This window comes from Comamonas testosteroni, from assembly GCF_000761245.1.
Lineage (GTDB): Bacteria > Pseudomonadota > Gammaproteobacteria > Burkholderiales > Burkholderiaceae_C > Comamonas > Comamonas testosteroni_C.
The window spans coordinates 572,876-688,218 of the sequence record NZ_AWOR01000001.1 but is presented as its reverse complement, the minus strand read 5'-3'; the positions used below and the strand labels follow the sequence as shown (position 1 = coordinate 688,218).

Genomic DNA, 115,343 nt, shown 5'->3' with positions numbered 1-115,343 from the left:
TCTTCGCCGCAGATATAGGCGCCAAAGCCATGGTGGGCATGCAACTGGAAGCTGAAGCTGCTGCCCAGGATGCTGTCACCCAGATAACCGGCCGCGCGGGCTTCTTCCAGGGCTGCCTCGAAGCGCTCATAGACTTCGAAGATTTCGCCGTGGATGTAGTTGTAGCCAATGCTGATGCCCATCGCGAAAGCGGCAATGATCATGCCTTCGATCACGATGTGCGGGTTGAACATCAGAATGTCGCGGTCCTTGCAGGTACCGGGTTCGCCCTCATCGGAGTTGCAGACCAGATGCTTCTGACCGGGAAACTGGCGGGGCATGAAGCTCCACTTCAGACCCGTGGGAAAGCCCGCACCACCGCGGCCGCGCAGGCCGGATTCCTTGAGCGTCGCGATGACCTGATCTTGCGTCAGGCCCTCGCCGCCGTCCTTGCCCAGCAGCTTGCGCAGGGCCTGATAGCCGCCGCGTGCTTCGTAGTCCTTGATGGACCAGTTGCTGCCGTTCAGATCTGCATAGATCTGGGGGTTGATGTGGCGGTCGTGGAAGCAGGTTTCGGTGCCGGTCGATGCGAACTTGGCCAGCACGGCATTGGCGGCAGGATTGTTCAGAATCGTGCTCATGCCTTGCCCTCCGCTGCGCGCAGGCCGTCGACCAGCTCGTCGAGCTTTTCATTGCTCATGAAGCTGCACATGCAACGGTCGTTGACCAGCATCACGGGCGAATCGGCGCAGGCGCCCAGGCACTCGGACTGCTGCAGTGTGAACAGGCCATCCTTGGTGGTCTCACCCATCTTGATGCCCAGCTTGTGCTCCAGGTGGTGCAAGGCCTTGTAGCCGTCACGCAGCTGGCATGGCAGATTGGTGCAGACATTGAGCTTGTACTTGCCAACGGGTTGTTGGTTGTACATGTTGTAGAAAGTGGTGACTTCGTGCACCGCAATCTCGGCCATGCCCAGAACTTCGGCAATCACTGCCTCGCTTTCCTGGCTGACCCAGCCCTGCTCCTGCTGCACGATAGACAGGCAAGCCATGACGGCAGACTGTTTCTGGTCAGCCGGATACTTTGCCACCTCACGCGCAAAGCGTTCTCTGGTCGCTTCGGTAATCATCGGTCAACGTCTCCAAACACGATGTCCAGGGTACTGAGCACCATCACGGCGTCAGCCAGCATATGGCCACGGCTCAGTTCATCGAGAGCAGCCATGTGCGCAAATCCTGGTGGACGAATCTTCAGTCGATAGGGCTTGTTGGCACCATCGCTGATCAAATAAATGCCGAACTCACCCTTGGGATGCTCGACGGAAGCATAAGCCTCGCCTTCGGGAACCTTGAAGCCTTCGGTAAAGAGCTTGAAATGGTGAATCAGCTCTTCCATGTTGGACTTCATGGCTTCACGGCTTGCGGGCGCAACCTTGTGATTGTCCGTGATCACCGGGCCGGGATTGACACGCAGCCAGTCCACGCATTGCTTGATGATCTTGTTGGACTCGCGCATCTCGGCCATGCGAACCAGATAGCGGTCGTAGCAGTCGCCCGTGGCACCCACTGGAATATCGAAGTCCAGCTTGTCGTAGACCTCGTAGGGTTGGGTCTTGCGCATGTCCCAGGGCAGGCCCGAGGCGCGCAGCATGGGACCGGTCAGGCCCAGATTGATGGCGCGCTCTGCAGACACCACGCCGATGCCGACGTTACGCTGCTTCCAGATACGGTTGTCGGTCAGCAGGGTTTCGTACTCGTCCGCACACTTGGGGAAGCGCTGCGTGAAAGCGTCGATGAAGTCCAGCAGCGAGCCCTTGCGGTCCTCGTTCATGGCCTCCATGGAGCGCACATTGCGTACCTTGCTGGCCTTGTACTGAGGCATGCTGTCCGGCAGGTCGCGATACACACCACCGGGACGGAAGTAAGCCGCGTGCATGCGCGCACCCGATACGGCTTCGTACATGTCCATCAGCGCTTCACGCTCGCGGAAGCTGTAGATCAGGATGGTCGAGCTTCCGGCATCGTTGCCCGAGGAACCCAGCCACATCAGGTGATTCATGATGCGGGTGATTTCCGAGAACATCACACGGATGTACTGAGCGCGGATAGGCACTTCGATGCCCATCAGTTTTTCAATGGCCAGGCAGTAAGCGTGCTCGTTGCTCATCATCGAGCAGTAATCCAGGCGGTCCATATAGGGCAGCGACTGGATATAAGTCTTGCTTTCGGCCAGCTTTTCGGTCGCGCGGTGCAACAGACCGATGTGCGGGTCGGCGCGCTGCACCACTTCGCCATCGAGCTCCAACACCAGACGCAGCACACCGTGCGCTGCCGGGTGCTGCGGACCAAAGTTCAGGGAATAGTTCTTGATTTCAGCCATGGTCTTCCGTCAAAAGGCGACGTGCGCCTTTAGTGCAGGCCTCCGCCGTAGTTTTCTTCACGAATGATGCGAGGCGTGATTTCGCGCGGCTCGATCGTGACGGGCTGGTACACCACACGTTTCTGTTCGGCGTCGTAGCGCATTTCCACGTGGCCGGACACAGGGAAATCCTTGCGGAACGGATGGCCGATGAAGCCATAGTCGGTCAGGATGCGACGCAGGTCTTCGTGACCTTCGAACACGATGCCGAACAGATCGAAGGCTTCGCGCTCGAACCAGTTGGCCGAGTTCCAGATGGGGTTGATTGAGGCCACCACGGGGAAGTCGTCATCTGCGCAGTACACACGCACACGCAGACGTTGGTTCAACGTCAAAGACATCAGGTGGGATACAACGGCAAAACGCGGACCGTCCTTGCCGACTTCCGCATAAGTGGAGTAGTCCACGCCGCACAGATCCAACAGCATCTCGAACTGGCAGTCCGGAGCATTGCGCAGAATCTGCATCACGTCCAGATACTTGTCAGCGGATACCTCCACCGTCACTTCGCCATAGGCCAGAGTGACGGAGCGCACCTTGTCACCCAAGGCAGCAGTAACCACATCCCGAAGCTTTTCGGGGTGAATCGCAATTGCAGTCATCTCAGCCCTTTAAACGCGAGCGATGGTGTGGGTACGACGAATCTTCTGCTGCAGCTGGATGATGCCGTAGATCAGCGCTTCCGCTGTCGGAGGGCAACCAGGCACATAGACGTCGACGGGAACAATGCGATCGCAACCGCGCACCACCGAGTAGCTGTAGTGATAGTAACCACCACCATTGGCACAGGAGCCCATGGAGATGACCCAGCGCGGCTCGGACATCTGGTCGTAGACCTTGCGCATCGCGGGAGCCATCTTGTTGCACAGCGTACCGGCAACAATCATCAGGTCAGAGTGGCGGGGGCTGGCACGGAACACTTCGGAGCCGAAGCGACCGATGTCATAGCGGGCAGCGGCTGCGTGCATCATCTCCACCGCACAGCAGGCCAGGCCAAACGTCATGGGCCAGATCGACCCTGTCTTGGCCCAGTTCACCACCGTGTCATAACTGGTGGTGACGAAGCCTTCCTTCATCACGCCTTCGATCATCGTGTTTCCTCAGAAAAGCTGCTTATTCCCAATCCAGGGCGCCTTTTTTCCACTCGTAGGCAAAGCCCACGACCAGAATGGCCAGGAAAATCAGGACAGCAACAAAACCCACGCCGCCGACATCTTTGAGTGCGACAGCCCAGGGCAGCAGAAATGCGATTTCCAAGTCGAACAGAATGAACAGGATGGCAACCAGGTAGTAGCGCACATCAAATTTCATTCGAGCGTCTTCAAACGCCTCGAAACCGCATTCGTAGGGGGAGTTCTTGGCAGCATCAGGGCGGTTGGGACCCAGCACGTAGCCGAGCACCAGGGGTACAACACCCACAGCCATGCCAATAAGAATGAACAGAAGAACGGGAAGGTACTGATCGATGTTCATCGAGTGGGCCTTGTTATGAAAACATGCCTCACCGATCACTGCCTGATCAGCAGGGCAGGTTTTTAGTTATGTGTTGGTGCCGTCGGCGAGACTCGAACTCGCACAGCTTTCGCCACTACCCCCTCAAGATAGCGTGTCTACCAATTCCACCACGACGGCTTCGTCTCAAAGTCCGGCAATCTCTGGAACCTTCGTTGCAAAGATTCTGATCCCCAGACAATCCCTAGATTCTAGCCTGAAAAACCCCACTCTTCGGGGTTCTTCAGGATTTTCTCAAATTATTTTGTTGGGATCTGGGCTGCACCCTCTGCAGGAGCAGCAGGAGGCACGGCAGCACCACCGGTAGTTGCTGGCGGCACATCGGCAGCAGGCGCAGGAGCCGACACCGGAGCAGCGCCTTCCAGCACACTACCCGAACTCACTGGGCGAGCGTTGCCCAGATAAGCCAGTGCCAGTGTCGACACGAAGAACACGGTGGCCAGAGCCGCCGTGGAGCGCGACAGGAAGTTGGCACTGCCCGAGGCGCCAAACAGGCTGCCCGACGAACCGCTGCCAAAAGAAGCCCCCATATCGGCACCCTTGCCGTGCTGCATGAGGATGAGGCCGATCATGCCCAGAGCGGCCAGCATCTGGACCGCGAGAATGACGCTGGAAAAGACGTTCATATCAAAACCTAAAAGTCTGAATCATTGCGCACCGCACCGGAGTGCGGCGCAGACGAATTATTGCGCTGCCGCAATAATAGTGAGGAAATCCGGGGCCTTGAGAGCCGCACCACCGATCAGGCCGCCGTCAATATCGGCCTGAGCCAGCAGTTGCGCCGCATTGCCAGCATTCATGCTACCGCCATAAAGCAGGGGCACGCGATCAGCCTTGTCGCTGGCCGCCGCCAGCTGCGCCCGCAGCACGGCATGCACCTGCTGGGCCTGCTCGGGAGTGGCAGTCTTGCCGGTGCCTATGGCCCAGACAGGCTCATAGGCCACGACCAGCTCGCTCACGCAGTGGCCGACCTGATGAATCACGGCTGCCAGCTGACGCTTGACCACAGCCTCGGTCTGACCTGCTTCACGTTCCGCCAGGGTCTCGCCCACGCAGACGATGGGCGTGATGCCCTTGGCCAGCGCGGCCTGAGCCTTGCCGGCAACCACGGCATCAGTCTCGCCATGATACTGACGACGCTCGGAGTGACCGACCAGTGCATAGCGCACGCCGAACTCCTTGAGCATGGCGGCCGAAACCTCGCCCGTGAATGCACCCTGCTCGTGCTGGGACACATCCTGCGCGCCCACACCAATGGCGGCACCCGCAAGTTCCGCCTGGACTTGAGCCAGATAGGGCGCAGGAGCCGCCACAGCCACACCCGCCTTGTTGTCAGCAGGCAAGCCCTGCTTGATGGCCTGCAGCAAAGCGGCATTGGCAGCCAAGCTGCCGTTCATCTTCCAGTTGCCAACAATGAGTTTTTGCTTCATGTTTCCCAAGTCAAAACGATTTTTCCGGTGTGCTGGCTGGATTCCATCAGCGCATGAGCCTGCGCCGCATCAGCAGCATCGAATTCACGATAAATGGCTGGGCGCACCTTGCCGGACTCCAGAAGAGGCCAGACATTGCGCTTGAGCGCCTCGGCGATCGCCGCCTTGAAGGCCACGGAGCGCGGGCGCAGCGTGGAGCCGGTCACGGTCAGTCGCTTGCGCAGCACCAGGCCGGCATCGAACTCGGCCTTGACGCCGCCCTGCACCGCAATGATGACCAGACGGCCATCAGGAGCCAGGCATTGGACTTCGCGCGCCACATAGCTGCCGGCGACCATGTCGAGGATGACGTTGACGCCTTCGCCCGCCGTGATGCGCTGCACTTCTGCCGCAAAATCCTGTGTCTTGTAGTTGATGGCGTGATCGGCTCCGAGCTTGAGGCAGTCATCGCACTTGGCATCACTGCCCGCCGTGACAATGACCGTCGCGCCCCAGGCCTTGGCCAGCTGAATCGCCGTCACGCCAATGCCGCTGCTGCCGCCCTGCACCAGCAAGGTTTCGCCGGGCTGCAGAGCCCCCCGGTCAAACACATTGCTCCAGACCGTGAAAAAGGTCTCGGGCAAGGCAGCCGCCTGCACGTCGCTAAAGCCCGCCGGCACCGGCAGACACTGCTCCACGGGCGCAGCGCAGAAGCTCGCATAGCCGCCACCGGCCACCAGCGCGCAGACGCGGTCGCCGAGCTTGAAGCCCGCCTTGCCCATGGCCGCTTCATCGCCCGCCACGATCACACCCGCCACCTCAAGCCCCGGAAGATCGGAGGCACCGGGAGGCGGTGCGTAATGACCTTTGCGCTGCAGCACATCGGGGCGATTGATGCCGCTCGCGGCAACGCGAATCAGCACCTCGCCCTCAGCCGCCACCGGCATGGGACGTACACCCATGCGCAGCACGTCTGGCGCACCATAGCTGGTGATTTCCACCGCTCGCATTGTGTTGGCTTCCATAGTCAGGCTTTGCTTTATCAAAGAAATCAGGCTCAAGCGCTTATGCAAAAAAGCGCTAGCAGCTACAAAATCAGGATCAGCCAGCAAACGACAAAACAGGAGACCGCCTCGCGGCGGACTCCTGCTCAGCCATTACTGCTGCTGTTGCTGCTGCTCGTCAGCGGCTGCGCGGTTTTCGCGCGGCTCGCGACTCTCGCGGGGTTCGCGATTCTGACGAGGAGCACGTTCGCGGTACTCGCGATCGCCACGGGGTTCACGCGGCTCGCGCTCGGGCATGCCGGCGGGACGCTCGGTCAGCGCCTTCATGGACAGCTTGACACGACCCTTGTCGTCGGTTTCCAGAACCTTGACCTTGATCACTTGACCTTCTTGCAGATAGTCGGTGACCTTTTCCACGCGCTCGTGAGCGATCTGGCTGATATGCAGCAGACCGTCCTTGCCGGGCAGCAAGTTGACCAGGGCACCGAATTCCAGGATCTTGACGATGGGGCCTTCGTAGACCTTGCCGATCTCGACTTCGGCCGTGATCTGCTCGATGCGCAGCTTGGCAGCTTCAGCCTTGGCGCCGTCAGTGGCGGCAATGGTGATGGTGCCGTCTTCCTCGATGTTGATCTGGGTGCCGGTCTCTTCGGTCAGCGCACGGATGGTGGCGCCGCCCTTGCCGATCACGTCACGGATCTTCTCGGGGTTGATCTTCATGGTGTAGAGCTTGGGCGCGAAGCTGGAGACTTCGGTCTTGGCTTCACCCATGGCTTCCTGCATCTTGCCCAGGATGTGCATGCGCGCTTCCTTGGCCTGAGCCAGGGCGACCTGCATGATTTCCTTGGTGATGCCCTGGATCTTGATGTCCATCTGCAGGGCAGTGATACCGTTGGTGGTACCGGCCACCTTGAAGTCCATGTCACCCAGGTGATCTTCGTCACCCAGGATGTCGGTCAGCACGGCGAACTTGTTGTCTTCCTTGATCAGACCCATGGCGATACCGGCCACATGCGCCTTCATGGGCACGCCGGCGTCCATCATGGACAGGCAGCCGCCGCAGACCGAAGCCATGGACGAGGAGCCGTTGGACTCGGTGATTTCCGACACCACGCGGATGGTGTAGGGGAACTCTTCCTTGGTCGGCAGGCAAGCGGCCAGAGCGCGCTTGGCCAAACGGCCGTGGCCGATTTCACGGCGCTTGGTCGAGCCCATGCGGCCCACTTCGCCGGTGGCAAAGGGAGGCATGTTGTAGTGGAACAGGAAGCGGTCTTCGAACTCGCCAGCCAGCGCGTCGATCTTCTGAGCGTCACGCTCGGTACCCAGCGTGGAGATCACCAGGGCCTGGGTTTCACCACGCGTGAACAGCGCGGAGCCGTGAGTGCGGGGCAGCACGGAGGAGCGGATTTCGATGGGACGCACGGTACGGGTGTCGCGGCCGTCGATACGGGGCTCGCCCGCCAGGATCTGCGAACGCACGATGCCGGCTTCGATGTCGAACAGCATGCCTTCAACCTTGACGCCGTCAAACGCCACGCCCTGCTCGGTCAAGGCGGCCTTGACATCTGCGTAGGCCGTGCGGCAAGCCAGGGTACGCACCTGCTTGTTGCGTTCCTGGTAAGCGGCGCGCAGCTTGGCTTCGCCCAGCTCGACCACCTTGGCGATCAGCGCTTCGTCCTTGGCGGGAGCAGTCCAGTCCCATGCGGGCTTGCCGCCTTCGCGCACCAGGTCATGGATGGCGTCGATGGCGATCTTGCCTTGCTCGTGGCCGAACACCACGGCGCCCAGCATCACTTCTTCAGGCAGCTGCAGGGCTTCGGACTCCACCATCAGCACGGCAGATTCGGTGCCGGCAACGACCAGATCCATCTGCGAATCCTTGCGCAGGGTCTGACCGGGGTTCAGCACGTATTCGCCATTGATGTAACCCACGCGGGCTGCACCGATAGGACCGTTGAAAGGCAGGCCCGACACTGCCAGAGCAGCGGAGACAGCAATCATGGCAGCGATGTCGGCGTCGACTTCGGGGTTCAGCGAAATGGTGTGGATGACCACATGCACGTCGTTGTAGAAGCCTTCGGGGAACAGGGGACGGATGGGGCGGTCGATCAGACGCGAGGTCAGAGTCTCCAGCTCGGAAGGCTTGGCTTCGCGCTTGAAGAAGCTGCCGGGGATCTTGCCGGCTGCATAGGTCTTCTCGATGTAGTCAACGGTCAGGGGGAAGAAGTCCTGGCCGGCCTTGGCGATCTTGGAGCCCACGACAGTGGCCAGCACCACGGTGTCGTCGATGTTGACCAGCACGGCGCCGGAGGCCTGGCGCGCGATTTCGCCGGTTTCCATGGTGACCGTATGCTGGCCCCACTGGAAAGTCTTGGTAACTTTGTTGAACATGGTCATATTGACTCCTTTATGAATAGCTGGATGCGCTCATCCAGTCTTGATTTGGAGTGCAAACAGAACACGATGCCATTCCAGTGCTGCGCTACGCGCTACAAATAGTGCAGCACTGGAATGACACAGCTTCGCTCTGTTTTGCGAACTCCGAAGTAAAAAACGCCTGAGCTAGGCAATCTAACTCAGGCGTTTCGATCTTTCACCGTGCTTACTTGCGCAGGCCCAGCTTGGCGATCAGTGCTGTGTAGCGGTCAGCGTCCTTGGACTTCAGGTAGTCCAGCAGCTTGCGGCGACGGCTCACCATGCGCAGCAGACCGCGACGACCGTGGTGGTCCTTGGCGTTAGCCTTGAAGTGGGGAGTCAGTTCGTTGATGCGAGCTGTCAGCAGAGCCACTTGCACTTCGGGGCTACCAGTGTCGTTTTCGGAACGGGCATTGGCCTTGACAACTTCAGCCTTCTTATCGGCAGCGATCATTTTGTTTTCCTTAGGATTTGGCACTCAGCGGGGAGCACCTTGGTTACTTGCGCCAAGGCTGGAAAGGCCTCAGCGTGCGTCTTGCACCATGCAAAACCCAGCGATTATATCAAGAGGCGATTTATCTTCCATGCAATAGCACGACTGGGCACAAGACCAAGGCTGGCAAACCCGCTTGCCCGCTCCCAGGCAAGACTCGGACAATGCGCCCATCACCTCCAGCCAGGGATCTGCAATGACCAGCTTTTCTAGACGCTATTCGTTTGCCCACCTCTGCACTGCGGCCCTCATGGTCTTCGCTCTCGCAGATCAGCCAGCACTCGCAGCCAATGCAGGCCAACGCAAGCACAAAGCAGCCAAGAAGCAAAGCAGCAAGGTCAAGATCCAGCACACCCGCAGCAGCTCGGAAGAAACTACCGCCGAACGCGACAGGCGGCTGTATCGCGAATGCCAGGGAAGACCCAACTCCGGGGCATGCGCCGGGTATGCCTACCCAGCTTCCGGCCGCCGCCGCTGAAAAGCAACCACCGATCTCCCCATCAAGACCACTCATCCAGTCACAAAGCATTTGGCATGCAACGAAACGTAATATGCCAGCATGCTCAACCAGCCCCTCATTCGTCGCCATTTTTCCAGAGGCTTCACAGCCATTGAACTCATGGTCACGGTTGCCGTTCTGGCCGTTTTGGCCGGCATCGCCGCGCCCAGCTTCAATCCAACCCTTGAACGCTGGCGAGTGCGCCAGGCATCCGAGGAATTGCAGTCCACGTTTTACTTTGCGCGCTCCGAAGCCATCAAGCGCGGCGGCAATGTGACTATTTTGCGCAGCGGTGATGGCGGAGGCTGCACAGCAGTGGGCTCCGATACCAGCCTCTGGAGCTGCGGCTGGATTGTGTTTGCCGACTTGAACAGCAACGGCACGCAGGACAACAACGAAGACACATTGCAGACCGCGCCTGCCCCCAATAAGGTAAGCGTGCAGTTCACCAATACCAGTGATGCCAAGCTGACCGACCCGATCAAGGTTGACCGCTGGGGAAGATTCTCAAGCACGAATGCCGCCATCGATTTTGCATTTCGACTGACCCCAAAAAGTGGCAGCACCGCCAACGCATCCTCAATCTGCGTCAGCAGCAGTGGACGTATCAAGCGACTCGAATCTGCAACCGGCTCATGCAGTTAACCAAGCGAACAGGATCATTGGGCAGCGGCACAGGCCCGCCCTCAACGAGGAGTCTGCATGTACACCAGATTCAACAACGCTACGCATCTCGCCGCCCCGGCTTGAGCAGTTACGGATTCACTTCCATTGAGCTGATAGTGACCGTTGCCATAGCCGCAATCCTCAGCGCCATTGCAGTGCCTAGCTTCAACTTTATTTTTGAGCGCTGGCGCGTCATGGAGGCCGTGGAGATCATGAAATCCAGCCTGATGTTCGCCCGCTCGGAAGCTATCAAGCGCGGCGGCAACGTCTATCTGGAAAAGCTTCCCAGAACCACTGTTGGCTGCATCACCGACGGAACCAACCAGGACTGGGATTGCGGCTGGGTCGTCTTCGTGGACAGCAATGGCAACAGACGCTGGAACAGCGGAGAGGAAATCCAGCGCTATGAACCACCAACCAAAGTAACCGTCACCAGAACCAAATCAGGCGCCACCATCCGCGTCGACCGTTGGGGAATGATGGATGGCGCCAATTTGATCGGCTTCACGATAGCACCTCAGCCTGCCGGAATAGCCTCTGCCGCCACCAAGGGCATTTGCATGTCTTCAGGCGGACGAATTCGAGTCATTGAACAAAAAGACGTGCCATGCACCAACTGAATCACACTCGCCAACTCAGCAAACAGCAAGGCATCACTTTGCTGGAATCGCTGATTGCCATCGTCGTTGCCGCACTGGGCATCCTCGGCATCCTCGGCGTACAAATGCGCACGCTGACCGACACCCAGACCAGCATGCGCCGCGCTCAGGCCATCCGTTTGATTGAAGACCTCAGCGAGCGCATGAAGGTGAATCCCAATGCACTGAGCGGCATCAACACCTACGTCGCGGGCTGGACCGCCACACCGCCAACCACTGCTGCGACCAAAAAATGCGTTGGCAGCACTACCTGCACCCAGGCTGAGTTGGCCGAGTACGACCTCAAGGAATGGAAACGTTTGGTGGAGCGCTCGCTCCCGCTTGGCAATGCGGCCACCTTCCTGGCCCTTGCTGATGGTGATTCCAGCAGCATCACCAACCGTCGGCAATTGGGCGTACTCATACGCTGGCGGGAAAACGAGCGCGAGGACTTTGCAAGCGACGCCGCTGGCACTGCTGCCAAAAAGGCCTACAAGGACGCCATCAACACCGGAGCCAGCATCAAGAGCGACGGCAGCATTGGCACCAAAGATCCCACCGCCTGCCCCGCCAACTTCACTTGCCATCTTCAATACATACCGGTCAGTGCACGCTGCGCACCTGACTTTCGTGCAGGCAATAGTGCACCTTTGTTTTTCTGCCCCGGAACCTGACGCATCCCTATGAAAGTCTCCAGCATCGCGAGAAGCCAGCCCCAGCGCGGCGTGACTCTGATTGAACTACTCGTCGGCATCGTCATCGGACTTCTGACGATAGCCGTTGCCATGGGTGCGCTGATGGTCTCAAGAGGCGTTACCGGCACGGTCAGCGATAGCAGCATGCTGCAACAGCAAGCGGCATACGCCTTTCGCGTCATCGGGCAACAGCTCCGCCAGGCCGGCTCCTTGAAACTGAATCTAGCCGCACAAAAGTCAGAAGGAGCCGATATCGATATGTCGGATCCGGTAGCCTTTGAAACCAAAGCCACAGATTTTGACCCCGCGGTCAATACCATCAGCGGCATCGATAGCCCAGGCACCAATGAATACAAGCTCACCTTGGGTTATCGCAACTATAAAGAGCCGGTATATACATCAACAAATACCGCATCCATGCTGCGCGATTGCCTCGGCCAATCACCTAATGACAACCTGATTCAAAGCCGGTTCTCGCTCAATTCCACAAACAATGAATTGCGCTGCGTGGGCGCATCAGGAAACTCACAACCCATTATTCAGAATGTCGCTAATTTTCAAGTGCGATATTTGCTTCAGACATCGGCATCCAGTGGATCCCCTCAAATCAGCTATGTCGATGCAGCTACTGTGGCAAGCGCCTGGCCGCAGGTTGTCGGCGTGGAAATATGTCTGGTGCTTTATGGCAATGAAGCCATTGATATGCCGGACAACACCACCTACCTGGACTGCGACAACACTACATCCGTCACCATGAATACATTGGCTGCCCCACGTACGCGGCGAGCGCACATGGTCTTCCGCAACATCTACCAGCTGCGCAGCCAGGGACTGACTACCGTCAGCTGAATATCATGAATACTTTCAAAATTCCCCGACAAAGAAAACAACGAGGCATATCGCTATTCGTTGTGATCATCTTTGTCATGCTCTCCATGCTGCTGGCCCTGTGGGCATCTCGCACATCGCTGTTCAATGAGTTGATCGTCGGCAATGATGCCGATTACCAGCGAGCCTTCGAGGCGGCACAAGCCATCTTGCAAGATGCCGAACTCGATATTCGTGGAGAAAATGCAGACGGCAGCTTTTGCACACCCAATGACAGCGACGGAAATATATGCCGACGCACGACCGCAGAAAAGATCCCGCTAGAAGCACAGGAGGTGGGCACTCTTCTGGCGGACCTTGCTGACCCCAACAAGATTCCCAACACAGCGCCGAAATGCAAAAACGGGATTTGCATCAAGCGCGCCGATCGTCCTGACATCAAAGACAAGCAGGACTTCTGGAACAACACAGATTCGACCAAGGGCATTACGCTGAGACAAATGACAGGTGTGCATACAGGCACCACCACACCTGTCGGCGCACGCTATGGTCAATTCACAGGCGCAGCAATCGGAGATGATGATAGTCCGGCAAACGCCATATTGCGAGACAGAAGTGCAGCCAACCAAGGGGCCTGGTACTGGATCGAAATTCTCCCCTATGACGACAGCAGCAAGAATTCCGGCGTTCTTGTGAATAGCACAGGCACTGGCGCCATAAATCCACAAAGCATCTTGCCATTAAATCTGACACCTAATATCGTCTATCGAATTACAGCTCTGGCATATGGACGCAAGCCCAACACGATGGTTGTGCTACAGCAGACGTATGCAAGACAAAAACTCAAAGACTAGACATCCATATTCTCTATTTATCAGATCAGGTGACCGCCATGCAAAAAAAAATGCCCGCTCACTTCAAAAGAAAGTCACTTGCCATAGCAGCAGGTGCAGTTCTAATACCCTCGATCGCAACATCCATCGAGTTGCTTCAGGCGCCTCCGGGCACAGTGCAGCCCTACGTCACACCTAATGTGATTATCTCCGTCGACGACTCTGGAAGCATGGACTACTGCTCAAATGCAGAAAGCTCATCCAAATGCGTAATTACAGGCTATGACAGAAGAGGCAACGCAATTTGGGGTGGCGCCACCAATGAATCTCAGCCAAATGCAGATGGAACTTGGCCCGTAACAAGCCGCCGCATTAATGTTCTTAAATATGCATTAATTGGAGCACAAAAGAGCGATGGAACTTGGGAAGGCGGCGTTTTCCGAGATAGAAATTTACTCCCAGATAGAAAAATTCGTCTATCTTGGCAAGCCATGTGGAATAACGGAAGCGCAGCTGACGCAAAAAATGTCGACTCCGATAAAATGAACCAAAATTCTATGCGCTTCTTAGGAGAAGCGCATAGAAATAACTTCATTAGCTTCATTAATGGATTAGATGCAAATAATGGCACACCTTCCCATTTAATGTTCAAACAAGCCGACGCCTACATGCGTCGCGACTTATCAATAAATAGTCCCTGGGCATCAGACCCAGGGAGTCAAGCTACACCCTACCTCGGTTGTCGTCGAAACTACCATATCATGATGACGGATGGCCGCTGGAACAATACATCATATGACATCGGCGACACAAATCGTCGAGATAATGCAACCAACATCACCCTACCAGATGGAACCATTTATGGTGGAACACAAGCCCAACAAAAAAAGACATATTTATATAGAGACTCCCACACAGAAACCCTAGCTGATTGGGCTTTCTACAGCTGGGGAACGCCATTACAAACAGCAAAAGACGAGGCAAATGGAGTTAAAGGATTAAAAGGATCCATACAACCCTCTCCCGAATATGACAATGCCCCTCAACAAGAAAATTTCGGAAAAGACTCAAAAGGCAACGATGCAATTTTAGAGAGATACTGGAACCCCAAGTTCAACCCTGCCAACTGGCCCCATATGGTCACCTACACCATTGGATTCAGCAATATGGCTGTAACTTGGCCTGGCGCATCTGACATTAATGCACCGTCTAATAAAGTTCCATTTGGATACAATGGAAGCTTTCTTGATTTCGTTACAGGAAACAAATCCTGGCCTGCGATGGATAATGAAAACAAGAGATCTCTTGATCTTTGGCATGCTGCCTTAAATGGTCGTGGGCGCTTTTATGCTGTTGAGAAAGGTGAAGATCTAGAAAAAGCATTCCGTGAAATTTTTGGGCAAATCAACACCCAAACTGACCCAGATATGACGTCCACCGCTACAAGTGGATCTAATAATACGCGATATGACGTTGGAAAGTTCACAGGAAATTATGAACCAAAAAATGGCTGGAAAGGTTTCATCAAGGCTGAAACTGTCAGAACAGATGGATCGATAATATCTACTCCTGGATGGGGTGGTCAGAATACGGCAGAAAAGCTTGACGCCTTAAATGCAACAGGTGCCACAAAAAACACAACCAGCAGAACCATCCTCAGTTGGAGTGACAAATGGGGCAGCGAGGACAAGTATCAAGGTGGCGTTCCATTCCTGTGGGCAAATGATGAATCCACACTAAGCACAGCCCAAAAGCTATGGTTACAGAAGAGGCCTGATGGATCTGGAACCGACGAAGGTGCAGCAACTGGGCAAAACCGCCTGAACTTTATACGAGGCATACGCACCCTTGAAGGCTCTGAGAGCACTGGCTACACAGCAACCAAGCCGTTTCGTGAGCGCAAGAGTATCCAAGGAGACATCATCAACTCAATTATCTGGTTTACTGGCGCTCCTTCGAGCAACTACGCTTTAAAGGGCTATACCGACTTCACCCGATCCAAGGGTACAAGAACGCCGATGATTTATGCAGGTGGCAATGATGGAATGCTGCATGGATTCTCTGCTGCTGATGGCACAGAGAAAATTGCATACATTCCGCAGGGAATCATCCCTAGCTTAGGTCGTCTTACAGACCCCACATACAACCAAAAGCATCGCAATTTTGTTGACGGCTCCCCAATGACAGGGGATATCTATATCGGCTCAAACATCGACACAGACACCAACCCTGGCAACAACTGGAGAACAATGCTGGTTGGTTCACTGGGCGCTGGCGGAAAAGGTTATTTTGTTTTGGATGTCACCAACCCAGATAGCTTTTCCACGACAGCGGCTTCGAGCCTCGTCAAATTAGACCGAACTCGCAGTACTGATGCGGCGATGAATGCCGCAGCAGCACCCAACTGCTCATTGACTGGCATGAGTACTCCCGAAAAGACGGCCTGCGCCAAAGCAGTATCGGAGGATCGTGACATTGGTAACATCACAGCAACACCCGTCGCTGATGAGAACAACCCTATGCGCACCACACAGATCACGCGCATGAATAACAACCGCTGGGCAGTTGTTATGGGTAACGGCTACAACAGCAGCAACCAGCGCCCCGTATTGCTGATTCAGTATCTGGACAACGATATGGAACTCAAGCGTATCCCTGTCGTAGGCGCCGTTGATGCGAGTACTGCAGACATTGGTACAGGTAGTGGCATTGCCAACGACAATGGCCTGGCTGCCCCCCGCTTGGTTGACCTCAATGGTGATGGATTGCCTGATATTGCATACGCTGGTGATAACTTGGGAAATATGTGGAAGTTTGATCTCACCAGTGCTGATGCAAGCAACTGGGGAGTCGCTTTCAGCGGAAGGCCATTATTCACTGCGCAAGGCCCCGCATCCTTGAACAGCGCCAGAACTCTTGTCCAGTCCATTACGGCCCCACCAACTGTGCGTGCCAACGACCGGAAAATGACCATTGGAACGGGCAACGACAAGAAAACCATTGCTGTAGGCGGCATGATGGTTGCTTTTGGCACAGGCCGCAACGCTACCAAAGCTGACGAAAACAACCGGAATGTGCAAACCATTTACTCCGTCCTGGACAACACACGCTACAACTTGATTACCACAAGCCTTGGCCCACGCGTACAAGTCAATAGTGGCAATACATCCTGCACAACCCCCAACGGAACCTGCATTCCAGTCCCCACGGCCTTGGGAACCGGCGTAACCGCAGCCAAACTTGCTCAACAAAGCATTACGGAACTGAGCAACGGTGACTTTGGCACCGTTGGAGCAAGTAATGACGACAACAAGCTCACCACCAGCACCTGGGCCAACTACAACGGCTGGTATCTGGACTTGCCGGCCGTAGGGGAGCGTCAGCTCAAACCCATGGAGTTCTATGACGGCAGCAATATCCTGGCTATCTACTCCCAGGTTCCGGCCAAGGGTACAGATGTCGATCCCAATGTCGAAAGCTGCGAGTCCAGTACCGTGGATGGAGAGCGCCAGTACCGCACCTTCATCAACATCATGGATGGGCTTCGTCCATCGGTTCAGATCGTTGATAAAAACAACGACGGTCTCTACAACTCGCTGGATCTGAATGTGTCTCGCGTCAAGGTGAGCAAAGGCTCCCACACGCTAATCGCCCAGAAAAACAAGATCGCAGATATCGACACCAAGAACGATAAAGAGATGCTGGCACGCATGCCCGAGCAGTCGCTGCGCCCCAGTTGGCGTCAGCTGCGTTGATGGCTGCGCGCTTCATGAGGAGAAATTGAAAATGCAAAAGAACCAACAAAAAGGCTTCACGCTGATCGAGCTGATGATTGTGGTCGCGGTCGTCGGCATGCTGAGTGCCATTGCCTATCCCAGCTATACCGAATATGTTCGCCGCGGTCACAGAGCCGACGCACGAGCAGGCCTGCTGCAAGCCCAGCTATGGATGGAGCGTGCAGCCACGGCAACCGGGGTATATCCAACCAATGCAGACCTCACCAAGGTGCTACCCGCCAACCTGTCCTGGTCCACCGACTCCAGCAAGCGCTACCAGATCGAAATGAAAGCCAGCTCTACTGCCGCCTACACTTTGATCGCCAAACGCAAAGATCCAGGAGCTCAGGCAACGGACAAGTGCGGAGACTTCACCCTCAGCAACACAGGGGTGAGGAGTGCTGACAATGTGGCAAGCGGCACCACGGCCTCGGATTGCTGGACCAAGTAAGCCCGGCACCTCTGCATTACCATCCTGGGCATGACACCCTCTGCCCACTTCATGAACAAAGCGCTTGAGCAGGCTGCTCAGGCGCTTTTTCTTTCCTCGCCCAACCCGCGCGTTGGCTGCGTGATCGTCGATGCCTCGGACCGCATCATCGGCCAGGGCTTTACCCAGCAGGCCGGTGGCCCGCACGCCGAGGTGATGGCTCTGCGCGACGCGGCTTCCAAAGGCAACGATGTGCGTGGGGCCACGGCCTATGTGACGCTGGAGCCGTGCTCGCACCATGGCCGCACCGGCCCCTGCTGCGACGCCTTGATCGCCGCCGGCATCGGCAAGGTGGTGGGGGCGCTGACGGATCCCAATCCACAGGTGGCCGGCCAGGGCTTCGAGCGGCTGCGCGCTGCGGGTGTGGAGGTGGAGATCGGCCCCGGCGGAACTGAGTCACGCGAACTCAATATCGGCTTTTTCAGCCGCATGATTCGCAGCACGCCCTGGGTGCGCATGAAGGCTGCCAGCTCGCTGGATGGCGTCACTGCCTTGCACAACGGCCAAAGCCAGTGGATCACCTCGGCGGCCGCCCGGGCCGACGGACATGCCTGGCGTGCCCGTGCCTGCACGATTCTGACCGGCATAGGCACGGTGCTTGAAGACAATCCGCGCCTGAATGTGCGGGATGTAGACACGCCACGCCTGCCACGCATTGCCGTGGTAGACAGCAAGCTGGATATGCCACTGGATGCTCATGTTTTGAAAGCACCTAGCGGTTGCCTTATCTACACCTGCAGCACAAATCAGTCCAAGATCGAGCAACTGCAGGCGCTAGGCGCTACGGTTATTGATATGCCGAACGCAGCTGGCAAGGTGGATCTGGCGGCCATGCTGCGCGATCTGGCCCAGCGCGGCACGAATGAGCTGCATGTGGAAGCAGGCTTCAAGCTCAACGGCTCACTGATTCGCGAAGGTCTGGTCGATGAGCTTCTCTTCTATCAAGCCCCCAGGCTGCTGGGCACGGGTGCCATGGGTATTGCCAACTTCGGCCCGCTCGACAGCCTGGACCAGGGCCTGCCACTGGTGTTCCATGATGTCGCCCGCCTGGGACCGGACCTGCGCATTGTTGCCAGAGTCCAGGGCCGAGAGCAGTTCTAGCGCAGTCTGTGTCCGACATGTGCACTCGGTCATCATGGGTTACAAAGCAGCAATGACGGCTTCCATCTCCACATCGTCACGACTGCAGCCGTTGCGGCGGCCAAAGTGTCTGGCACTGCTTGCCGGCGCTTTTATCGCGTTGCTGCTCACGGGTTGCGCAGCGTCGCTGCCCAAGGACGTGGAGCGCCCCGTCAGCGCCGCACTGAGCCAGCCCCAAAGCACCGAGCTGGGCCTGTTCATCTCTCAGGCTCGCCCGGCCAAGGCAAAGCCAGATGCCTCGGCTTTTGCCTTGCTCTCCGGCCCCAGGCATGCCCTCAGCAGCCGCATGGCGCTGGTGGAAAACGCACAGAAGACGCTGGATCTGCAGTACTACGCCATCCATGCAGACCAAAGTACCGGGCGACTGCTGCGCGCGGTCGTGCAGGCGGCCCGGCGCGGCGTGCGCGTACGCGTGCTGCTGGACGACTTCCACAGCACGGGGCCCGATGCGCAGGTCATGCGCCTGGCTTTTGTGCCCAATGTGGAGATGCGCATGTTCAACCCGCTGGCCGGCTCGCGCGCCTCCACCATCGGCCGGGCCTGGACGCTGCTGACCGACTTTCAGCGCGCGCAGCAGCGCATGCACAACAAGCTGTTTGTGGCCGACAACACCCTGGCCGTGATTGGCGGACGCAATCTGGGCGACGCCTACTTTGATGCGTCCAATGTGGGCAATTTTGTCGATCTCGATGTCCTGGCCGGCGGCCCCGTCGTCAAGGATTTGTCGCGCAGCTTCGACCGCTACTGGAACAATGTGCGCGCCTACCCTGTGCAGTCGCTGATCAGCGAGCCGGACCTGCTCAAGCTCAAGACCCAGTTTGACCAGGAAGACGCCAAAACCGAAGCAGCGCCAGCCCCGGGCACCGGCATCGCCGGACCGGAGTCCGAAGACGGGTCCATGAACCTGAACCAGATCCCATGGATCTGGGCCCAGGCCATGGTGCTGGCGGACAGCCCGACCAAGATCCCCGCCGAGGGTGCGGAACGATCGACCACCAGCGAGCCCGCCGGGGCAGCCGTGCTCAAGGCCGACGAAGCATCCAGTCCGCCCCCCTCCGCCACACCGGCGCTGAATGCCGAATCGGTGGTCGATGGTCTGCTGGCCCTGATTCGCTCCGCCAGGCAGGACTTGCTGGTGGTTTCGCCCTACTTCGTGCCGGGGCAGGAGATCATGGATGCCTTTCGCACCGCACGCAGCAAAGGTGTCCGCATCCGGGTACTGACCAATTCGCTGGCCTCCAACGATGCGCCGCTGGCCCATGCCGGCTATGCGCGTCACCGCAAGGCGCTGCTGGAGATGGGCATCGAGCTGCATGAAATGCGCAGCGAAGCGGCCAATGTACGCTCGGCATTGCGCGCAGGCACCACGGGCTCCAGCGGGGGCAGCGCCGGGGCCTCGCGGGCCATGCTGCACACCAAGCTGCTGGTCATAGACGGACGTCTGGTCGCCGTGGGCTCCATGAATCTGGACATGCGCTCACAGCTGCAGAACACCGAGATCGCCGTGCTGATCGCCAGCCGCCGCTTCAGCCAGCTGGCCGGCGACAGCATCGATGAAAGCCTGCCCGAAAACAGCTGGCGGGTGGACCTGGACCCCAAGGGAGAGCTGGTCTGGCGTGCGCCTCAGGACAGCGGGCTCAGTGATTCATATTCCGAACCCGATGCCAGCCTGGGTCTGCGCCTCATGCTGCAGCTGCTCGGGCCTCTGGCTCCGGACAGTCTGCTTTAGGCGTGGTTTGCGGCCAAGCCCATTCCTGCAGCAGATCGCGCAGCGGCAGTGCCTGCACCCAGTCGCTGATGGCGCGTTGATCGGTCTGGGTGCGCACTTCCTGATAAGCCAGCTCGGCCTCGGGAAAGCGCCTGCGCATGAGATTGAGCCACTGCTTGAGGCGACCCGCACGCTGGCGCGGCTCCAGATCCTCGCAGACCATATGCCAAAAACGCTGCACCTGGGGCACCAGCGCCAGCCAGTCAATGCCAGCGGCCGCCGTGCCACTGCCCTGCCCCACGGCGCGGCGCAGGGCCAGGGCCAGGCCCGGGTCGGCCACAATGCCGCGCCCGAGCATCAGATCGTCACAGCCGGAGACTTCGCGGCAGCGCAAGGCCTCCTCCACGGTCCAGATCTCGCCATTGGCCACCACATTCACGCCCACCGCCTCGCGGATGCGCGGAATCTCTTCCCAATAGGCCGGCGGACGATAGCCGTCCAGCTTGGTGCGCGCATGGACGACGATCTCACAGGCACCGCCCTGCTCCATGGCCTGGGCGCACTCGATCATCAACGCGCGGTCGTTAAAGCCCAACCGCATCTTGGCCGACACCGGCATCTGCGCGGGTACGGCACGGCGCACGGCATCCACCACGCGCACGATCTGCTCGGGATCCTGCAGCAGCGATGCACCGCCGCCATGGCGGTTGACCACCTTGGCCGGGCAGCCGAAATTCAGATCAATGCCCTCGGGCCCCAGGCGCGCCAGATTGGCCGCGTTCTCGGCCATACTGACCGGGTCTGAGCCCAGCAGTTGCGCCCGCACCGGCACGCCGGCCAGCGTCCTGCTGCCGTTGCGCAGCTCGGGCATGGTACGCAGATAGACCTTGTCCGGCAGCAGCGAGCCGCTGATGCGAATGAACTCGGACACGCAGCGATCCGCGCCGCCCACGCGGGTCAGCACATCGCGCAACACAAAATCCAGCAGCCCTTCCATGGGCGCAAGCAGCAGTCTCATTTCAGATTCAAATCAGATTGACCTGCAGCGCTTATTCAGAAAACGCCAGCAGCTATTAATTCAGAAGCAATTGGCAAGCTTGGGCAGTAATGACTAGCCGATCCACTGCGAATTGGCGCAGATTCACACCAGTGTCATCGTCAGCTCATGCAATAGCGCATCCGCACTTGTGATGCGCCAGACAGAACCAGTCATGATTTTGCAGAAAACCGCCAAGGCCCAGGAGGAACTTCAGCCCGGATCGCGCCAGCTGCCGCAGCGCGCGCGCTCCCTGCTGTTGCTGGCCGGCGGCAAGAGCATGGAAGAACTTGCTGCCATGCTGGGCAGCGATCATGCCGCAATGGCCCAGCAATTGGTGGAGCAGGGATATCTTCAGCTGATGCCAGCCAGCGCCTCCAAAGAGCGCAGCATGGCCACCCCTCCAGCAACCTCTCTGGCCAAAGTTGGAGACGGCCCGGCCACACCAGCCCTGGCGCCAGCCGAGCAAGCCGCCAGCTCAGTGCCGGCCATCAATATGGCGGGCACGCGCATGTATTTATTCGATATGTGCGAGCGCCTGTTTGCCAACCGCCATGAGGCCCTGGCCCAGACATTGCGCACCCAGCTGCGCGAGGCCAGAGACCTGAGCAGCTTGCGCAGCGCAGGCATCAGCCTGTTGGCGGCGGTAGAGGAATATGCGGGCGAAGAGCGCGCACATTCGCTACGCGAGAGGCTGGCGGCCTTGCTGGCGCATGGGCAGGCCGCCGATCCGCCCTGCCAGGAACTGCAAGGCGCAACGGCCTAGCTTTCTGGCGGCCCAGCGGCCGGCGCCCCGGCGTCAGCCGGCAGCAGCCAGACGCCAGAGTGAGGTCACTTCGACCGCGCGCGCAGCGTGCAAGGGATCTTCGCGATCCTGCACCTTGCCATGGTGCGGGCGGACATCGTCGCGCCCCAGCACCTTGAGGCCAGCCGCTTCAATCCAGCCCAGCAGCTCGTCACGCGTGCGCAGCTTCAGATGCTCGGCCAGGTCGGAGATGATGAGCCAGCCTTCGCCGCCTGGCAGCAGATGCGCCGCCAGCCCTTGCAGAAAGCCGCGCAGCATGCGGCTGTCTTCGTCATAAATCGCCTGATCGAGCACCGATGCGGCCTTTCCCGGCAGCCAGGGCGGGTTGCAGACGATCAGGCCGGCCTGCCCTTGCGCAAACAGATCGGCATGCTGCAACTCCACCCGGGAAGCATGACCCAGGCGCTGCAGATTCTCGCAGGCACAGGCCAGCGCACGCTCGCTGGTATCGGTGGCGACTACCGACTTCACGCCGCGCTTGAGCAGCAATGCCGAGAGCACGCCCGTGCCGACACCAATATCCCAGGCCTGCTGAAGACCGGCAGCGGGAATGCTCGCACGCGCAACCAGATCGAGGTACTCGCCGCGCACGGGCGAGAAAACACCGTAGTGCGCATGAATGCGGGCGCCATCCAGGGCAGGAATCTCCACCCCCTTCTTGCGCCACTCATGGGCACCGACCACACCCAGCAGATCGCGCAGCGGCACCAGCACGGACTGCGCATGCGCTTCGGCCGCAACTGTGCCCCAGGCCTCGGAGCAGGCCTGACTCCAGTCCGGAGCCCGGCGCAAGGCGCAATGCCATTGCACATCCAGCTCGATCAGAATGCTGGCCAGCAAGCGCGCACGCTGTGCCTGGGACTGGCGGTACAGATGAAAAGCGTGGGGAAAACCTGATGCGGCAGGGCTTTTTGCCGGACTCTTGCGTCGCGACTTCTTGTCAAGTCTGCGGCCCAGTGCCAGCAACAGCTGACGCGCGTTCTGAAAATCACCGCGCCACAGCAGCGACGCACCTTCGCTGATATGGCGAAACGCCGTATCAGCGGGCATGGTGTCATCGGCAACTTCGATGCGACGGGGCTTGGGCAAGCTGCTTTCGCTGCGCCACAAAGCCGTATGAGCCTGAGCTTGCTCCTGCCATTGCAGCAGGTCGAAAGCAGATGCGGGAGCGCAGACCGAGGCCGCGAGCTTACTATTGGGAGACGTCACGGCCTGTCTTTCAGTGAGTGCTGAACGCTGTGATCAGCCGTTCAGAGGACGCTTGACGCGCACTTCTTCAATCTTGAGGCTGCCAATCACAGCCGTCTTGGCCGTGGACATTTCACGCTTGAAGCCTGCCATTTCATGGAAACGCAGGGCACGCTCGTTGCGCAGCGGAATCCAGGCTGTCACATTGGTGCAGCCTTCCTCCAACAGACCATCTCGGGCGGCGTCCCACAGGGCAACGCCAACACCTTGATTCCAGTGCGAGGGAGCTGCATAGATAGCCCAGATCTCGCCTGTGGTCTGGCGGGACTTTTCATCACGGGAACGGTCAAAGCCGACAAAGCCAACGATCTTGTCGCCGTCAATGGCGACCTGGACCTGTGGCTCACAGTATTCAATAGCTTCGCGCCAGTAAGCCTGGCGCTTTTCAACCGAGGACATGGCCTTCAGTTGATCATCGGGAACCAGACCTCGATAAGCCTCCAGTGCGGAAGCAGTATGGATCTGGGCAATCGCTTTTGCATCGCGAAGAGTAGCGGGACGGACCTGGATACTAGACATGGAAAAACCGGGGCGGAAACATGTAAGAATAGAAGGGCGTAATTGTCTACAGATTCAGAGTTTTGGCACGCGGTGCAGTGGTTAGCCATTTGCTCAACTGCGGCTGTTCGCAATTTCTTGCTATGGCGCAATCTATGTGCTATGCGCTCCACTAAGCAGAGCAGCAAGCCCGCAACCATCAATGGTTTGCGTCACATTTGATGACAATCTGGCAAGCGCTCACGACAGCATCGAAGCGCTCAATCCCTGCGCGACGGCCAAGAAATTTCAGAGCCAGCGTCGCATTAGGTCCATCACCCGATCGAATTTTTCCCCGAACGGCGGGTACAGCAGGGAAGTCGCCGCCCAGCGCGACTGCACGAAAACCGCCTTCTGGTGCACAAAGCGCAAAAAGCCCTGCTCTGCGTGATAGGCACCCCAGCCACTGTCGCCGACACCGCCGAACGGCAAGTTCTCGTGCGCCACATGCAGCAAGGTGTCGTTCACGCAGACGCCTCCGCTGACGGTGCGCATCAACACCGCATCGCGCTCTGCCTCGTCGTTGCCAAACCAGTACAGCGCCAGCGGACGCGGGCTCGCGTTGATGGCATTGATCACGTCTTCAATATGCTCGTAGGAGATCACGGGCAGGATGGGGCCGAAGATCTCTTCCTGCATCAGCTGCATTTCGCCCGTGGCACCGAACACCAGCGCCGGAGCGAACTGCCTCTCCACGGCCTCGCCCCAGGCCGTGGTGTCACCGTCTGCAGCGGGGGCAGCCGCTTCATGCATCCAGTGCACCTGCGCTCCCAGGCTTTGTGCCTGGCGCAGCATCTGCTTGAGTCGTGCCAGATGGCGCTTGCTGATGATGGCCGTGTAGTCCGGGTTGCCCGAGATGCGTGGGTACAGCTGTTGCACCGCCGCCTGATAGGCCTCGGCAAACTCCTGCTCCTTGCCGCGCGGCAGCAGCACATAGTCGGGAGCGATGCAGGTCTGCCCGGCATTGACCAGCTTGCCGTAGGCCACCTTGAGCGCAGCGGCCTGCATATCGCAGTCCTGCGCAATGATGCAGGGCGACTTGCCCCCGAGCTCCAGCGTGGTGGGCGTCAGGTGCACGGCTGCCGCCTGCGCCACGCGCCGCCCCACGGCCGTGGAGCCGGTGAACAGCAGGTGATCGAACTGCAGGCCCGAGAACTGCGTGGCCACGGCCACATCGCCCTCGATCACGCAGAACTCTTCGGGTGCAAAGAACTGGGCGACCAGCTCGGCCATTTTTGCCGAGGTCTGCGGCGTCAGCTCGCTGGGCTTGAGCATCACGCGATTGCCCGCCGCCAGCGCCGTGATGGCCGGCGCCAGCGATAGCTGCAGCGGATAGTTCCAGGGCGAGATGATGCCCACCACGCCCAGAGGCTGGCGCTCCACCCAGGCCTTGCCGGGCTGCAGCATCAGCGGCGTGCGCACGCGCTGGCGCTTGCTCCACTTGGGCAGATGCTTGAGCGTGTGCCTGAGCATATTGCGCACCAGCATCAGATCCAGCATTTCGGTCCAGCGCTCGGAGCGCACACCAAAGTCCTGCTCCACCGCCGCGCACAAGGCCGGGCCATTCTGGTCCAGCAGCTTCTGCAGACGCAGCAGCCTCTCCCGGCGCACCAGCAAAGGTACATCGACCTGCGTGCGGCTGGCTTGGTACTGCAAGTCAAAAATGCGGTGCAAGTCCATGTAGTTCATGCCTGTCTGAAAATCCCAAGATCACAATCCCGACCATAACGCGAGACTGCGTAAACACAGCGTAAAAAAAGAGCCTGATGCAACACTGCACAGGCTCTTGTGTGTTGACCGCGAAACCAGCCTGCGGCCTTTTGTGCCTCACTGGCTCCAAAGTATGAAGCCTGTGCAAGGGCTTGTCATTACGACTCGTGCACCTCGCGCGGCTGCACATCGGTGACATCGCCGCTACCTGGCAGAACGCCGCGACGCCCGCGGGCTTCACGCCCATCCTTTCTGGCGTCGGCATTGCCCGACGATTGCGCCATCCACTCGGCCCCCGAGCGGTACACCGTCTGCCAGCCGGCGAAGGGACTCATGGCACCCATGCTCATGGGCACCACGGGCTGGCCCGTGAGTCTGGCCCACAGGGCGCGCACGCCCCAGGCCAGGGCAATGAGGCAGGCCACGGCCATCAGGCACAGGAAGAACACCAGGCCCAGCAGCATCAGCATGATGCGGACGGCCCAACGGGTTGCAGTGGCGGCGAAATCGTTCAAAGCAATACCTCTTTCTAAGGTTCGGGGCCTCAGGCAGTGCCTGCGGACTCGAACCGGAACACCCCGGGATCATTCACCGGGTCGACTGTCACAGCTATCGTACTCTTGGGCGGGAACTTTCCTTCGAGTAACAACTTGGACAGCGGGTTTTCAATACGCTGCTGGATGGCGCGCTTGAGCGGACGGGCACCGAACACGGGATCGAAGCCCACCTTGGCCAGCTCGGCCAGGGCTTGCTCGGACACCTGCATGCTCAGTTCCATCTTCTGCAGACGGTTTTCCAGCAACTTCAGCTGAATTCTGGCAATCGCCTCGATGTTCTTGGCATCCAGTGCATGGAAGACCACAGTTTCATCGATACGGTTCAAGAATTCGGGTCGGAAATGGTTTTTAAGTTCCCCCCAGACCGCTTCCTTCACATCATCGGCATCCTCGCCAACCATGGCCTGTATCAGATGTGAGCCGATATTGCTGGTCATCACGATCACTGTGTTCTTGAAGTCCACCGTGCGGCCCTGGCCGTCGGTCAATCGACCATCGTCCAGAACCTGCAGCAACACATTGAAGACATCGGGGTGGGCTTTCTCCACCTCGTCCAGCAGCAGCACGCTATAGGGCTTGCGACGCACGGCTTCCGTCAGGTAGCCGCCCTCTTCGTAGCCCACATAGCCGGGAGGCGCACCGATCAAGCGTGCCACAGAGTGCTTTTCCATGAATTCACTCATGTCAATACGCACCAGATGGTCCTCGCTGTCGAACAAAAATCCTGCCAGCGCCTTGCACAGCTCGGTCTTGCCCACGCCTGTGGGACCCAGGAACAGGAAGGAGCCGGTGGGCCGATTGGGATCGGACAGGCCCGAGCGCGAGCGGCGGATGGCATTGGCCACGGCAGAGATCGCCTCCTCCTGACCCACCACGCGCTCGTGCAGCTTGTCTTCCATGTGCAGCAGCTTGTCTTTTTCGCCCTGCATCATCTTGGCTACGGGGATGCCCGTGGCACGGCTCACCACCTCGGCGATCTCTTCGGCTCCGACCTGGGTGCGCAGCAGCTTGTTGGCCGTCGCGCCGTCCTGGCCCTCTTCCTTGGCCTGGGCTTCGTGCAACTGCTTTTCGAGTGCCGGCAGCTTGCCGTACTGCAACTCGGCCACCTTGTTGAAGTCGCCCTTGCGCTTGAACTCCTCGATCTGGATGCGCAACTGGTCCACTTCCTTGCGGATCTGCTCCGAGCCCAGGGCGCTGGCCTTCTCGGCCTTCCAGATCTCCTCGAGGTCGGCGTACTCGCGCTCCAGGCTCTCCAGCTCTTCCTCGATCAGCTGCAGACGCTTTTGCGAAGCCTCGTCCTTTTCGCGCTTCATGGCTTCGCGCTCGATCTTGAGCTGAATCATGCGGCGCTCGAGCTTGTCCATCACCTCGGGCTTGGAGTCCATTTCGATCTTGATCTTGGCCGCAGCCTCGTCGATCAGGTCGATGGCCTTGTCAGGCAGGAAGCGGTCGGTGATGTAGCGATGGCTCAGCTCCGCTGCGGCAACGATAGCGGGGTCGGTGATGTCGACGTTGTGATGCGCCTCGTACTTCACCTGCAGGCCGCGCAGAATGGCAATCGTGTCCTCCACCGAAGGCTCGTCCACGATGACCTTCTGGAAGCGGCGCTCCAGCGCAGCATCCTTTTCGATGTACTTGCGGTATTCATCGAGCGTGGTCGCACCCACGCAATGCAGCTCGCCGCGCGCCAGTGCGGGCTTGAGCATATTGCCGGCATCCATGGCGCCATCGGCCTTGCCGGCGCCCACCATGGTGTGGATTTCGTCGATGAAAAGGATGATGCGGCCTTCGTCCTGTGCGATTTCCTTGAGCACGGATTTGAGGCGCTCCTCGAAGTCGCCGCGGTACTTGGCACCGGCCAGCAGACCCGCCATGTCCAGCGACAGCACGCGCTTGTTCTGCAGGCTCTCGGGCACCTCGCCGGCCACGATGCGCTGGGCCAGGCCTTCGACAATGGCGGTCTTGCCCACACCGGGCTCGCCGATGAGCACGGGGTTGTTCTTGCTGCGCCGCTGCAGCACCTGGATGGCACGGCGGATTTCGTCGTCGCGGCCGATCACCGGGTCCAGCTTGCCGCTGCGGGCGCGCTCGGTCAGGTCCAGCGTATATTTCTTGAGCGCTTCGCGCTGGCCTTCGGCTTCCGCACTGTCCACGTTCTGACCTCCTCGCACGGCATTGATGGCCGCTTCCAGGCTGGATTTACTCACGCCGCTTTGCTTGAGCAAGGCACCGGCACGCGTGGCCGAGCCTGCGGCATCGGCCAGCGCCAGCAGAAACAGCTCGCTGGCGATGAACTGGTCACCGCGCTTGAGGGCTTCTTTCTCCGAAGCCTGCAGCAGGCGAGCCAGCTCGGAGCCGACCTGCACATCACCTTGCTGCTGCACGCGCGGCAGGTCAGCCATGGCCTGTTCGGCCAGGTTCCTGAGTTGTTGCACATTGCCGCCGGCGCGCTGCAGCAGCGCGCGCGGGCCATCGTCCTGGCGCAGCATGGCCACCAGCAGGTGCAGAGGGTCGATGGTGGATTGATCAGCACCGAGCGCCAGGGACTGCGCGTCGGCCAAGGCTTCTTGGAATTTGGTCGTCAGTTTGTCAATTCGCATGGTTTGTCGCTTTCGCTCCAATCAGATTCATTGCTGATTTATCTGATAGCCAGGTGGTGAATTTCAAGACCGGAAAGGGCAATAAAGCGGCGCAGAAGACGGCAGAAAGCCTGTGATTTGACAAAAATCAAACAGAGCCCTGCGCCAGAGGCCAGATCCGAGCATCGCGCGTCAAAGCCAGATCCAATGTAGGCGCAAACCCACAATGCACAAGATTGCGGCCCCATACCTGCCAGAGTCAGCAAACCCGGGAGTAATCAAAAGCCATAGCTTCTCGCGCTTTATACATAGGCGTCAGCGGCATTTTTACTCATGGTTTGTAAAAACATGCGCTGGTACAGCACAGTCGGGGCCACACGGCCCGGGGCGACCTGGCACCGGTACAGGTCTGTGCTCAGGCGGCTGCCGCCATTCTTATTGCCACCGCGCCAATGCCTGTTCGTCACTGACACGCGCATCCACCCAGCGAGCGCCTTGCCCGGTCTGCTCTTTTTTCCAGAACGGCGCTTCGGACTTCAGATAGTCCATGATGTATTCGCAGGCCTCGAAGGATTTGCCGCGGTGGGCGCTGGTCACGGCCACCAGCACGATCTGGTCCATGGGCTGCAGCAGGCCGATGCGGTGAATCACGCGCGCGCCATAGATACCAAAGCGCGTCACGGCCTTGTCGATGATGGCCTCGATCGACTTCTCGGTCATGCCGGGGTAATGCTCGAGCTCCATGCTGGAGACGGCATCGCCCTCGTTGCGGTCGCGCACCGTGCCGACAAAGCTGCAGACCGCGCCCACGCGTGCATCGCCGGCGCGCAGGGCGGCAATCTCGGCCGAGAGGTCAAAGTCCTGGGTCTGAATGGATACACGTGCTGCAGTCATGCCTGCATTGTCGCAGGCCAGCATGGGCATGTCTGGCGCATTAGCATTGCGCCATGGCCACACAAACCATCAATCTGCCGGAGTACACGCTGTACCCATCTCCGCGCAATGAGCACCGGATGATTTTCGAGTTCCAGCTCTTTGTGCCCTATCCCTATGAGCTGATCCATCTGCCCGACTACAACTTCAAGGGCAAGGCCACGCTGTTTGCCGCCCACCGCAAGCGCGACAACAAATCGGGCCAGCTCATTACCTGCGAGCTGGCCGTGGACATCGAGCGCTTCGAGCGCCTGTTCGAGCCGAGCTAAAGGTCAAGGCGCTATGGACGACACCAGCCAGATTCAGCCACCGACCAGCTTTGCCGAGCTGTTTCGCACGCGCAGCGGCAAGCTGTCCGCCCCGATTGCCGAGGTCGTCGCACGCTATGAGCTGTGCGAAGACCTGGCAAGCCATCTGACCGAGCAGGCACAGACGCTCTATCACTCGGGCAACTCCTCCGAAGAGCAGGTACTGCTGGGCATGCATGCGGGCCTGGCCGCGGAGGGCTCGGTCGTCACGGCGCCCGAGGCAGGCTGGATCGTGCAGCGTCTGGCCGAGCTGCTGGAATGGCGTACACCGCAGTTCTCCGCTCCTTCAGACCCGGCCTGAAAGCCCGGACGGAGCCGGTTTTCAGCGCTTTCAGACAGGCATTTTTCGCTCCAGCTTCAGGAGCTTCCTCCACGCCGAAGCAGATCAGAAGGCTCCAGCAGGCGCATGCAGACGCTGCCAGGCCAAAGCCAGCCAGGCAGGCGTTCCATAGGCAGCGACCAGATCTTGCCCTATGGCGGCCCAGGCCGGGTCGGCCGGGTTCAAGCCCAAAGCCTCGATGAACGGCGCTTGCACGATGAAGCACTGGCGCCGATAAGGCAGCAAAAAGCCATCCGCCTGCTGTGCGAGCACGCTGCGCGCCTGCGCGTACTCGCTGAACCAGATGTGCAAAAGAATGCCGCTACGCGGCACATGCCAGAAGCTGCCCATGTCATCACCCGGAGCCGCCAGCGCTCCCAGCACCAGACGCGCCTGCTCCCAGCCGGCAAAGCCGACCTCGCGCGCCGACTGATGCAAGTGGTCGCGCAATGAGGCCGAGCCGGCAGCCCCCTCGCGCCGCGCACGACTCAAGCGCACACGGGCACGCACCTTGATCTCGTTGACCAGCGTCTGCGGCGAAATGAATTCAGCAACAGAACCTGCCTCCATGACCGGATCCGAGTGACCAATGGCTGCAGCACCATCGGGCAGCGCTTGGCCTGAGCTCATGGCATTCACGGCCTCGCTGCTCATGGCTGCCCCCCCTTGCAGCTCTTGCTGCCACAGGGACAACAGGGCCTGAAGTTCGGCGTCATAGTCGAACAAGGGATCGACGCGCTCCTTGACGCGGTCCAGCACCTCAAAACGAAATGCCTGCGCGCCATGGCACGCCCAGGCCTGGGCTAGTGCCGCATCGCGCCGGGAGCCATTGCTCAGCTCGAACCGCAGACGGTTGAGCGTTGCGTCCACATTGCGGCTGGCCCCCAGGCGCAACAGGTCAGCGGCATCGCAGCGCACCGCGTAGATGCCCATGGCAGGAAAAGCCTGTTTGTAGTCCCGCGTCAGCGCGCGCCGCGCCTGGGGATGAAGAGATGAAGTCATGACAGTGCTCCAGGTTGCATCGGAGCCTCCCGCGCTGGGCCCCTAGAACAACCATGGTCTGACAGAACATCGAAATCGAGCGTGAACACGCTGCCTAAAGCAAGGGTGAGAGCCTCTTGTGCGGGCAGGCGCCCCTTTGCACCTGTGAGCCGCGATTCTAGAGCAAGAGCCTCAGGGCTGTGCAGGTTTCAGTTGCTCGACCAGCTTGCGCCCGAACGCCACATCGGGCTGCAGACCGTAAAGAATGCGATAGACGATGGGTGCCACCAACTGGTCCAGCATGGTGTCCACATCGGGCCCCGACTCGCCACGCGCCCGGGCCCGGCTCAGCACAATGCCAAGCTGGTCGCGGATGATGTCCACGCAGGCGCAAGTCACCTGGTCCTCCTGGGTCGCCACCAAGGTATCGCGCAGCAAGGTGCGACCCAGAGGCGAGCCCATTTCCTCGATGTATTGCTCGGTCCAGGCCTGCAGGTCGCCATGCAGGCTGCCCGTGTCCGCAGGCTCGGCGATGGGGCGGATGCGCTCCAGCGCCACATCGGCCAGCAACTGCGGCAGATCGCCCCAGCGGCGGTACAGCGTGGAAGGCGTCACTCCGGCTTCGGTGGCGATCAGCGGGAAGGTCAGCTCCTCGCGCGGCATGCGCTCCAGCAGTTTCCTCACCGCCTGATGCACGCTGGCCTGTACACGGGAGCTGCGCCCGCCCGGCCGGGATTGGACTGGGTCTTTTGCAATCATGGTCATTAAAGCTAAATATTTGCGTTAATGGCGAATTAACGCAGAATACGCAAACGCAAAAATTTTGCTTTTATGGTAGCGGAGCCTGATTTCCCATGCCCACATCCTCTATATCCCTGACTGCGGCGTCCACCACCCGCAATATGGCCGCTGTCGCACTGACACTGGCCAGCTTTCTCGCTGCATCCAGCGCTCCCACGCCCTTGTATCGGCTCTACCAGCAGGCCTGGGGCTTTTCGTCGGGCATGCTGACCCTGATCTTCGCGGTCTATGCCTTCAGCCTGCTGGTCGCCCTGCTCACCATGGGCGCACTGTCCGATTACCTGGGCCGGCGCCCCGTCATTCTTGCCGCCCTGGGACTGGAGGCAATCTCCATGCTGATGTTCGCCCATGCACAGGATGCGCAAGCCCTGCTCTGGTCGCGCGTGGTGCAGGGCTTTGCCACCGGCATGGCCAGCGCAGCCCTGGGCGCGACCCTGCTCGATCTGGACCGCGAACGCGGTGCGCTGATCAATACACTGTCTCCCATGCTGGGTATGGCAGCCGGCGTGTTCGGCGCCAACCAGCTGGCCAGCCACGGTCACGACGGGCTGCACCAGATCTACTGGTGGCTCCTGCTGGTATTTGCGGCATCGGCCTGGGCCATTGCAGTGATGCCTGAAACCGTCAGCCGCCGCAGCGGGGCTGTGGCCTCCATGCGCCCTCGCATTCGCCTTCCCTCGCATATCCGCCCGGCGTTCCTGCGCATGGCACCGCTGGATATTGCCGCCTGGGCGCTGGCGGGCTTTTATCTGTCGCTAGGCCCCACCCTGCTGCGCGTGATCACCGGCTCCACCCAGATGGCAGGCCTGGCAGTGTGCATCAACACTCTGAGCGCCGCAGCGGCCATCTGGCTGCTTCGCCGCTGGACGGCCCAGCGCATGCTGCGCTTTGGTGGTTCGGTTCTGCCGCTGGGCATTGTGATTCTGCTGCTGGGCGTGGCCAGCCACAGCCTGACGCTGATGGTGGCTGCCTCCATCATTGCCGGTGCAGGCTTTGGCGTGGGCTTTCAAGGGGCGCTGCGCAGCGTGCTGCCACTGGCCGAGCCGCATGAACGCGGCGGCCTGCTGTCCACCATCTATGTGCTGAGCTATCTGGCCTTCAGCCTGCCTGCCATTGCGGCAGGCCTGCTGACCCAGAGCCTGGGGCTGGTGCCCACCACCTATGGCTATGGTCTGATGCTGATTGTGCTGGGCTTGCTAGCACTGGCTGCTACAAGGCAGAAAGCGGTCACCCGGCATGGCACATAAGCTGTGTGCTGTGGCTTTGCTCTACATTGCCTGACTCATTCTCCCCCGACCGTCATCAAAAAAGCCGTGCAGCTGACGCAGCACGGCTTTTTTGGTCGGCATGACGGCCTCAGGCCTGGATCGGCTCGGCAGCCTTCCAGTCCGCATAGCGGTTCAGAATGCGCTGCACCTGGCCATGGGTCCACTCACCGCCCTTGGCGGCCGCAATGCCCCGCGCATTGAGTTCGGCCGCCATGGCGCGGTGGGTCAGACCTTGCTGCTGCAATTCGGCGAACAGCGCTTCGTGCTGCCTGGCAAAGGCATCGGCCGCCGATTTGCGTTTTTCCACTGTGGCGCGGATATTGGCCGCACCGGCGGTGCCCAGCTTGACTCCGCGCTCGCGCGCCTGGGCCAAAGCCTTGCGGGTGCGAGCACTGATCTCGGGGTTGACTTCGGGAGTGGTCAAATCGGCGGTTTCGCTCATGGCATTAGAGATGGGTATATGACTCAGGGCCTGACCCCGCAACCATTGCGGGAACAGTACAGCAGCGGTGTGTGAGGCAACAAGCGGCAAAGCTCCTGGAGCCGCCGCCATGCGCTCAAGGGCTCATCAGCCGCCCGTCACAGGCGGGAAGAACGCCACTTCGTCGCCATTGCTGAGCATGGCATCGGCATCACAGATATCCTGGTTCAACGCCATGCGCACGGCCTTGCCGGCAGCCAGCACCTGGGCAGCCGCATCGCCGCGGCTCATCAATTGCTCGCGCAATGCTCCCACGGTGGCAGCCGGGGTCTGCAGGCTTTCGCTGCCCGTACCCAAGGCTTCCCGGATAGAGGCGAAATATCGAATCGTAACGGTCTTCATCTCCAACTCCATCAGGCCATGAGTTCGGCAAACGGGATAAAGCGCACGCTGTCGCCCATGGCAATCGTGGTACCGGCTGGGTTGTCCACCACGCCGTCGCCCCAGGCCGTGGAAGTCAGCACGCCCGAGCTCTGGTTTCTGAACAACTCCAGCCCGCCACGCTCGTTGTAGCGCACTCGCAGAAACTCTCTGCGCTTGTCGCCCTTTGGCCACTCGAAATCGGCGCGCGCTTCGATGGCACGCGGCAGCACATGCTGCACGCCTTGCAGACGCAGCAAAAAGGGTCGCACCAGCACCTGGAAGGTGACAAAGCTGGAGACCGGATTGCCCGGCAGGCCGACGAAGTGCGCAAAGCCCGTGCCGGACTCGCGATTGACGCGGCCATACGCAAAAGGCTTGCCGGGCTTGATGTTGATCTGCCAGAGATCCAGCTGCCCCAACTCCTGCACCGCAGGCTTGATGTGGTCTTCCTCGCCCACGGAGACGCCGCCGCTGGTGACGATCACATCGTGGTCCATGGCGGCATCGGCCAGCGCGGCAATCGTGGCCTCGCGGTCGTCGGGCACTATGCCCAGATCCGTGACCTCGCAGCCCATGCGCAACAGCAATGCACGCAGGAAGAATCGGTTGCTGTTGTAGATGCTGCCCGCCGGCATGTCCTGCGGTGCCACGGTACCGGGCATGACCAGTTCATCGCCAGTGGAGAACAAGGCCACACGCGGCTTGCGTGCGACCTGCAGGCTGGCAAAGCCCATGCTGGCAGCCAGGCCCAGATGGGCCGGCGTGAGACGGGTGCCGGCCTCGATCACGGTCGCGCCCTGCCTGATATCTTCGCCCGCGCGGCGAATCCACTGTCCGGCACGGGGCTGGGCCTTGATGCGCACGCAGCCGTCCTCGAGCAATTCGCAGTCCTCCTGCATGACGATGGCATCGGCCCCGGCCGGCACGGGCGCGCCCGTGAAGATGCGGGCGACGGAGCCTGCGGCCAGCGCCTCGGGCGAGGTGCCGGCAGGGATGCGCTGCGACACCGGCAGCACCGCCGTACCGCCGGCGCATTCGGTGGCGCGCACGGCATAGCCGTCCATGGCCGAGTTGTCCTGAGGCGGCACCTGCAGCGGCGAGACGGCGGCCTGCAGCAGCACGCGGCCATCGGCATCAAAGGTGTCCACCATCTGTGCGCCAGCCTGGGGCTGGGCATGGGCCAGCAGCTCCTGCAGGGCTTCATCCAGAGGCTTGAGCGGCTTGCGAGGCGTCTGTGGTGCTTGCATTGCTGTGTCTTTCCTTAGTTCTTGTATTGCAGAGAATCCGAATGAGCCAGCAGCCATTGCAGCACAAGCTGCGGCTGGTTCAGATCCAGCACGGGCTGGATCGGCGTTTGCGGCAGGTCATGGACAGCGTCGGTGGCCACGGCCAGCACCCGAGGGTCATGCGCAAACAGAGGCTCCAGGCTCTTGCCCTTGTCCAGCCTGTCCTGCTGCCGCCGCCAGACCTCTATCTTGGGCAGCTCGCCATGCTTGAAGCCTTCAACCAGCACCCAGTCCACGCACGGGTCCAGTTGCGCCAGCATATGGTGCACGCCCAGCTGAGCAGGCTGCTCATATTCGCGCATCAATGCCAGGCGCCTATCGGACGCGAGCAGCACTTCATAAGCACCAGCCTTGCGGTGACGCCAGCTGTCCTTGCCCTCTTGGTCCACATCAAAGTCATGGTGGGCATGCTTGATGACCGAGACCCTGAGCCCGCGCTGCTTCATCAGCATCACCAGCGCCTCGACCAGGCCGGTCTTGCCCGCGCCCGAATATCCGGCAAAGCCTATGACCTTCATCTTGATTTCAATATGTTTTTGATAGCTACCGATGCTCTACGGGAAAGCGTAGAACACCAATTTTATTCAAAGAAAAAAAGCACCTGTCGTCAAGCTACAGGTGCTTTTCAAGCTTAGCGCCGCAGGACTTTATCTGCAGTTTTCGGCGATAAAGGCCTTGACCTTGTCCACGTCGGAGGCCATGACGACCACGCGCTTGGGCAGGTCTTCGATGCCGTTGAACTTGGCGGGTCGGTCGGGCTGGCGGCCCAGCGCTTCTTCGATCGTCGCGGCAAACTTGATGGGCAAAGCGGTTTCCAGCACCAGCATGGGCTCGGCGCCCAGATGCTCGCGCGCCACCTTCACACCGTCGGCGGTATGGGTGTCGATCATCTGATCAAAGCGCTCGAAGGTGTCCTTGATGGTGGCCAGTCGGTCGGCGTGGGTGCTCTTGCCGCTCACAAAACCGTACTTGCCGGCCGCATCCTTGAAGGCGGGATCTGTGCTCAGATCGAACTTGCCCGCCTTGGCCACGCCTTCAGCGAACAATTGCTTGGTGCGCACGCCGTCGCGCCCCACCAGGTCGAACACAAAGCGCTCGAAATTGCTGGCCTTGGAGATGTCCATCGAGGGGCTCGATGTCTCGTAGGTATTGGCCGAGCCTCGCACCTGGTAGACGCCGGTGCGGAAGAACTCGTCCAGCACATCGTTTTCGTTGGTGGCCACCACCAGCTTGGCAATGGGCAGACCCATCTGGCGCGCCACATGCCCGGCGCAGATATTGCCGAAGTTGCCGGAAGGCACGGTGAAGCTCACCTTCTGGTCATTGGAGCTGGTGGCTTGCAGATAGCCGGCAAAGTAGTAGACCACCTGGGCCAGCAGACGTGCCCAGTTGATGGAGTTGACAGTACCAATCTTGTACTGGGCCTTGAAGGCGTGGTCGTTGGAGACGGCCTTGACGATGTCCTGGCAGTCGTCGAACACGCCTTCGATGGCGATGTTGTGGATGTTCTCGTCCTGCAGGCTGAACATCTGCGCCTGCTGGAAAGGACTCATGCGGCCATGAGGGCTGGTCATGAAGACGCGCACGCCCTTTTTGCCGCGCATGGCGTACTCGGCCGCGCTGCCGGTGTCCCCGCTGGTGGCGCCCAGAATATTGAGCTCCTCGTTGCGGCGGGCCAGTTCGTACTCGAACAGATTGCCCAGCAGCTGCATGGCCATGTCCTTGAAGGCCAGCGTGGGGCCGTTGGACAGGGCTTCGATGTGCAGCACGCCGTCCAGCTGGCGCACGGGCACGATGGCGTCGCTGCCAAAGACTTCCTTGGTATAGGTCTTCGCACACAGGGCGCGCAGGTCGTCGGCGGGAATGTCGTCGATGTAGAGCGACAGAATCTCGAAGGCCAGCGCTGCATAGCCCTTGGCGGCCAGCGTCTCGCGCAGCTGGCTCAGCTTGGCGTCGTCAATCTGGGGGTACTCGACGGGCAGATACAGGCCACCATCGGGAGCCAGACCGGCCAGCAAAATATCGCAAAAACGCTTGCGGTCAGCATGGCCGCGGGTGGACAGATACAACATCTCAAACTCGCCAAAAACTAAAATTCGGAACGGGCAGCCAAACGGGCAAAAGTCATGCTGCCAAGCTCTCCATTATCAGCCAGCAGCTCCACCTCCACCATGCGCCATTGAAGAGACCGGCCAACGCGGTATCGCTGCTGTGCCTTGGGTGATTGCCTCAGCGCTGGAAATAGCGCTCTGCTTGCGGCTTGATATAGGGCTTGAGCATCTTGAACGGAACGCTGACGCCGCTGCCCAGGCACACCCCCATGGCGTGGCCGATGCCGGAAATCACAAAACTCATCTTGTCCGGCTTATCGAGCATCAGCGCCATATAGCTGGGCAGAATCTCCGTGCATTCCTTGTCATCCTTGGAGTATTTGCCCACAGCTTTGCGGATGAAGCCCTGCATCTGCTCGCTAAGTTCCAGTTTGTAGTCGCCATATTTGGCGCCCTTGAACAAACGGGTGAAGTCCATATAGCCGCCCTGCAGCAAATCCAGCACAAAAGGGTCGTAGTGGTTATTGGGGTGCGCACCGCCGCAGCCCGTCGAGCCGGACTCAACCACACTCATCATGGCGCGGCTCAGATAGGTCACGGCAATGCTCTCGTGATCGAAATAGCCCAAAGTCCCCGCCTCCGGGCCGTTGTCACGATAGATGGCACTTCGGCAACCCAAAGCAGCCAGACTCATGCCCCAGTGGCGCTGCTCCAGCACGGCATTGGTCTGAGCCAATATCTTGGCATCCGGGTGACGAGTCAGCCGCGGATACCAGAACTTGGTGCGCGCATCCCGCACAGGCCGCCAAGCCAGGTCTGGAGCAAGTACCACTTCCTTGCCCTGCTCCAGCTTTTGCTCACCAAGCTTCAGATAGTCATAGGGCGTGCTCTGCGCAGAGATCACCGCATCTTGCGAGACACCGCTGCCCGCGCCCTGAACGATTGCCAAAGTCACCGCCTCCACACCGCGCGGCGCTATCTTTTCAGGATCATATTGCGCAATACGTCTAAGGCTTAGCGGCAGTTTTTTGCCATGAATGCCATCCACCCACTCACCGGTCAGTGCATCGCCTTGCTGGGCCACATTCCACTTCACGCGGCGCTCTTGCTCATTCGCAAAAATTGGCAGGTCTGGCTGCGAGCGGCTCCACCCATCATTGAGCGGCAAGGCTTCAGCCAGCGCATTGAGCGGCCCTCTGAGCGGAATATCCACGCCATTGCGCAAATAGAAATATCGCCCCTCCCGCTCGTCCTTTGCATCACCCGTGCCATCGGCCTTTGACTTGCGCAGCTCCATCACCACTTCAGAGGTGCCCAGCGTGCCGCGATAAACATCGACCGACGCGGCATGCGCGGCAGTGGCTGCGAAAACAATAAAGGCCAGCGTCAGATGACGCCAGCCTTTGCTGGAAAAAGCAGATCGCTGAGCGAGAAGACTATCTAGTCGAGCGAAACAGGACATCAGAATTTCCCTGAAAAGCACGGAACACGAACTAGCACGCGCCCCATCACAGAGACGCCAGGCAAGAGCCGCCTCGCGGCGGGGGCGCCTAGCTGACAGCGTCGCCCCCCTCCGCGGAGCAGAGAGGGGGAAGGCGCGTAGCGCCTCAGGGGGAGTTAATTCAGCTCCTCTTTGCGGATGCGGGTGATGGGAGCCAGCACCGTGGGCAGACCCTGGATTTCGGCCAGGGCCTTGTCCATATCCCCTTCGCGCGTGTCGTGGGTGAGGATGATCAGGTCGGTCTGGGTCGAGCCTTCGCCGCCCACTTCATCGGCTTCGCGCTGCAGCACCGCATCGATGCTGATGCCGGCACCTGCCAGCAGGCCGGTGATCTTGGCCAGCACTCCGGCTTCGTCGGCCACGCGGATGCGCAGGTAGTAGCTGGTCACGACCTCGGACATGGGCAGCACGGGCAGTTCGCTGCCGGCGGCAGCCAGGCTGCTGCTCTGGAAGGCCAGGGCAGGCACGCGGTGGGCAGGATCGGAGCCGTCCATGCGGGCGATATCCACCAGGTCAGCCACCACGGCGGAAGCGGTGGGCTCGGAGCCGGCGCCCTTGCCGTAGTACAGCGTGGTGCCCACGGCATCGCCGTTCACCACCACGGCGTTCATCGCGCCTTCCACATTGGCAATCAGACGCTTGGAAGGCACCAGCGAAGGGTGCACGCGCAGCTCGATGCCCTTGTCCGTGCGCTTGGTGATGCCCAGCAGCTTGATGCGGTAGCCCAGCTGTTCGGCGTAGCGGATATCGGCACCTGCCAGCTTGGTGATGCCTTCCACATAGGCCTTGTCGAACTGCACGGGAATGCCGAAGGCAATCGCGCTCATCAGCGTGGCCTTGTGGGCCGCATCCACACCCTCGATGTCGAAGGTAGGGTCGGCTTCGGCATAGCCCAGACGCTGTGCTTCCTTGAGCACCACGTCGAAGTCCAGGCCCTTGTCGCGCATTTCGGACAGGATGAAGTTGGTCGTGCCGTTGATGATGCCGGCCACCCACTGGATGGAGTTGGCGGTCAGGCCTTCGCGCAAGGCCTTGATGATGGGAATGCCACCGGCCACGGCGGCTTCATAGGCCACCATCACGCCCTTCTCGGACGCAGCCTTGAAGATTTCCGTGCCGTGCACGGCCAGCAGGGCCTTGTTGGCGGTCACCACATGCTTGCCGGCGGCGATGGCTTCCAGTACCAGGGCCTTGGCAATGCCGTAGCCGCCAATCAGCTCGACCACCACATCGATATCGGGGTTGGCGATGACTTCACGTGCATCGCCGACCACCTTGACCTTGTCACCCACCACGCTCTTGGCGCGTTCGGTATCCAAGTCGGCGACCATGGTAATTTCAATGCCACGACCCGCACGACGGCGAATCTCGTCTTGATTGCGTTCCAGCACATTGAAAGTACCGCTGCCTACGGTGCCAATGCCCAACAGGCCTACTTGGATGGGTTTCATAAGTTCTAAGGTCAAAAAAGCGCTGAAGCGCTTGAAAATCAAGCGCCACCAGCTATCAAAAAGATGTGTTACGCGGCTTTCTCAGCCTTGGCAGGCTTGAGCGCCTTTTCGGGCGGCACGGCCTTGGGCTTGTCCGTGCCATGGCGCTTGCGGTACTTCTCGAGGAAGACTGCCAGCCGGTTGATGGCCTCACGCAGATCGGCCTCATGCGGCAGGAAGACGATGCGGAAGTGATCAGGCTCGGGCCAGTTGAAGCCCGTGCCCTGCACCAGCATGACCTTGGTTTCCTGCAGCACTTCGAGGAAGAACTCCTGGTCATCCTGGATGGGGTAGACGGCCGGATCGAGGCGCGGGAACATGTACAGCGCGCCCTGGGGCTTGACGCAGCTCACGCCGGGAATGGCGTTGATCAGCTCCCAGGCCAGATCGCGCTGCACGCGCAGGCGACCACCCTCCTGCACCAGAGCGTCGATGCTCTGGTGGCCGCCCAGCGCCGTCTGCACGGCCCATTGGCCTGGCACATTGGCACACAGGCGCATGTTGGAGAGCATGTTCAGGCCTTCGATGTAATCCTTGGCGGGCTTTTTGTCGCCCGAAATCACCATCCAGCCAGCACGGTAGCCGCAGGAGCGGTAGGCCTTGGAGAGGGAATTGAAGGTGATGGTCAGCACATCGATGGACAGGCTGCCCAGCGGCGTGTGCTTGGCATCCTCGTACAGCACCTTGTCGTAGACCTCGTCAGCGAAGATGACCAGGCCATGCTCGCGCGCCAGCTCCACGATCTGCAGCAGCAGCTCCCTGGAGTACAGCGCACCCGTGGGGTTGTTGGGGTTGATGACGACGATGCCCTTGGTGCGCGGCGTGATCTTGGCGCGGATGTCGGCCATATTAGGCATCCAGTCATTGGACTCGTCGCACATGTAATGCACGGGCGTGCCGCCGGACAGGCTGGTGGCAGCCGTCCACAGCGGATAGTCGGGCGCAGGCAGCAGCATCTCGTCGCCGTTGTCCAGCAGCGCGTTGGTGGCCAGGCTGATCAGCTCCGAAGCGCCATTGCCCAGATAGATGTCGTCCAGCGTCACGCCCTTGATGCCCTGGCGCTGGGTCTCGTGCATCACGGCCTTGCGCGCCGCGAAGATACCCTTGCTGTCGGAGTAACCGGCCGAGTTGGGCAGGTTGCGGATCATGTCCTGCTGCACTTCCTCGGGAGCATCGAAGCCGAACACGGCCAGATTGCCGATATTGAGCTTGATGATCTTCTGGCCGTCGTCCTCCATCTTCTTCGCCGCGTCCATGATCGGCCCGCGGATGTCGTAACAGACGTTTGCTAACTTGGCGGATTTTTGAACGGTTTTCATGCGAATCAATGCAAAAGGATTTCAGGCACGCCAGGGCGCATTAAGTGCCATGGTGAAACCTATAATTTAAGCACAGTTCCGCGCTGCAGCAATGTCCCCACCCTCTCTGTATGGAGACAGCAGCCATCGCACCCGTCCAGCGCACCGATTGCGCACACTCTCCATCATGAAATTTCAGGCAGACAAATCCGATGCGCAGACCATCACCGGCTATGGCCCGGGCTGGATCGCGGTTGACAAGCAAAACCATGAAACCAGTCTGCTGGTCGGGGCCCACGGCCTGCTGACCGAGTGGAACTGCGCCAGTTTCGAAGACCTGACGGCCGAGCATTTCGAGGAACTTGCCAAGCTGGATGCGGAAGTCATCCTCTTTGGCAGCGGCAGCAAGAACCGCTTTCCACCCGTGGCCTGGCTCAAGCCGCTGATCGCCAAACGCATTGGCCTGGAGAGCATGGACACCGCATCGGCCTGCCGCACCTATAACGTTCTGGCCAGCGAAGGCCGCAACGTGGTCGCAGCCCTGCTGCTAGCATAGCCTTGAAAGCTTACATTGAGAGAAATACGTATTTCAGGGTAAAATCGCAGGTTGCGGTTGGGGGCGATCGATTGATAAAAACAAAAATACCACCGACGCCCTCGGCATTTCAACGAACACACCCGAGAGATACAAGCGCATGGCGATCGTTGTCAACAAACCACTCCCAGAATTTGAAGCCAACGCCACCGGCGGCGTCAAGGTGTCCAACACCTCGCACAACGGCCAGATTCTGATCCTGTATTTCTACCCCAAGGACAACACGCCGGGTTGTACCACGGAAGCAATGCAATTCCGCGATAAGTACAAGGATTTCGTGAAGGCTGGCGCCACCGTGTTCGGTGTGTCGCGCGACAACATGAACTCGCACAACGACTTCAAGGAAAAGCTGGAACTGCCGTTCGAGCTGATCGCTGATACCGAAGAAAAGATGTGCCACATGTTTGGCGTGGTCAAGAACAAGATCATGTACGGCAAGAAGGTCAAGGGCATCGAGCGCTCCACCTTCCTGATCGGTGCCGACGGCATCCTGATGCAGGAATGGCGCGGCCTGAAGGTCCCCGGCCATGTGGACGAAGTTCTCAAGGCCGTCAAGAGCCTGAAGACTCAAGACAAGAAGGTGGCCTGAGCCACTGCCTGAGACCGAAAACCTTGCAATCATCTACACGCAAAGTATTTCAAAGTCTTTAAACAAGGCAAAACAGGAAATACTGCATTCAGGCCCTCGCAGCCTATGCATAATGGGGCATGCCTCAGTGCTACGCAGTATTCTCTGTTCACCCCACCAAAGCCGCCTCGGTTTCCAGGCGGCTTTGTGCTTTTTGAATCTTGTTGAGAACGGTTCGTCCACTATGCCCCTGCCCCCCGCACCCGGCCACCGCGCCGCAAAGCTCCCCGCAGAAGCCTTTTCGTCCATCCGCAAGTCTGACAAGCAGACGGCAGAGCTTGACGAGGATCTGAACCCCTCCACCGGAGCAGCCCTGAGCGCAGCTCCACAGACCGCTGCCGCAGCCACCAGGCCGCGCCGCAGCACCAGCAAGCCCGCCGCCTCGGCCACTGCAACCTCCAAGCCGCGCAAGACCGCCACCACAACTGCCGCAGCACCAACTGCCGCAGCATCGGCTGGCGCAGCAAAGACAGGGCCAGCTGCCGCAGCACCTGCCAAACCCGCCAACGCGGCTACCAAGCCCGCCCGCCGCGCCCGTAATACGCGCACCGGCCCGACCACGCTGTTCGTGCTGGACACCAATGTGCTGCTGCACGACCCCAGCAGCCTGTTCCGCTTCGAAGAGCACGACATCTTCCTGCCCATGGTGGTGCTGGAAGAGCTGGACAACCACAAAAAGGGCATGACCGAGGTGGCGCGCAACGGCCGCCAGGTCAGCCGCACGCTGGACTCCCTGGTGGCCTCCCAGCCCGACGACGGCCTGGAAAAAGGTCTGCCGCTCAATGCCACAGGCCAGCGCAGCGCCACTGGCACGCTGTACTTCCAGACCAATCCCCTGGATGCCTCCCTGCCCGAGAGCCTGCCCCAGGGCAAGGCCGACAACCAGATTCTGGGCGTGGTCGCCGCCTTGCGCGAGCAGCACAAGGATCGCGAAGTCGTGCTGGTGTCCAAGGACATCAATATGCGCGTCAAGGCACGCGCGCTGGGCCTGGCCGCCGAGGACTACCAGAACGACAAGGTGCTGGAAGACGGCGATCTGCTGTACTCGGGCGCCCTGGCCCTGCCCCACGACTTCTGGGCCAAGGCCGGCAAGAATGTGGAGAGCTGGCAGGAAGGCGCCATCACCTACTACCGCGTCAGCGGCGTCATCGTCGACCAGCTGATGATCAACCAGTTCGTCTACTACGAGGCACCGGGCGAGCCCAGCCTCTACATGCGCGTGACCGAGATCCGCGACAAGACGGCTGTGCTCAAGACGCTGCGCGACTTCGGCAATCCCAAAAATGCCGTCTGGGGCGTTTCCACACGCAATCGCGAGCAGAACTTCGCGATGAACCTGCTGGTCAACCCCGAAGTCGACTTTGTCACGCTGACGGGCACGGCCGGCACCGGCAAGACCTTGCTGGCCCTGGCCGCCGGCCTGGCCCAGGTGCTGGACGAGCGCCGCTACACCGAGATCATCATGACCCGCGCCACGGTGAGCGTGGGCGAAGATATCGGCTTCCTGCCCGGCACCGAAGAGGAAAAAATGGGTCCCTGGATGGGCGCCCTGGACGACAATCTGGAGTTCCTGGCCAAGGGCGACGGCGGCAATGCCGGCGAATGGGGGCGCGCCGCCACCAATGAGCTGATCCGCAGCCGCATCAAGATCAAGAGCATGAACTTCATGCGCGGTCGCACCTTCCTGAACAAATACGTCATCATCGACGAGGCCCAGAACCTGACGCCCAAGCAGATGAAGACCTTGATCACACGTGCCGGCCCCGGCACCAAGATCATCTGCATGGGCAATCTGGCCCAGATCGACACGCCCTATCTGACCGAAGGCAGCTCGGGCCTGACCTATGTGGTGGACCGCTTCAAGGGCTGGCCCCACAGCGGCCACATCACCCTGGCGCGCGGCGAACGCTCGCGCCTGGCGGACTTCGCCAGCGAGGTGCTGTAAGTGGCGAGCTGGATCGCAGCGCTCAAGCTCGTGCCCTGGGGCGAGGTCATCAAGGCCACGCCCCAGGTGGTGAAGGCCGCCCAAGGCATGCTCAAGAAGAAGGAGGCTCAGGCCGAGGCGCGCGAGCAGGACGCCAGCGCGCAAAGCGCTGCGCAGCGCATTTCGCCGCCGGCCTCCGCCGGCGAGCAGGCGCTGCTGCTGATCCAGCAGCAGGAAGAGCGCATCGCCCAGCTGGAGCAGTCGCAGCGCCAGTCGCTGGAGATCATCGAGAAGCTGGCCCAGCAAAATGCCCAGATCGTCGCGACCGTGGGCGCGCTGCGCACAGGTGCACAGCGCCTGGCCTGGGCCTGCGGCGTGCTGGGACTGTGCGTGATCGGCCTTGGCGCCTACCTGCTCAGCCGCTAGCGTCTGCGCCACTCAAAAACAAAGCCCGCAAGGTCTGTGCCTTGCGGGCTTTTCTTATGTCCACATTCAATTTGATAGCTATCAGCGCCCTATATTCATAGATTTCATATTCATAGAGTTCTGAAATCAATACACCACAGGCGCTAACAGCTATTATTTTTAGTATTCATCCGTGCCGTAGCCCTGGGCCAGATTCTCGAAACGCGTCTGGTTCTTCTGGAAGAAGAGCTTCACCGTCCCCGTCGGCCCGTTACGCTGCTTGCCGATGATGACTTCGGCAATATTGGGCTCCTTGCTCTCTTTGTTGTAGTAGTCGTCGCGGTAGATGAACATGATGATGTCCGCGTCCTGCTCGATGGCGCCCGATTCACGCAGGTCGGACATCATGGGGCGCTTGTCGGTACGCTGCTCCACCGAGCGGTTGAGCTGGGACAGCGCAATCACCGGGCATTGCAGCTCCTTGGCCAGCATCTTCAAGCCCCGCGAGATTTCGCCCAGTTCAGTGGCACGGTTGTCGGAACTGGCCGCAGATCCCGAGCCGCTCATCAGCTGCAGGTAGTCGACCACGATCAAGCCCAGCTTGCCGCACTGACGCGCCAGACGACGCGCATTGGCACGCAGCTCGGTCGGGGACAGGCCCGGGGTTTCGTCGATATGCAGCGACACGGTGCGCAACCGCTCGATGGCCTCGGTCAGACGCGGCCACTCCTCGTCGCTGAGCTTGCCGGTACGCAGATTGCCCTGATTGACGCGGCCGATGGAGCCGACGATACGAACCGCCAGCTGGGCCGCGCCCATTTCCATGGAGAAGATGGCGACCGGCAAGCCCTCATTGAGCGCCACATGCTCGGCAATATTCACGGCAAAAGAGGTCTTGCCCATGGAGGGACGCGCCGCCAGCACCACCATGTCGCCAGCCTGCAGACCCGATGTCATGCGATCCAGATCGACAAAGCCCGTGGGCACGCCGGTCACATCCATGGGGTTGTCGGCCATCTCCTGGACCCGGTCCAGCAGATCCACCACCAGCGTGTCCAGCGACTGGAAGCCCTGCTTGTTGCGCGCCCCCTCCTCGCCGATCGCCATGATCTTCTGCTCGGCCTCGTCGAGGATGCGCTCCACGGTCTTGCCCTGCGGATTGAAGGCGTTGGTCGCAATGTCGTCGCTGGCCGTCACCAGTTTGCGCAAGATAGCGCGCTCACGCACGATTTCCGCATAGCGGCGGATATTGCTGGCACTGGGCACATACTGCGCCAGCTGGTTCAGGTACATCAGGCCGCCGATTTCCTCGGCCTTGCCCATGCCTTGCAGATGCTCATAGACCGTGATCACGTCAGCCGGCTTGCTGGCATTGATCAGCTTGCCGATGGCTTCGTAGATCAGCTTGTGCTCGTGTCGATAGAAGTCGCCGTCGCCAAGCAGATCACCAACGCGCTCCCAGGCATTGTTGTCCAGCAGCAGACCGCCTAGCACCGAAGATTCCGACTCCATGGAGTGCGGCGGCACACGCAGTTGCGCCACCTGCTGATCAGCAGTGGGAACCGGGGCGAATGCATCATCTTGCAGATCAAGCGGGGGCATTACTGACGACATGAGACTCCTAGAGACAAGTCCTCCATCGTAGCGGGAGGCGGTGGCGACGTCACGGCGGGTGACGATAAAAACGCTGGCGAGACAAACAATTACCAGAAAACAAAAAACCGCCCGAAGGCGGCTTTTTGCCAATTCAGAACAAGGCCTGAATTAGGAGTGGTCGCCGTACACGGAGACAGCCACTTCTGCAGCCACGTCGGTGTGCAGAGCCACCACCACAGTGGCGTCGCCAACGGTCTTGATGGGGCCGTTGGGCATGCGCACTTGCGACTTGTTCACTGCGAAACCGGCCTTGACCAGTTCTTCAGCGATGTCGGCGTTGGTGATGGAGCCGAACAGACGACCGTCAACGCCGGCCTTCTGAGTGATCTTCACATTGGCGCCGTTGAGCTTTTCGCTCAGTTCTTGAGCGGCAGCCAGCTTCTCGGCAGCAGCCTTTTCCAGCTCAGCGCGCTTGGCTTCGAATTCAGCCTTGGCAGCAGCTGTTGCACGACGTGCAGCGCCGGAGGGGATCAGGAAGTTACGAGCGTAACCGTCCTTGACCTTGACGATATCGCCCAGGTTACCCAGGTTCACAACCTTTTCGAGCAGAATGATTTGCATTGTCGTGCTCCTTAGATCTTGTGCTGGTCAGAGTAGGGCAGCATAGCCAGGAAGCGAGCGCGCTTGATGGCTGTGTTCAGCTGACGCTGATAGATGGCGCGCGTGCCGGTCAGGCGTGCGGGCACAATCTTGCCGTTTTCAGCGATGAAGTCACGCAGGGTGTCGACATCCTTGTAGTCGATTTCTTCGACGCCGGCGACTGTGAAGCGGCAGAAACGCTTGCGCTTGAACAGCAGCGACTGGGTGTTGCGCTTAGGACGCTTGTCCTTGTTGAATTTCTTGAACGTGGCCATTGCTGGACCTCTTGAAAATTAATTTTGTTGAATATCCTGAATGTGTAAAACCAGCATCTTGCTATTGCGCGGCGTAGCCAGAAAACCTTGAAAGGTCCATTGGCTCCCGGGTGCTTGGCGGGCCAGCTTTTCAGCCAGAGCGCCAAAGGCAACAGCCTTGACAGATGCAGTCACGTTGCGCGCACTGCCCAGCTCTTGTTGCTGCGAACTGTGTTCAATTCGCAAATCCAGAGCCGGCAATCCGGCGGGCGTGTAGCGCAAAGCGGCTTGCTCTGCGAGAAGGCCCGTCAATACAACGCGGTTTTCCACTCCTTCAGTGTCTGATGCTATTAAGCGTGCTCGGCCTGGTTGGCCTTGCGGGCTTCTTCGCGCTCAACGCTCTTCATCATGGCGGAAGCAGCTGTATCAGCCTTCTTCTTCTGCACAGTCAGGTGACGCAGCACGGCATCATTGAACTTGAAGGCGTGTTCCAGTTCAGCCATCACAGCCTGGTCGGCTTCGATGTTCAGGCACAGGTAGTGAGCCTTAGCGAGCTTGTTGATCATGTAAGCCAGCTGACGACGGCCCCAATCTTCTTCGCGGTGCACCTTGCCGCCACCAGCGGCAATCATGCCCTTGTAGCGCTCCAGCATCGCGGGAACTTGTTCGCTTTGATCCGGATGGATCAACAAAATGATTTCGTAATGACGCATAACGACTCCTTTTGGGTAAACGCCGCCCACTGCGTCTGTAGTGGTGCGGCAAGGCAAAACGTTAGATTCTAGCCGAGCAGCAGACTATCTGTACACTCTGGGGCCTATAAACCTGCGATTACCATTGGTCAATCAAGGCGAGAGGTCCTGAAATCACAAGCACTTACTCTCCTTGAATGCCCCGCGAATCCTGCAGACTCACCTCAGCTACTGCGCCCGCCGCCCTTTATTGGGCAGCACGGGTCTTGAAATAGACCTGCCGGAGCGCATCTGGCAGACAGATTGTCTTAAGTTTTGAGAAACCTTCACCACCTATGACCGAGAACCACAACCCCAACTCCATCAACGACGCCAGCCCCGAGGAACTGGAGGCGGCCCTGGCAGCCAATGCGTCGGACGAACTGGGACGTCTGCAGGCCGAGCTGGAAGAACTCAAGGCCAAGAGTGCCGATCTGGCCGACCAATACCTGCGTGCCAAGGCCGACGCCGAAAACATGCGCCGCCGCGCCGAAGAAGAGGTCGCCAAGGCGCGCAAGTTCGGCATCGAGAGCTTTGCCGAAAGCCTGTTGCCCGTGATCGACAGCCTGGACGCGGCCCTGACCATCCAGAACGCCACGCCCGAGCAACTGCGCGAAGGCTCGGACGCCACCCTGCGCCAGCTGAATGCGGCCCTGGAACGCAACAAGGTCCTTGCCATCAACCCCGCTGCCGGCGAGAAGTTCGACCCTCACCACCACCAGGCCATCTCCATGGTTCCCGCCGACCAGCCCGCCAACACCGTGGTGGCCGTGCTGCAAAAGGGCTATGTGATCGCCGATCGCATCCTGCGTCCCGCGCTGGTGACCGTGGCCCAGGGCTGAGCCAGCAAGACAGAAGAAAAACCCACCGTCAGGGCAAAAAATTGTGAGTGACGACTCTTGAAGCCGGCCACTACGCCCACAAGTGACGAATCAAGCAAACATTCAACAGATTACGGAGAGAATTATGGGAAAAATCATCGGTATTGACCTGGGCACCACCAACAGCTGCGTCGCCATCATGGAGGGTAACAACACCCGCGTGATCGAGAACAGCGAAGGTGCCCGTACCACCCCCTCCATCGTTGCCTATCAAGAAGACGGCGAAATCCTGGTGGGCGCATCCGCCAAGCGCCAGGCCGTCACCAACCCCAAGAACACCATCTACGCTGCCAAGCGCCTGATCGGCCGCAAGTTTGCCGAAGCCGAGGTGCAAAAGGACATCGATCTGATGCCCTTCCAGATCGTCAAGGCCGACAACGGCGACGCCTGGGTGCAAGTGCGCGACCAGAAGCTGGCTCCTCCCCAGATCAGCGCCGAAGTGCTGCGCAAGATGAAGAAGACCGCAGAGGACTTCCTGGGCGAGCCCGTGACCGAGGCCGTGATTACCGTGCCTGCGTACTTCAACGACGCACAGCGCCAGGCGACCAAGGATGCCGGCCGCATTGCGGGTCTGGAAGTCAAGCGCATCATCAACGAACCTACCGCTGCTGCCCTGGCCTTCGGCCTGGACAAGGTGGGCAAGGGCGACCGCAAGGTGGCCGTGTATGACCTGGGTGGCGGCACTTTCGACGTCTCCATCATCGAAATCGCCGACGTGGACGGCGAAAAGCAGTTCGAAGTGCTGTCGACCAACGGCGACACCTTCCTGGGCGGCGAAGATTTCGACCAGCGCATCATCAACTACATCATCGACGAGTTCAAGAAGGAACAAGGCGTCGACCTGTCCAAGGATGTGCTGGCCCTGCAGCGCCTGAAGGAAGCTGCTGAAAAGGCCAAGATCGAGCTGTCGAACTCCGCACAGACCGACATCAACCTGCCCTACATCACAGCCGATGCCACAGGCCCCAAGCACCTGAACATCAAGCTGACCCGCGCCAAGCTGGAAAGCCTTGTGGACGATCTGATCGAGCGCACGATTGCGCCTTGCCGCACCGCCATCAAGGATGCGGGCATCTCGGTCTCCGACATCCACGACGTGATCCTGGTCGGCGGCATGAGCCGCATGCCCAAGGTGCAGGAAAAGGTCAAGGAATTCTTCGGCAAGGATCCCCGCAAGGATGTGAACCCCGACGAAGCCGTGGCCGTGGGCGCTGCCGTGCAGGGCCAGGTGCTGGGTGGCGAGCGCTCCGACGTGCTGCTGCTGGACGTGACTCCCCTGTCTCTGGGTATCGAAACCCTGGGCGGCGTCATGACCAAGATGATCAGCAAGAACACGACCATCCCCACCAAGTTCGCGCAGACCTTCTCCACGGCTGAAGACAACCAGCCTGCCGTGACCATCAAGGTGTTCCAGGGCGAGCGCGAGATCGCCAGCGCCAACAAGATGCTGGGCGAGTTCAACCTGGAAGGCATCCCGCCCGCATCGCGTGGCACGCCTCAGATTGAAGTGACCTTCGACATCGACGCCAACGGCATCCTGAACGTGTCGGCCAAGGACAAGGCTTCCGGCAAGGAAAACAAGATCACCATCAAGGCGAACTCTGGCCTGTCGGAAGAAGAAATCCAGAACATGGTCAAGGATGCTGAGCTGAACGCAGCCGACGACAAGAAGAAGCTGGAGCTGGTGACCGCCAAGAACCAGGGCGAAGCCGCTGTTCACAGCGTCAACAAGAGCCTGGCCGAGCATGGCGACAAGCTCGATGCCGCCGAAAAGAGCGCCATCGAAACCGCCGTCAAGGAGCTGGAAGAAGCGCTCAAGGGCGAGGACAAGGACAGCATCGACGCCAAGACCACGGCCCTGATGACGGCCAGCCAGAAGCTGGGCGAGAAGATGTACGCCGGCGCACAGGCCGCTGGCGGTGCCGAAGCTGCCGCGGCAGCTTCCGCCGGTGCCAGCTCATCGGCTGCCGCTGACGACAACGTGGTTGACGCCGAAGTCAAGGAAGTCAAGAAGGACTAAGCGCGGGCAGGTCCTGGCCTCAAACCATTGACCGCTTGCCGCCGCGCCGGGCTCTCAGGAGCTGGCGCGGCGTTCCTGTTCCATCCGACCGAAAACTCACATGTCCAAACGTGACTACTATGAAGTTCTGGGCGTTGCCAAAAGCGCCTCGGACGATGACATCAAGAAGGCCTATCGCAAGCTGGCGATGAAGTTCCACCCTGACCGCAATCAGGGCGACAAGGCCAAGGAAGCCGAGGAAAAGTTCAAGGAGGTCAAAGAGGCCTACGAGATGCTTTCCGATAGCCAGAAACGCGCGGCCTACGACCAGTACGGCCATGCCGGCGTGGACCCCAATCGCGGCATGGGCGGCGGCGAGGGCTTTGGTGGCTTTGCCGAGGCCTTTGGCGACATCTTTGGCGATATGTTCAACGGCGGCGGCGGCGGCCGCGGCGGTCGCGGCGGCCGCCAGGTCTACCGCGGCAACGACCTCAGCTACTCCATGGAAATCACCCTGGAAGAGGCTGCCAAGGGCAAGGATGCCCAGATCCGCATTCCGAGCTGGGACAGCTGCGACACCTGCAGCGGCAGCGGCGCCAAGCCCGGCACCAGCACCAAGACCTGCACCACCTGCAACGGCATGGGCACGGTGCAGATGCGCCAGGGCTTTTTCAGCGTGCAGCAGACCTGCCCGCACTGCCGTGGCACGGGAAAGATCATCCCCGAGCCCTGCACATCCTGCGGCGGCCAGGGCAAGGTCAAGCGCCAAAAGACGCTGGAAGTGAAGATTCCCGCCGGCATCGACGACGGCATGCGCATCCGCTCGGCAGGCAATGGCGAGCCCGGCACCAATGGCGGGCCGGCAGGCGACCTCTATATCGAGATTCGCGTCAAGGACCATGACATCTTCGAGCGCGACGGCGACGATCTGCACTGCAACGTGCCCGTGAGCTTCATCACCGCCGCCCTGGGTGGCGAGATCGAAGTACCCACGCTGCAAGGCAAGGCTGCGATCGACATTCCCGAAGGCACGCAAGCCGGCAAGCAGTTCCGCCTGCGCGGCAAGGGCATCAAGGGCATTCGCTCCAGCTACCCCGGCGATCTGTACTGCCACATCGTGGTGGAGACTCCGGTCAAGCTCACCGAGTACCAGCGCAAGCTGCTCAAGGACCTGGACGAATCCCTCAAGAAAGGCGGCTCCAAGCATTCGCCCAGCGGCGAAAGCTGGACGGACCGCCTGAAGAGCTTCTTCAGCTAAGCCCCTGCACCCAACAAAAAGCCCATCGGCAATACCTGATGGGCTTTTTTCATGGCGCGTCAATCACTCCTTGCCGGGCTTCCAGTTGCGCACCTCGCGCTGCACCTTAAGCCGCTCTGCGGCGCTCAATGCCTGCTCCGCCGCCTGCATGCGGCTTTGCAGCGAGGGATCCTTGGCATGAGCGATGGCCAGCCAGAAATAGGCCTTGCCCATGTCTTTTTGGACCCCCTGACCGCTGACATACATGGCTGCCAGATTCGACTGCGCCAGTGTGTAGCCCTGCTTGGCTGCGCGATCGAACCAGCGCGCCGCCTGGCCTGCATCCTGCGGCACACCCTGGCCGTTGGCATACAGAAAGCCCAAAGACGACTGAGCCGCCGCATTGCCCTGAGCGGCGGACTTTTCCAGCCACCGCGCCGCGCGCGTCAGATCCTGCGGCACCAGAGCGCCTACAGCATAGATCATGCCGGTGTTGTACTGGGCGTCGGCATGGCCTTTCTCGGCCGCCTGTTCAAACCATTGCAGGGCGGCCCGACCGTCCTCCTTGACGCCCCGGCCGCTGGAGAGCATCACCCCCAGGCTGTACTGACCTGCAGCCTCGCCGCTTTTGGCCGAACGCTCGAACCATTGCACAGCCTGTGCATCATCGGCCGCCACGCCGCGGCCCTCGGCATACATCAGACCCAGATTGTTCTGGGCGATGCCGTCGCCCTGCTCTGCCGCCTTGCGGTACCAGTTCACGGCCTGCGCCTCGTCCAGAGTCACGCCCCGCCCATTGGCGTAGAGCACTCCCAGATCGGATTGCGCAGGTGCATAGCCCTGGTCAGCCGACTGGCGATACCAGTGCACGGCCTGTGCCAGGTCCTGATTCACACCTTTGCCAAAACGGTAGCGCGAGCCCAGCAGATACTGGGCCTTGGCGTCGCCTGTCTGTGCTGCTGCACGCACGGCGGCCAGCTCCTTGGCATCTTCGGCCTGATTGCTCCTGGCCTCCGGCGTCCAATGCTCACGGCCCAGCGGCGCAGCCGCGGCCGCACCTGCTGCCGCAGCACCAGCGACCGCTGCATTGCGGCCGGTGCGCCCTTTTTTACCGGCCTTGCCGGCGGACTTGGCCGAAGAAGATTTGGCAGCACCTACAGTCGTGCTCTTGGTGGACTTGGACGATTTGGCTGGTGCGGCCGCACTGGATTTGGCCGGGGTCTTGCCTTTGGCCACAGCTGGCAAGGCAGTGCCGCCCAGCGCCAGCGCAGCTGCCAGCAGGCAGACCTGACCCCAGCAACGGCTGCGGTGCAAGAGGGGCGCCCCAGAAGCCATAGCTGGCAACTCGGTAGGCTCACTGTCGGACATCGGATGGTTGGGAACTCTCATGACTCACATTTTTGCAGCGAATAGCGTCGATTCTGGGCTGCTTTACTGACGATTTACTTTGTAAAAAAATGCCGGAACTCCGGCACCGGCAAGACTTCTGTCCCTCAGGCCGGATCAGGCTTGAACGATTCTGGCATCTAGAGTCTTCGCTATGAAAATGCAAGTGCGCAAGACTGACAAATGCAACATCGCTTTTCCAGGTCAGCTCAACCCATCGCAAAGCAAGAAATCACCCATCTCCAAAATTTACCCATCGTCAAGCAAGACATCTCATTCAAAGATGGATGCAGCTGAATTAATCGGTAAAAATGCTGAAAACTTCTCGAAACGAGAGGACTTGAGCCTACCCCATGAAGAATTCAGAGCGCAGTTTTGCGCGCCGCATCGATCTCACCTCGCTTCAGCTGTTCGTCGCCGTGTGCGAACTGGGCAGCATTGGCCGCGCCGCTGAACGCGAGTTCATTGCGGCCTCGGCCGTCAGCAAGCGCTTGTCCGACCTGGAAGCGACGGTGGACACCGCCCTGCTCTATCGCCACAGCCGCGGCGTGACGCTGACGCCGGCCGGCGAGAGCCTGCTGCACCATGCGCGCAATGTGCTCTACGGGCTGGAGCGCATGCAGGGCGAGCTCTCCGAATATGCCGACGGCGTGCGCGGCCATGTGCGCATGCACGCCAATATGTCGGCCATCGTTCAGTTTCTGCCCGAGGACCTGGGGGCGTTTGCGCGCGAGCACAGCCAGATCAAGATCGATCTGCAGGAACACCTGAGCCCCGACGTGCTGAGCGCCGTGGCCGAGGGCACGGCCGATATCGGCATCTGCACGCTGGGCAATATCAGGAGCAGCGAAGGCCAGCAGGCCACCGTGCAGCTGATCCAGGGCAATGTGCCGCTGCAGTACCGCAGCTATCGCAAAGACCGATTGGTCGTCGTCGTGCCCGAGCGCCATGCCCTGGCCGAGCGCGAAAGCGTCGCCTTCACGGAAGTGCTGGAATGGGACATCGTCAGCCTGCATGCCGGCTCCTCGATCAGCCTGGCCATGCGTGCTGCCGCAGCCCAGGCCGGTCATCCGCTGCACCAGCGCATCCAGGTCACCAGCCTGGACGCCATGTGCCGCATGATCGACAACGGCCTGGGACTGGGCCTGCTGCCCGACCGCGCATTCGAGCTAATGCATGGCGTGGGTCATCTGCGTGCCGTGCAGCTCACCGACGACTGGGCGCACCGCGAACTGTGCGTGGTGGCCCGCGACTTTGAAGCGCTGCCGGTGACCACCCGCTTGCTGGTCGATCACCTCTGCCCTGCCAGTGCCAAGGCTTGAAACATCGCATCAAGCCACAACAGAATCCTCCCAACAAACCAACCTCACGAGACCACCATGGGACGCACCCTCTACGACAAGATTTTTGACGAGCACGTCGTTCACACCGAGGAAGACGGCACCTCTGTCCTCTATATCGACCGCCATCTGGTGCACGAAGTCACCAGCCCCCAGGCCTTTGAAGGCCTGCGCATGGCCGGGCGCAAGCTGTGGCGCGTCAGCTCGGTCGTGGCCACGGCCGACCACAACACCCCCACCGACGGCTGGGAGCGCGGCTATGACGGCATTGCCGACCCCATCAGCAAGGAACAGATCACCACGCTGAACAGCAATATTGCCGAGTTCGGCTCGGCCGCCTTCTTCCCCTTCATGGACAAGGGCCAGGGCATTGTTCACGTCATGGGCCCCGAGCAAGGCGCGACCCTGCCTGGCATGACCGTGGTCTGCGGCGACAGCCACACCTCCACCCATGGCGCTTTCGGCGCGCTGGCCCACGGCATCGGCACCTCCGAGGTCGAGCATGTGATGGCCACCCAGACCCTGCTGGCCAAGAAGGCCAAGAACATGCTGGTGCAGGTCAACGGCAAGGTCGCGCCCGGCATCACCGCCAAGGACATCGTGCTGGCCATCATCGGCAAGATCGGCACCGCCGGCGGCACGGGCTACACCATAGAGTTTGCCGGCGAAGCCATCCGTGACCTGAGCGTGGAAGGCCGCATGACGGTCTGCAACATGGCCATCGAAGGCGGTGCCCGTGCAGGTCTCGTGGCCGTGGACGACAAGACCATCAACTACATCAAGGGCCGCCCCCTGGCGCCCACGGGCGGCGAATGGGATGCCGCCGTCGGCTACTGGAAGACACTGCATTCCGATGCCGATGCGAAGTTCGACCATGTGGTGGAGCTGAACGCCGCCGACATCGTGCCCCAGGTGACCTGGGGCACCAGCCCCGAGATGGTGCTGGGCATCGATGCCGTCGTTCCCGATCCCGACAAGGAAAAGGACTCCAACAAGCGCGGCGCCATCGAGCGGGCGCTGACCTATATGGCGCTTACGCCCGGCAAGCCCATCAACGACATCTTTGTCGACAAGGTGTTCATCGGCTCCTGCACCAACAGCCGCATCGAGGACATGCGCGAAGCCGCGGCCGTGGTCAAGAAGCTGGGCCAGAAGGTCGCCAAGAACATCAAGCTGGCCATGGTCGTGCCCGGCTCCGGCCTGGTCAAGGAACAGGCCGAGCGTGAAGGCCTGGACCAGATCTTCAAGGCCGCCGGCTTTGAATGGCGCGAACCCGGCTGCTCCATGTGCCTGGCCATGAACGCCGACCGTCTGGAGCCCGGCGAGCGCTGCGCGTCGACCTCGAACCGCAACTTCGAAGGCCGTCAGGGCGCCGGTGGCCGCACCCACCTCGTCAGCCCCGCCATGGCCGCTGCGGCTGCCATCCACGGCCACTTTGTGGACATCCGTAAATTTGCGTAACCCCCTGAGTCACTGCGCGCCTTCCCCCAAGGGGGACGACGGCCTTTGCTGGGGCAGCCCACGCTGCAGGACGGCCCTTGCTGGCCGCCTCTGACGCAAGACGCGAACGTCGCCAAGACTAAAGATTCTGGAATCACACCATGCAAAAATTCACCGTGCACAAGGGCCTTGTCGCCCCCATGGACCGCGAGAACGTCGACACCGACGCCATCATCCCCAAGCAGTTCCTCAAGTCCATCAAGAAGACCGGCTTCGGCCCCAATCTGTTTGACGAGTGGCGCTATCTGGACCAGCCCGGCCAGCCCGGCGTGCCCGAAGCCGACCGCAAGCCCAACCCCGACTTCGTGCTCAACCAGCCCCGCTTCAAGGGCGCCAGCATCCTGATCGCGCGCAAGAACTTCGGCTGCGGCTCCAGCCGCGAGCATGCGCCCTGGGCCCTGGACCAGTACGGCTTCCGCGCCATCCTGGCCCCCAGCTTTGCCGACATCTTCTTCAACAACAGCTTCAAGAACGGTCTGCTGCCCATCGTTCTGCCCGAGGCCACGATCGACCAGCTGTTCAACGACGTGGCGGCCTTCCCCGGCTACGAGCTGACCATCGACCTGGAGCGCCAGGTGATCCTGAGGCCCCAGGGCGAAGAGATTGCCTTCGACGTCATCGCCTTTCGCAAATACTGCCTGCTCAACGGCTTTGACGACATCGGCCTGACCATGCGCCATGCCGACAAGATCAAGGCCTTCGAAGCCGAGCGCCTGGCGCAAAAGCCCTGGCTGGCGCATACGTTGATTCAGAAGTAAAGCGCCCCCTGGGCCGCTTTGCCTAGGCGGCGCCGCGGCTTCCCCCTCTCTCTTCGGGAGGGGGACGGCATCTTTGCTGCGGGACGGCCCTTGCTCGATGCCCCTTGTTTTGGCCGTGCCACAGCTTAGGCAATGCCCCACGCGGTCTTTGTTCGTCTCACTCAGTTGAGGGATGCGAGCCGCTAGGGTCTGAAGTAAAACTATCAATAAGTGAGCTTCTAGCGCTTTTCTTTAATGGATTTCAAACAGTATTCATCTTGAAATCTATGAATAACGAGCGCTAGCAGCTATCAAATTAATCAAAGGAACATCATGAAGATTGCAGTTTTGCCCGGTGATGGCATCGGTCCCGAAATCGTCGCGGAAGCCGTCAAGGTGCTCGAGGCCCTGGATCTGGGTCTGGAGATGGAAACCGCGCCCGTGGGCGGCGCCGGCTACGAAGCTGCCGGCCACCCCCTGCCCCCCGCCACGCTGAAGCTGGCCCAGGAAGCCGATGCGATCCTGTTCGGTGCCGTGGGCGACTGGAAGTACGACACGCTGGACCGCCCCCTGCGCCCCGAGCAGGCCATCCTCGGCCTGCGCAAGGCCCTGGGCCTGTTCGCCAACTTCCGCCCCGCCATCTGCTACAAGGAACTGACCCATGCCTCCAGCCTCAAGCCCGAGCTGGTGGCGGGTCTGGACATCCTCATCATCCGCGAGCTGACCGGCGACATCTACTTCGGCCAGCCGCGCGGCCGCCGTGTGGCACCCGATGGCCACTTCCCCGGCGCCGAGGAAGCCTTCGACACCATGCGCTACACGCGCCCCGAGATCGAGCGCATCGCCCATGTCGCCTTCCAGGCTGCCCAAAAGCGCAGCAAGCGCGTGACCAGCGTGGACAAGGCCAATGTGCTGGAAACCTTCCAGCTGTGGAAGGATGTGGTCACCGAAGTCGCCAAGCAGTACCCCGATGTGGCGCTGGACCACATGTACGTGGACAACGCCGCCATGCAGCTGGTCAAGGAGCCCAAGCGCTTCGACGTGGTGGTCACGGGCAATATGTTCGGCGACATCCTCTCCGACGAAGCCTCCATGCTGACCGGCTCCATCGGCATGCTGCCCAGCGCCAGCCTCAACGACAAGAAGCAAGGCCTGTACGAACCCAGCCACGGCTCGGCCCCCGACATCGCCGGCAAGGGCATTGCCAATCCTCTGGCCACCATCCTCTCGGCCGCCATGATGCTGCGCTTCAGCCTGGGCCAGGAAGCTGCCGCCCAGAAGATCGAAGCCGCCGTGCAAAAGGTGCTGGCCGACGGCCTGCGTACCGCAGACATCTACAGCGAAGGCACGACCAAGGTCAGCACCCGTGAAATGGGCGATGCCGTGGTCAAGGCCCTGGCCGGCGTCTGAGACGCGTATTGACGATCCAAGTCCGGAAACCGCTGATACCCCGCCACCGCCGAAAGGCGGTGGCTTGGGTTTGACGCATTTTTCGGCATCAAACAAACAAAACGTCAAAAATAAATCATTTATTTCGACGTTTTGACTAGAGTTTCAAGCGCTTTTAGTTCTTCAGGCTTTTGCTCTAGTCGCTAGAATGACACCTCTTATGTTTGCCGCACGCACCTTCGCTCCCGAAATCGTCACACCCGCAAAGACTGCCGGTGTGAATGCGCGCGCAATCACCATTAAGACGATTACAGGCTGACCCAGCCCGGTTCGTCGCGCGCCCCTTCCGGCCCTGACGAGCCGGCCGAAGCAGTCTCAAGCTACTGTTTTCAAAACTGAAAGGGCGTTTCAAATGAGCAAGCAATTGGTAGGTTTGGTGGGCTGGCGCGGCATGGTCGGCTCCGTGCTGATGGACCGTATGCAGGCCGAAGGTGACTTCGCGCTGATCGAGCCCGTGTTCTTCTCCACCTCCAATGCCGGCGGCAAGGCTCCGGCCATGGCCACCGTGCACACCGAGCTGAAGGACGCCAACGACATCGCCGAGCTGTCCAAGTGCGACATCATCATCACCTGCCAGGGCGGCGACTACACCAAGGAAGTCTTCCCCAAGATCCGCGCTGCCGGCTGGAACGGCCACTGGATTGACGCAGCCTCCTCGCTGCGCATGGAAGGCGACGCCGTCATCGTGCTCGACCCCGTCAACGACGATCTGATCCAGCAAAAGCTGGCCGCCGGCGGCAAGAACTGGATCGGTGGCAACTGCACCAACTCCATCCTGCTGATGGGCCTGGGCGGCCTGTTCAAGGCCGGTCTGGTGGAATGGGTCTCCTCCATGACCTACCAGGCCGCATCGGGCGGTGGCGCCAACCACATGCGCGAGCTGCTCAAGGGCATGGGCGTGGTGCACTCCGCCGTCGCCAACGAGCTGGCGACTCCTGCTTCGGCGATTCTGGAAATCGACCGCAAGGTGGCCCAGACCATCCGCGAAGATGTGCCCACCGAATTCTTCGGCGCGCCTCTGGCCGGCGGCCTGATCCCCTGGATCGACGCTCAGCTGCCCAACGGCCAGTCCAAGGAAGAATGGAAGGGCCAGGCCGAGGTCAACAAGATTCTCGGCACCGAAGCCACCATCCCCGTGGACGGCCTGTGCGTGCGTATCGGCGCCATGCGCTGCCACTCCCTGGCCCTGACCCTGAAGCTCAAGAAGGACCTGCCCCTGGAAGAGATCGAAGCCCTGATCAAGGGCGGCAATCCCTGGGTCAAGTTCGTGGCCAACGAGCGCGCCCTGACCGTCAAGGAACTGACTCCCGCAGCGACCACCGGCGGCCTTGACGTTGCCGTGGGCCGCGTGCGCAAGCTCAATATGGGCCCTGAGTACGTTTCGGCCTTCGTGATCGGTGACCAGCTGCTGTGGGGCGCTGCCGAGCCGCTGCGCCGCATGCTGCGTATCCTGCTGGCTGCCTGATCTGCGCCGCCATCAAGCCCGCAGCGGGCTTGATCCAGCGCAGCAAAGCGCCGCTCATCCGCGTGATGAGCGGCGCTTTTTTGCTTCCCAGACTCCGGGCTTGGGCGACAATTGACCGCCTATTCGGGCGAATGCAAACCGTCGGCAAACCTACATTAGGTTTCATCTCGTTGCCAATCGACAACAATTGAGAGCCTTGCCGCCCCTGCTTTTGCTCACATTGCAATAGCGTCGTTGACAATGCAAACTGTGTCCGCCGGGCCGAGAGACCTTTGCCGCGAGCTGGAATTTCCAATTTTTATGTGCACCGCAGCCACAAACCCGATCAAGAACAAGAGGGCTGTAGGCTGCACGAATCAAGTCTGAGCCCTATGCAACGCTGGAAACTTTCTGCGCTCGCCGCAGCCACCCTCGCACTGTCAAGCCTCCCGGCCACCGATGCATGGGCATTGGCACTGGGCCGCATCACGGTGCAGTCGGCTCTGGGCGAGCCCTTGCGTGCCGAGGTCGAGATCCCTCAACTCAGCGCTGCCGAGGCCGACAGCCTGCAGGCCGCTATCGCATCGCCAGCGGCATTCCGCGCCCAGGGCATGGAATTCACAGGCACGGCCAACTCGGTGCGCGTGCAGGTGCAAAAACGCTCCAATGGCTCGGCCGTGCTCAAGCTCAGCAGCTTTCAGCCGGTCAATGATCCCTTTGTCGACCTGGTGATCGATGCCAACTGGGCATCGGGCAAGCTGCAGCGCAACTACACCTTGCTGCTCGACCCCCCTGCCACGCGCCGCCCGGCCCCAACGCCCACGACCGCTGCTCAGGCCACAACCGCGGCCCCCCAGGCCACGCCTGCCGTGCTGCCTGCGCCTGCGCGCCCCGCCGTGGCTACACGCCCGGCGTCCAGCTCCGTCAACACGGCCGGCAGGGACCTGCGCAATGACCGCGATCAGGACGAGACTGCAACCAAGCCTCAGCGAAAACGCCAGGCTGGCACTGCAGCACCGGCTGGCAGCAGTGATGAAGTCCGCGTCAGGACAGGCGACACCGCCGGACGCATTGCGGCAGCGAACAAGCCCGCAGGCGTCTCGCTCGATCAGATGCTGGTCGCCATGCTGCGCAGCAACCCACAGGCCTTTGTCAATGGCAACATCAACCGCATGCGCAGCGGCGCGGTAATCCAGTTGCCCGATCAGGCAGCCGCCCAGGCCACCTCGGCCAAGGAAGCACGCCAGATCATGGCGGCCCAGTCTCAGGATTTCAACCAGTTCCGCCGCCAACTGGCTGGCGTGGCGCCTGTAGCCCCTGTGGAAGCAGCATCCCGCAGCGCTTCCGGCCAGGTTCAGGCCCATGTCGCAGATGCCAAGGCCGCCACCGCAGCCCCTGACAAACTGACCCTGTCCAAGGGCTCCGTCAAGGGCGTGGCCGCCGATGAGCAAGTGGCCCAGCAAAAACAGGCTGCAGACCAATCTGCGCGCGCCGATGAGCTCAAACGCAATATGGCCGAGCTGAGCCAGATTGCGGCAGCCACCAAGCCCGCAGGTACGGCCGCAGCTCCCGCAGCAGGCACCCCGGCTGCAGCTGCGCCAGCGGCAAGCCCCACAGTCACAGTGCCCGCGGCCAGCACCGCCAATGCAGCAGCGCCTGCCCCCGCTGCAGCTGCAGCTGCTGATGCGGCTGCAACGCCTGCTGCCCCAGCCACACCCGAGGCTGCGGCAGCCGATGCCGGCAAGCCAGGCGACACCATGCCCGCACCAGCTGCGGCCGAAGGCGAACCGGCACAAGCCGCCGCCGAGCCTGCAGCGCCTGCACCGGCACCGGTTGCACCTCCCAAGCCTGTGGCGGCACCGGCCCCCATTCCCGAGGAGCCCAGCTTTATCGACAGCCTGATGGAAGACCCGACCATCCCGCTGGCTGGTGCAGCACTGCTGGCCCTGCTTCTGGGCTATGGCGGCTACCGTGTTTCCCAGCGTCGCAAAGCCGCCGCGGCAGGCGCGGACAGCATGCTGGGCGACAGCCAGCTGTCGGCGGACTCCTTCTTCGGCGCCAGCGGCGGCCAGCGCGTGGACACCACGACCAGCAGCAGCCAGATGTCGGGCCAGTCCATGCAGTACTCTCCCAGCCAGCTCGACGCCGGCGATGTGGACCCGCTGGCCGAAGCCGACGTGTACCTGGCCTACGGCCGCGACCTGCAGGCCGAGGAAATCCTCAAGGAAGCGCTGCGCACCGACCCCAACCGTCTGGTGCTGCACCAGAAGCTGGCTGAAATCTATGCCAAGCGCCATGACCGCATGGCCTACGCATCAGTCGCCAACAACGTCTTTGCCCTGACCCAGGGCAAGGGCCCCGAATGGCAGCGACTGGCCGATCAGGGCCGCATCCTGGATCCGGAAAATCTGACCTACCAGCTGGGCGGCGCCCCCCAGCCCCAAGCAGGCGCGGCGGCCGCGCCCAACGCCTTCAACCCCACCGATCCATCGACCGCCCTGCAAGGCGGCGTGGCCGCTGCCGTGGGCTTTGGCTCGGCCTTGGCTGCCGCACAGGCCGCAGAAGCGGCTGCCAGTCGCGAAGGCCCTCCCACGGAGCCCGCCGGCATGGACTTCGACATGGATCTGGAACTGCCAGCAGACCTGCCTGACACCGCAGCCAGCGCAGCGCCCGTGGCCTCCGAGCCCGTTTCCCTGCCCAACGAACAGGACTTCGCAGCACTGGCGCAGTGGGACACTCCTGCTGCCCCCTCCGCAGAGCCGGCACTTGCAGCCGCAGACAATGGCCTGAACCTGGATCTCGATGATCTGGCCTCGTTCAGCCTGCCCGCCACGGCATCTCAAGCCCCGGCCCCAGTCGCAGCTCCCGCACCCGCCGAGCAAAGCTCTCTGAATGCGCTCGAGTTCGACCTCGACAGTTTCACCCTGCCTTTGCAGACACAGCCCGAGCCAGACGGCGGACAGGAAACAGCTGCGCTGAACCTATCCTCCAGCCTGGAGACACTGGACGAAGTGCAAGGCGCCGAAGCCCTGACCTTGCAGCAGCCAGCCGAGGAGAGCGACAGCCTCGCCACAGCGCCTGCACAACCCGAGGTGACTTTCGACCTCAGCGGCCTGTCGCTGGATCTGGGCACATCCGATATCGCCGCGCCGATCGATGCCGTGCCAGCGCCCTCCGAACCCGAAGACCCGCTGGCCACCAAGCTGGCCCTGGCCGAAGAGTTCAATGCCATCGGCGACAGCGACGGAGCGCGTACACTGATTGAGGAAGTGATCGCCGAAGCCCATGGCGATCTCAAGGCCAAGGCTCACAGCCTTCTCTCTCAGATTGGTTGATTGATTTGATGCATTCAGACCCCGCGCCGGGAGCCATGCCATGCGCATAGCTCTTGGCGTCAGCTACAACGGTCAGGCCTATCGCGGCTGGCAAAGCCAGCCCGATGGCAACACCGTACAAGACAAACTCGAAGCGGCCCTGGGCCGCTTTGCTACTCAAGAAGTCTCCACCATCTGCGCCGGTCGCACCGATTCCGGTGTGCACGGCCTGATGCAGGTCGTGCACTTTGACACCGAGCTGCAGCGTGCGCCCAACTCCTGGGTGCGCGGCACCAACACCTTCTTGCCCAAGGACATCGCCGTGCAATGGGCGGCCGAGGTCGCTGACGGCCCGGATGGCTTCCATTCCCGCGCCTGCGCCACCGCACGCCGCTATGCCTATGTGCTGCTGCAGTCGCCCGTGCGCCCCAGCGTCGACCAGGGCCGGGTGGGCTGGGTGTTTCAGGCTCTGGATGCGCAGCGCATGCGCGCAGCCGCCGATCTGTTGCTGGGCGAGCATGATTTTTCGTCCTTTCGCGCTGCAGGCTGCCAGGCCAAGAGCCCGGTCAAGACCCTGCGCCGCATCGACATCCACTACCGCCCCGCAGGACAGGCGCCCATGCGCGACGCGCAGATGGAATGCGGCTACTGGCGTTTCGAGTTCGAGGGCAGCGCCTTTTTGCACCACATGATCCGCAACATCATGGGCTGCCTGATCTACGTGGGCCAGGGCTCCAAGCCCGTGGAATGGATGCAGCAAGTGCTGGAGGCACGCTCGCGCGAGGTGGCAGCCCCCACCTTCTCCCCTGACGGACTGTACTTTCTCGGCCCCATTTACGATACACGCTGGGGCCTGCCTGTAGACACTCCCCCGTTTGCCTGGCTGCCCTGAGCGGCCAAGCACCATCGATTGCTGCAACGCCACAGACTTGTCATGTCTTCAATTGCCCCCCGCACCCGCATCAAGATCTGCGGCCTGACCCGCGAGCAGGATGTCGACGCTGCAGTGGCCGCCGGAGCCGATGCCGTCGGCTTTGTGCTCTATGCACCAAGCCCGCGCGCCGTGACGCTGCAACGCGCGGCCGAGCTGGCTCGGCGACTGCCGCCCTTTGTCACACCTGTTTTGCTCTTTGTGAATGAAACAGCTACCAATGTGATAGCTGCCTGCGACCGGATACCAAACGCCTGTGTGCAATTTCATGGTGATGAAACGGCAGCGGATTGCGAGGCCTCCACCCGGGGCGTGCAGCCCTGGTTGCGCGCTGCGCGCATACCCCTTGGAGACGATGCGGCGCAGTTTGACCTCGTAGAATATGCCCAACGTTATTCAAAGGCCCAAGCCATCCTGCTCGACGCCCATGTCGATGGTTATGGTGGCGGCGGCAAGGCATTCAATTGGTCACTTCTGCCAACAAGCGTCGACTCTCACCTCGTTTTGTCTGGTGGACTCACGCCTGCAAACGTGACCGATGGCATCTTGCAAGTGCGCCCTCGCGGGTTGTCTCTGGCCGTTGATGTGAGCTCTGGAGTCGAGGCCGAAGGTCCCGACGGCAAGCCTCTCAAAGGCATCAAGGATGCCCACAAGATTCATCGCTTCATTGCTGCCGTACGCGCAGCTGATGCCCAAATTTTGCAGACTGACACATGTTTGAATACCAGTATCCCGACGTCCACGGCCATTTCGGCCGCTACGGCGGCAGCTTCGCCAGCGAAACCCTGACTCACGCCCTCACCGAGCTGCGTGAGGCCTACGCAAGGTATCAGAACGACCCCGAATTCATCGCCGAATTCCAGTCCGAGCTGGCCCACTATGTAGGCCGCCCTTCGCCCGTCTATCACGCCTCGCGCATGAGCCGTGAAATGGGCGGTGCGCAGATCTATCTGAAGCGCGAGGACCTCAACCACACGGGCGCGCACAAGATCAACAATGTGATCGGCCAGGCCATGCTCGCCAAGCGCATGGGCAAGCCGCGCATCATTGCCGAGACAGGTGCCGGCCAGCACGGCGTGGCCACGGCCACCATCTGCGCGCGTTACGGCCTCGAATGCATCGTCTACATGGGTGCCGAGGACGTGAAACGCCAAAGCCCCAACGTCTACCGCATGAAACTGCTGGGCGCGACCGTGGTGCCCGTGGAATCGGGCTCCAGGACGCTCAAGGATGCGCTCAACGAAGCCATGCGCGACTGGGTTGCCAATGTGGACAACACCTTCTACATCATCGGTACCGTGGCCGGCCCCCACCCCTACCCCATGATGGTGCGCGACTTCCAGAAGGTCATCGGCGACGAATGCCTGACGCAGATGCCCGAGTTCCTGGGCGCCGACAAGCAGCCCGACGCGGTGGTTGCCTGCGTGGGCGGCGGCAGCAATGCCATGGGCATCTTCTACCCCTATATCCCCTACGAAGACACCAAGCTGTTCGGCGTGGAAGCGGCTGGCGAGGGCCTGGAGTCCGGCAAGCACTCGGCCTCGCTGCAAAAAGGCAGCTCGGGCGTGCTACACGGCAACCGCACCTTCATCCTGCAGGATGAAAACGGCCAGATCACAGAGACTCACTCGGTGAGCGCCGGCCTGGATTACCCCGGTGTGGGCCCCGAACATGCCTGGCTGCAGGAAATCGGTCGCGCCCAGTATGTGGGCATCACCGATCAGGAAGCACTGGACGCCTTCCACTACCTGTGCCGCGCCGAAGGCATCATCCCGGCCCTGGAGTCCAGCCACGCCGTGGCCTATGCCATGAAGCTGGCCAAGACCATGCGCGCCGAGCAGTCCATTCTCGTGAGCCTGTCCGGCCGCGGCGACAAGGACATCGGCACCGTGGCCGACCTGTCGGGTGCCGAATACTTCGACCGCCCCTCCATGCGCGGTCTCACCGTCAAGGGCGCTCCCGGACATGATGCAGCCAAGGCTGCCGCAGGGGGCAACAAGTTATGAGCCGAATCACCGCCACCTTCAACAAGCTCAAGGAAGAAGGCCGCAAGGCCTTGATTCCCTATGTGACAGCAGGCTTCCCGTTTGCCGCCATCACCCCTCCCCTCATGCACGGCATGGTGGAAGCCGGTGCCGACGTGATCGAGCTGGGCGTGCCCTTCTCCGACCCCATGGCCGACGGCCCCACCATCCAGCGCGCAGGCGACAAGGCCATCGCCAACGGCGTGGGTCTGAGCCAGGTGCTGGCCTATGTGGCCGAGTTCCGCAAAAAGGACCAGACCACACCCGTGGTGCTCATGGGCTATGCCAACCCTGTTGAGCGCTACGACCAGATCCATGGCGAAGATGCCTTCGTCAACCATGCCGCCGCAGCCGGCGTCGATGGCGTGCTGATCGTGGACTATCCGCCCGAGGAATGCGAGGAGTTCGCCGCCAAGCTCAAGGCCCGCGACATGGACCTGATCTTCCTGCTGGCTCCCACCAGCACGGACGAGCGCATGCAACAGGTGGCCCGCGTGGCCAGCGGCTATGTCTACTATGTCTCGCTCAAGGGCGTGACCGGTTCGGGCGCTCTGGACACCTCGGCCGTGGAGGCCATGCTGCCGCGCATTCGCCAGCATGTCAGCGTTCCCGTGGGCGTGGGTTTCGGCATCCGCGATGCCCAGACCGCACAGACCGTGGGCCAGGTGGCCGACGCCGTCATCATCGGCAGCCGCATCATTGACCTGCTCGACAACCAGCCCCACGAGAAGATCGTGCCTTTGGCAATAGACTTTCTGCGTGGTGTGCGAAAGGCTCTCGACGCATAATGCACCCCTGAAATTGGCCACCCCCTGAGCGGCTTTACGCCGCGTCCCCCTGAAGGGGACGACAGCCTCGCGGCGGGGCGGCCCTTGCTCGCTGTCCCTGACCGGGATTGCGCCAGTGCCTGCGCCGCGCCGCTCTCATGGGTTGCGGGTGGCGCGCAGTGCAGTGGAAACTGAAAAGGAAACAACATGTCCTGGCTTGAAAAACTTCTGCCTGCAAAAATCCAGCAGACCAATCCGACGGAACGCCATCAGCAGATTCCCGAAGGTCTGTGGATCAAGTGCCCCAGCTGCGAAACCGTTCTGTACAAGACCGATCTGGAAAAGAACCAGAACGTCTGCCCGACCTGCGGCCACCACCACCGCATCGGTGCGCGCGCGCGTCTGAACCATTTCCTTGACGCCGAAGGCCGCTATGAAATCGCTCAGGAAGTCATTCCTGTCGACCCGCTGAAATTCAAGGACAGCCGCAAGTACCCCGAGCGTCTGAAGGAAGCGCTGGAGAACACCGGCGAGACCGATGCACTGATCGTCATGGGCGGCTCCGTCAAGAGCATCAATGTGGTCGTGGCCTGCTTCGAGTTCGACTTCATGGGCGGCTCCATGGGCTCCGTGGTCGGCGAACGCTTTGTGCGCGGCGTAGAAACCGCCATCGAGCAAAAAGTGCCTTTCATCTGCTTCACCGCCACCGGTGGTGCCCGCATGCAGGAAGGCCTGCTGTCGCTGATGCAAATGGCCAAGACCAATGCCGCGCTGACACGTCTGGCCAAAAAGGGTCTGCCCTATATCTCCGTGCTGACCGACCCGACCATGGGCGGTGTGTCCGCCGGCTTCGCCTTCGTGGGCGATATCGTGATCGCCGAGCCCAAGGCCCTGATCGGCTTTGCCGGCCCTCGCGTGATCGAAACCACCGTGCGCGTGAAGTTGCCCGAGGGCTTCCAGCGCGCCGAATTCCTGCAGGAAAAGGGCGCTGTGGACATGATCGTCGACCGCCGCGAGCTGCGTGATCGCGTCGCCAGCTCTCTGGCCATGCTGCAACGTCTGCCTGCGGACGCCGTGGAATAAGCACCGGACGAGCAAAAAGCAAAAAGGCTGACGCAGCATTCATCTGCGTCAGCCTTTTTTTTGTGGGTTTTTATGCCTCGGGACATTCACAAAGCACCTCAGAACAGGCTTTGGAATTGACGAGGCTTCATCCGCAAACCTCAAGGCGATGCGGCTTTGCCGGCCCGGGCGGCTCCCCTAGCGCACACCGGCAATCATGGACAGACCGCCAGCCTGCACATAGTTGAGCACCATCAGCAGCACCTGCAGGCCGATCAGGGCAATCAGTGCCGAAAAGTCCACATTGCCGATCAGGGGCACCACCTTGCGGATCGGTGCCACCAGCGGATCGGCCAGGCGCTGCAGCACGCCGTAGATGGGGGAATAGGGCTGAACCCAGGACAGGATGGCGTAGATCAGCAAGATGCCCATCATGCCCGACAGGATGACCTTGAGCAGTGCGCAAAAAGCCAGCCATGGCAGCGCCAGCACCGATCCCTTGGCACCGAGCAGCAGCCAGATCAGCAGCACCTGCGCCAGCTGCAGCAGCAAGGCAGCAATCAGGCTGGACTTGTCCCAGCGGCCCTTGGCCGGAACGACCTTGCGCAGCGGCATGACGATCCAGTCGCTCAGCGCAAAGACCAACTGCCCCACGGGATTGCCAAACGGCACACGCTGCGCCTGCATGTACATGCGCAGCAGGCAGGCCCCGCTGATCAACCCGACAACGACATCCAGCAGAAACAAAACGATTTCAAACAGCATGTGACCCAATTCAGAAAACAGTGAGCAACTCACCTATTCATGGGATGATAGCCGGGCACCATGACCGATACGCAAAGTCTGCATTCCCTGCCCCTGTTCCCGCTGAACACGGTGCTGTTTCCTGAAGGCCTGCTGAGTCTGCAGGTCTTTGAGGTGCGTTATCTGGACATGATCCGCAAATGCCAGCATGCCGACGCTCCTTTCGGCGTGGTGGCGCTGCAGGCGGGTCAGGAGGTGCGCAAGGCAGGCGCCCAGACCGAGCGCCTGCACTCCGAAGGCGTGCTGGCGCGCATTGCCCGGCTCGATTCGCCCCAGCCCGGGCTGATGCATCTGCAATGCAAGGGCGCCCAGCGCTTTCACATCCAGCGCTGCTGGCAACTGCCGCATGGCCTGTGGGTGGCCGATGTCACCATGCTGCCCGATGACCCCAAAGTCAACATTCCCAAGCATTTGCTCAGCACCTCCCATGCGCTGGCTCAGGCCTTGCTGAACCTGCACGACCACGACCCCGATCACGCGCAGCTGCCCACGCCGGCGCAGATGCACGACTGTGCCTGGGTGGCCAATCGCTGGGCCGAGATGCTGCCCCTGGCGGTGCGGATCAAGCAGCAGCTGATGACGCTGGATGCCCCGCTGCTGCGGCTGGAGCTGATCGCCGATGTGCTGGAGCAAAGCGGCATTACCGGATCGGCCCCGCAGGACGACTCCTGAAATTGCCTGCACCCTTTTGCTGACGGTCCATAAAAGCTACTTATTCGATAGCAAAGAGCTGACTTTCGAGGCGAAAGCCTGAGCCATGGAGGTCGCATACCGCAGCTGCCGTCAGCGCTTTGCCCGGCCGCCTACCCTTGCTTCGGCAAAAAACTTAAAATCACCGGTTTCGGGCAGCAGCCATCTTTTGCGGCCCCTTGTTTCTGGCCTCCAACCGGCGCTTGTCGCTGGCGCTCTCTTTTCATGACTGAACAAAACACCTCTTCTGCGGCAGAAAACACCGCCCCTCAGGACGAAAACAAACTCATCGCCGAGCGCCGCGAAAAACTCAAGGCCCTGCGCGAGTCTTCCAAGGCCAATGGCGGCGTCGCCTTCCCCAACGACTTCAAGCCCGAGCATCGCGCAGATGCCCTGATTGCAGAGCACAGCGGCAAGGATGCCGAAGCCCTGGACGCCGCCGCCATCACTGTCAGCGTGGCGGGTCGCATGATGCTCAAGCGCGTCATGGGCAAGGCCAGCTTTGCCACCGTGCAAGACGCCACGGGCCGCATCCAGGCCTATGTCACCCGCGATGCCGTGGGTGAAGAGGTCTACGCCGACTTCAAGAAGTGGGATCTGGGCGACATCATTGCCGTCGAAGGTCAGCTGATGAAGACCAAGACCGGCGAGCTGTCGATCAAGGCCACGAAGATCCGCCTGCTCACCAAGAGCCTGCGCCCCATGCCCGACAAGTTCCACGGCATGGCCGATCTGGAGCAGAAGGTGCGCCAACGCTATGTGGACCTGATGACCGACGAAGAGGCCCGCAAGCGCTTCGTGGCGCGCAGCAAGGCCGTTGCCGGCATCCGCGACTTCATGGTCGAGCACGGCTTCCTGGAAGTCGAGACACCCATGCTGCACCCCATCCCCGGCGGTGCCAACGCCAAGCCCTTCATCACCCACCACAATGCGCTGGACCAGGAGATGTACCTGCGCATCGCGCCCGAGTTGTATCTCAAGCGCCTGATCGTCGGCGGTTTCGAGCGCGTGTTCGAGATCAACCGCAACTTCCGCAATGAAGGTATCTCGGTGCGCCACAACCCCGAGTTCACCATGATGGAGTTCTACGCGGCCTACTGGAACTACCAGGACCTGATGGACTACACCGAAAAGCTGATCCGCGACGCGGCCATCAAGGCCGTGGGCACGCTGGAGCTGAGCTATGGCGGCAAGCCCGTGGATCTGGCCAAGCCCTTCGAGCGCCTGACCATCCCCGAAGCCATCGTCAAATACACCGAAGCCGGCGACAACGTGGCCAACCGCGAATGGCTGACCAATGCCCTGAAGAAGCTGGGCATGAAGGAAGACAAGGACAAGCTGTCCACCCGCACCCTGGCCAGCCTGCAGGTGCTGTACTTCGAAGAGGTGGTGGAAGATAAGCTGTGGAACCCCACCTTCATCATGGAGCATCCCACCGAGATCTCGCCTCTGGCGCGTGCCAATGACGAGCGTCCCGAAGTGACCGAGCGCTTCGAGCTCTACATCACCGGCCGCGAATTCGGCAACGGCTTCTCCGAGCTCAATGACGCCGAAGACCAGGCTGCCCGCTTCAATGCCCAGGTGGAAGCCAAGGACGGCGGCGACGACGAAGCCATGTACTTCGACCACGACTTTGTGCGCGCCCTCGAGTACGGCATGCCCCCCACCGGCGGCTGCGGCATCGGCATCGACCGCTTCATGATGCTGCTGACCGACAGCGCCAGCATCCGTGACGTGATTCTGTTCCCCGCCCTGCGTCGCGAACAGTAAGCCTTAAAATTGATAGCTTCTAGCGCTTGACTGCCTTGGTTTTCAGATACTTTTATCGCTGAAAACCAAGTAGATCAAGCGCTATTTGCTATCAAATAATAGACATAAACCCAGGCTTTTCCCGGCAGGCAACTGGAACCGATAGGATGAATCCTCGGCTCCATGTCCACAAGGAGAGCGCCATGTGTCGTTGGCTGGCCTATACGGGCAATCCTGTTTCCCTGGAAACGATGCTGTTCCACGCACGCCATTCGCTGATCGATCAAAGCCTGCATTCGAGATTCGGAGCGACGACGACCAATGGCGACGGCTTCGGGCTGGGCTGGTACCAGCACCCGCACGATATGCCTTTTCGCTATCGCAGCATCCAGCCGGCCTGGCACGACCACAACCTGCGCGAGCTCTCGCGCGCTGTGTCGGCCCCCATGTTTCTTGCGCATGTTCGCGCGGCAACGCATACGCCGGTGCAGGAGACCAACTGCCATCCCTTCCGCCACCGGCGCTGGATGTTCATGCACAACGGCATGATCGAGGACTTTCCCCTGGTACGGCGCGATCTGCTCATGGCCATCGATCCGCAGTTCTTCACCTCGCTGGAAGGCTCGACGGACTCGGAGACCATGTTCCTTCTGGCCATGAGTTTCGGGCTGGAGCACAGTCCTGCGCCGGCCATCGCGCGCATGGCGGGTTTTGTCGAGGCCACGGCGCGCAGGCATGGGATAGCTCACCCGCTGAGCATGACCGTGTGTGCCAGCGATGGCGAGCAACTGGTGGCCGTGCGCTACGCGAGCGAAGGCCAGTCGCCGCGCTCGCTCTATCACAGCACCTCCTTCAAACATCTTCACGCGCTTTACCCCGACGACCCGCGCATCGCAGCCGCTGGTGACGATGCGTATCTGATCGTGTCCGAACCACTGGTCGATCTGCCGCAGGCCTGGGCCCAGGTGCCCGAGTCGACGGCGATCGTCGTGCGTGGCACGCAGATCGATTACCTGCCGTTCGCGCCCATTCAATCCTGAGAGCCTGAGCCCAGCGCAAGCTCATCCAATCGCTGTCGGCCATCTGGCCAGCGACTGCGGCAGCAGCCCCATGGCTATACTGGCCCACCATGCATATCCCTCAATACTGGGCGCAAGCGCGGCTGCGCCATGCAACCGGCCAACGCCACGGCGCGACCGTCCAGCGTTGGGGCTGGTCCGACCACAGCCAGCAGGAAGCACAGAGCCACGCGCAGCAACGAGCCCAGGAAGCGCTGGACGCCGTGCTGGCCGCCCCCACGCAACGCCACCTCGATGCGGGGTTCGAACGCATGGAATGGCGTGGTGAATACGGGCTGGAAGGCGGCACGCCCATTCGCGAAGAGGTGCTGGAGCGGCGTGATGAATCCGTCATGACCCGCAACAGCTATGGCGCACATTGCCTGAACACAGAGAACGTGGCCATTGCCGACATCGACTTTCCGCGGCAGAAAAAGTCTGCCCGGTTCCCTGTCATCTCGTCGCTGCTACTGGCGCTGGCCCTGCCCTGGCTGTGGGTGACCCCGCTGACCTGGAGTCTGGGTGCGGCACTGTTGATGCTGCTGGTGGCCAGCATCGGCCTGCTCTTCTGGTCAGGCCTGAAGCAATGGTTGCATGCCCGCCAGACGCAGCGCGCCGAAGCCCTGCAGCCGCTGCCCATCGATGCCGCGCTGGCAAAGGTTCGGGCTTTTGCGGCCGGGCACCCGGATTGGGGCCTGCGCGTCTACGAAACGCCCAAGGGCTTGCGCGTCATCGTCACTCACACCGCATTCAGCCCTTCCTGCGCAGAGGTTCAGAAGCTGTTCCAGCTGCTGGAAGTGGACCCGCTGTATGCCATGCTGTGCCATCAGCAGCAGTGCTTTCGCGCCCGCGTCAGCGGCAAACCCTGGCGCATGGGCTTGAATGGCCTGTCCACCCAGGAAAGACGCTGGCCCCAGCCTGAGGCCTCCCGGGCTGCACGCCAGCAATGGGTGTCGGACTATGAGGCCAAATCGGCACGGTTCGCGGCCTGTCGCTTCATCGATCAGCTGGGCGCGACGACGCTGTGCTCAGCGGCACAGACTTTTGTCATCTGGCACGATGAAAGCAGCAAGGCACACTCCACTTTGCAATTGGCCTGAGTATCTCCGTGACCATTCGCAATGCCTGTTGCTCGAAACCGGCGTATAAAGTAACAATATATTTCCCGGAACATGCCTGAACTACAGATGCGTCCGCCCCTGATCTTCCTCCCATGACAGCTCTGCCATCTTCTGCATCAGCTTTGTCTGCCATCGAATCCAGCGGTGCACGGTTCTCGTCGCCCGATTCCGCGACGCCGTTCTCCGTGCTGGTCGTCGAGGATCAGGCCGTCATGCGCGCTGCTCTGGTGACGGAGCTTCGCCAGGCCGGCGTGACCCAGGTGCTGGAAGCCGAAAACGGCCGCACCGCGCTGGCACTGTTTCGCAGCGAAAGGCCCGATCTGGTGCTGCTGGACATCCGCCTGCCCGGCGAAGACGGCTACTGGGTCGCGCGTCAGCTGCGCGAGGCCGAGCCCGGCGAGTGGACGCCCATCATCTTTCTGTCCGGCCTGGACAACGATCTGGACGTCTGGCGCGGTATTGAGGCGGGCGGCGATGACTATCTGGTCAAACCCGTCAAACCCATTGTGCTGGTCGCCAAGCTGCGCGCCATGCGCCGCCTGCTGGACATGCGCCGTCGCCTAGTCACGGTCTCTGCAGAGCTGCATCTGGCCAATCAAAAGCTCAACGAAATGGTGGAGCTCGATGCGCTCACGGGCCTGGTCAATCGCCGAGGCCTCGATCGCATGCTGCATGCCGAAATTGCTGCGGCAAGGCGCGAGAGCAGGCCGCTGACGCTGATGCTTTGCGACCTCGATCACTTCAAGCACTTCAACGATACCTACGGCCATGTCCAGGGCGACGAATGCCTCAAGCAGGTCGGGCGTCTGCTGCGCGAAGTCTGCGTGCGCCCGCGCGACATCGCTGCACGTTACGGCGGTGAAGAATTTGCCCTGGTCCTGCCCAATACCCCGCGCTCCGGTTCGATGACATTCGCCCGTGCTCTCGGCCAAATGCTCAAGTTCCTCAAGATTCGCCCGCCAGGAATCGCCGAGGATATTCCGCTGACCCTCTCCGGCGGCATTACCACCTGCATTCCCGACGAGCACACCAGCGCCGAATCCATGCTGATGCGAGCCGACGAAGCCCTGTACGCCGCCAAATCGCAAGGGCGCAACCGTTTCTTCAGCTTCGAGATGCAGATGGACACCATAGAGCAAAGACAGATCTAGCAGTCCACCAAGACCAAGCAGCGTTGCGGCACTGCCTTCCCGATCGACACTTATCAGCTCTGCTCTCAAGAGACGCTAGGATTGACGCATTGTCCTTTCAGCCCTCAGGGGCTGACCTCTGCCGTTTTTCTCGAGTGACTGGTTATGCGTCGTCTTCAAATGCACCTGCCCGATTGGATGCAGGACTGGCTTGAAATCCTGATTCCCGGGATTCAGATCTTTCTCATCATCCTGGTGGCCTGGCTGATCAACTGGCTCATCAAGCGCATCATCTCGCGCGCAGGCAAGGCCTACGACCTGCCGCATGAGCTGCTCATGCCACTGCGCGGTGTGTTTCGCTGGATCATCATCGCCGCCGCCGTGCTGGCGATTCTCGAGCGCCTGGGCATGTCGGCCACCGTGCTCTGGACGGCCTTCACCGGCTTTGCCACCGTGGGGGCCGTTGCCTTCTTCGCAGCCTGGAGCGTTCTCTCCAATCTGTTCTGTGCGTTATTGATCGTCACCGTCGGTCCATTCAGGCTGGGCGACTATATCGAGGTGCTCGACACTGCCGAGAAGCCTGGAGCCAAGGGCCGCGTGATCGACCTCAATATGCTCTACATCACCTTGCAGGATGACAGCGCACCGGCGGGCATGCCCAATCTGCTGCAGATTCCCAACTCGCTGATCTTCCAGCGCGTCATTCGCCGCTGGAAAGGCGGCATGCCGGTGGTGACGGAGAACACTCCGGCCACCAGCCAGGAGGAAGCTTGCGCCGTGGCCATCACGACTCCTGGCGGCAGCGCCGCTGCCTCGGGCTGAAACCGGCTGATATCGGCTGATACCCGGCCTCCATGCAAAAGGGCCTCCTGAGAAGCCCTTTTTTGATTCCATCAAGGCAGGCGCGGCTTGACCTTGCTGGCAGCCAGCTTGGCATTCACACGGGCCTGCTCCACATCGGCAGCGCGCGCCAGGGCCACGCCCATGCGGCGCTTGACAAAGCTCTCGGGCTTGCCAAAGAGGCGCAGATCGGTGCCGGGCACAGCCAGGGCTTGCTCCACGCCATCAAACACCAGCCCTTCTGCATCCTGAGCGCCGTAGATCACGGCACTGGCACCAGGGTTGCGCAGGCTGGCATCCACGGGCAGACCCAGAATCGCGCGGGCATGCAGCTCGAACTCGCTTTGCCACTGCGTGCACAGCGTCACCAAGCCTGTGTCATGAGGGCGTGGCGAGACTTCGCTGAACCAGACCTGCTCGCCCTTCACAAACAGTTCCACGCCAAACAGGCCCAGGCCGCCCAGGTCGTCGGTGACGGCCTTGGCAATCTGGCGCGATTTCTCGAGCGCGGCGGGATGCATGGGGTGGGGCTGCCAGCTTTCCACATAGTCGCCGGCCTGCTGGACATGGCCCACGGGGTCGCAGAAATGGGTTTCGATCTGACCATCCGCACTCTTGGCGCGCACGGTGAGCTGGGTGATTTCGTAGTCGAAGTCGATAAAGCCTTCGACGATCACGCGACCCTTGGCGACACGACCGCCGGCCATGGCGTAATCCCAGGCCTTGGCCACATCGGCCGGGCCGTCAATCTTGCTCTGGCCCTTGCCCGAGCTGCTCATCACGGGCTTGACCACACAGGGATAGCCGATGGCGGGTTGGCCGTCGCTGCCGTCGATCGCGGCTTGCAGCTCGGCCAGGGAGTCGCAGAAACGATAGGGACTGGTGGGCAGGCCCAGGGTCTCGGCGGCCAGCCGGCGAATGCCTTCGCGGTCCATGGTCAGACGCGCGGCGCGGGCTGTGGGAATGCAGGTGATGACGCCTGCGGCCTCCAGCTCTTCCAGCATGGGCGTGGCAATGGCTTCTATCTCGGGCACGACCAGATCGGGTTTGACCTCTTCGATCAGCGCCTTGAGCTGGGCCGGATCGCTCATGGTGATGGTGCGCGCATGGTGAGCCACCTGCTGGCCAGGCGCGTTTTCATAGCGGTCCACGGCAATGGTTTCCACGCCCAGGCGCTGCAGGGCAATCAGCACTTCCTTGCCCAGCTCGCCGCTGCCCAGCAGCATGACTTTGGTGGCATTGGGAGAGAGAGGGGTTCCTAGGGTGGTCATGGTTGCATCCTGCGTATATGGGGCCAAGCCCCCGATCATAGGCGAGCAGCCAAGCCTCTCATGGCTGCAGCTTGGCAATTCGGCCGCTTTCAGCGCCCACTGATCAAGCGCATGACTCGGCTGACTGAAGACTCAGTGCGGCATCGGCGAGTAATGCTCGATGCGGCAGGCACCGCGATTCTTGCATTGCCCGTCCAGATAGCGAAAGCGTACCGTCACGGCAGCACCGGGGCTGGGCCACTGCCGGCGCGGCAGCTCGCTTTGATAGTCCGCCGTTTCGGGTCTGAAGCTCAGCGCCGTGCCCGGTTGCGGACATTCGGCTTCGCCCCTGGCCTTGGCTTCGAGCACGCGGGTCTGCAGCGCGCGGCCACCGCTTTGCTTTTCTCGCACCTGCACCTTGAGATCGCAGATCTGCCAGTCTGCAGCCTGGGCGGCAGCGGCGCAGGCTGTCAAAGCCGCCGCGATCAGAGTTCGAAAAAGAGTCATCTGCCTACCTGCAAGTGAGTGGTGTTCATGGGCCACCTCTCTATTAAATCGATAGCTTCAATCGCTTTAATACAAGTGGATTGAGGCCAATTTCATGAAAATTCCGGTGGACATCAATGCGTCAGACCGACAGCCCTGCCGCCACGCTGCGGAATGCTTCCCACATCGAACCTCATCTCCGAAGTCCAGACCGCATCGTCCCAGACCCAGGGGCTGCTGGCCTGCTCCAGGCCGAGCACATGCACGCCGCTCAAGTCCTTGACGCGTTCCTTGAGCCAGTCGATCTGATCGCTGCGCACAAACACCAGGCAGGCAATCTCCCAGTCGGGCTGCGTGATGCCCAGGCCGTGCAGCTGCGACAGCAGCGGGGCATACCATTTCTCGATCCGCTCGTTGAGACGGTTGACCAGCGCCAGCGGATAGCCGGAAGCCGATACCTCGACCACATAGACCTGGCGACGAGCCGGGCGCAATGCCACGAAAGCCGGACATTGCCAGCCATCGGCCACCTCGTATTTGGGGGCCACAAAAGTCTCACCGTTGGCCGTGAGCAGCTGCATCACGGCTTCTTCATGTCGGTCCATGCTGAATTTCTCCGGCGCGCCGAAAGTGCGCGCAGGCTCACACCTTAGCGCAGCTCAGGCCTCGCCGAAGCAAATTCCGATATCGCGCGCCATGGTCAGCAGCGGGCTGTCCAGCGGCACGGTGCGCTGGGTATTGGCCACATCGGCAATCGCCACACTGCCGATGCGGCCGTTCTGCAGCGTGACCATATGGCCCAGCTGACCGCCCAGCACCAGCTGCGCCGCATGGTGGCCGAACTGCGTGGCCAGCACCCGGTCAAACGGAGTCGGATCGCCGCCGCGCTGCACATGGCCCAGCACCGTGGTGCGCACCTCACTCTGGAGATGGGGTTGCAGGCGCTCGCGCAGCACATGGCCGACGCCGCCCAGGCGCACAGGGTCGGGACTGTGTGCAATCCGCTCGCGCACCGTCAGGCTCTGGCCGCTTTCCTTGGCCCCCTCGCCAATGCAGATGATGGTGTAGCGCTGACGCCGCTCGCGCTCCTGACAGACCTTGATGATGGACTGCAGGTCGTAATCGATCTCTGGCAGCAAAATGATGTCGGCAGCACCGGCAATGCCGGACTCCAGCGCCAGCCAGCCCGCGTGACGGCCCATGGTCTCGACGATCATCACGCGGTGGTGGCTCATGGCCGTGCTCTCGATGCGGCGCAGGCTTTCGGTCACCGTGGCCACGGCCGTGTCAAAGCCGAAGCTGCGCTCGCAGTTGGCAATGTCGTTATCGATGGTCTTGGGCACGCCCACGCATTGCAGTCCCACCTGCGCCAGACCATGGGCCAGACTCATGGTCCCGTCGCCGCCGATGGCGACCACCACATCCAGTGCCAGCGCCTTGACGTTGCGCCCCACCTGGGCCAGCGTGGCCGCATCGCGCAGCGGGTTGGCGCTGTTGCTGGTGCCCAGGATCGTGCCGCCGATATGCAAAATGCCGCTGACTTCGTCCCAACTCAGGGCTCTGACGCGCGGGTTTGCATCCATCAGCCCTTCAAAGCCGTCGGCAATGCCCAGCACCTCGCACTGGCCATGGTTGATCAGGGACTTGGTGACCGCACGGATCACCGCATTGAGGCCGGGGCAATCGCCGCCACCGGTCAGCACACCAACGCGCATGGGCTCGCTCTCCAAAGAATCTCGGGTACACATCATCCCACGAGAAAGTCGCTGCCAAAGCCTCCCAAACCTGCACCGCGGTTGAGACAGCTTGTCCCCTAGCCTGCCTGTTTCAGCGGCTGCCAGGCAGGCCCGTCTCCCGAATCCCTTGCTGTGGCTGCAGCAGCCAGCGGGCCGTGTGGAATTCCGTCACGCTGTCGCGGTGGGCCACCGAGACCAGCGCCCCGCCTCTGCCCTGCACCAGTTGCACCAGCAGGCTGTAGATCTGCGCTTCGGCTGCATTGTCCAGCGCGCTCGTGGCCTCGTCCGCAAACACCCAGGCCGGACGCTTGAGCAAGACCCGCGCCACGGACAGCCGCTGCTGCTCGCCACCCGACAGGCTGCTGTTCCAGGCCGCCTGCCTGTCCAGCTGCTGCTGCAGCTGCGGCAACTGCGCCTCGCGCAAGACCTGTTTGAGCTCAGCATCGCTGTAGCTTGCCGCCGGCTCCGGATAGGCCAGGGCGTCGCGCAGGCTGCCGTCGGGGAAATAGGGGTGCTGAGGGATGAACATCGCGTCCAGAGGCCGCTCCACCTGGCCTCGTGCATAGGGCCAGATGCCAGCAAACACCCGCAGCAAGGTGGACTTGCCGCTGCCCGAAGGCCCGCTGATCAAAAGCCTCTGGCCCGGGCGTATCTGCAGCCTGGCGTCCGCCACGATGGGGCCTCCTGCGGGTTCGAACACATCGAGAGCCCGGGTCTGCAACTGGGTCGACGCTGCAAGCTGCACGCCGACCGGATGCTCCTCCTGCTCGCGCAGACTCTCGTCGAAACCGGCCAGGCGCAAGGTCGTGGCCCGCCAGGCCGCGATATCGGAGTAGTTGTTGACGATCCAGCTCAGCGAGTCCTGCACCTGATTGAAGGCGGAACCTATCTGCATGAGCTGACCCAGCTGGATGGCGCCGCTGAAAAAGCGCGGCGCCGCAATGATGAAGGGAAAGACCACCGCGGCCTGACCAAAGAAATTGGTAAACCAGCCCAGGCTCTTTTGCTTCTTGATCAGGTTCAGGTAGTTGTCCAGGGCATCGCGAAAACGCAAACCGATCTGCGCCCCCTCCACGCGCTCGCCACCGTCCAGGGCGATGGCTTCGGCATGCTCGCGCACGCGGATCAGGTGGTGGCGGAAATTGGCCTCCAGTTGCTGTTGGCGGCTGTTGAGCCAGACCTGGGGTTTGCCGATCCAGAAGGTGATCGCACTGCCGACCAGGCAATACAGCGCCGCCATCCAGACCATGAAGCCGGAAACCTGCAGCTGCCCGCCGCCGAGCAAGGCCGGCAGACCGATATCGACGACGGAGCTCAGGCTCCACAGAATGCCGACGAAGCTCACAAAGGTGACCGCCGCATTCAGCAGCCCCATGGACAGCGACACGGTATAGGTGGTGAAGAGATTCAGATCCTCCTGAATCCGCTGGTCGGGGTTGTCGGGGGCCTTGGTATTGCCGTCCACGCCATAGCGCCCCAGCTCCAGCCGGTAGAACGCCTTGGCCGACAGCCAGCGCTGCAACATGTGCTCGGTCAGCCAGCGCCGCCAGTTGAGCTGCAGCAATTGCGTCAGATAGAACTTGTAGACCGCGATGACGATATAGACCAGGGCCAGCCAGAGAAAGCGCCATAGCTGCTGCCAGAACACCTCGGCCTGCTTGTTCTGCAATGCGTCGTAGAACACCCGGTTCCATTCATTGATCTGCACCAGCATGAACACCGCGGCGAGATTGAGGCCCACGATGGCGGCCAGCAGACCCCATGCCCGCCATTTCTCTTCGGACTCGAAATAGGGCCGGGTCAGCGAAAAGGCCTGGCGCAGCACGCCTGGCCGGTGTTTGCGGGACTCAAGTCGCGGGTTCTTGGAATTCATGCAGGCTTTCGGTGATTCATGAACGGCTGGCGCAGCGGCGATGCCGCTGCCAGGCTCTTGAACACACCCTAAGCCGGCTAACTGAGGCCAGACTTAAATGCCAGAGACCGCACTGCGCGGCCTTCAAAAGGCATAAAAAAACCGCTGCCCTTGGGTCAAAGGCAGCGGATGGCGGGGCCGGCTCAGTGCCGCGCTAGGGCAGCAGATCCAGCGCCTGCAGATAGGCGGGCTGGCGCATCAGATCCTCCCAGGCCTGGGGTTCGGTATCGGGCAGCAGCGAGACACGGCGCGATTCGGAGTCGATATCGGGCACCCAGCGACCATCGCGCAGCGCGGCATCCATGCCGTCCAGCAACTCGTCCACATGCTCACCCAGACCCAGGCTCTGGTTGCACAGCAGCACCATGTCGCAGCCCGCATTCAGGGCCGTCAACGCAGCATCGGTGTAGCTGATGAGTGCGCCATCGATGCGGCGCGCGCCCTCCATGCTCAGGTCGTCACTGAAGATGGCTCCGTCATAGCGCAAACGGGCGCGCAGGATGTCCTTGAGCCACTTCTCGCTGAAGCCCGCCGGGCGCTTGTCCACCTTGGGATAGATCACATGGGCGGGCATGACGGCCGTGAGCACGCTGGACAGCCAGGGATAGGGGGCGGCGTCTTCGTCGAGGATGGCCTTGAGGCTGCGCTTGTCGACGGGAATGTCCACATGCGAATCGGCCTTCACAAAGCCGTGACCGGGAAAATGCTTGCCGCAATTGCCCATGCCGGCCTGCAGCAGACCCTGCATCAGGCTCTTGGCCAGAGCGGCCACCACGCGCGGGTCGCGGTGAAAGCTGCGGTCACCGATGACCGAGGATTCGCCATAGTCCAGATCCAGCACCGGCGTGAAGCTGAAGTCCACGCCGCAGGCCCGCAACTCCGTGCCCAGCACATAGCCCGCAGCCGTGGCGGCATTCATTGCGCGCATGGCGCCGCTGCCTTCGCGGTATTTTGTACCTTTGCCGTCGTCCATCCACAGCTCGCCAAAGGCGCGCATGGGCGGGATATGCGTGAAGCCATCGGTGCGAAAGCGCTGCACGCGGCCGCCTTCATGGTCCACGCTGATCAGCAGGTCGGGCTTGACGGCCTTGATATCGGCACACAGCTGGACCAGCGCACTACGGCCCTCCCAGTTGCGCTTGAAGAGAATGATGCCGCCCACCAGCGGATGGGCCAGGCGCGCGCGGTCCACATCAGTCAGCGATGTGCCGGCAATATCAATGATCAGAGGTGCATGCATGCTCATGATTTATAAATTTCTATAGCTTCCAGCGCCTATATATCAAGCACCAGAGGCTAAGTTCACTCTTTTCTTTCGACGACACAGAAGCTGGCTGCGTAGTCGGATTCATCGGTGACGGACAGGTGCGCCGTCAGATTGTTCTTCTCAAACCACTCCTTGAGCTCGCCATGCAGACGAATCGCAGGCTGGCCGCTGGGCAGCTTGATGACTTCGCAATGGCGCCAGGTCATGGGCATGACCATGCCCATTCCCACGGCCTTGCTGAACGCTTCCTTGGCAGAAAAGCGCGTGGCCATATAGCGGATGCCTCGTTCGGGCCAGCGCTCGCTACGCGCCTTCCAGGTCGCCAGTTCGCCATCGGCCAGAACCTTGCGGGCAAAGCGCTCGCCATGCTTTTCCAGGCTGGCGCGAATGCGGCGCACGTCGCAGATATCGGTGCCGATGCCGTAGATCATCCCTGGCTCCTTATAGAGAAAAATGCTGCAAGCGCTTATCCATCAAGCGCTGAAAGCTATATTTTCAGGACTTCTTCTGTGCCATGCCAGAGTCGATGCAGGCCTGGTAGGCCTTGACAGTCTCGGCATAGCCCAGCTCCAGCGCATCGGCGACCAGGGCGTGGCCGATGGAGACTTCGGCCAGACCGGGCACCCGGGCCACAAAGGCCGCCAGGTTGTCGCGATTCAGATCATGGCCGGCATTGATGCCCAGGCCTGCATCCAACGCGGCCTGCGCGGCCCTGGCATAGGCTTGCAGTTGCTGCTCCTGCTCGGCCTTGCCCCAGTTGGCGGCAAAAGGCTCGGTGTAGAGCTCCACGCGGTCGGCCCCCACGGCCTTGGCAGCCGCCATCTGCTCGGGGATGGGGTCCATGAACAGGCTCACGCGCACGCCCAGCGCCTTGCATTCGGCAATCAGCGGCCGGAGGCGTTCGGCATCCTGGGGAAAGCTCCAGCCATGATCGCTGGTGAACTGGTCTTCGCTGTCGGGCACGAACGTGGCCTGATGCGGACGCGTCTGGCGGATGAAATCCATCAGGTTCTGCGTGGGATTGCCTTCGATATTGAACTCGGCGCCAGGCCAGTTCTTGAGCAGCTCGTGCAGCTCGAATACATCCTGCGCACGGATATGGCGCTCATCGGGACGCGGGTGGATGGTGATGCCCTGCGCTCCCGCTTCAAGGCAGATCTGCGCCGCACGCGTCACGGAAGGAATGCCCAGATGGCGGGTATTGCGCAGCAGCGCCACCTTGTTGACATTGACCGAAAGCGCGGTGCGAGGGGAGGCAGAGGTATTCATAGCGATTGCAGATCCATCATCAGCTGGCGGGTGCGCAGCATGGTTGAGCCGCAATGGTATTGCAGAAGATGGCGCAATTGCGGCTTCAGGGCCTGGGCCACTTCGGGCTCGGACAGCGCGTTCAGGGTTCTCGGAAACGGCTGCTCGGCCTGCAGCGCCAGCTCTATGCTCTGCCACTGCAAGCCGGTCAGGGCCGCGCGTTCGTAGCCGGCGGCCTGGCGCAGGCCGCCGTCGGCCACCAGGGTGTAGCGCAAAGCACTGTTGAGCTGGCTGAGCGTAGCGCTTTCCTGCCTCAGATCGGGCAGATGGCCGAGTTCGCGCAGCAGTACCAGCTCGAAGGCGCGCAGCACGGGCTCGATGGCCTCGGTCGTGCCGCCATGCTGGCCAGCCAGCACGCGCACCACACCGGCATAGATGTCGAACAGCGCCGTATAAGGGTCGTCGCGCGCCAGCAGGCGCAGCAGCAGCTCGTTCAGGTACATGCCCGACCACAGCGCATCGCCCTGGGGCATGACATGGCCGCCCATCCATTCCGCCCCCTTCAGGCTATGAATCTCGGCATTGCCCTCTGCTCCCAGCGTGTAGCTGAGCTTGAGCGGCTGCAGCGGCAGCAGCACAGGGCGAAAGTTGGAGGTATGGCGCTTGACGCCCTTGGCCGCAAGCGCCACGCGCCCGCGATGGCGTGTGAACACCTCCAGGATCAGGCTGGATTCGCTCCAGTCGTACTGGTGCAGGATGTATGCGGGTTCGTCGCCGACGCGTTTGGCTGCCACGGAAAGAGTCAGAGAAAAGAAAAGGCCTCAGCAGAGGCCTTGGTCGGGAAATGATAGCTTGAGGCGCAGTATTCACGGCGCCGCAAGGCAATCATTCGTAGCCGAAGGATTTGACCCGTGCCTCGTCATCGGCCCAGCCGGACTTGACCTTGACCCAGACTTCCAGGAACACCTTGGCGTTGAGCAGCTTTTCCAGTTCCTGGCGGGTTTCTGTGGAAATGCGCTTGAGGCGCTCGCCACCCTGGCCGATCACCATGGCCTTGTGACCGTCGCGCTCGACCACGATGGTGGCGGCAACGCGCATGAAGCGGCCGAACTTGGGGCTGGGCTCCTCCTCGAACTTGTCGATGACCACCGTGGAGGTATAGGGCAGCTCGTCGCCCGTGAAGCGGAACAGCTTCTCGCGCAGGGTCTCGGAAGCCAGGAACTTCTCGCTGCGGTCGGTCAGTTCGTCCTCACCGTAGAACCAGGGCTGCTGCGGCAGGTATTTGGCGCAGATGCCATACATGCGCTCGATATCCTTTTTGTTCTTCGCCGACATGGGCACGAACTCGGCAAAAGGATGGCGCTCCTGCATATCGCGCAGCCAGGGTGCGATCTCGGCGCGTCGACCCACGGTGTCAAGCTTGTTGGCGATCAAGAGCGTGGGAATGCCGGGCTTGAACAGGCTCAGCACCTTGGCATCGGCCAGTGTGAAGCTGCCCGCCTCCACCACGAACAGGATCAGGTCCACATCGCCGATCGCGCCCATCACGGTCTTGTTGAGCGACTTGTTCAGGGCGGTGGAATGCTTGGTCTGGAAACCGGGGGTATCCACAAAGACGAACTGGGTCTCGTCCTTGGTGCGGATGCCGGTGATGCGGTGGCGCGTAGTCTGGGCCTTGCGCGAAGTGATGGAGATCTTCTGGCCCACCAGCGCGTTCATCAGCGTGGACTTGCCCACATTGGGCTTGCCGACGATGGCAATCAGGCCGCAGCGCTGCTCTTCGGGCGCGTAGACGCGCGCCGGAGCTTCTTCCTCCTGGTCGCGGATGGCGGTCGGCGTGCTGCCGGGCTTGGCAGCGGCCAGCATGGCGCTGATGTAGTCCAGGCTGGGGTCGCTGATATCGGTAGTCACAGACTTGGGGCCTTTTTGGCCCTTGGCTTTTTCTGCACCTGCGGTGCCCGCTATCTTTTTCTTAGCAGCATCGGTCATGGATTGTTGGCTTTCACTTTTTCCAGCAAGGCAGCGGCGGCTGCCTGCTCGCCCATGCGGCGGGATGCTCCCGAGCCCTGGGCGCTGATATTCCATTCGGCAATCGTGCACTCGACCTTGAAGGTCTGCTTGTGCGCCGCGCCACTGATTTCCACCACATGGTATTGCGGCAGCTTCATGCGCTTGCCCTGTAGCAATTCCTGCAGTGCGGTCTTGGGATCTTTGTCGGCCGCACGCATATGGGGATTGATGTCCACGCCCTCGAAGAGGTGGTGGACGACTTTCTCGCCGGCGACAAAACCGGCATCGAGGTAGACGGCGCCGATCAGCGCCTCCACGGCATCGGCCAAGATGGACGGGCGCTGCTTGCCACCGGACTTGGCTTCGCCCTCACCCAGACGCAGCAGATCGGGCAGCTGCAGCTTCAGCGCAATCTTGTGCAGCGTGCCTTCCTTGACGAGATTGGCCCGAACACGCGAGAGATCGCCTTCGGGCAGGGAGGCCAGCTTGGCATAGAGCAAGCTGGAGATGGCCAGACTGAGCACCGAGTCGCCCAGAAACTCCAGTCGCTCGTTGTTGTCGGCCGAGAAGCTGCGGTGCGTGATGGCACGCTGCAGCAGCGCCGGGTTGGCAAATTGATGTTGCAGCCTTTGCTGCAGAGCGACTAGAGCAGGTTCCACCTGAAAGGTCTATTTCTTGAAACGGTAAACAAGGTAGGCAGGGCCTGCCAGATGAATCTCACGGGAATACTCGAAGCCCACGACGATCTTGTCGTTGACCTTGGTCACGTTCAGATCGTTGCCGGAGATGGACTTGAAATCATCAATGGAGGCCGAACGATCGAAGCTGGCCTTGACTTCAGCAACGCTACTGCCTTCAGCGGCGGCCTTGTTGGCCGCCTTGGTGATGGCCTGGTACTCCAGGAAGACGGGCACCGATTGTGCGCCAATTGCGGCAACCGCCACGATGATGGCCACGAGAAACACCAGACCGATGAAGGACAGACCACGCTGCCTGGAGCGCAATGCCAGATTTTTCATGCTTTTCCCCTCTCAAGCCGGGCATGTTCCTGCCCGTGTATCCCAGAAAAATGACGAAATGGTTGCCGGTGTTCAGTGGAAGCGGCCGATACGGCTCAGATCACCGAAGTTCATCCAGACAAAAAAGGCCTTGCCCACGATGTTCTTGTCCGGCACAAAGCCCCAGTAGCGCGAATCCAGCGAGTTGTCGCGGTTGTCGCCCATCATGAAGTAATAGCCTTCGGGCACCTTGCAGGTCACGCCCTCAACGCTGTAGCGGCAGTTTTCCTTGTACTCGAAGTTGCTCGCCCCCTGGATGAAGGCCGGCACATCGTTGTTGACGATGGCACGGTGCGGCTGCTCGCCCAGGGTTTCCTCGAACTGCTTGAAGTAGCGCATCACGTCGCGGTCCAGAAAGTCCGGCAACTCGCGGGTGGGCAGCTCCTTGCCGTTGATGCTCAGGCGCTTGTTGATATAGGCCACTTCATCACCGGGCACGCCCACCACACGCTTGATGTAGTCCAGCGTGGGCTGGGGGGGGTAGCGGAACACCATCACATCGCCACGCTGGGGCTTGTTGCCTTCGGTGATCTTCTTGTTGATCACGGGCAGACGGATGCCGTAGGTGAACTTGTTGACCAGGATCAGGTCGCCCACCATCAGCGTCGGAATCATGGAGCCCGAGGGAATCTTGAACGGCTCGAACAGGAAGGAGCGCAGCACGAAGACGATGGCGATCACCGGGAACAGACCGGCGGTCCAGTCCAGCCACCAGGGCTGCATGAGGATGCGGTCCCTGGCGTCGTCGGAGACCTCGATGTCTGTCTTGGCGATGCCCATGCGGTCCAGCTCGGCGCGGCGCTCGACGGCGGCCTGCTCCAGCGCGGCCGCAGCCGCTCGGCGCCTCGGCCAGAAGTAAAAGCGCTCGGCCAGCCAGTACACGCCGGTCACCACGGTTGCCAGAAACAGCAGCAATGCGAAGTTGCCTTCGATGGAGCCGGTGTACCAGGCCGCGATATAGCCTACAAAGGCCGCCAGGATGGCGGCCGTGATCCACTGCATGACTTGCATCAATCCTCCACTTGCAGAATGGCCAGGAAGGCTTCCTGCGGCACTTCTACCGAACCGATCTGCTTCATACGCTTCTTGCCGGCCTTCTGCTTTTCGAGCAGCTTGCGCTTGCGCGTGATGTCGCCGCCATAGCACTTGGCCAGCACGTTCTTGCGCATGGCCTTGACGGTCTCGCGCGCAATGATGTTGGCGCCGATGGCGGCCTGAATGGCCACGTCGAACATCTGGCGGCTGATGATCTCGCGCATCTTCGCCACCACGGCGCGGCCGCGATACACGGACTGCGAGCGGTGCACGATGATGGACAAGGCATCGACCTTCTCGCCGTTGAGCAAGATATCGACCTTCACCACGTCGGAAGCGCGGTACTCCAGGAACTCGTAGTCCATGGAGGCATAGCCGCGCGACACGGACTTGAGCTTGTCGAAGAAGTCCAGCACGATTTCGCCCAGCGGCATTTCATAGGTCAGCATGACCTGACGACCGTGGTAGGCCATGTTCTTCTGCACGCCGCGCTTCTGGTTGGCCAGTGTCATCACCGGGCCGACATAGTCTTGCGGCATGTAAAGATGCACGGTCACGATGGGCTCGCGGATTTCTTCCATGCGGCCCTGATCGGGCATCTTGGAGGGGTTCTCCACCTGGATGACTTCGCCGTCGGCCTTGACCACTTCGTACACCACGCTAGGGGCTGTGGTGATCAGGTCCTGATCGAACTCGCGCTCCAGGCGTTCCTGCACAATTTCCATGTGCAGCAGGCCCAGGAAGCCGCAGCGAAAGCCAAAGCCCAGCGCCTGCGAGACTTCGGGCTCGAACTGCAGCGCCGCATCGTTGAGCTGCAGCTTTTCCAGCGCATCACGCAACTGGTCGTATTCAGAGGCTTCGGTAGGGTACAGACCCGCAAACACCTGGGGCTTGACTTCCTTGAAGCCGGGCAAGGCCTTCTCGGCAGGACCCAGATTGTTGGGTAGCTTCTTTTCCAGCGTGACGGTGTCACCCACCTTGGCTGCCTTGAGCTCCTTGATGCCTGCAATGATGTAGCCCACCTCACCGGCCTTGAGCGCATCGCGCGGCTGGTTGGCAGGGGTGAACACGCCGATGTTGTTGGCTTCATAGGCTGCGCCTGTGGCCATCATCTTGAAGCGCTCGCCCTTCTTGAGCTGACCATCGACCACGCGCACCAGCATCACAACGCCCACATAGGGGTCGAACCAGCTGTCCACGATCATGGCGCGCAGCGGGCCGTCAGGATTGCCCTTGGGGGCAGGAACCTTGGCCACGATGGCTTCCAGGATCTCGTCGATACCCATGCCGGTCTTGGCCGAGCAGGGAATGGCGTCGCTGGCATCGATGCCGATCACGTCCTCGATCTCGGCCTTGGCATTGTCGGGGTCGGCCTGGGGCAGGTCCATCTTGTTGAGGACGGCGAATACCTCCACGCCCAGATCCAGCGCGGTGTAGCAGTTGGCCACGGTCTGGGCTTCCACGCCCTGGGAGGCATCGACCACCAGCAGACCGCCTTCGCACGCCGACAGCGAGCGCGAGACTTCGTAGGAGAAGTCCACGTGGCCAGGGGTGTCGATCAGGTTCAGGTTGTAGACCTTGCCGTCCTTGGCTTTGTACTGCAGGGCGGCGGTCTGGGCCTTGATGGTAATGCCGCGCTCTTTCTCGATGTCCATCGAGTCCAGCACCTGGGCTTCCATATCGCGGTCGGCGAGGCCTCCGCAGCGCTGGATCAGGCGGTCCGCCAGAGTGGACTTGCCATGGTCAATGTGCGCAATGATGGAGAAATTACGGATGTGATTCATCAACGAGAAAGACAGCTTTGGAATTGAAAAAAGTGGCCTGCAGCAGCAAGAAAAAAGGGCGCGTCCCTCAAGCGGCGCGCCCTTAACCAACAATCTCTGGCAACTGCGATAGTTGGGACTTTATTGTAGGCAAAACTGGCCGCAAGCCAAGATCCAGCAAGGCTTGACAAGTTTCGGTTTGTGATTTTCGAATTCATTTATCAACAAATTATCCACAAACCGAAAAACACCGTTTAGCCATCAGCAGCCGGAGATTGCAAAGGCTTTTGCACCGCTTGAAAACCGCCTGTCAGCGTGATTTTTTGCGTCCAACCACCATGCATTTGCGTGGGATTCTACCTAATGGCATAGGGGCACTGACAGGCTGAGGGCTTGTTGTCATTTCAGATCACGAAATGGCAACAAGCCCATGCAGGCTTTTCACCACAGTTATTTGGCAGGGCGAATCAACACATACTGCGCCCAGTCACCACGGCGCACCAGCACATTGACGGGTTTGGACTTGTCGGCCTTGGCCCAGGCAGCCTCGAAGCTCTTGAGATCGGAGACTTCCACATTCGCCAGTTGCAGGATCACATCGCCTTCACGCAAGCCGGCACGAGCTGCGGCATCCACCGCAGCCGCCACGCGCACGCCGCCCTTGATGGCCAGCTCCTTCTTCTGTGCAGACGTCAGCTCACTCAGCGTCAGACCCAAAGACTTGTTCTCCAGCGTGCCGGATGGAGTCTTGCCTGCACCGCTGCTGCCAGCCTTGGCCTTGGCAGATTCGTCGGAAGGTACTTCGGCAATCACCATGCTCAACTCCTTGAGCTTGCCACGGCGCAGCACGGTAATGGTGCTCTTGGTGCCTGGCTTGGTATTTCCTACGAGACGCGGCAGATCGGAGACCTTCTCGATAGCTTTGCCATCGAACTTGGTAATCACGTCGCCCGCTTCCACGCCGGCCTTTGCGGCAGGGGAGTCCGGCTCGACGGCCGACACCAGAGCACCTTCTGGCTTGCCCAGGCCTATGGACTCGGCCACATCCTTGGTCACGGGACCGATCTGCACGCCAATACGGCCGCGCGTGACCTTGCCGGTGGCACGCAGTTGATCGCTGACACGAATCGCCTCATCGACGGGAATCGCAAAGCTGATGCCCATGAAACCGCCTGAGCGCGAATAGATCTGGCTGTTGATCCCCACCACCTCTCCGCGCATATTGATCAACGGGCCACCCGAGTTGCCGGGATTGATGGCCACATCAGTCTGGATGAAGGGCAGGTAGTCGCCGGTGTCGCGTTGCTTGGCCGAGACAATGCCGGCTGTGACTGAGTTTTCGAGTCCGAAGGGCGAGCCTATCGCCATGACCCACTCGCCCACGCGCAGCTTGCTCACATCGCCGATCTTGACTGCGGGAAGCCCCTTGGCATCGATCTTGACCACGGCGACATCGGTACGCTTGTCTGCGCCGACTATTTTTGCCTTGAACTCGCGCTTGTCCGTCAGCGTGACAATGACTTCATCTGCGCCGTCGACCACATGGGCATTGGTCATGACATAGCCGTCAGCCGTAAGGATGAAGCCAGAGCCCACGCCACGTGGCTGCTCCTCCTCTGATTGACCACCCTTGGGCGAGCGCTGACGCGGCACATTGGGCACGGGCAGGCCGAAGCGGCGGAAGAACTCCAGCATGTCTTCATCCATGCCCAGGGCTTCGGCGCTGTTGTTGGAGACCTTCTCCAGCGTACGGATGTTGACTACCGAAGGACCGACCTGATCGACCAGATCCGTGAAGTCCGGCAGACCGCGCGCCGTTGCAGCACTTTGGGCATGAGCAGCAGTAACCGGCAGCATGCCTCCTGCGGCCAGAGCCGCGATCGCCATCGCACTGGCAATGGCTGTAGCCGAAGCACGGGATTTGAGCGTCATCCAGGCTGGTGTGCGCATCGTTTTTATTCCTTGTTCGAGTCGTCTGACAGAACGGGTCGCCAAATCAGACCCATGAGAGAAAACAGGTGAGAGCATTGAAGCGCATTCTGGCAAAACCCGCCATCGACTGAAAGCACTCCGGCCCTTCAATTTGGGCGCAGATGAAACAGTATCTGCACCCAACTGATCCTAAATCAATAGCTGCGTACGCAAGCCGGGAAAAAGCCTAGACCTGAAACCATGCATTTCAGGCCTAAGACTGCTGTGTGAAGAAGCATCAATGGCGGGTGGCCGTGGCAAAGCTTGCATTGCGCAAAAAGCTGGCAGGCATCTGCAGATTGGGCGCGCTGCTTTGCTGAGGGTGAGAAGCCAGCAACTCGTCCAGACGCGGATCACGCAGCATCACGGTCTGGCCGTTGGGACCAGCAACTGCCACCACGGTGGAAGACTGGGCCTCCGAGCCCAAGGGCATGGCCGTCTCTTCACCGCCCGAAACGGGTTGGCTCAGGCCCAGCGATGCAGCAGGCGCAACGGCCACTACGGCATTCGGGCTGAGAGCAGCGAGCTGCGCCCCACCCTGGCGGCCGTACAGCCCCCCCGAGCCTGCGAGCATGACCCCCCAGCCAACGGCGGCCACGGCAGCAACCGAAGCAAAGCCGGCTGCCATCTTCCAGCGAAAGACCGATGCATTGGCCGCCTGACGGGCAGGCAGGCCGACCACGGTTGCGCCGTTGCCCTGAGCCTGCCCGCGCTCCTGGGCTTCAGTGATCTGTTCCAGACCGCCCAAACCCAGGGAACTGGCTGCATCTGCGGTCACACCGGGCAGATGAATGCCGCGAATCGGCTCGCGCTCCATATGAGCGCGCACCCGGCTCAGAATATCGTGCTGACTGTGATGGGCCAGCTCGGGAGAACGCAGCACATCGCCAATCAGGTGATACATGGCCCAGGACTGCTGGCCTTCGTCGCTTTCCGCATAGGAAAGCACGGCCTGCATCTGGACCGAGGAAGCCTCGCCATCCACCAGGGCCGACAACTGTTCCTGCTTGATCAGATCGTCATTCATGAAGTTCACCTGCTCGTCTTGCCTGTACTACCAACGCTTTCCACCCTGGCGCTCCAGCAGGGGTTTGACCCTGGCCGAAATCGCCTCGCGTGCCCGAAAGATGCGCGAGCGCACCGTGCCTATGGGACAGTCCATCGCCTGCGCGATCTCCTCATAGCTGAGCCCCTCGATTTCGCGCAGCGTGACTGCCTGGCGCAAATCCTCGGGCAAAGCCTCCATGGCGGCATTGACGGCTTCGGCAATTTCACGCGCCGCCAACACTGTTTCCGGGGTTTCCTGAGTCGTTAGTTCCTGTCTGTGAACAGAAGTTTCATCATCATCGTCCCCAGCGTGTAACGCGCTCTCGGTAATCACCGGCGAGCGATGCATTTCCATCAAGGCCTTCTTGGCCGTGTTGACGGCAATGCGGTACAGCCAGGTGTAGAACTGGGCCTCGCCGCGAAACTGGTGCAAGGCCTTGTAGGCGCGGATGAAGGTTTCCTGCGTGATGTCGGGCACCAGATCGACATCGCGCACCATGCGGCCCACCAGACGCTCGATGCGACGCTGGTACTTGATGACCAGCAGCTCAAAAGCCCGTGTGTCGCCAGCATTGGCTCGTTCGACCAGAGCCAGATCGCTGTCGGCAGAGGGAGTGGGGAAATCGGGAGGTGTCATGAAAGGCCAAGCGGCGTGCTGCCATAACCGGCGAAGGCCTAGCCTTGCTCTGCCAGCGGCACGATGGAGGAATATACCGCACGCCGCAAGTCTCCCCACTGCTCAGGGCTGTGTCGTTGGGACAGGAAAATCCATAGCACCTTGCGCCTTCCGCCCGTGGTCCTGAACACTAAAGCATCCGAAACACTGAGCCAAAGCCAGTAGCCACCATCAAGCCCAACCGCCAGCCGCACAGGCAGTGAGCGAGCGGTTGACAGGTTTTCGGCCTCCAGCAACCAATGCTCGCCGTTCCAGAGCAGCCGTCCTTGCGGCCAGTTGCGCCACTGCCCACAAAGCAGCACCACGGCCAGGATCAAGGCCGGTAAAGCCAGCAGCACCTGCAACCAGCCCGATTGGACTTGCAGGCACCAGACCAGCAAAGCCATCAGCAAGACCATCCCGGTCAGCACCAGCCCTCCTCCGGCCCAGCTAGGCCGGACAAAGACATAGGCAACGGCTGGAGCATGGTAGCGAGCACTCATGGGCCGACCATGTGCGAAAACCCGGCTGCAGCAAAGCTAGGGAAAGCACGATCAAGCCGCGCATAGAACAAAGCCCGCAAGGCCTGGGCCGGTGCGGGCTTGTACAGAAGCGGCTCGACGCGACTCAGACGCGCTTGAAGACCAGTGTGCCGTTGGTGCCACCGAAACCGAAGTTGTTCTTCACGGCGACCTCCAGCTTGGCGTCACGCGCTATGTTGGCGCAATAGTCCAGATCGCACTCGGGATCCTGGTTCACCAAATTGATGGTCGGAGGAATCTTCTGGTCGTGCAGCGCCATCACGGTGAACACGCTCTCGATACCACCAGCGCCACCCAGCAGGTGACCCGTCATGGACTTGGTCGAGCTGACCACCAGACCCTTCTTCGCGTGCTCGCCCATGGCCGCCTTGATGGCGTTGGACTCGTTGGCATCGCCCAGGGGCGTGGACGTGCCGTGCGCATTCAGGTAGTTGACCTGATCCTGGTTCACACCAGCGTTGCGCAGAGCATTGAGCATGGCGCGGCGCGGGCCGTCCATATTGGGAGCCGTCATGTGACCGGCGTCGGCACTCATGCCAAAGCCTGCCAGCTCCGCGTAAATCTTGGCGCCACGGGCCTTGGCGTGTTCGTACTCTTCGAGCACCAGCACGCCGGCACCTTCACCGAGCACAAAACCGTCACGGTCCTTGTCCCAGGGGCGCGAGGCAGCCTTGGGGTCGTCGTTGCGCGTTGACAGCGCACGCATGGCAGCAAAGCCGCCGACACCCAGAGGCGAAACAGTGGCTTCCGTGCCACCGGCCACGACGATGTCTGCATCGCCGTATTCGATCATGCGTCCGGCTTCGCCGATGCAGTGCAGGCCTGTGGTGCAGGCTGTCACTATCGACAGATTCGGCCCCTTGAAGCCAAATCGCATGGACACATGCCCTGCCACCATGTTGATGATGGAAGCAGGCACGAAGAACGGCGTGATGCGGCGAGGACCGCGGGCAGCCAGTTCTGCGTGAGTGTTCTCGATCAGCGGCAGGCCGCCAATGCCCGAGCCGATCACGCAGGCAATGCGTGTGGCAAGGTCTTCGGACAGGGCTTCGCCTGTGGGCAGGCCTGCGTCCAGAACGGCTTGCTCCGCAGCCGCGATGCCGTAATGAATGAAGGTATCCATGGAGCGCGCATCTTTGGCGCTCATGTACTTCTCCACATCAAATCCCTTGACCTCACCCGCAATCTTGCAGGAGAAGTTCGATGCATCGAACTTGGTGATGAGGTCAATACCGGACTGGCCGGCCAAAAGATTGGCCCAGGCTTCGCCCACCGTGTTACCCACGGGGGAGATGCAGCCCAGACCGGTCACGACAACGCGACGACGGCTCATGCGTTCAAACCTTTAACTGATCGCTGAAAAAAGACCTTAGGCCTTTTGGTGGGTATTGGCGTAGTCGATGGCGTTTTGCACCGTCGTGATCTTCTCTGCGTCTTCGTCAGGGATCTCGATGCCGAATTCATCTTCCAGGGCCATCACCAGTTCCACTGTGTCCAGGGAGTCAGCGCCCAGGTCAGCCACGAAGGCCTTTTCGTTGGTCACTTGGGACTCTTCAACGCCGAGTTGTTCGGCAATGATTTTTTTGACACGTGCTTCGATATCGCTCATGGTTTCCCTCAGGGGGTTGTGAATGAACCCGCGATTCTAGCCGTTTCGGGAGAAGCCCCTTGGCGGCAGGCCGTCGCGAGGAAACGGCCACTGAACTTGCAAAAGTGTTCAGCTTCTGGCAGCAAGTGTGGCAAACACCACGCAAACTGCCGAAATTTCTTACATGTACATGCCGCCGTTGACGTGCAGTTCCTGCCCCGTCACATAGCCGGCACCAGCAGAAGCCAGATAGGCCACGGCATGCGCGATGTCGCTGGGCTGCCCCAGATCACCCATGGCGATCTGTGCCTTGAGCGCAGCCTTTTGCGCCTCTGGCAGATCTGCAGTCATATCCGTGGCGATGAAGCCGGGAGCCACACAGTTCACGGTGATGCCGCGGCTGCCCAGCTCTTTGGCCAGAGCACGGGTCATGCCAGCCACGCCAGCCTTGGCTGCGGCGTAGTTGGCCTGACCGGCATTACCCGAGGCACCAACCACGCTGGTGATGCTGATGATGCGACCAAAACGCTGCTTCATCATGGGACGAATAGCCGCACGGCTGACTCGGAAAACAGCCTTCAGATTGGTGTCGGTAACAGCATCCCAATCGTCATCCTTCATGCGCATCGCCAAGGTATCGCGGGTAATACCTGCGTTGTTGACCAGCACATGCAGGCCGCCGTCATTCTTGACGATGGAGTCGATCAGAGCATCCACGGCAGCGCCGTCGGTCACGTTCAGCGTGACACCACGGCCACCGAAGGCGGACAGAGCCTGGCTGATCTTTTCAGCGCCAGCATCCGATGTGGCCGTGCCAATCACTTGATAGCCCTTGGAGGCCAGCTCCTGCGCGATGGCGGCACCAATGCCACGGGTGGCACCGGTGACCAGGGCAACCTGGGGCTTGGTCTGGTTATCAGTCATGCGAGCAATTCTTTCACGTCAGCCAGGGTGGCTGTATCAAACAGAGGAACACCCGTCAGGTCGGCGTCAATACGCTTGACCATGCCGGCCAGCACCTTGCCGGGCCCACATTCCACGATATGGGTCACGCCGCGAGCCTTGATGGCCTGCACGCACTCCACCCAGCGCACCGGGCCAAAGGCCTGACGGTACAGGGCATCGCGAATCGCATCAGCGTCCGTTTGGACAGTAACGTCAATATTGTTGATGACGGGAATCTGAGGTGCGGCCAGTGCCAGCTCAGCCAGCGCAGCCTTGAGCTTTTCAGCAGCAGGCTTCATCAGGCTGGAGTGGAAAGGCGCCGACACCGGCAGAGGCAGAGCACGCTTGGCGCCAGCAGCCTTGACCGCTTCGCAGGCCTTTTCCACGGCCAGCTTGCTGCCGGCGATCACGGTCTGCCCCGGGTCGTTGAAGTTCACGGCTTCCACCACTTCAGCGCCGCCCAGCTGGGCCGTCACTTCGGCACAGACTGCCTTGACCTTTTCGGCATCCAGCGCCAGCACGGCAGCCATGCCGCCCGTGCCAACGGGCACGGCATCCTGCATGGCAGCGGCACGCAGACGCACCAGAGGTGCGGCCTGAGCCAGCGTCAGCACACCGGACGCAACCAGCGCCGAGTACTCGCCCAGGGAGTGACCGGCGACGGCATCGGGCAGCGCGCCGCCTTCTGCCTGCCAGACACGCCAGGCCGCCACACCGGCCACCAGCATCACGGGCTGGGTATTGGTGGTCAGCGCCAGAGCTTCCTTGGGACCTTGCTTGATCAGCAGACCCACACCCTCGCCCAGAGCCTCGGAGGCTTCGGCCACGGTCTGAGCCACGACGGGATGATCCCCCCAGCCATCGAGCATGCCCACGGACTGCGAACCCTGGCCAGGAAATACAAATGCGAATTTCTTCATATTTCTTAGTATAAAAATTGCCTGAAACGCTTATTTATATTGCGTCTACAGCTACATCTTGAGGAGCACCGCACCCCAGGTGAAGCCACCACCCACCCCTTCGAGCAGCACGGTCTGGCCTTTTTTGACCTGTCCACTGCGCACACCGTGATCGAGTGCCAGAGGAATCGAAGCTGCCGAGGTGTTGCCATGCTGATCGACGGTCACTACCACCTTGTCCATGGACAGCTTGAGCTTTCGTGCCGTGCTTTGCATGATGCGGATATTGGCCTGATGCGGAATCAGCCAATCAATGTCGGCATCCGTCAGACCTGCCTTTTCCAGCACGGAGCGAGCCGCCTTGTCCAGCACGCTCACCGCCAGCTTGAAGACAGCCTGACCATCCATCTTGAGCAAGGGATCGCCCAGCACATTGCCGCCGGAGACATTGCCAGGCACGCAGAGAATGCCGACATGGCTGCCATCGGCGTGCAGCTCGGTGGACAGAATGCCGGGCTCGTCGGAGGCCTCCAGCACCACGGCGCCCGCGCCATCACCGAACAGCACGCAGGTCGTGCGGTCGTTGAAATCCAGGATGCGGCTGAAGACTTCGGAGCCCACCACCAGCACGCGCTTGGCCGCGCCGGTCTGAATCATGGAATCGGCCACCGTCAGTGCATAGACGAAACCACTGCACACGGCCTGCACATCGAAGGCTGGGCAGCCATTGCTGATGCCCAACTTGTGCTGCAGGATGGCGGCCGTCGAGGGAAACACCATGTCCGGAGTAGACGTTGCGACAATGATCAGATCGATATCCGAAGCCTCTATGCCTGCCGCCTCGATGGCCTTGCGGCTGGCCTCAAGAGCCAGGTCGCTGCTGGTCACATCGGGCTCGGCAAAGTGGCGGGCACGAATGCCGGTGCGCTCGACGATCCACTCGTCCGAGGTTTCCAGGCCGCGCTGAGCCAGCTCGGCTGCGAGGTCGTTATTGGTCAGGCGGCGGGGCGGCAGGTAACTGCCGGTGCCAATGATGCGTGCGTAGCGTCTCATGTCTTCTATCAGGGCGCCGAAGTTCCAGATTCCGTCTGCGCTGCCAGCAACAAGGGGGCGGCAGCAGCAATACGGCTGCGGACACGGTCAAGCAGGTTGTTGCGTGCCGCATCATACGCGCGGTTCAAAGCATGCTCGAATGCCATTGCATCAGCCGAGCCATGGCTTTTGAAGACCAGCCCGCGCAGACCCAGCAATGCAGCGCCGTTGTAACGACGGTGATCAACACGCTTCATCAGCGCAGATAACACCGGATAGGCAATGATGGCAGCAATCTTGGTGAAGATGTTGCGCTTGAACTCTTCCTTGAGAATCCCCGAGATCATCGAGGCGACTCCCTCGGTGGTCTTGAGCGCAACGTTACCAACGAAACCATCGCACACGACAATGTCCACCACGCCCTTGAAGGTGTCGTTGCCTTCCACATTGCCGTAGAAGTTGAGGTTGCCCGCATCGCCTGCAGCGCGCAGCAGCTCTCCCGCACGCTTGATGACTTCACTGCCCTTGATCAGCTCTTCACCGATGTTGAGCAGGCCGACGCTGGGCGCCTCCGTGTTCTTGAGCGCCGACACCAGGGCCGAGCCCATGACCGCAAACTGAAGCAGATGCTCCGCCGTGCAGTCCACATTGGCCCCCAGGTCCAACATGGTGGTGTCGCTACCCTTGGCGTTGGGCAAACCAAAGGCAATGGCAGGACGGTCAATGCCATCCAGCGTCTTGAGCAGATAGCGCGAGATCGCCATCAGCGCCCCGGTATTGCCCGCCGACACTGCAGCCTGAGCCGCACCATTCTTGACCTGCTGCACGGCCACGCGCATGGACGAGTCCTTTTTCTTGCGCAGAGCTATTTCCACGGGATCATCCATGCTCACCACCTCCGTGGCGGGAACAATGGTCACGCGCTCATGCTTGAAGCCGGCCAACTCCTCGGCCTTGCCGACCAGCAGCAGATGCGCATCGGGGTGTGAATTCAGAAACTGACGGCACGCGGCCAGCGTGACGCGGGGGCCATGGTCGCCCCCCATGCAGTCAACAGCCAAATTAATCATGGGCGACTGACAAATCCAATTAGGCTTGGGATGATGAATTGAAGGATCCGAGGACCACAACAGAAGCTATTTGCAAAACCAGCGTTGAGATTTTGCAGCAAGGCCTGTCATGACAGGCTTTGCAAATATCTTCCATAAAAACAAAAGCCTGCTGCTACAAAAAATGTAGCAACAGGCTTTGCGAATGCAGTCGTCGCTTAGGCTTCGGACTTGTTCTTCAGCACTTGACGGCCACGGTACACGCCGTTGGGGCTGATGTGGTGGCGCAGGTGTGTCTCGCCGGTAGTGGCTTCAACAGCGATGCCAGGCACATTCAGTGCGTTGTGCGAACGGTGCATGCCGCGCTTGGAGGGAGACTTCTTGTTTTGCTGAACAGCCATGATGGCTCCTGTGTATCTTGAAAGGGTTGGTAACACGACCCACACAGCAAGACCGGGCAAAAAACTCTGCCTTTCGACGCACTCAGCGAGAGAGCGCCCTTGTCCGTGCAAGTCCTAAAAAAACGCGATCAGCCCATTAAAGACACGAGGGGGTTTCGCGCGAAGCTCACGATTATAGCGCAAACGCTTTTCGCGGCCCAGGCAAAATCAAATCCCCACCGTGCCATGGGATGGATCAGTCGGCAGACTTGCCTACATTGAGAGATTGCAGCACGGCAAAAGGGTTTTCCTTTTGCTCATTGGCCTGCTCGAAGGCGTCATCGCTGACTTCTAGCTTGACGGGGACCGGGCAGACCTCATGGCGAGGCACTACAGGCACTTCCATCAGCAACTCGTCCTCGATCAACTCCAGCAGATTGAACTCGCTGCTCAATGCCAGCACATCCTCATCGCTGTCGTCATCTTCCAGCTCTGCCGTCGCTTCGTCCGGAACGAAGCGAAATGACCGATCCACGTAAAGGGGAATATCGGCCGCGGTCAAGCAGCGCTGACAGGTCAGCGGCAAAGCCACCTCGGCACTCAGGTGCAGCCACACATGGCCGCTGCCGCCTTTTTGCTCCACCAGCTCGCCTTCAGCTTCCCAGCGCACCAGGGGCTGCTCGCCAGTAATCGCCAACGCATCGGCCGCCAGACGCTTGAAGTCCGACAATGGTGCCTGACCATGCAGATGACCTGCAGCCTGCGCGAAAGCACGCACGTCCAGCCGGGTCGCAGAAAAATCCTTGCTCATGCAGCCAGTGTAAGAGAATCCCGCAATGCCCGACTTATTGATTGCCGGACGACTTGAGCGTCCATTGATTCTTGGCTCCACCTCGCGCTACCGCCGTGAGCTGCTCAGCCGCCTGCAACTGCCGTTCGAGACAGTGTCTCCCGAAGTGGATGAAACCCCGCTCAGCGGCGAAACACCCCACGACCTGAGTCTGCGTCTGGCCGTAGCCAAGGCGCAGGCCGTGGCCCAGTTGCACCCCGGCGCCATTGTGATCGGCTCCGATCAGGTGCCCGAGCTAGACGGGCAGCCCCTGTCCAAGCCTGGCACCCACGAGCGAGCCACCGAACAGCTGCGCCAGATGAGCGGCCGCCAGATGAATTTCCACACCGGCGTCTGCGTGAGCTGTACCGAAACCGGCTTCACGGAATCCAGCGTGGTCACGGTGCAAGTGCGCTTTCGCGAACTGAACGACCTTGAGATCGAGCGCTACCTGCGCGCCGAGCAGCCCTATGACTGCGCAGGCTCGGCCAAGAGCGAAGGCCTGGGCATTGCCCTTCTGGATGCCATCGTCAGCGACGACCCCACGGCACTGATAGGCCTGCCGCTGATCCGCACCTGCCAGTTGCTGCGTGCCTCAGGAGTGGTTCTGCCATGAGCGACACATCTAAAAGCAAAGCAGGCACCCTTTATCTGGTGCCCGCCCCACTCGATTTCGGCTGCGAAAGCCAAACAGCGCTGACCGAGGTGCTGCCCGAGGGCACACTGCGCCGCGCCGCCTCTCTGACTCACTGGATCAGCGAAAACGCCAAGACGGCCCGCGCCTATCTCAAGCGCATCGACGCCTTGTTCCCGCTGGCTGCGCCGCTGCAGGCCCAGAACATTGCCGAGCTGCCACGCGAAGCCCACAAAAAAGGCGACCACGGCAACAAGGGCGGCGCCGTCTTCGACTCTAAACCCCTGCTGGCACCAGCACTGGCCGGGCAGGACATGGGCTTGATCAGCGAGGCGGGCATGCCCGCCGTGGCCGACCCCGGCAGCTCCATCGTGCGTGCCGCCCATGATCTGGGCATTCGCGTCGTGCCGCTGACGGGGCCGGTCTCGCTGCTGCTGGGCCTGGCAGCCAGCGGCCTCAACGGCCAGAATTTCGCCTTTGTCGGCTATGTGCCTCAGGATGGTGCTGAGCGCACGGCCCGCATCAAGGAACTGGAGAGCCTGGCCCTGCGTCACGGCCAGACCCAGCAGTTCATCGAGACGCCTTACCGCAATGCAGCCCTCTGGCAGGCGTTGCTGCAAACCTTGCAACCAAATACCAGGCTGGCCCTGGCCAGCGGATTGACGCTGGAGACGGCGCGCATTGAAAGCCATCTGGTGCGCGAATGGCGCCAGCGCAATGCACCACCCGACAACCGCACGCCGGTGGTGTTTGCCATAGGCCGTTGAGCGCCAATAAACAAAAAAGCCTGCGGCCAAACCGCAGGCTTTTTTATAGCTACTGGCATTTATCCAGAAAAGGTTAACGCCTCTCTGATGCTTGATCAGCGAATGCTGGGCACCAGCCCGCGCATGGCTTTTACCGATCCCTCGCCGATGGCCGCACCAAATCGCTTAGCCAGACGTTCGGCCACATTGTCGCGGCGGGTGTAGTCGATGACTTCCTCGGCCTTGACCACTTCACGCGCCACAAAGTCGAGGCTGCCCAGCTTGTCGGCCAGACCCAGCTCCACGGCCTGCTGGCCGGTCCAGAACAGTCCGCTGAACATTTCGGGGGTTTCATGCAGGCGGTCGCCACGACCGGCCTTGACCACGCCGATGAACTGCTGGTGAATCTGCTCCAGCATCTGCAGCGCAAATTCCTTTTGCTGCGCCGACATGGGGCTGAACGGATCGAGAAAGCCCTTGTTCTCGCCAGCCGTCAGCAGGCGGCGCTCCACTCCCACCTTGTCCATCACCCCTGTGAAGCCGAAACCGTCCATGAGCACGCCGATGCTGCCCACGATGCTGGCCTTGTCGACAAAAATCTCGTCGGCCGCCGCCGCGATGTAGTAGGCCGCCGAGGCGCAGGACTCTTCGACCACCGCATACAGAGGCTTGTTGTACTTGGCCTTGAGACGTGTCATCTCGTCGTTGATGATGCCTGCCTGCACGGGGCTACCGCCGGGCGAGTTAATCAGCAGCACCACGGCGCGCGAGCCCGAATCCTCAAAGGCACTGCGCATGGCGGCCACCACGAACTCGGCACTGGCATCCGCTCCCGAGGCGATCTCGCCCTTGATCTCCACCACCGCTGTATGGGGTGAGGTGCTGGTCTTGGTGGCCGTATCCTTGAAGAACACCGCCCACAGCACCAGCAGCACCACTACGGACCACAGCAGACGGCTGAAAAAGCGCCAGCGCCGTGCTGCTCGCTGCTCCTTGATGGAAGCAAACACCAGCTTTTCCAGCACATCGCGCTCCCAGCCTCCATTCCCGGAGACCTTGGCTGCGGCCGGCGCCTCGGCGGATGTGGCAGAAGCCTTGGACCACAGGTCCGCGCCCGGCGTCACATGCTGCTGGGAATCATGGTTGTCAGGGGTGTTTGGGGAACTCATCTCAAAACTCTGGAGGTTTCAGTTGTGGCCCAGTATGCCAGCGCACCACGCCATCGCTTTCGCTCAAGGCGATTTTTACCAGCCCGCCACGGCAAGGACCGCCAGCGCAGGCACCGCTGTCAGGTTCATAGGCAGCTCCGTGGGTAGAACACAACAGCCAGCGACCGGAATCGTCAAAAAACTGACCTTCCTGGTAGTCCATTTCCATGGGAATATGGCTGCAGCGATTCAGATAGGCATAGACCTGCCCCTGGTAGCGAATCGCAAAAGCGCGGCTGCCCTGCCCGGCATACCGCACGTCAAAGCCCACAGCCCGGCCGCCGTCGACCAGATCGGCACTGGCGCACAACTCCACGGTCTGCGTCATGGCGGCCTTCACGCGTTGGCCAGCAACCAGGCCCGCAGCTGCGCTGCGGAGTCGGCCACGAACAGCGGATTGAACTGGGAGAAGCCGTCGGGAGCATGGGCACCATAGGAAACCCCCACACAGGCACAGCCGGCGTTCTGCGCCATCTGCAAATCGTGCGTGGTGTCGCCAATCATCAGTGTCCGCTCGGGCTCCACACCGAATTCGGCCATCAACTCGTGCAACATCAGCGGACTGGGCTTGCCGGCGGTCTCATCGGCCGTGCGCGAACCGTCGAACAATCCCTTGAGCTGCGGGTCCTGCAGCGCATGGTTGAGCCCCATGCGACTCTTGCCCGTGGCCACGGTCAGCCAGTGGCCGCGCTCGCGCAGCTCGGCAAGCAGCGGCAGGATGCCGTCAAACACGCAGATATCGTCCTGATGCTTGAAGAAGTGAAAGCGATAGCGATTGGCCAGCTCAGGATATTTTTCGGGCGGCACATCGGGTGCCGCACGGGCCAGGGCTGGCATCAGCGCCATGCCGATCACATAGGCAGCCTGCTCGTCGCTGGGTACGGTGCCGCCCACATCACGCACCGCCTCCTGGATGCTGCGACTGATGATGGCCGTGGAGTCCGCCACGGTCCCATCCCAGTCAAATGCAATCAGATCGAAGCGGCGTGGTCGCCGGGCGCTATGGTTTTCAGTAGTCATGAAGCCTAGTCAGTTCACAAAATCCGCCAGCTCCGGCGGCAACTCGGCGCGCAACTCGACACGCTCGCCGCTGGCGGGATGATTGAACTGTAGCCGCCAGGCGTGCAGAAACATGCGTTTGAGCCCCTGCTTTTGCACACGACGGTTGAGATCAAAATCACCATATTTGTCATCGCCCACGATGGGATGCCCCTGCGAGGACAGATGCACGCGAATCTGGTGGGTACGACCCGTCTTGATGGTCACTTCCAGCAGACTCATGGCAGGCAGTCCCTGCAAGGGGCGTGGCTCGATCAGCTTTCTGACCTTGACCAGGGTGATGGAGCGCATTCCATCCGGGTCATCGGCCGTGGTCACGCGCACGCGGCGCTCGCCGTCGGCCTGCAGATACTTGTGCAGCGGCAGATCAATGACCTTCTTGTTGGCCGGCCAGGCCCCCTGCACCAGCGCCAGATAGGTCTTGCCGGTCTCGCGCTCTCGAAACTGGTCCTGCAGATTGATGAGTGCGGAGCGCTTTTTGGCCACCAGCAAAATGCCCGAGGTTTCGCGATCCAGCCGGTGCACCAGTTCGAGGAACTTGGCATCGGGACGCGCCTGGCGCAGTTGCTCGATGACGCCAAAGCTCACGCCCGAGCCGCCATGCACGGCCACGCCGGCAGGCTTGGACAACGCAATCATGTGTTCGTCATCCAACAGGGCGGGAAAGTCCTTAGCCGGCGCCGGGCGTTCCGCTTTTTCAGTCACTTTTTCAGAAATCCGGACCGGGGGAAGGCGCACCACGTCGCCGGGCTGAACCCGGGTCTCGGCACTCACGCGCCCCTTGTTGATACGCACTTCACCGCTGCGGATGATGCGGTAGACATGGGTCTTGGGCACCCCCTTGAGGTGGCGCATGAGAAAGTTGTCGAGTCGCTGTCCGGCGGAGTCTTCATCGACCTCGATCAGCCGTACCGAGGCCGCAGCCGTATTCTGTGACCGGCCCTGCGCCGGTTTGCCCTCTATAATGTGTTTCACCTGTGCCGAGCTTAGTTGTAAGTGATTGATTCGCATGGAGTTTAGTCCAAACAATCATTTCCCACCGCACAGGCAGGTCGATGCCCGCCAGTTTTGCACACGCAAATTGCAGTCAAGATGAGCTGCAGCAGCCTGTGAAAGCCTGGCAAAGGCTGACGAATTGAAACACTGATACGGAATCTCATACCGTGCAGTTGACCAGGCAAAAGCAGCCTGCAACTGCCGGTTCTCTCAACGAGCATGTGGATCTTTTGGACATTGCTGATCAACCTCTGGGGCAAGGCACGGCCGGCCCCCGAGACGAGCCATGTCTTGAAGAAACCACCCACCTCCCTAGCACGCGCATCGGCTTCTTTTGTACCCCGTCTGCATGCGCGTCCTCTCCCGCTCGTCCCCCGGCCTGTACCTCCGCTACTGACTTGAGATCAGGCCAGTAGCGCCGTCCTGTACCGCCCCCAGATTCCTCATCCGTTTCAACGCGTTCGTCTGGCATCACGGCTCCTGTTGAGCCTGTCTTTGATTACCAGTCAAAGGTGCGTTGGTCTGTGACCAGCGTGCCCCATAAAACGAATAAAGGAAACGCATCATGAAACGGATGCTGATTAACGCGACACAGTCCGAAGAACGCCGCCTGGCCATTGTGGATGGCCAGAAGCTGCTGGACTACGAGATCGAAATCGAAGGTCGCGAACAACGCAAGGGCAATATCTACAAGGCCGTCGTGACCCGCGTCGAGCCTTCTCTCGAAGCCTGCTTTGTGGACTATGGCGAAGACCGCCACGGCTTCCTGCCCTTCAAGGAAATCTCCAAGCAATACTTTGCCGAAGGCGTCTCGCCCAGCCAGGCCCGCATCAACGACGTGATCCGCGAAGGTCAGGAGCTGATCGTCCAGGTCGAAAAAGAAGAGCGCGGCAACAAGGGCGCGGCCCTGACCACCTTCATCTCGCTGGCCGGCCGCTATGTGGTGCTGATGCCCAACAACCCCCGTGGCGGTGGCGTTTCGCGCCGCATCGAGGGCGAGGATCGCGCCGAGCTCAAGGAGGCCATGGACCAGCTCGAGTACCCCAAGGGCATGTCCATCATTGCACGCACTGCCGGCATTGGCCGCTCGGCTCCCGAGCTGCAGTGGGACCTGAACTATCTGCTCAAGCTGTGGAGCGCCATCGACGGCGCAGCCAAGGCCTCCAAGGGCGCATTCCTGATCTATCAGGAATCCAGCCTGGTGATCCGCGCCATCCGCGACTATTTCAACAATGACATCGGCGACATCCTGATCGACACCGATGACATCTATGAACAGGCCCAGCAGTTCATGGCACATGTGATGCCCGAGCACGCTGCCCGCGTCAAGCGCTACCGCGACGACGCCCCCCTGTTCTCGCGCTTCCAGATCGAGCACCAGATCGAGTCCGCCTACTCGCGCACCGTGACCCTGCCCTCGGGCGGCGCCATCGTGATCGACCACACCGAAGCCCTGGTCTCCGTGGACGTGAACTCGGCCCGCGCCATCAAGGGCGGCGATATCGAGGAAACCGCGACCCGCACCAACCTCGAGGCAGCCGACGAAGTGGCGCGCCAGATGCGCCTGCGCGACCTGGGCGGCCTGATCGTGATCGACTTCATCGACATGGAAGAGGCAAAGAACCGCCGCGAAGTGGAAAACCGCCTGCGCGATGCCCTGCGCCAGGACCGCGCCCGCGTGCAGTTCGGCACCATCAGCAAGTTCGGCCTGATGGAAATGAGCCGCCAGCGCCTCAAGCCCGCCCTGTCCGAGGGCGCCCACATCAACTGCCCGCGCTGCGGCGGCTCCGGCCACATCCGCGACACGGAAAGCTCGGCGCTGCAGATTCTGCGCATCATCCAGGAAGAGTCCATGAAGGACAACACGGCCGCCGTGCACTGCCAGGTGCCCGTGGAAGTGGCTTCCTTCCTGCTCAACGAAAAGCGCAGCGAAATCACCAAGATCGAGCTCAAGCAGCGCGTCAACGTGATCATGGTGCCCAACAAGTCCATGGACACGCCGCACTACAAGCTCGAGCGTCTCAAGCACGACGACTCGCGCCTGGAATCCATGGAAGCCAGCTACAAGCTGGCCGACGAGCCCGAAGAGGTGACAACGGTCACACGCCGCTCGCAGGAGCCCACCAACAAGCAGACCCCCGTCATCAAGGGCGTGCTGCCCGATGCTCCCGCGCCGATTGCCGAGCCTCGCCCGCCGCGCCAGCCGCGCGCTGCCGCTGCCGCTGAGACGCCCACTCCCGTAGCGGCCCGACCCGTGGTGCGCGAGCAAGGCTTTTTTGCCTGGCTCAAGAACCTGTTCGGCTTTGGCGCACCGGCTCCCGTGGCAGTGCCCGCTCCCGTGGCCGAAGCACCCGCCCCTGCCGCCCGTGAAGGCAGCCGCGACGGCCGCCGAGGCGAAGGCCGTGGCGGTGACCGCAACCGCCGTGGTGGTGACCGCAACGAACGCGGCGACCGCAACAGCGCGGAGCGCAATGGCAGCGAACGTGGCGACCGCAACAGCCGCCGCAACGCCCAGGGCCGTGACGAGCAGCAACGCAACGAGCGCCCCGAGCAGCAACAGCGTCAGGACCGCCCCGAGCGCGGCAACCGCCGCGGTAGTGAACGCAACGAGCGCCGTGACGACCGCCAGCCCCAGGTGGCAGAAGCCGCGCTGAATGGCGAAGAGTTCAACGCAGCTCCCAAGCCCGAGCGCAACCGCCAGGAGCGCGGCGAGCGTGCGGAACGCAATGAGCGTGGCGAACGCGGTGAAGGTCGCCGCGAGCGCCAGAATCGCAACGCCGATGCCCAGCCCGCCATGCAGGCCGTTGCCGACGAAGCGGCACTGGACACCGCCAAGGTCGACGCTGTGGATGCCCAGGCTCAGGATGGCGCACAAGGCGGCGAGGCTCGCGAGCCCCGTCAGCGCCGTTCGCGTGACCGCTATGGCCGTGACCGCCGCGACCGTGCACCGCGCGATGCCCAGGCAGAAGAGCAGTCTGCCGAGCAGACAGCCGAAGCCCAGGCTCCGGTCGAAGTGCCTGCCGCAGACGCTGGCGAGCAGCCGGCACGCCGCAGCTACTTTGATGCTGTTGCACCTCAGGCTCAGGCAGAGCAAGCGCCTGTTGCTGCACAAGTGCAGGCACCCGTGGCAGCAGAAGCCGTAGTGACAGCTGTCGCTCCTGCGGCGGAACCCGCCCAGCCCGAGCAAGCAGAGCCTGCGGTTGCCGCAGAGCCTCAGGCTGTCGCCGTGGAGCCTGTGGCTGAAACCGTGGCTCCTGCCCCGGCAGTCGCAGCGCCCAAGGCACAGAGCTATGCGCTGCCGATTGCCGAGCTGCAAGCCCTGGCAGCCGCATCGGGTCTGGAATGGATCAACTCCGATGCCGAAAAGATCGCCGCCGTCCAGGCTGCGATTGCCGCCGAGCCCAAGCCCGTGCGCATTCCTCGCGAGCGCCCGCCCGTGGTGGTGCTCGACGAAGGCCCGCTGATTCTGGTCGAGACCCGCAAGGATCTGAGCCTGATGCAGCTGCCGTTCGAGAAGGAAGAACAGGCTGCAGGCGCCAACGCCTAAGCAGACTGCCTTGCGGCATCACAGGGCCAAGGGCACTGTCCACTTCGGTGGATGGGGCCCTGGCCCTTTTTCATGCGCCCTTTCTTTGATTGAGTGAACGTCAAGCCATGTTGTTTCTGATCTCTCCGGCCAAATCGCTGGACTATGAAAGCCCTATCTCCGCCGAGCTGCCGCACACGCTGCCGGTGTTCAAAAAGCAGCCACTGGAACTGATTGAAGTGCTGCGCGAGAAATCTCCCCAGCAGATTTCGGAGCTCATGAGCATCAGTGACAAGCTGGCCGTACTCAATGTGGGCCGCTACGAAGCGTTCAGTGCCAGGTTCACCGCCAAGAACTCGCGCCAGGCGGTGCTGGCCTTCAATGGCGATGTCTATGAGGGCCTGAATGCCGCCAGCCTCAAGCCCAGGGAGCTGGACTGGGCCCAGGAGCATGTCGTGATCCTGAGCGGCCTCTACGGCGTGCTGCGCCCGCTGGACCTGCTGCAGCCCTATCGCCTGGAGATGGGCACCCGGCTGGAAAACGCCAAGGGCAGCAACCTCTACCAGTTCTGGGGAACCCAGATTGCCGACTATCTGAACGAGCGCGGTGACGCCCAAAGCGAGCGCATTGTCGTCAACCTGGCATCTCAGGAATACTTCAAGGCCGTGGATCTCAAGGCACTCAAGGCCAGCGTGGTGGAATGCGTTTTCGAGGACTTCAAGGGCGGCAAATACAAGATCATCAGCTTCCATGCCAAGCGCGCGCGCGGGCTGATGGTGCGCTGGGCCGTGCAGCACAAGGCCAAGAAGGTGGCCGACCTGCGCAAGTTCGACCTGGAAGGCTATGCACTGGCCGAGCAGGCCTGCACGCCCGGCAAGCTGGTGTTCCGCCGCAAGCTGCAAGACTGACGCTGCGCATTGAAATCGGCATCAGTGCACACTAGCATTGTCGACATGAGCACTTCCACCCAAGACGAGTTCGTCACACCTCCCGGCCTGACACCCGAGCTGATGCAATGGGTGCGCACACAAAGCGCCTCTGGCGTGCCACTGCCATCGCTGCTGCAATCCATGCGCAAGGCGGGCTGGTCCGAGCATCTGGCGCGCCGCGCGCTGGCCCTGCCCGAAGAGGGTGAGCTGCCCTTGCCTTTCGCAGCAGCCAGGCCCGAAGCCGAAGTGGCAGTGCAGGTCCATGAGTCAGGCACTCCCGAGCCCGATCTGCTGACGGATCCCTGCTGCGTCCATGCCGGCGATCGCGATGTCCATGTGCTGATGAGCGTGCGCCACCCGCGCGTGGTGGTGTTCGGCAACCTGCTCTCCAACGAGGAATGCGATGCCATCATCGCAGCTGCCCGCCCGCGCATGCAGCGCTCGCTGACCGTGGACAACCAGAGTGGCGGCGAGGCCGTCAATGACGACCGCACCAGCAATGGCATGTTCTTCCAGCGCGGCGAGAACGAGCTCATCAGCCGTGTGGAGCAGCGCATTGCCCGACTGCTGAACTGGCCGCTGGAAAACGGCGAAGGCATGCAGGTGCTGCACTACCGGCCAGGCGCCGAATACAAGCCGCATTACGACTACTTTGCGCCCAACGAGCCCGGCACGCCGACGATACTCAAGCGTGGCGGCCAGCGCGTGGGGACCCTGGTCGTGTATCTCAACGAGCCCGCGCGCGGCGGCGCAACCACCTTTCCCGATGTAGGGCTGCAGGTCGTTCCGCGCCGTGGCAATGCCGTATTCTTCAGCTATAACCGGCCCGACCCGGCCACCAAGACCCTGCATGGCGGCGCTCCCGTGCTGGAGGGCGAAAAATGGATCGCCACCAAGTGGCTGCGCGAACGAGAGTTCAAGTAAAAACAGGCTCTAGCCCTTACCCATAAAGCGCCAGCAGCTATCTTTTGTACTGCTGGCCATTTTGTTTTTGAATCATGCACACCCCTGAACAATCGCAGCTGGGCAAAAGCTCGGCCTATGTAGACCAGTACGACGCGTCCCTGCTCTTTCCCCTGCCACGCCTGACCAAGCGCGAGGAAATCGGCGCCGCCATCAACCCACCGTTCTTTGGCGCCGATCTGTGGACGGCATTCGAAGTTTCCTGGCTCAATCTGCGCGGCAAGCCCCAGGTGGCGCTGGCGCATTTCACCATCCCCTGCGAAACGCCCAACCTGATCGAGAGCAAGTCCTTCAAGCTGTACCTGAACAGCTTCAACAACACCCGCTTTGCCGACGCCAGCGAGGTACTGGCGCGCCTGCGCAGCGATCTGTCCGAAGCCACCTGGCGCGGCAGCCAAGTCCAGGGCAGCGTGGGCGTGCGGCTGCTGGAAGCGGAGCAGTTCGATGCCCAGCAAGTGCACGAGCTCGACGGTCTGCTGCTGGACTGCCTAGATGTGGAGTGCACCCGGTACACGCCGGCTCCCGAGCTGCTGCGTGCCAACCATGACGAAGCGCCCGTCAACGAAACCCTGGTCAGCAACCTGCTCAAGAGCAACTGCCTGGTCACCGGCCAGCCCGACTGGGGCAGCGTGCAGATTCAATACAGCGGTGCACAGATCGAGCAGGAAGGTCTGCTGCAGTACCTGGTGAGCTTTCGCAACCACAACGAATTCCATGAGCAATGCGTGGAGCGCATCTTCATGGACATCTGGAGCCGCTGCAAACCCATCAAGCTTGCCGTCTACGCCCGCTACACGCGCCGTGGCGGCCTGGACATCAACCCCTTGCGCACCAGCCACCCGGGCGCCCTGCCCGCCAACGTGCGCACCGCTCGCCAGTAACAGCGGCACCGGGCAGCAAGCAAGGGCCGCCCCGCAGCAAAGCTGCCGTCCCCCTCAGAGGGAGGCCGCAAAGCGGCTCAGGGGGATCAACTCTTCCAAGGGCAGTCATCCTGCCCCAGCAAAGCCTCGGCATAACGCAGATCCTGAATGCGCATCCAAAGCCCGTTCATGCCCTGGCGCAGGGGCTCGACCGCAGCACGCTGCCAGGTCTGCGCCACCACCAGCTGACGCGACGCCGCCGGCTCTGCCCGGGACTTGTGAGCCGCGTTCGCCTCGCCCTGCCGCGCCTCGTCGTCAGGCAAGGGCAAATCCTGCCAATGCAGCCCCTGGGCATCCCAGCCCTGCAGCACCGGCATGCGCGCCTTGAGCGTCAGCGTGCGCACTTCCTTTTCCACGGGATTGAGCCAGTGCAGCTGCCACTGCCCCGGCTCGCCATAGCGCGTCTCCACCGGCTCCAGCAAGGCCCAGCCTTCGCCCGAGGGATGGGGACAGGCGCAAGGCCCGACACCGCAGAACGCCAGGCCGCTGCGCGTCATGATCACGCCGTCCTTGCGAAGTTCATCATGCTGCCAATAGTGGTTGACGCGCTCGTTCACGCCACCCCACCACCAGACGGTGTCGCCGCGCACCTCGTCACGCCAGACATAGTCGCCGTCGGCGCAGGGATGCTGAATCTGTCTCACCTCGCGCCAGCGCGGCAGCAGCTGCCAACGGCCTTGTGCATCGGGCGCCAGTTCGCGCTCGGAGTAAAGCGGGCGCCAGTCGGGTCTGGCCAGATGGCTGGCCGACACGGACTGCAAAGGCCAGCGCCAGGATGCGGTGCAGGGGTCCCAGTCCTTGTCCGCCAGACTGGCCGTCAGCGCCAACACGCGCATGCGAGCAGCCATGCCGCCCTTGACGGATGGAACAGCAGCCAGCCGCACCACAGGCCAGGGCAGGTCCACGCTTTGCAGGCGCTCCCCATCCCAGACCTGCAGGCTGCCGCTGCCGCCGCGAATCGGGGCACGGCCATGGGGCATGAGAGCCGCCCAGCGCCCCTGCACGATCACATGCTCGAGAGCCCAGCTGCCGGGCAGATGGCGCTCGCCCCATTGCAGGTTGTAGGCCGCTGTTTCGCCCAGCTCCTCCCTGGCGGGCTTGGACAGGGTCCAGATCAGGCGCTGGCCCTTGAGTGGCTCGCTCTGCGCGCGCCACAGCGCGGGCTGCGCCGGATCACGCAGCCAGTCGAAGCTCACGGGCAGCGAGGGTTTGATGATGGGCAGGCCATCGCGTTGATGGGCAGCGCAGACATCCACCTCGCTCATGGCGCAGCTGATGCTGGTGCCATCGTGCAAGCGCTCGGTCTCGGGCATATCGAGCTGCACTTTCTGCAGCAGCAGTTCATTGAGCCAGCTCAGCGGAAAAGCACCGGACTCCTGCTCATCGCCCAACCGTGCCAGGCCCAGCGCCCAGGGTTTGCGGTCCTCGGGCATCAACTGCGGCCATTGCTGCCAGCCTCGCTCCATGGTCCAGACGGCCAGCCGCAGGCTGGCCTGGCTGGCATCGCCCTGGGTAGGGTAGGCATAGAGCGCAAAAGCCTGGGCATCGGCACGCCAGACCATGCTGTGGCTCTCATCCAGCACCCAGGGCTGGGCGGACTCACCCAGCATCAGCTGCCAGTGCGGATTCTGCAGCGGAGCCATTGGATAGCGCAGCTTGCGCAGCGAAGCCGGCCAGTGGCGCTGCAGCAGCACTGGCGGCACCGAGCTGGGCTGAGCCGGTTGCGGCAGGGTTGGCATGGGCCTGGCGACCTCGGCAGGCAGGCAGTCAGCCGGCACCCAGAGATCGACCACCTGCAGCAGGGGCTGCGGCTGCGCAGCCATATGCTCGCCCAGCCAGGCCTCGAAGCTGGCATCGGACATGATCACATGTGCATCGTCGGCAATGCCGCTTTCATTGATGCTCTCGCCACTCCAGCGCGGCATGCGCCAATGGATGGCATCCAGGAGCTCGCCTTCCGGCTTGTCTATGCGCCAGCTGCGACGTGATTTGCGATCGACCAGATGGGCCGCCTCGCTGTCATAAAAGCCCGTGCGCAGCCAGCGCCCGTCATAGGAGGTGTGCATGTCCATCTCCCAGACATGGGGCAGATAGACGCCGTCCGCACACAGCACGTCGCCATAGATGGGGCCGCCCATGCCGCGCTCGCCCTGGGGGCGAAAATTCACATCCCGGTTGGACTCCGACGCCGTATCCGCCTGCGCCGCAAGCTCTTGATCGGAGAGTGTCTGCGCCGCAGCCTCCGACGCCACTCTGGCCTGGGCCACGGACGGCTCGGCCTCCTGCAGGGCAGTTGCAGACGACGCGGGTCTGGCGTCAGCGCGCAAACGCGATATCAGCCAGATCAGCACACACAGGGCCAGCGCCGCAATGGCGATCAGGATCAGCACAACACTCATGCCGCAATCCTACCGAAAGCCGATGTGAAAAAGGCAGCTCCACGGCTGCCTTTTCAGAGCAATATGGCAAAAGCCTAAAGATGGAACACGTCCACCGAACGCTCCAGCGTCTTGGCACTCTGGCGCAGCGATTGCGCGGCGCTGGTCGACTGCTCCACCAAAGCCGCATTCTGCTGGGTCACGGAGTCGAGCTGGGCCACGGCCTCGTTGACCTGGGAGATGCCTATCGATTGCTCACGCGTGGCAATGCTGATCTGGTGCACCAGGGAGCCGACCTTGTCCACGGCCTGCACCATGCCGTCTATGGTCTGGCCCGCGGCACGCATGCGCGCATTGCCGTCGTTGATGCCGTCGACCGTGCGGTTGATGAGCACGCTGATCTCCTTGGCCGCCTCGGCACTGCGCTGGGCCAGTGCCCGGACCTCGCCCGCCACCACGGCAAAGCCGCGACCCTGCTCGCCAGCCCGCGCCGCCTCCACTGCCGCGTTCAGTGCCAGCAGATTGGTCTGGAAGGCAATGCTCTCGATCACGCCAATGATTTCGCTCATGCGGGTGGAGGAGCCCCGGATATGTTCCATGGCCTGGCCCACCTCGCTGATGGCCGCGCCGCTGCGGCTGGCCACCTTGCTGCTCTCGTCGCTGGCACCGGCCATGAACTGGGCCGTATCGGCCGTCTGCGACACCGTGCCTGAAATTTCCTCCATCGAGGCCGCCGTCTGCTGCAGGCTGGTGGCCTGCGACTCGGTACGCCCTGCCAGATCAAAACTGCTCTGGGCGATTTCATGGGCGGTCTGGGCAAAACCCTGCACCTCGGTGCGCACATCGCCCACCACGGCGCGCAGATTGATCTGGATCTGCTGCAGCCGCAGCATCAGCGCCCCCATGGCACCGCTGTAGCTCTGGCTGCATTCGGTGCTCAGATTGCAGGCTGCCACATCGGCCGCAAAGCGGCTGGCTTCCTCAAGTCCCGC

General features: G+C 61.2%; 110 protein-coding genes and 1 tRNA gene (2 of these 111 running past the window's edge). 43 read left to right on the top strand and 68 right to left on the bottom strand.

Annotated features, from left to right (window positions below; genetic code table 11):
- The 12 genes from nuoF to rpsO all read right to left on the bottom strand — a co-directional run.
- Positions 1-620, bottom strand: partial view of an NADH-quinone oxidoreductase subunit NuoF gene (gene nuoF, locus P353_RS03120; protein WP_034365057.1) — the start only. The gene continues 745 nt to the left of window position 1, outside the view; only the first 620 of its 1,365 coding nucleotides appear in the window; it begins with the start codon at positions 618-620; its stop codon lies beyond the left edge, outside the window.
- On the bottom strand, positions 617-1,108 hold the full coding sequence (gene nuoE / locus P353_RS03115; RefSeq protein WP_003057829.1) for an NADH-quinone oxidoreductase subunit NuoE: 492 nt from the start codon (positions 1,106-1,108) through the stop codon (positions 617-619). The genes nuoF and nuoE overlap by 4 nt, the downstream gene beginning before the upstream one ends.
- Positions 1,105-2,358, bottom strand: coding sequence for an NADH-quinone oxidoreductase subunit D (locus P353_RS03110; protein WP_003076498.1), 1,254 nt, complete (start codon positions 2,356-2,358; stop codon positions 1,105-1,107). Before P353_RS03110 ends, nuoE begins: the two co-directional genes overlap by 4 nt.
- Positions 2,359-2,387: 29 nt before the next feature.
- Positions 2,388-2,999, bottom strand: coding sequence for an NADH-quinone oxidoreductase subunit C (locus P353_RS03105; protein WP_034365053.1), 612 nt, complete (start codon positions 2,997-2,999; stop codon positions 2,388-2,390).
- Positions 3,000-3,008: 9 nt separating this feature from the next.
- Positions 3,009-3,488 (bottom strand): NuoB/complex I 20 kDa subunit family protein, encoded by a 480-nt coding sequence (locus P353_RS03100; protein ID WP_003057832.1) that lies wholly within the window; start codon positions 3,486-3,488, stop codon positions 3,009-3,011.
- Between the two features lie 22 nt (positions 3,489-3,510).
- Positions 3,511-3,870, bottom strand: coding sequence for an NADH-quinone oxidoreductase subunit A (locus P353_RS03095; RefSeq protein ID WP_003064381.1), 360 nt, complete (start codon positions 3,868-3,870; stop codon positions 3,511-3,513).
- Between the two features lie 74 nt (positions 3,871-3,944).
- Positions 3,945-4,029: transfer RNA gene (locus P353_RS03090), tRNA-Leu, on the bottom strand.
- Positions 4,030-4,148: 119 nt separating this feature from the next.
- Positions 4,149-4,535, bottom strand: a complete 387-nt coding sequence (gene secG, locus P353_RS03085; RefSeq protein WP_034365050.1) for a preprotein translocase subunit SecG — start codon at positions 4,533-4,535, stop codon at positions 4,149-4,151.
- A gap of 57 nt (positions 4,536-4,592) precedes the next feature.
- Entirely contained in the window at positions 4,593-5,339 is a 747-nt protein-coding gene (gene tpiA / locus P353_RS03080; RefSeq protein WP_034365047.1) for a triose-phosphate isomerase, read from the bottom strand.
- Complete coding sequence (locus P353_RS03075; protein WP_034365045.1) at positions 5,336-6,343, bottom strand: NAD(P)H-quinone oxidoreductase; 1,008 nt, start codon at positions 6,341-6,343, stop codon at positions 5,336-5,338. Before P353_RS03075 ends, tpiA begins: the two co-directional genes overlap by 4 nt.
- 132 nt (positions 6,344-6,475) lie before the next feature.
- On the bottom strand, positions 6,476-8,719 hold the full coding sequence (gene pnp, locus P353_RS03070; protein ID WP_034365043.1) for a polyribonucleotide nucleotidyltransferase: 2,244 nt from the start codon (positions 8,717-8,719) through the stop codon (positions 6,476-6,478).
- Between the two features lie 205 nt (positions 8,720-8,924).
- On the bottom strand, positions 8,925-9,191 hold the full coding sequence (rpsO, locus tag P353_RS03065; protein WP_003057844.1) for a 30S ribosomal protein S15: 267 nt from the start codon (positions 9,189-9,191) through the stop codon (positions 8,925-8,927).
- A 598-nt stretch (positions 9,192-9,789) separates the two neighbouring features.
- Here rpsO and P353_RS03055 point away from each other — a divergent pair.
- From P353_RS03055 to P353_RS03015, 9 genes are read left to right on the top strand one after another with little or no spacing between them, the layout of a single operon-like run.
- Positions 9,790-10,374, top strand: coding sequence for a GspH/FimT family pseudopilin (locus P353_RS03055; protein ID WP_034365041.1), 585 nt, complete (start codon positions 9,790-9,792; stop codon positions 10,372-10,374).
- Positions 10,365-11,015: a GspH/FimT family pseudopilin gene (locus P353_RS03050; RefSeq protein ID WP_198529011.1), complete on the top strand. Its 651-nt coding sequence runs from the start codon at positions 10,365-10,367 to the stop codon at positions 11,013-11,015. The genes P353_RS03055 and P353_RS03050 overlap by 10 nt, the downstream gene beginning before the upstream one ends.
- Positions 11,003-11,707, top strand: coding sequence for a type IV pilus modification protein PilV (gene pilV, locus P353_RS03045; protein ID WP_034365038.1), 705 nt, complete (start codon positions 11,003-11,005; stop codon positions 11,705-11,707). The genes P353_RS03050 and pilV overlap by 13 nt, the downstream gene beginning before the upstream one ends.
- Before the next feature lie 9 nt (positions 11,708-11,716).
- Positions 11,717-12,577, top strand: coding sequence for a PilW family protein (locus P353_RS03040; protein WP_034365036.1), 861 nt, complete (start codon positions 11,717-11,719; stop codon positions 12,575-12,577).
- A gap of 5 nt (positions 12,578-12,582) precedes the next feature.
- Entirely contained in the window at positions 12,583-13,410 is an 828-nt protein-coding gene (locus P353_RS03035; RefSeq protein WP_034365033.1) for a pilus assembly PilX family protein, read from the top strand.
- A gap of 38 nt (positions 13,411-13,448) precedes the next feature.
- Positions 13,449-17,144 (top strand): pilus assembly protein, encoded by a 3,696-nt coding sequence (locus tag P353_RS03030; protein ID WP_034365029.1) that lies wholly within the window; start codon positions 13,449-13,451, stop codon positions 17,142-17,144.
- A 31-nt stretch (positions 17,145-17,175) separates the two neighbouring features.
- Positions 17,176-17,616 (top strand): type IV pilin protein, encoded by a 441-nt coding sequence (locus P353_RS03025; RefSeq protein WP_034365026.1) that lies wholly within the window; start codon positions 17,176-17,178, stop codon positions 17,614-17,616.
- Between the two features lie 30 nt (positions 17,617-17,646).
- The gene (gene ribD, locus P353_RS03020; protein ID WP_034365024.1) at positions 17,647-18,756 is read left to right on the top strand and encodes a bifunctional diaminohydroxyphosphoribosylaminopyrimidine deaminase/5-amino-6-(5-phosphoribosylamino)uracil reductase RibD; all 1,110 of its coding nucleotides are present in this window, start codon (positions 17,647-17,649) and stop codon (positions 18,754-18,756) included.
- A 52-nt stretch (positions 18,757-18,808) separates the two neighbouring features.
- The gene (locus tag P353_RS03015) at positions 18,809-20,524 is read left to right on the top strand and encodes a phospholipase D-like domain-containing protein (protein WP_052084643.1); all 1,716 of its coding nucleotides are present in this window, start codon (positions 18,809-18,811) and stop codon (positions 20,522-20,524) included.
- Here the strand turns inward: P353_RS03015 and P353_RS03010 are convergent.
- Positions 20,478-21,521: a tRNA dihydrouridine synthase gene (locus tag P353_RS03010; protein WP_034365020.1), complete on the bottom strand. Its 1,044-nt coding sequence runs from the start codon at positions 21,519-21,521 to the stop codon at positions 20,478-20,480. The two genes, P353_RS03015 and P353_RS03010, sit on opposite strands and share 47 nt — an antisense overlap.
- 172 nt (positions 21,522-21,693) lie before the next feature.
- Here P353_RS03010 and P353_RS03005 point away from each other — a divergent pair, with 172 nt between their 5' ends.
- On the top strand, positions 21,694-22,305 hold the full coding sequence (locus P353_RS03005; protein WP_080750406.1) for a hypothetical protein: 612 nt from the start codon (positions 21,694-21,696) through the stop codon (positions 22,303-22,305).
- A gap of 33 nt (positions 22,306-22,338) precedes the next feature.
- Here P353_RS03005 and P353_RS03000 read toward each other — a convergent pair whose 3' ends face one another.
- The 6 genes from P353_RS03000 to P353_RS02975 form a co-directional block, all read right to left on the bottom strand.
- The gene (locus P353_RS03000; protein ID WP_052084641.1) at positions 22,339-23,553 is read right to left on the bottom strand and encodes a methyltransferase; all 1,215 of its coding nucleotides are present in this window, start codon (positions 23,551-23,553) and stop codon (positions 22,339-22,341) included.
- A 33-nt stretch (positions 23,554-23,586) separates the two neighbouring features.
- The gene (locus P353_RS02995) at positions 23,587-24,111 is read right to left on the bottom strand and encodes a GNAT family N-acetyltransferase (RefSeq protein WP_034365018.1); all 525 of its coding nucleotides are present in this window, start codon (positions 24,109-24,111) and stop codon (positions 23,587-23,589) included.
- A 267-nt stretch (positions 24,112-24,378) separates the two neighbouring features.
- A complete protein-coding gene (locus P353_RS02990; protein ID WP_034365016.1) occupies positions 24,379-25,818 on the bottom strand; it encodes a coniferyl aldehyde dehydrogenase in 1,440 nt (479 codons plus the stop codon).
- A 179-nt stretch (positions 25,819-25,997) separates the two neighbouring features.
- On the bottom strand, positions 25,998-26,354 hold the full coding sequence (locus P353_RS02985) for a hypothetical protein (protein ID WP_034365014.1): 357 nt from the start codon (positions 26,352-26,354) through the stop codon (positions 25,998-26,000).
- A 29-nt stretch (positions 26,355-26,383) separates the two neighbouring features.
- Positions 26,384-28,996, bottom strand: coding sequence for an ATP-dependent chaperone ClpB (gene clpB, locus P353_RS02980; RefSeq protein WP_034365011.1), 2,613 nt, complete (start codon positions 28,994-28,996; stop codon positions 26,384-26,386).
- 414 nt (positions 28,997-29,410) lie between these two features.
- Complete coding sequence (locus tag P353_RS02975; RefSeq protein WP_034365493.1) at positions 29,411-29,869, bottom strand: molybdenum cofactor biosynthesis protein MoaE; 459 nt, start codon at positions 29,867-29,869, stop codon at positions 29,411-29,413.
- A 53-nt stretch (positions 29,870-29,922) separates the two neighbouring features.
- On the opposite strand from P353_RS02975, the gene P353_RS02970 reads away from it, so the two are divergent.
- Positions 29,923-30,177 carry a hypothetical protein gene (locus P353_RS02970; protein WP_003057869.1) on the top strand — a complete coding sequence of 85 codons (255 nt, stop codon included), beginning with the start codon at positions 29,923-29,925 and terminating at the stop codon, positions 30,175-30,177.
- Between the two features lie 13 nt (positions 30,178-30,190).
- Complete coding sequence (locus tag P353_RS02965; RefSeq protein WP_034365009.1) at positions 30,191-30,517, top strand: hypothetical protein; 327 nt, start codon at positions 30,191-30,193, stop codon at positions 30,515-30,517.
- Positions 30,518-30,601: 84 nt separating this feature from the next.
- Here P353_RS02965 and P353_RS29745 read toward each other — a convergent pair whose 3' ends face one another.
- Both P353_RS29745 and P353_RS02950 read right to left on the bottom strand, forming a co-directional pair.
- A complete protein-coding gene (locus P353_RS29745) occupies positions 30,602-31,537 on the bottom strand; it encodes a GIY-YIG nuclease family protein (protein ID WP_232776207.1) in 936 nt (311 codons plus the stop codon).
- Positions 31,538-31,708: 171 nt separating this feature from the next.
- Positions 31,709-32,281 carry a TetR/AcrR family transcriptional regulator gene (locus P353_RS02950; protein WP_198529009.1) on the bottom strand — a complete coding sequence of 191 codons (573 nt, stop codon included), beginning with the start codon at positions 32,279-32,281 and terminating at the stop codon, positions 31,709-31,711.
- An 89-nt stretch (positions 32,282-32,370) separates the two neighbouring features.
- Between P353_RS02950 and P353_RS02945 the strand changes: the two genes are divergently transcribed.
- Complete coding sequence (locus P353_RS02945) at positions 32,371-33,564, top strand: MFS transporter (protein WP_034365006.1); 1,194 nt, start codon at positions 32,371-32,373, stop codon at positions 33,562-33,564.
- Positions 33,565-33,673: 109 nt separating this feature from the next.
- Here the strand turns inward: P353_RS02945 and P353_RS02940 are convergent, their stop codons facing one another.
- From P353_RS02940 to P353_RS02905, 8 genes are all read right to left on the bottom strand, one after another.
- On the bottom strand, positions 33,674-34,027 hold the full coding sequence (locus P353_RS02940; protein ID WP_080750404.1) for a recombinase family protein: 354 nt from the start codon (positions 34,025-34,027) through the stop codon (positions 33,674-33,676).
- A 126-nt stretch (positions 34,028-34,153) separates the two neighbouring features.
- Complete coding sequence (moaD, locus tag P353_RS02935; RefSeq protein WP_034365484.1) at positions 34,154-34,408, bottom strand: molybdopterin converting factor subunit 1; 255 nt, start codon at positions 34,406-34,408, stop codon at positions 34,154-34,156.
- Positions 34,409-34,419: 11 nt separating this feature from the next.
- Positions 34,420-35,676 carry a gephyrin-like molybdotransferase Glp gene (gene glp / locus P353_RS02930; protein ID WP_034365003.1) on the bottom strand — a complete coding sequence of 419 codons (1,257 nt, stop codon included), beginning with the start codon at positions 35,674-35,676 and terminating at the stop codon, positions 34,420-34,422.
- Between the two features lie 14 nt (positions 35,677-35,690).
- Entirely contained in the window at positions 35,691-36,233 is a 543-nt protein-coding gene (mobB, locus tag P353_RS02925) for a molybdopterin-guanine dinucleotide biosynthesis protein B (protein WP_034365000.1), read from the bottom strand.
- Between the two features lie 129 nt (positions 36,234-36,362).
- The gene (gene thrC / locus P353_RS02920) at positions 36,363-37,787 is read right to left on the bottom strand and encodes a threonine synthase (RefSeq protein WP_034364997.1); all 1,425 of its coding nucleotides are present in this window, start codon (positions 37,785-37,787) and stop codon (positions 36,363-36,365) included.
- A 157-nt stretch (positions 37,788-37,944) separates the two neighbouring features.
- Positions 37,945-39,228, bottom strand: a complete 1,284-nt coding sequence (locus tag P353_RS02915) for a hypothetical protein (RefSeq protein WP_232776205.1) — start codon at positions 39,226-39,228, stop codon at positions 37,945-37,947.
- 155 nt (positions 39,229-39,383) lie between these two features.
- Positions 39,384-40,718, bottom strand: coding sequence for a homoserine dehydrogenase (locus P353_RS02910; protein WP_034364993.1), 1,335 nt, complete (start codon positions 40,716-40,718; stop codon positions 39,384-39,386).
- A 68-nt stretch (positions 40,719-40,786) separates the two neighbouring features.
- Entirely contained in the window at positions 40,787-42,076 is a 1,290-nt protein-coding gene (locus P353_RS02905; RefSeq protein WP_034364990.1) for a pyridoxal phosphate-dependent aminotransferase, read from the bottom strand.
- A 166-nt stretch (positions 42,077-42,242) separates the two neighbouring features.
- Between P353_RS02905 and P353_RS02900 the strand changes: the two genes are divergently transcribed.
- The 4 genes from P353_RS02900 to P353_RS02885 all read left to right on the top strand — a co-directional run bounded on the left by P353_RS02900 (position 42,243) and on the right by P353_RS02885 (position 45,628).
- Complete coding sequence (locus P353_RS02900) at positions 42,243-42,611, top strand: Mth938-like domain-containing protein (RefSeq protein WP_034365480.1); 369 nt, start codon at positions 42,243-42,245, stop codon at positions 42,609-42,611.
- Positions 42,612-42,750: 139 nt separating this feature from the next.
- On the top strand, positions 42,751-43,239 hold the full coding sequence (locus P353_RS02895; protein WP_003057908.1) for a peroxiredoxin: 489 nt from the start codon (positions 42,751-42,753) through the stop codon (positions 43,237-43,239).
- Between the two features lie 223 nt (positions 43,240-43,462).
- Complete coding sequence (locus tag P353_RS02890) at positions 43,463-45,223, top strand: PhoH family protein (protein ID WP_034364987.1); 1,761 nt, start codon at positions 43,463-43,465, stop codon at positions 45,221-45,223.
- Positions 45,224-45,628, top strand: a complete 405-nt coding sequence (locus P353_RS02885; RefSeq protein WP_034364984.1) for a hypothetical protein — start codon at positions 45,224-45,226, stop codon at positions 45,626-45,628.
- 159 nt (positions 45,629-45,787) lie between these two features.
- Here P353_RS02885 and dnaB read toward each other — a convergent pair whose 3' ends face one another.
- The 5 genes from dnaB to rpsF form a co-directional block, all read right to left on the bottom strand.
- Positions 45,788-47,221, bottom strand: a complete 1,434-nt coding sequence (gene dnaB / locus P353_RS02880; RefSeq protein ID WP_034364981.1) for a replicative DNA helicase — start codon at positions 47,219-47,221, stop codon at positions 45,788-45,790.
- Positions 47,222-47,371: 150 nt separating this feature from the next.
- Positions 47,372-47,824 (bottom strand): 50S ribosomal protein L9, encoded by a 453-nt coding sequence (gene rplI / locus P353_RS02875; protein WP_003057918.1) that lies wholly within the window; start codon positions 47,822-47,824, stop codon positions 47,372-47,374.
- An 11-nt stretch (positions 47,825-47,835) separates the two neighbouring features.
- Positions 47,836-48,117 (bottom strand): 30S ribosomal protein S18, encoded by a 282-nt coding sequence (gene rpsR / locus P353_RS02870; protein WP_003057920.1) that lies wholly within the window; start codon positions 48,115-48,117, stop codon positions 47,836-47,838.
- 18 nt (positions 48,118-48,135) lie between these two features.
- Entirely contained in the window at positions 48,136-48,426 is a 291-nt protein-coding gene (priB, locus tag P353_RS02865) for a primosomal replication protein N (RefSeq protein WP_034364979.1), read from the bottom strand.
- A gap of 20 nt (positions 48,427-48,446) precedes the next feature.
- Positions 48,447-48,809, bottom strand: a complete 363-nt coding sequence (gene rpsF, locus P353_RS02860; protein ID WP_003057922.1) for a 30S ribosomal protein S6 — start codon at positions 48,807-48,809, stop codon at positions 48,447-48,449.
- Positions 48,810-49,123: 314 nt separating this feature from the next.
- Between rpsF and grpE the strand changes: the two genes are divergently transcribed.
- The 3 genes from grpE to dnaJ all read left to right on the top strand — a co-directional run bounded on the left by grpE (position 49,124) and on the right by dnaJ (position 52,965).
- Positions 49,124-49,669, top strand: coding sequence for a nucleotide exchange factor GrpE (gene grpE, locus P353_RS02855; protein WP_034364977.1), 546 nt, complete (start codon positions 49,124-49,126; stop codon positions 49,667-49,669).
- Between the two features lie 124 nt (positions 49,670-49,793).
- A complete protein-coding gene (gene dnaK / locus P353_RS02850; protein ID WP_034364975.1) occupies positions 49,794-51,728 on the top strand; it encodes a molecular chaperone DnaK in 1,935 nt (644 codons plus the stop codon).
- Positions 51,729-51,828: 100 nt separating this feature from the next.
- Complete coding sequence (gene dnaJ / locus P353_RS02845) at positions 51,829-52,965, top strand: molecular chaperone DnaJ (protein WP_034364974.1); 1,137 nt, start codon at positions 51,829-51,831, stop codon at positions 52,963-52,965.
- A gap of 63 nt (positions 52,966-53,028) precedes the next feature.
- On the opposite strand, the gene P353_RS02840 is transcribed toward dnaJ, so the two are convergent.
- On the bottom strand, positions 53,029-54,312 hold the full coding sequence (locus tag P353_RS02840; RefSeq protein WP_198529017.1) for a tetratricopeptide repeat protein: 1,284 nt from the start codon (positions 54,310-54,312) through the stop codon (positions 53,029-53,031).
- A gap of 371 nt (positions 54,313-54,683) precedes the next feature.
- On the opposite strand from P353_RS02840, the gene P353_RS02835 reads away from it, so the two are divergent.
- From P353_RS02835 to accD, 11 genes are all read left to right on the top strand, one after another.
- The gene (locus tag P353_RS02835; RefSeq protein ID WP_034364971.1) at positions 54,684-55,652 is read left to right on the top strand and encodes a LysR family transcriptional regulator; all 969 of its coding nucleotides are present in this window, start codon (positions 54,684-54,686) and stop codon (positions 55,650-55,652) included.
- 57 nt (positions 55,653-55,709) lie between these two features.
- The gene (gene leuC, locus P353_RS02830) at positions 55,710-57,131 is read left to right on the top strand and encodes a 3-isopropylmalate dehydratase large subunit (protein ID WP_034364968.1); all 1,422 of its coding nucleotides are present in this window, start codon (positions 55,710-55,712) and stop codon (positions 57,129-57,131) included.
- Positions 57,132-57,271: 140 nt separating this feature from the next.
- Positions 57,272-57,928, top strand: a complete 657-nt coding sequence (gene leuD / locus P353_RS02825) for a 3-isopropylmalate dehydratase small subunit (RefSeq protein WP_003057935.1) — start codon at positions 57,272-57,274, stop codon at positions 57,926-57,928.
- A gap of 312 nt (positions 57,929-58,240) precedes the next feature.
- Positions 58,241-59,317 (top strand): 3-isopropylmalate dehydrogenase, encoded by a 1,077-nt coding sequence (gene leuB, locus P353_RS02820; protein WP_034364966.1) that lies wholly within the window; start codon positions 58,241-58,243, stop codon positions 59,315-59,317.
- 391 nt (positions 59,318-59,708) lie between these two features.
- Positions 59,709-60,821: an aspartate-semialdehyde dehydrogenase gene (gene asd / locus P353_RS02815; protein WP_034364963.1), complete on the top strand. Its 1,113-nt coding sequence runs from the start codon at positions 59,709-59,711 to the stop codon at positions 60,819-60,821.
- Positions 60,822-61,192: 371 nt separating this feature from the next.
- The gene (locus P353_RS02810; RefSeq protein WP_034364960.1) at positions 61,193-64,135 is read left to right on the top strand and encodes a FimV/HubP family polar landmark protein; all 2,943 of its coding nucleotides are present in this window, start codon (positions 61,193-61,195) and stop codon (positions 64,133-64,135) included.
- Positions 64,136-64,175: 40 nt separating this feature from the next.
- The gene (gene truA, locus P353_RS02805) at positions 64,176-65,006 is read left to right on the top strand and encodes a tRNA pseudouridine(38-40) synthase TruA (RefSeq protein WP_034364957.1); all 831 of its coding nucleotides are present in this window, start codon (positions 64,176-64,178) and stop codon (positions 65,004-65,006) included.
- Between the two features lie 42 nt (positions 65,007-65,048).
- On the top strand, positions 65,049-65,834 hold the full coding sequence (locus P353_RS02800) for a phosphoribosylanthranilate isomerase (protein WP_034364953.1): 786 nt from the start codon (positions 65,049-65,051) through the stop codon (positions 65,832-65,834).
- Positions 65,759-67,051, top strand: a complete 1,293-nt coding sequence (gene trpB / locus P353_RS02795) for a tryptophan synthase subunit beta (protein ID WP_034364950.1) — start codon at positions 65,759-65,761, stop codon at positions 67,049-67,051. The genes P353_RS02800 and trpB overlap by 76 nt, the downstream gene beginning before the upstream one ends.
- Positions 67,048-67,857: a tryptophan synthase subunit alpha gene (trpA, locus tag P353_RS02790; RefSeq protein ID WP_034364947.1), complete on the top strand. Its 810-nt coding sequence runs from the start codon at positions 67,048-67,050 to the stop codon at positions 67,855-67,857. Before trpB ends, trpA begins: the two co-directional genes overlap by 4 nt.
- A 186-nt stretch (positions 67,858-68,043) precedes the next feature.
- Complete coding sequence (gene accD / locus P353_RS02785) at positions 68,044-68,919, top strand: acetyl-CoA carboxylase, carboxyltransferase subunit beta (protein WP_034364944.1); 876 nt, start codon at positions 68,044-68,046, stop codon at positions 68,917-68,919.
- 177 nt (positions 68,920-69,096) lie between these two features.
- Here the strand turns inward: accD and P353_RS02780 are convergent, their stop codons facing one another.
- A complete protein-coding gene (locus P353_RS02780; protein WP_034364942.1) occupies positions 69,097-69,663 on the bottom strand; it encodes a YggT family protein in 567 nt (188 codons plus the stop codon).
- Positions 69,664-69,723: 60 nt separating this feature from the next.
- Here P353_RS02780 and P353_RS02775 point away from each other — a divergent pair, with 60 nt between their 5' ends.
- The 6 genes from P353_RS02775 (at position 69,724) to P353_RS02750 (ending at position 76,272) form a co-directional block, all read left to right on the top strand.
- Positions 69,724-70,374: an LON peptidase substrate-binding domain-containing protein gene (locus tag P353_RS02775; RefSeq protein WP_034364939.1), complete on the top strand. Its 651-nt coding sequence runs from the start codon at positions 69,724-69,726 to the stop codon at positions 70,372-70,374.
- Between the two features lie 243 nt (positions 70,375-70,617).
- Positions 70,618-72,162, top strand: coding sequence for a lysine--tRNA ligase (gene lysS, locus P353_RS02770; protein ID WP_034364936.1), 1,545 nt, complete (start codon positions 70,618-70,620; stop codon positions 72,160-72,162).
- A gap of 182 nt (positions 72,163-72,344) precedes the next feature.
- The gene (locus P353_RS02765) at positions 72,345-73,181 is read left to right on the top strand and encodes a class II glutamine amidotransferase (protein WP_034364933.1); all 837 of its coding nucleotides are present in this window, start codon (positions 72,345-72,347) and stop codon (positions 73,179-73,181) included.
- Between the two features lie 89 nt (positions 73,182-73,270).
- Entirely contained in the window at positions 73,271-74,299 is a 1,029-nt protein-coding gene (locus tag P353_RS02760) for a hypothetical protein (RefSeq protein ID WP_034364930.1), read from the top strand.
- Between the two features lie 113 nt (positions 74,300-74,412).
- The gene (locus P353_RS02755) at positions 74,413-75,471 is read left to right on the top strand and encodes a diguanylate cyclase domain-containing protein (protein ID WP_034364927.1); all 1,059 of its coding nucleotides are present in this window, start codon (positions 74,413-74,415) and stop codon (positions 75,469-75,471) included.
- Between the two features lie 144 nt (positions 75,472-75,615).
- On the top strand, positions 75,616-76,272 hold the full coding sequence (locus P353_RS02750; RefSeq protein WP_034364924.1) for a mechanosensitive ion channel family protein: 657 nt from the start codon (positions 75,616-75,618) through the stop codon (positions 76,270-76,272).
- 71 nt (positions 76,273-76,343) lie between these two features.
- Here the strand turns inward: P353_RS02750 and purT are convergent, their stop codons facing one another.
- From purT to P353_RS02620, 26 genes are all read right to left on the bottom strand, one after another.
- Positions 76,344-77,561 (bottom strand): formate-dependent phosphoribosylglycinamide formyltransferase, encoded by a 1,218-nt coding sequence (purT, locus tag P353_RS02745; protein ID WP_034365475.1) that lies wholly within the window; start codon positions 77,559-77,561, stop codon positions 76,344-76,346.
- A gap of 132 nt (positions 77,562-77,693) precedes the next feature.
- On the bottom strand, positions 77,694-78,047 hold the full coding sequence (locus tag P353_RS02740; protein ID WP_034364921.1) for a hypothetical protein: 354 nt from the start codon (positions 78,045-78,047) through the stop codon (positions 77,694-77,696).
- 113 nt (positions 78,048-78,160) lie between these two features.
- Complete coding sequence (locus P353_RS02735) at positions 78,161-78,631, bottom strand: hypothetical protein (RefSeq protein WP_034364918.1); 471 nt, start codon at positions 78,629-78,631, stop codon at positions 78,161-78,163.
- A gap of 54 nt (positions 78,632-78,685) precedes the next feature.
- Entirely contained in the window at positions 78,686-79,741 is a 1,056-nt protein-coding gene (locus P353_RS02730) for a 6-phosphofructokinase (protein ID WP_034364915.1), read from the bottom strand.
- A gap of 112 nt (positions 79,742-79,853) precedes the next feature.
- Complete coding sequence (locus tag P353_RS02725; RefSeq protein ID WP_034364913.1) at positions 79,854-81,635, bottom strand: ABC transporter ATP-binding protein/permease; 1,782 nt, start codon at positions 81,633-81,635, stop codon at positions 79,854-79,856.
- A gap of 193 nt (positions 81,636-81,828) precedes the next feature.
- Positions 81,829-82,920: a beta-N-acetylhexosaminidase gene (gene nagZ, locus P353_RS02720; protein ID WP_034364910.1), complete on the bottom strand. Its 1,092-nt coding sequence runs from the start codon at positions 82,918-82,920 to the stop codon at positions 81,829-81,831.
- A gap of 56 nt (positions 82,921-82,976) precedes the next feature.
- Positions 82,977-83,372: a holo-ACP synthase gene (acpS, locus tag P353_RS02715; protein WP_003064212.1), complete on the bottom strand. Its 396-nt coding sequence runs from the start codon at positions 83,370-83,372 to the stop codon at positions 82,977-82,979.
- 64 nt (positions 83,373-83,436) lie between these two features.
- Complete coding sequence (locus P353_RS02710; protein WP_034364906.1) at positions 83,437-84,210, bottom strand: pyridoxine 5'-phosphate synthase; 774 nt, start codon at positions 84,208-84,210, stop codon at positions 83,437-83,439.
- Complete coding sequence (recO, locus tag P353_RS02705) at positions 84,207-84,983, bottom strand: DNA repair protein RecO (protein ID WP_034364903.1); 777 nt, start codon at positions 84,981-84,983, stop codon at positions 84,207-84,209. Before recO ends, P353_RS02710 begins: the two co-directional genes overlap by 4 nt.
- Before the next feature lie 91 nt (positions 84,984-85,074).
- Entirely contained in the window at positions 85,075-86,178 is a 1,104-nt protein-coding gene (gene era / locus P353_RS02700; protein WP_003057966.1) for a GTPase Era, read from the bottom strand.
- A complete protein-coding gene (gene rnc / locus P353_RS02695) occupies positions 86,175-86,858 on the bottom strand; it encodes a ribonuclease III (RefSeq protein ID WP_034364900.1) in 684 nt (227 codons plus the stop codon). Before rnc ends, era begins: the two co-directional genes overlap by 4 nt.
- A gap of 9 nt (positions 86,859-86,867) precedes the next feature.
- Positions 86,868-87,218, bottom strand: coding sequence for a DUF4845 domain-containing protein (locus P353_RS02690; RefSeq protein WP_034364897.1), 351 nt, complete (start codon positions 87,216-87,218; stop codon positions 86,868-86,870).
- A gap of 72 nt (positions 87,219-87,290) precedes the next feature.
- Complete coding sequence (gene lepB / locus P353_RS02685; RefSeq protein ID WP_034364893.1) at positions 87,291-88,268, bottom strand: signal peptidase I; 978 nt, start codon at positions 88,266-88,268, stop codon at positions 87,291-87,293.
- Positions 88,268-90,076 (bottom strand): translation elongation factor 4, encoded by a 1,809-nt coding sequence (gene lepA / locus P353_RS02680; RefSeq protein ID WP_034364892.1) that lies wholly within the window; start codon positions 90,074-90,076, stop codon positions 88,268-88,270. The genes lepB and lepA overlap by 1 nt, the downstream gene beginning before the upstream one ends.
- 429 nt (positions 90,077-90,505) lie before the next feature.
- Positions 90,506-92,005 carry a DegQ family serine endoprotease gene (locus P353_RS02675; protein WP_034364890.1) on the bottom strand — a complete coding sequence of 500 codons (1,500 nt, stop codon included), beginning with the start codon at positions 92,003-92,005 and terminating at the stop codon, positions 90,506-90,508.
- Between the two features lie 259 nt (positions 92,006-92,264).
- Positions 92,265-93,053, bottom strand: a complete 789-nt coding sequence (locus P353_RS02670; RefSeq protein ID WP_034365468.1) for a sigma-E factor negative regulatory protein — start codon at positions 93,051-93,053, stop codon at positions 92,265-92,267.
- Between the two features lie 27 nt (positions 93,054-93,080).
- Positions 93,081-93,710 carry an RNA polymerase sigma factor RpoE gene (rpoE, locus tag P353_RS02665; protein ID WP_034364888.1) on the bottom strand — a complete coding sequence of 210 codons (630 nt, stop codon included), beginning with the start codon at positions 93,708-93,710 and terminating at the stop codon, positions 93,081-93,083.
- A gap of 38 nt (positions 93,711-93,748) precedes the next feature.
- Entirely contained in the window at positions 93,749-94,231 is a 483-nt protein-coding gene (locus tag P353_RS02660; RefSeq protein ID WP_034364886.1) for a hypothetical protein, read from the bottom strand.
- Between the two features lie 124 nt (positions 94,232-94,355).
- Positions 94,356-95,603: a beta-ketoacyl-ACP synthase II gene (fabF, locus tag P353_RS02655; protein ID WP_034364885.1), complete on the bottom strand. Its 1,248-nt coding sequence runs from the start codon at positions 95,601-95,603 to the stop codon at positions 94,356-94,358.
- Between the two features lie 36 nt (positions 95,604-95,639).
- Positions 95,640-95,879: an acyl carrier protein gene (gene acpP / locus P353_RS02650; protein ID WP_003058049.1), complete on the bottom strand. Its 240-nt coding sequence runs from the start codon at positions 95,877-95,879 to the stop codon at positions 95,640-95,642.
- A gap of 159 nt (positions 95,880-96,038) precedes the next feature.
- Entirely contained in the window at positions 96,039-96,782 is a 744-nt protein-coding gene (fabG, locus tag P353_RS02645; RefSeq protein ID WP_003058052.1) for a 3-oxoacyl-ACP reductase FabG, read from the bottom strand.
- Positions 96,779-97,723, bottom strand: coding sequence for an ACP S-malonyltransferase (gene fabD, locus P353_RS02640; protein WP_034364883.1), 945 nt, complete (start codon positions 97,721-97,723; stop codon positions 96,779-96,781). Before fabD ends, fabG begins: the two co-directional genes overlap by 4 nt.
- Before the next feature lie 51 nt (positions 97,724-97,774).
- Positions 97,775-98,755 carry a beta-ketoacyl-ACP synthase III gene (locus tag P353_RS02635; RefSeq protein ID WP_034364880.1) on the bottom strand — a complete coding sequence of 327 codons (981 nt, stop codon included), beginning with the start codon at positions 98,753-98,755 and terminating at the stop codon, positions 97,775-97,777.
- An 8-nt stretch (positions 98,756-98,763) separates the two neighbouring features.
- Positions 98,764-99,804, bottom strand: coding sequence for a phosphate acyltransferase PlsX (gene plsX, locus P353_RS02630; protein ID WP_034364877.1), 1,041 nt, complete (start codon positions 99,802-99,804; stop codon positions 98,764-98,766).
- Between the two features lie 197 nt (positions 99,805-100,001).
- Positions 100,002-100,184 (bottom strand): 50S ribosomal protein L32, encoded by a 183-nt coding sequence (gene rpmF, locus P353_RS02625; protein ID WP_003058062.1) that lies wholly within the window; start codon positions 100,182-100,184, stop codon positions 100,002-100,004.
- A 235-nt stretch (positions 100,185-100,419) separates the two neighbouring features.
- Positions 100,420-100,974, bottom strand: a complete 555-nt coding sequence (locus P353_RS02620) for a YceD family protein (protein WP_034364875.1) — start codon at positions 100,972-100,974, stop codon at positions 100,420-100,422.
- Between the two features lie 25 nt (positions 100,975-100,999).
- On the opposite strand from P353_RS02620, the gene P353_RS02615 reads away from it, so the two are divergent.
- Positions 101,000-101,608, top strand: a complete 609-nt coding sequence (locus P353_RS02615) for a Maf family nucleotide pyrophosphatase (protein ID WP_034364872.1) — start codon at positions 101,000-101,002, stop codon at positions 101,606-101,608.
- Positions 101,605-102,393: an SAM-dependent methyltransferase gene (locus P353_RS02610; protein ID WP_034364868.1), complete on the top strand. Its 789-nt coding sequence runs from the start codon at positions 101,605-101,607 to the stop codon at positions 102,391-102,393. Before P353_RS02615 ends, P353_RS02610 begins: the two co-directional genes overlap by 4 nt.
- Positions 102,394-102,488: 95 nt before the next feature.
- Here the strand turns inward: P353_RS02610 and P353_RS02605 are convergent, their stop codons facing one another.
- From P353_RS02605 to P353_RS02590, 4 genes are read right to left on the bottom strand one after another with little or no spacing between them, the layout of a single operon-like run.
- Positions 102,489-103,541: a S49 family peptidase gene (locus tag P353_RS02605; protein WP_034364867.1), complete on the bottom strand. Its 1,053-nt coding sequence runs from the start codon at positions 103,539-103,541 to the stop codon at positions 102,489-102,491.
- Between the two features lies 1 nt (position 103,542).
- A complete protein-coding gene (locus tag P353_RS02600) occupies positions 103,543-103,908 on the bottom strand; it encodes a Rieske (2Fe-2S) protein (RefSeq protein ID WP_034365465.1) in 366 nt (121 codons plus the stop codon).
- An 8-nt stretch (positions 103,909-103,916) separates the two neighbouring features.
- Positions 103,917-104,600, bottom strand: a complete 684-nt coding sequence (locus P353_RS02595) for an HAD family hydrolase (RefSeq protein WP_034364864.1) — start codon at positions 104,598-104,600, stop codon at positions 103,917-103,919.
- Between the two features lie 9 nt (positions 104,601-104,609).
- Positions 104,610-105,614 carry an RluA family pseudouridine synthase gene (locus P353_RS02590; RefSeq protein ID WP_053283626.1) on the bottom strand — a complete coding sequence of 335 codons (1,005 nt, stop codon included), beginning with the start codon at positions 105,612-105,614 and terminating at the stop codon, positions 104,610-104,612.
- 586 nt (positions 105,615-106,200) lie between these two features.
- Between P353_RS02590 and P353_RS02585 the strand changes: the two genes are divergently transcribed.
- The 4 genes from P353_RS02585 to queF all read left to right on the top strand — a co-directional run bounded on the left by P353_RS02585 (position 106,201) and on the right by queF (position 111,934).
- Positions 106,201-109,182: an Rne/Rng family ribonuclease gene (locus P353_RS02585; protein ID WP_034364858.1), complete on the top strand. Its 2,982-nt coding sequence runs from the start codon at positions 106,201-106,203 to the stop codon at positions 109,180-109,182.
- Positions 109,183-109,289: 107 nt separating this feature from the next.
- Entirely contained in the window at positions 109,290-110,069 is a 780-nt protein-coding gene (yaaA, locus tag P353_RS02580; RefSeq protein WP_034364854.1) for a peroxide stress protein YaaA, read from the top strand.
- A gap of 45 nt (positions 110,070-110,114) precedes the next feature.
- Positions 110,115-111,014 carry a 2OG-Fe(II) oxygenase gene (locus P353_RS02575; RefSeq protein WP_034364851.1) on the top strand — a complete coding sequence of 300 codons (900 nt, stop codon included), beginning with the start codon at positions 110,115-110,117 and terminating at the stop codon, positions 111,012-111,014.
- A gap of 74 nt (positions 111,015-111,088) precedes the next feature.
- Positions 111,089-111,934: an NADPH-dependent 7-cyano-7-deazaguanine reductase QueF gene (gene queF, locus P353_RS02570; RefSeq protein WP_034364848.1), complete on the top strand. Its 846-nt coding sequence runs from the start codon at positions 111,089-111,091 to the stop codon at positions 111,932-111,934.
- Positions 111,935-112,020: 86 nt separating this feature from the next.
- Here queF and P353_RS02565 read toward each other — a convergent pair whose 3' ends face one another.
- Together P353_RS02565 and P353_RS02560 are read right to left on the bottom strand one after the other, a co-directional pair.
- On the bottom strand, positions 112,021-114,372 hold the full coding sequence (locus P353_RS02565; RefSeq protein ID WP_034364846.1) for a hypothetical protein: 2,352 nt from the start codon (positions 114,370-114,372) through the stop codon (positions 112,021-112,023).
- A 74-nt stretch (positions 114,373-114,446) separates the two neighbouring features.
- A protein-coding gene (locus P353_RS02560; protein ID WP_034364843.1) for a methyl-accepting chemotaxis protein crosses the window boundary here: on the bottom strand, positions 114,447-115,343 show its 3' portion. The gene runs 660 nt beyond the window's last position; the window shows 897 of its 1,557 coding nt (coding positions 661-1,557); its start codon lies off the right edge, out of view; its stop codon occupies positions 114,447-114,449.

Coding starts and splice junctions, on each gene's coding strand:
- nuoE (WP_003057829.1), bottom strand. CDS start 1,108: ATGATTACCGAAGCGACCAGAGAACGCTTTGCGCGTGAGGTGGCAAAG.
- P353_RS03110 (WP_003076498.1), bottom strand. CDS start 2,358: ATGGCTGAAATCAAGAACTATTCCCTGAACTTTGGTCCGCAGCACCCG.
- P353_RS03105 (WP_034365053.1), bottom strand. CDS start 2,999: ATGACTGCAATTGCGATTCACCCCGAAAAGCTTCGGGATGTGGTTACT.
- P353_RS03100 (WP_003057832.1), bottom strand. CDS start 3,488: ATGATCGAAGGCGTGATGAAGGAAGGCTTCGTCACCACCAGTTATGAC.
- P353_RS03095 (WP_003064381.1), bottom strand. CDS start 3,870: ATGAACATCGATCAGTACCTTCCCGTTCTTCTGTTCATTCTTATTGGC.
- secG (WP_034365050.1), bottom strand. CDS start 4,535: ATGAACGTCTTTTCCAGCGTCATTCTCGCGGTCCAGATGCTGGCCGCT.
- tpiA (WP_034365047.1), bottom strand. CDS start 5,339: ATGAAGCAAAAACTCATTGTTGGCAACTGGAAGATGAACGGCAGCTTG.
- P353_RS03075 (WP_034365045.1), bottom strand. CDS start 6,343: ATGGAAGCCAACACAATGCGAGCGGTGGAAATCACCAGCTATGGTGCG.
- pnp (WP_034365043.1), bottom strand. CDS start 8,719: ATGACCATGTTCAACAAAGTTACCAAGACTTTCCAGTGGGGCCAGCAT.
- rpsO (WP_003057844.1), bottom strand. CDS start 9,191: ATGATCGCTGCCGATAAGAAGGCTGAAGTTGTCAAGGCCAATGCCCGT.
- P353_RS03055 (WP_034365041.1), top strand. CDS start 9,790: ATGCTCAACCAGCCCCTCATTCGTCGCCATTTTTCCAGAGGCTTCACA.
- P353_RS03050 (WP_198529011.1), top strand. CDS start 10,365: ATGCAGTTAACCAAGCGAACAGGATCATTGGGCAGCGGCACAGGCCCG.
- pilV (WP_034365038.1), top strand. CDS start 11,003: ATGCACCAACTGAATCACACTCGCCAACTCAGCAAACAGCAAGGCATC.
- P353_RS03040 (WP_034365036.1), top strand. CDS start 11,717: ATGAAAGTCTCCAGCATCGCGAGAAGCCAGCCCCAGCGCGGCGTGACT.
- P353_RS03035 (WP_034365033.1), top strand. CDS start 12,583: ATGAATACTTTCAAAATTCCCCGACAAAGAAAACAACGAGGCATATCG.
- P353_RS03030 (WP_034365029.1), top strand. CDS start 13,449: ATGCAAAAAAAAATGCCCGCTCACTTCAAAAGAAAGTCACTTGCCATA.
- P353_RS03025 (WP_034365026.1), top strand. CDS start 17,176: ATGCAAAAGAACCAACAAAAAGGCTTCACGCTGATCGAGCTGATGATT.
- ribD (WP_034365024.1), top strand. CDS start 17,647: ATGACACCCTCTGCCCACTTCATGAACAAAGCGCTTGAGCAGGCTGCT.
- P353_RS03015 (WP_052084643.1), top strand. CDS start 18,809: ATGACGGCTTCCATCTCCACATCGTCACGACTGCAGCCGTTGCGGCGG.
- P353_RS03010 (WP_034365020.1), bottom strand. CDS start 21,521: ATGAGACTGCTGCTTGCGCCCATGGAAGGGCTGCTGGATTTTGTGTTG.
- P353_RS03005 (WP_080750406.1), top strand. CDS start 21,694: ATGCGCCAGACAGAACCAGTCATGATTTTGCAGAAAACCGCCAAGGCC.
- P353_RS02995 (WP_034365018.1), bottom strand. CDS start 24,111: ATGTCTAGTATCCAGGTCCGTCCCGCTACTCTTCGCGATGCAAAAGCG.
- P353_RS02990 (WP_034365016.1), bottom strand. CDS start 25,818: ATGAACTACATGGACTTGCACCGCATTTTTGACTTGCAGTACCAAGCC.
- clpB (WP_034365011.1), bottom strand. CDS start 28,996: ATGCGAATTGACAAACTGACGACCAAATTCCAAGAAGCCTTGGCCGAC.
- P353_RS02975 (WP_034365493.1), bottom strand. CDS start 29,869: ATGACTGCAGCACGTGTATCCATTCAGACCCAGGACTTTGACCTCTCG.
- P353_RS02970 (WP_003057869.1), top strand. CDS start 29,923: ATGGCCACACAAACCATCAATCTGCCGGAGTACACGCTGTACCCATCT.
- P353_RS02965 (WP_034365009.1), top strand. CDS start 30,191: ATGGACGACACCAGCCAGATTCAGCCACCGACCAGCTTTGCCGAGCTG.
- P353_RS29745 (WP_232776207.1), bottom strand. CDS start 31,537: ATGACTTCATCTCTTCATCCCCAGGCGCGGCGCGCGCTGACGCGGGAC.
- P353_RS02950 (WP_198529009.1), bottom strand. CDS start 32,281: ATGACCATGATTGCAAAAGACCCAGTCCAATCCCGGCCGGGCGGGCGC.
- P353_RS02945 (WP_034365006.1), top strand. CDS start 32,371: ATGCCCACATCCTCTATATCCCTGACTGCGGCGTCCACCACCCGCAAT.
- P353_RS02940 (WP_080750404.1), bottom strand. CDS start 34,027: ATGAGCGAAACCGCCGATTTGACCACTCCCGAAGTCAACCCCGAGATC.
- moaD (WP_034365484.1), bottom strand. CDS start 34,408: ATGAAGACCGTTACGATTCGATATTTCGCCTCTATCCGGGAAGCCTTG.
- glp (WP_034365003.1), bottom strand. CDS start 35,676: ATGCAAGCACCACAGACGCCTCGCAAGCCGCTCAAGCCTCTGGATGAA.
- mobB (WP_034365000.1), bottom strand. CDS start 36,233: ATGAAGGTCATAGGCTTTGCCGGATATTCGGGCGCGGGCAAGACCGGC.
- thrC (WP_034364997.1), bottom strand. CDS start 37,787: ATGTTGTATCTGTCCACCCGCGGCCATGCTGACCGCAAGCGTTTTTGC.
- P353_RS02915 (WP_232776205.1), bottom strand. CDS start 39,228: ATGTCCTGTTTCGCTCGACTAGATAGTCTTCTCGCTCAGCGATCTGCT.
- P353_RS02910 (WP_034364993.1), bottom strand. CDS start 40,718: ATGAAACCCATCCAAGTAGGCCTGTTGGGCATTGGCACCGTAGGCAGC.
- P353_RS02905 (WP_034364990.1), bottom strand. CDS start 42,076: ATGAAAACCGTTCAAAAATCCGCCAAGTTAGCAAACGTCTGTTACGAC.
- P353_RS02900 (WP_034365480.1), top strand. CDS start 42,243: ATGAAATTTCAGGCAGACAAATCCGATGCGCAGACCATCACCGGCTAT.
- P353_RS02895 (WP_003057908.1), top strand. CDS start 42,751: ATGGCGATCGTTGTCAACAAACCACTCCCAGAATTTGAAGCCAACGCC.
- P353_RS02890 (WP_034364987.1), top strand. CDS start 43,463: ATGCCCCTGCCCCCCGCACCCGGCCACCGCGCCGCAAAGCTCCCCGCA.
- dnaB (WP_034364981.1), bottom strand. CDS start 47,221: ATGTCGTCAGTAATGCCCCCGCTTGATCTGCAAGATGATGCATTCGCC.
- rplI (WP_003057918.1), bottom strand. CDS start 47,824: ATGCAAATCATTCTGCTCGAAAAGGTTGTGAACCTGGGTAACCTGGGC.
- rpsR (WP_003057920.1), bottom strand. CDS start 48,117: ATGGCCACGTTCAAGAAATTCAACAAGGACAAGCGTCCTAAGCGCAAC.
- rpsF (WP_003057922.1), bottom strand. CDS start 48,809: ATGCGTCATTACGAAATCATTTTGTTGATCCATCCGGATCAAAGCGAA.
- grpE (WP_034364977.1), top strand. CDS start 49,124: ATGACCGAGAACCACAACCCCAACTCCATCAACGACGCCAGCCCCGAG.
- dnaK (WP_034364975.1), top strand. CDS start 49,794: ATGGGAAAAATCATCGGTATTGACCTGGGCACCACCAACAGCTGCGTC.
- dnaJ (WP_034364974.1), top strand. CDS start 51,829: ATGTCCAAACGTGACTACTATGAAGTTCTGGGCGTTGCCAAAAGCGCC.
- P353_RS02840 (WP_198529017.1), bottom strand. CDS start 54,312: ATGTCCGACAGTGAGCCTACCGAGTTGCCAGCTATGGCTTCTGGGGCG.
- P353_RS02835 (WP_034364971.1), top strand. CDS start 54,684: ATGAAGAATTCAGAGCGCAGTTTTGCGCGCCGCATCGATCTCACCTCG.
- leuC (WP_034364968.1), top strand. CDS start 55,710: ATGGGACGCACCCTCTACGACAAGATTTTTGACGAGCACGTCGTTCAC.
- leuD (WP_003057935.1), top strand. CDS start 57,272: ATGCAAAAATTCACCGTGCACAAGGGCCTTGTCGCCCCCATGGACCGC.
- leuB (WP_034364966.1), top strand. CDS start 58,241: ATGAAGATTGCAGTTTTGCCCGGTGATGGCATCGGTCCCGAAATCGTC.
- asd (WP_034364963.1), top strand. CDS start 59,709: ATGAGCAAGCAATTGGTAGGTTTGGTGGGCTGGCGCGGCATGGTCGGC.
- P353_RS02810 (WP_034364960.1), top strand. CDS start 61,193: ATGCAACGCTGGAAACTTTCTGCGCTCGCCGCAGCCACCCTCGCACTG.
- truA (WP_034364957.1), top strand. CDS start 64,176: ATGCGCATAGCTCTTGGCGTCAGCTACAACGGTCAGGCCTATCGCGGC.
- P353_RS02800 (WP_034364953.1), top strand. CDS start 65,049: ATGTCTTCAATTGCCCCCCGCACCCGCATCAAGATCTGCGGCCTGACC.
- trpB (WP_034364950.1), top strand. CDS start 65,759: ATGTTTGAATACCAGTATCCCGACGTCCACGGCCATTTCGGCCGCTAC.
- trpA (WP_034364947.1), top strand. CDS start 67,048: ATGAGCCGAATCACCGCCACCTTCAACAAGCTCAAGGAAGAAGGCCGC.
- accD (WP_034364944.1), top strand. CDS start 68,044: ATGTCCTGGCTTGAAAAACTTCTGCCTGCAAAAATCCAGCAGACCAAT.
- P353_RS02780 (WP_034364942.1), bottom strand. CDS start 69,663: ATGCTGTTTGAAATCGTTTTGTTTCTGCTGGATGTCGTTGTCGGGTTG.
- P353_RS02775 (WP_034364939.1), top strand. CDS start 69,724: ATGACCGATACGCAAAGTCTGCATTCCCTGCCCCTGTTCCCGCTGAAC.
- lysS (WP_034364936.1), top strand. CDS start 70,618: ATGACTGAACAAAACACCTCTTCTGCGGCAGAAAACACCGCCCCTCAG.
- P353_RS02765 (WP_034364933.1), top strand. CDS start 72,345: ATGTGTCGTTGGCTGGCCTATACGGGCAATCCTGTTTCCCTGGAAACG.
- P353_RS02760 (WP_034364930.1), top strand. CDS start 73,271: ATGCATATCCCTCAATACTGGGCGCAAGCGCGGCTGCGCCATGCAACC.
- P353_RS02755 (WP_034364927.1), top strand. CDS start 74,413: ATGACAGCTCTGCCATCTTCTGCATCAGCTTTGTCTGCCATCGAATCC.
- P353_RS02750 (WP_034364924.1), top strand. CDS start 75,616: ATGCGTCGTCTTCAAATGCACCTGCCCGATTGGATGCAGGACTGGCTT.
- purT (WP_034365475.1), bottom strand. CDS start 77,561: ATGACCACCCTAGGAACCCCTCTCTCTCCCAATGCCACCAAAGTCATG.
- P353_RS02740 (WP_034364921.1), bottom strand. CDS start 78,047: ATGACTCTTTTTCGAACTCTGATCGCGGCGGCTTTGACAGCCTGCGCC.
- P353_RS02735 (WP_034364918.1), bottom strand. CDS start 78,631: ATGGACCGACATGAAGAAGCCGTGATGCAGCTGCTCACGGCCAACGGT.
- P353_RS02730 (WP_034364915.1), bottom strand. CDS start 79,741: ATGCGCGTTGGTGTGCTGACCGGTGGCGGCGATTGCCCCGGCCTCAAT.
- P353_RS02725 (WP_034364913.1), bottom strand. CDS start 81,635: ATGAATTCCAAGAACCCGCGACTTGAGTCCCGCAAACACCGGCCAGGC.
- nagZ (WP_034364910.1), bottom strand. CDS start 82,920: ATGAGCATGCATGCACCTCTGATCATTGATATTGCCGGCACATCGCTG.
- acpS (WP_003064212.1), bottom strand. CDS start 83,372: ATGATCTACGGCATCGGCACCGATATCTGCGACGTGCGCCGCATTCGC.
- P353_RS02710 (WP_034364906.1), bottom strand. CDS start 84,210: ATGAATACCTCTGCCTCCCCTCGCACCGCGCTTTCGGTCAATGTCAAC.
- era (WP_003057966.1), bottom strand. CDS start 86,178: ATGACCGATGCTGCTAAGAAAAAGATAGCGGGCACCGCAGGTGCAGAA.
- P353_RS02690 (WP_034364897.1), bottom strand. CDS start 87,218: ATGAAAAATCTGGCATTGCGCTCCAGGCAGCGTGGTCTGTCCTTCATC.
- lepB (WP_034364893.1), bottom strand. CDS start 88,268: ATGCAAGTCATGCAGTGGATCACGGCCGCCATCCTGGCGGCCTTTGTA.
- lepA (WP_034364892.1), bottom strand. CDS start 90,076: ATGAATCACATCCGTAATTTCTCCATCATTGCGCACATTGACCATGGC.
- P353_RS02675 (WP_034364890.1), bottom strand. CDS start 92,005: ATGCGCACACCAGCCTGGATGACGCTCAAATCCCGTGCTTCGGCTACA.
- P353_RS02670 (WP_034365468.1), bottom strand. CDS start 93,053: ATGAATGACGATCTGATCAAGCAGGAACAGTTGTCGGCCCTGGTGGAT.
- rpoE (WP_034364888.1), bottom strand. CDS start 93,710: ATGACACCTCCCGATTTCCCCACTCCCTCTGCCGACAGCGATCTGGCT.
- P353_RS02660 (WP_034364886.1), bottom strand. CDS start 94,231: ATGAGTGCTCGCTACCATGCTCCAGCCGTTGCCTATGTCTTTGTCCGG.
- fabF (WP_034364885.1), bottom strand. CDS start 95,603: ATGAGCCGTCGTCGCGTTGTCGTGACCGGTCTGGGCTGCATCTCCCCC.
- acpP (WP_003058049.1), bottom strand. CDS start 95,879: ATGAGCGATATCGAAGCACGTGTCAAAAAAATCATTGCCGAACAACTC.
- fabG (WP_003058052.1), bottom strand. CDS start 96,782: ATGACTGATAACCAGACCAAGCCCCAGGTTGCCCTGGTCACCGGTGCC.
- fabD (WP_034364883.1), bottom strand. CDS start 97,723: ATGAAGAAATTCGCATTTGTATTTCCTGGCCAGGGTTCGCAGTCCGTG.
- P353_RS02635 (WP_034364880.1), bottom strand. CDS start 98,755: ATGAGACGCTACGCACGCATCATTGGCACCGGCAGTTACCTGCCGCCC.
- plsX (WP_034364877.1), bottom strand. CDS start 99,804: ATGATTAATTTGGCTGTTGACTGCATGGGGGGCGACCATGGCCCCCGC.
- rpmF (WP_003058062.1), bottom strand. CDS start 100,184: ATGGCTGTTCAGCAAAACAAGAAGTCTCCCTCCAAGCGCGGCATGCAC.
- P353_RS02620 (WP_034364875.1), bottom strand. CDS start 100,974: ATGAGCAAGGATTTTTCTGCGACCCGGCTGGACGTGCGTGCTTTCGCG.
- P353_RS02615 (WP_034364872.1), top strand. CDS start 101,000: ATGCCCGACTTATTGATTGCCGGACGACTTGAGCGTCCATTGATTCTT.
- P353_RS02610 (WP_034364868.1), top strand. CDS start 101,605: ATGAGCGACACATCTAAAAGCAAAGCAGGCACCCTTTATCTGGTGCCC.
- P353_RS02605 (WP_034364867.1), bottom strand. CDS start 103,541: ATGAGTTCCCCAAACACCCCTGACAACCATGATTCCCAGCAGCATGTG.
- P353_RS02600 (WP_034365465.1), bottom strand. CDS start 103,908: ATGACGCAGACCGTGGAGTTGTGCGCCAGTGCCGATCTGGTCGACGGC.
- P353_RS02595 (WP_034364864.1), bottom strand. CDS start 104,600: ATGACTACTGAAAACCATAGCGCCCGGCGACCACGCCGCTTCGATCTG.
- P353_RS02585 (WP_034364858.1), top strand. CDS start 106,201: ATGAAACGGATGCTGATTAACGCGACACAGTCCGAAGAACGCCGCCTG.
- yaaA (WP_034364854.1), top strand. CDS start 109,290: ATGTTGTTTCTGATCTCTCCGGCCAAATCGCTGGACTATGAAAGCCCT.
- P353_RS02575 (WP_034364851.1), top strand. CDS start 110,115: ATGAGCACTTCCACCCAAGACGAGTTCGTCACACCTCCCGGCCTGACA.
- queF (WP_034364848.1), top strand. CDS start 111,089: ATGCACACCCCTGAACAATCGCAGCTGGGCAAAAGCTCGGCCTATGTA.
- P353_RS02565 (WP_034364846.1), bottom strand. CDS start 114,372: ATGAGTGTTGTGCTGATCCTGATCGCCATTGCGGCGCTGGCCCTGTGT.